We start from the raw sequence: 115343 nt of genomic DNA on the forward strand, positions 1-115343 counted from the left end.
ATCCTCAACACCATTCGTTCGATTGCCGAGCAGACCAACCTGCTGGCGCTCAACGCCGCCATCGAGGCTGCACGGGCCGGTGAGCAAGGCCGCGGCTTTGCCGTGGTGGCCGATGAGGTCCGGGCCCTGGCCAAGCGCACCGCCGACTCCACCGCCGAGATCGACGGTCTGCTGGGCAATCTGGCGCGGCGCACCGCCTCAGTGGCGCAACAGATGCATTCGAGCCTGGAAGTGTCGCAACAGTCGGTGAGCAAGATCGGCCAGGCGCGCACCAGCTTCGGCCAGATCCGCGAGTCGGTGGACATCATCCGCGACATGAACACCCAGATCGCCACGGCGGCCGAAGAACAGCACCAGGTGGCCGAGGACATCAACCGCCACATCAGCCAGATTCATGGCGATGCGCAACTGGTGGTGGAACTGGCGCAATCGGCCCGCACCGACTCGCAGAGCCTGGCGTCGCTGTCCAATGAACTGGATAACCTGGTGCGCAAGTTCCGCACCTGAACACGTTCGCGATACCCGTAGGAGCGCGCTTGCCCGCGACCGGCTGCGTAGCAGTCGTAAAATTGTGGCGTTTCACAGATTTCTGCGAGCGCTGCGCACTCGGTCGCGGTGGTCCGGCATTCCGGCAAGCGCGCTCTCATCAAACACAAAACAACTTATTGATTTTATTGGCTATAAAATTCACACCTGTAGGAGCGCGCTCTGCCCGCGACCGGCTGCGTCAGCAGTCGTAAATTTTCAGCGTTTCCGAGATTTTGCGAGCGCTTCGCACTCGGTCGCGGGCAAACGCGCTCCTACCAGGGAGAGGGGCCGCTTGGGGGAGGCGTGGTAGTATGCGGCCACTTTTTTCCTGTCGACCGTCATGTCCCGAAAACCCCTCTTCACGCCGGCCTTCTGGCTGCAGCTTGTCAACCGCTTGCCGTGGCGCAACGCACCTGAAGCGGTAGCGCCCGATATCCCGCCGGCACCGGTTCAAGTCCCGGCGATTGAACAAGACTTTGCGCCCCCTCGCCCTTCAAGGCCAACGGCCAGAACCAAGGCCAAAACCAAGGCGTCGCCCGCTCCTGCAAAGCCCACGGCACCGGCCTGCCCGCATTGCAAGAAGACCATGATCAGCAAGGTCGCACGCACCGGCGCCAACGCCGGCGGGCCCTTCTGGGGTTGCACCGATTACCCGAAATGCCGGGGCATCCGCGCGATTTTTGCGCCATTGCCGTCAAGGCAAGGCTGAGGCTTCGGCACGCAAGCGTAGCGCCGACAGACGGTATGGCCCTGCATGCGCCGAGCACGTGCCGTGGGATGCGCTGACGCTCAGGCAGATGCTGGCGAAGCGCGCCGGTGCTGTGTGGCGTGCGCCAGTCAGTTTTCATCATTCATTTCATTTTCGGGTTGCCTTCAGCAGGTAGTCATAGGCCTGCTGGGGCGTGGTTAACAACATAGCTTCATCGTCCGAAATACGGATATCGAACTCCTTTTCAATTTCCATAATGATTTCCAGGAAATCCAGACTGTCAACATCAAAGGTGTCTTTGAATGATTTGGAAAAATTGTCTTTTAAATGAGCTTCATCGATGCCCAGTTTATCGACGATGATACTTATCAACTTGTCTTTTAGATCGTCCATGATCTGCATCCTTGCAGTGACTGTTTACATGTACCCTTAAGTCTAGCCCCTGCATGCCAGAAGCCGGATTGTTCAATGCCCCATTGACTTATCCATTTCAACGGCCTGAGGAGCGATTGATTCATTTACGGAATAAACCAGGCCGGGACCGCTGTACACCGCACTCACAATGCCATCCGCCAACGCCCCCCACGCCCCTGCTACCGCCGTATTGGTCATCACCACCAGGCTCAGCCCAGCCTGCGGATCAACCCAATAATGACAGCCATACAGCCCGCACCAGCCCCAGGTGCCGCGCCCTTGCACCTGCTGCGCCGCCACCGGATCGGTGAGCACCGCCGGCCCCAGGCCGAAGCCCCAGCCGGGGCCGCGGCTGGCCATGGGCAGCTCGCCCAGTGCATTGCCCAGCAGCGCGGCGGTGCTGACGGATTCAAGCAGCGGCGCCCCGCCCTGGCGCAGGCATTCGAGCAGGCGCAGGTAGTCGTCAGCGGTGCCAAGAAGGCCGGCGCCACCTGAGGCCCATGCCTGGGGCCGGTGGGCACGCCGGGCCGACAGGTGCGCCAGGCCGCTGTCGAGCCACAGGTTGTCGTAGTCAGCAATGGGTTGCGGTGCGCCGGGGGCATCCTTGTAAGGTTTGGCCAGCGGGCGTTCGGGGTCATCGACAAAGCCGGTGGCGGCCATCTGCAAGGGGGCGGTCACCCAGCGGGCGATGGCTTGCGCCAGCGACAGGCCGCTGGCCTTTTCGATCACCGCGCCCAGCACGTCGGTGGCCAGCGAATAGCCCCAGGCGCTGCCGGGCTCGAACCGCAAGGGCACGTGCGCCAGGCGTTGCAGGTTGTCCTCAAGCGTCAGTGGCGAATCATCCAGGCCATCGGACACGCCGGCCTGCTGGTAGGCATTGCCCGGCGCTTGCTCAAAGCCATAGCTCAGGCCACTGGTGTGCGACAGCAGCTGCCGCAGGGTGATCGACGCCTCGCGGCCATGGCTCAACCGCGGGCGAAAATCGGCCAGCCAGTCGCTGACCTGTTGCGGCAAGCCGAGGATGCCAAGCTCGCACAGGCGCAAGGCGACGACCGAGGTGAGCAGTTTGGTCAGCGAGGCCAGGCGAAAGCGCGTGTCGCGTGCCATGGCCAGGCTCGCCTCACGGTCAGCCCAGCCTCGGGCGCTGGCGTAGCGAACCTCACCTTCATGCGCCAGCAGCAGCACACCGCCCACGATCTTTCCGCTGTCGATGTGCTCGCGCCAACAGCGGTCCAGGCGCTGCAATGCCTGAGCCTCGCGCATCAGCACCCCCGCACCGCATGGCTGAAGATCTGCTGGTAGCCCTCAGCGCAGTGGCGCACCGGGTTGGTGTGCGAGCAGCCGTCGTTAAAGGCCATCTGCCCGATCAGGCGCGCGTCGCGCTCGTCGATGCCCAGCGCGGCCAGGGTGTGCGGGATGCCGACGTCTTCGCGCAGTTGCAACAACCAGTCGAGCACGCCCTTGAAGCCCAGCACCGGCAGGCGCAGGGCGTGCGCCAGTTCATCCATCGGCCGGTGCAGGACCGACTCGTTGGCCAGCAGCACGTAGGGCATCACGATGGCATTGAGCAAGCCATGGTGGTGGTCATACAGCGCACCCAGCGACTGGGCGATGGCGTGCACGCCACCCAGCCCGCGCTGAAAGGCCGCCGCGCCCAGGCTGGAAGCCACCAGCATCTGCTCGCGGGCTTCCAGGTCCTGACCATCCGCCACAACGCGTGGCAGGTGCTGCTGGAGCATCTGCAGGCCCTTGAGCGCCACGGCCTCGGCCATCGGGTGCCAGACCGGCGAGCACCAGGCCTCCAGGCAATGGGTCAGCGCATCCATGCCGGTGGCGGCGGTCAGGTGCCTGGGCAGGCTGAGGGTCAGGCGCGCATCAAGGATCGCCACCCTGGGCATCATGCGCAGATGCAGGAGGGTGCGCTTGACCCGGGCCTGTTCATCGGTGATCACCGCGGCGCGGCCGACCTCGGAGCCGGTGCCGGCAGTGGTCGGCAAGGCCACCAGTGGCGCGATGCCGTCGGGGTCGGCACGCAAGTGGTTGTCGCCGATGTCTTCGAAGTCCCACAACGGGCGCTGCTGGCCGGACATCAGCGCCACGGCCTTGGCCGCGTCCAGCGCCGAGCCGCCACCGAAGGCGATCACGCCGTCATGGTCGCCGGCCTTGTAGGCCGCCAGGCCCTCGGCAACGTTGCTGCCGGTGGGGTTGCCCTTGACCTGGTCGAACAGCGCGCAGTGGCCCAGTTCACGGCGGCAGTCGTCCAGTGCCTGCTGGATCATCAGGCTGGCACCCAGGTCACGGTCGGTGATCAGCAGCGGCCGGCGAATGCCGCTGAAACGGCAGGCGTCGGCCAGTTCCCGCGCCCGGCCGGCGCCGACGCGAATGGAGGTGGGGTAATGCCAGTTGCTGGTGTGCATGGGATCGTTCCTTTTAAAACCTGTAGGACCGGCTTCAGCCGGGAACAGACGACACCATTCCCGACTGAAGCGCATCGCCATCCGATCGGCCCTACACCAATGAGGGTGTGTGGATTTGCGTTGATCCGTTCAGAACTGCAGCCAGGCCGCCGGCAGCAGGCCCAGCAGCAAACGCAGGCCGAAGGCGACCATGAACAGGCCGGTGACGATGTCGATGGCCTTTTTCATGCGCTGGTAGCGGGCCTGGATGGCCGGGATGGAGAACAGCGTGGCCAGCAGCACGAACCAGGAAATGGCCAGTACGGCAATGATCGAGACACCGGCGGTGCGCACCCACATCGGCAAGCCCGGGGCGGCGACGGTGGTGAACACGCTGGTGTAGAACGCCAGGGCCTTGGGGTTGGTCATGTTGGTCAACAGGCCAAAACGGTAGGCACGGCCCAGGTTGCCGATGCCCAACGCCTTGATGTCACGCGGGGCCGGCGGGTTGCCGGCGTTGCGCAGGCTCTTGGTGCCCAGCCAGGTCAGGTAGGCGCCGCCGAGCAGTTGCAGCGCCGGTTGCAGCCACGGCAGTTGCTGGAAGATCAGGCCCAGTCCGGTGGCTGCCAGCAAGGCCCAAATGATGCTGCCCGAGGCCACGCCCAGGCCGGCGCAGATGCCTTGCTGGCGCGACTGGCTCAGCGACAGTTGGGTGATGACCAGAAAGTTGGGCCCGGGGCTGATGATCAGCACGATAAAGGCACCGGCCAGGGCGATAAGCAGGGTGAGTTCGTTCATGGGGACATTCCTTGTAGAGCGGTCGATAGAATCAGTGTTCAGTGGGTTACGGCACGCGCGGCGGCCAGGCTGGCCAGGCAGTCGCTGACCGCGCGCCGGGCTTGCAACGGCGCCAGGCACTGTGGGTCCGGGGTGGGCACGTAGTGGTTGTAAAAGGTGCTGCCTTCCACCGCCGGCCCCAGCACCCAGAGGCATGGGTGCGGTTGACCGTCGCTGCACAAGGCGCGGTTGCCAGGATCGATGGCGATGCCGTCGGCCGGGTATGGATGGGCGGCGTGAATCAGGCCCTGACGCAACAGGTCGGCCAGCAGCGCATGACGGTTATGCGCCAGGCCGCTGGAGCCGACCCGGGCCTGGACCAGGTGGTCGACCTCGATGACCGGGCCATGCGGGTCGTCCAGCGCCTGCAGCCAGACCCGGCCGCCCTCCTCGTGCGCCTGGGTGGGCGGCAGCACCTGGACCACGCCGGCGTCGATCAGGGCCAGCAAGTCTTCATGGCGCTCGTGTTGCGGCCCGCCGACCAGACGGTTGGAAACGCCGGCGTACAGCGTGTAGAACGCCAGGGTCGAGTGCGCCTGCAAGCCGTCATGGTCGACCACCGCCCGCAGCACGTCGCGGCAGTCGCGCCAGACCTCCAGCGCCTGGGTCAGCGGGCTGCGTGCCGGGCCCTGGCGACTGCGCAGCAGGTCCTGGGCAAGCCACTGGCGATACCAGCCGGCGTAGTCCTGCGGCATGCCCTTCCAGCGCTCGATGGCGTGCCAGTGCGCAGGCTCGAACGCCTCCCATTGTCGGGCCAGCCGGGCGAACAGCGCCTGCCGCTCAGGGGCCTCGACCGCCTGCTGCAAAGCGTGTTGCAGGTCGATCAACTGTGCAGGCCCGGCCAGTTGCGCGCAGGCCTGGTAGAACACCGCGCGCATTTCGTCCTCGATCAGCGGCAAGACGTCACGGCTGAAATCCAGCCGGCCATCGGTGCTGTGGCGGCGCAGTTGTTCAATCGCAGCCACCGTGAAATACCGGCGCGGCCAGGGTTGGCGCACCGAGCCGTCGTGCTGTGGCCGGGCATGAAACGGCCGGCCACTGCGCGAGTACAGGTACAGGCGCGGTTCACGGCCGCTGGGCAGGTAGCGCCAGCCGGCCAGGCTGTCATCGGCCACAAAGCGTCCGCCGCGCCCTTCGGTCAGGGTCGCCAGGCAGTCCATGGCGCTGAGCCCCAGGCCCTCGATAGCCACCCGCCGGCCGGGTTCTGGCGGCACCGGCAAGGCCTGCGCATGCCCGCAGGTGATGAACAGCGCAGCAAATGCATGGCGCTCACCGTCTGCTGTGCCCAGTTGCCAGCCCGCACCCGAGGGCTGGCCGCTGATCACCCGTTGCACCACATGCCGTACCTGCAGGCCAGGCGGACAGTGCCTGAGCAACCAGCGGTAGCTGTCTTGCAGGTAGCGGCCCAGCAGGCGGCGCGGCACGAAGTCGCCAAAGCCGATCGGACGACCCTGCCCGCTGTCGTCCAGGTGCCCGCGGGCATCAAGGCGCAGGTCGTGACCCTCGCACCATTGCAAGAAGGTCGGTCCTGGTGGCCGGGTTGCCGGGTGCGCGGTACAGAACGCCGAGAGCTGCCCGGCCATGGTGTTGAGCATCAGGTAGTCGGGCTGCTCGCTCAGGTGCAGGCCGCTGCCGGGCGTCTGGGGATCGAAAACGTCGATTTGCAATCTGTGGCCAGGGGCTTGCCGGTAAAGGGCGATGAATTGTTCCAGCACGCTCAGGCCGCGCGAGCCCATGCCGACGATGGCGATGCGCAAGGGTTCAGGTGTGGCCGCCGGTGCCGGCGCCCGTTGAGTGCCAAGGGTCATGGTGATCACCAGCGGCTGGATTCGAAGAAGAAGTTCGGCACCGGCAGTGCCCGGCCCTGCGCCAGCGCCTGGCGGTACACGCGCTGGCCGACCGCCAGGTCGAGCACGCCCAGGCCGAACGGCGAGAAGATCGTCGGCCGCGCCGGGTCCAGGGCAATTTCGCCGAGCATCAGTTGCGCCAGGGTGCCGGTGATGAACGAACGATCCTGGTATTCCTGCACCGCCAGGTGCGGCGAGGTGCCGGCCTTGAGGCAGTGCTCGACGTCGTCGAACAGGTTGTTGGCCTGGGCAATCAGGGCCGGTCCCAGGTCACGCAGTGAGATATTCAGCACCACTTGCCCAGGCTTCAGCACCGGTTCCAGCACATAGGGGCTGGGCGCGGTGGTGGCGAACGCCAGCAGGTCGGCGCCCAGGCTCGTGGCCAGGTCCTGCGCCTCGACGCGCAGGCCGTGTTGCCGATGGGCGTGATCGATCAGCGCCTGGGCAGAGTCGGCATGGCTGTCATGCACGCTGAGGCGCTCGAACTGCCAGCCATCGGCGACCAGCAGATCAAGCAGGGTGCGGGCGATGAAACCGGCACCGACCAGGGCCAGGTGGCGGGCGCTGCGTTGTTGACCGTTGATCCAGCGCGCCCCGAGCACGGCCGAGGCGGCGGTGCGCATGGCACTGATGCGTGATGCTTCCAGGCACGCATAGGCGTAGCCGGTGTGCGGGTCGTTGAGCAGCAGCACGGCCGAGGCGCGCTGCAGGCCAGCGTCGATATTGTCCGGAAAGCTGGAAATCCATTTGATCCCGATCACCGGCTGTTCGCCGTCAAGGCTGGCCGGCAGCGCAATGATACGGTTGGCCGGCTGCGCAGGAAAACGCAGGAAGTAGCTGTCGGGGTTGATCGTGCGCCCGGCCTCATGCTGCAGGTAGGCCTGGCGCACATCCTCGATGCACGCCTGGGGATCCGCCGCCAGCAGGTGCGCCACGCTTTCGCCGTCGACCACATGGAAAGACGGCTTTACGGGCCCGGCCTGAAGCGCAGGCGCCGGCCTGGAGCCGGGTTCCAGGTAGGTGGTGTGCTGCGGCTCGATGGGCAGGTCGGCCAGTTGCATGCCCAGCACCTCACGGCCAAAGCGTTGCTCGACCCAGGCATCGTCGTACAGGGTGTCGAGGTAGCGCTCGCCCCAGTCCGGCGACACTGCCACCACCACCGCCCCCGGTTCGATGCGCTCGCGCCACGCATGCACGGCGGCCACCACCGTGGCGGTCGAGCCGCCCACCAGCAAGCCGCGAGTGCGCGCCAGCAGGCGGGCCATGGCCACGGTGCGCGCTTCGGGGACCATTTCCAGGGCGTGAATACCGTCGGCGTCGAAGATTGGCGGCCGCTGGCTGGTGCCCAGCCCCGGAATGAAACGCCGCGCGGCCGGGGTGCCAAAGGTCACGGAGCCAACGCTGTCGACGGCGATGATGCGGGTACGCGGATGATGCTTGCGAAAGTACTGCACGCAGCCCATCAGCGTGCCGGTGGTGCCGGCGCCAACGAACAGGTAATCGACCTGCGCGAAGCTTTCACCGATCGAACGCGCGGTGGTCTGTGCATGGGCGCGCGGGTTGGCGGCGTTTTCGTACTGGTTTAGCCACACATAGCGAGGATCGCGCATCAACAGCTCGCGGATCAGCGCAATGCGCGTGCCGAGAAAACCGCCATTGGCATCGGCAGTGTCGACCTGGATCACTTCGGCACCGTAGCTGCGCATCAGGCCGATGCTGTGCCGGGCGCTGTTGGGATCGACCACGCAGGTAAAGCGCAGGCCACGGCTGGCGCAGAGCATGGCCAGCGCCACGCCCAGATTGCCCGAGGACGATTCGATCAGGACAGTGTCGGGCCGGATCAGGCCGCGGGCCTGCAAGTCGTCGACCAGAGCCGTGGCGGTCTTGAGCTTGATCGAGCCGGCCGGGTTGAACGACTCCATTTTCAGGTGAAAGTCAGGGCCGATACCGCTCACCTTGAGAAAGGTGCGGTCGTGAAGAATGTCGCCGAGGGTCTCGAACATGGTCATCACTCACTGGGCCCAGGCAACAGTCGGCGCCGGTACGGCGACGGCTTCGTGCAGGGCATTGGCAATTCGTTCGGCGCGCAGCGCCATCATCGAGAACGACTGGCTGTCGCTGATGCCGTGGCTGCGCTCGGAAAGGCCGTTGACCCACAGCTGCACATCGCATTGCCCGGTGGTGGCCACCCGGTAGTCGCGGTCGATCAGCAGACCGCCTTGCTCGTCGGCGGCCAGCCAGGGTTGCAGGCTGGCAAGTAACGGCGGCACGCGGTGTTGCTGGTAGCCGGTGGCCAGGACAATGGCGTCCACCTCCACGATGCGGCTGTGCTGGCTGAAGCGATCGGTCAGGGTGACGCGGTAGTGGTCACCCAGGTCCTGCACGTCACTGACCTGGTGGTAACCGTGGGTGTGCAGCCGCGAGCGACCGGCAATGGCGTCTTCGTAGGTCAGCGAAAACAGCTTCTGGCTTTCGTCCGGGTCGATGCCGGCGTAGTTGGTGGCGCGGCTGTAGTCGAGAAACTGCTGACGGGCCGCAGCGTCCAGGCCGTGGAAGTAATCGACGTGATCGGGACCGAACACCCGGTTGGGAAATTGCCCCAGTTGGGTGAGCTTGAAGCCGGCCGTGCGGTGCACCGAATGCACCTGCACGCCGGCATCACGGTCGAGTAGTTCCAGCACCGACTCGCTGGCGCTCTGGCCCGAGCCGATCACCAGCCAGCGTTTGGGCAGCGCGGCGCTGAACGCCTGCAGGCGGGTCAAAAACTCGCTGGTATGAAAGACCCGCGGGCCCAGTAGCGCCGCAAAGCGCTCGGGCACCTGCGCTACGCTGCCGCTGGACAGCACCAGATGGCGCGTGCTGAACACTCCGTGTGGCGTTTGCACCTGCACGGCCTGCAAACGACCCTTGTCGATCACCGGCAGGATGTCGCTGGCCGGGGTATTGAAGTGGGTGCCGGCGTCGACTTGCGCTGCGACCCAGGCCACGTAGTCTGACCATTCATGACGGCTGGCCGGGCGACCGAGCAGGCCGAACTCGAACATCCGGCCCTTGGCCTTGAGGTACATGGCAAAGGAAAAGCGGCTGCGCGGGTTGCGCGGCGTGACCAGGTCGCGAAACACATGGTGGTTGATGTCGGTGCCGGCCAGCAGCAGCTCGCGGTGCCATTGGGTGTCGGCGGCGCGCTCCAGAAAGCGCACGTCCAGGCGACCCAGCGGGTGGCCTTGTTCGCGGGCATCCTCGAAGACGCAGGCCAGGGCAATCCCGGCCGGCCCAAAACCGATGCACACGGCATCGGACGCAATGATGTGATGACCCATGAAAGTCTGTCCTTGGTGGGGTGGGTAAATAACGGTGTCGTGTCCATTGGCGGCTGAAACAGGTCGCTGCCCGGCCGCGCCGACTGTGCTCAGGTGTCGGGCCAACGCTCCAGGCCCTGCGGCCCGACCCGCCAGAGGCGATTGCGCACGCTATGGCATTCGCCCTGATCGAACGTCATCGGCCCCAGCGGCGTGCTGAACCGTCCATGCCGCAAGGCTTGCAGCAAGGCGGCGCGATCGGGCCACGCGCGCCCGGCCAAGGCCGCGAGTACGTGCAGCAGGCGCAGGCTTTCGCGGTAGTAAGTCTGTGGCGGCGCCCCGAACAGCGCCTGGTGCTGGCGCGTACCAGGGCAATCGCCCGGGCCATCATCGAAGCCGATCACGTAGGTGTCGCGGTCATGGGCGGCGGCGTAGCCCAGGTGCGGTGAAGCGGCATCATCGGTGAGCACCAGCGGTCGGCGGCTGCCTGCCCGGCGCCGGGCCTGCCAGTGTTCGCGGCTGGGCTTGAGGCGCCCGGCGAAAATTTCCACCTCGGCCTGCTCAGGCATTTCGACCTGCTTGAGCCCCTGCTCGCTCGCCTGCCGGGCAATCGCCGCTGCCAATGCCTGGCCATGGGCGCTGTCATCGGCATCGATGTGCAGGCGCTGCCAATGCCGGCCCTGCAACCAGGCCAGCAGGTCAGCGGCCAGTTGCCGGTCGCAGGCACAACCGCGCATGACATTGTCGTGCTGCGTCAGGGCGTCCACCGTGGCGGCCGGGGTCAGCAAGGCAATGTCGGCCTGGCGATACAACGGTGCAGCCGCCAGGGCGGCGTCGGAAGAAAAGTGCCCGAGCACCACATCGGCGCCCCAGGCAATCATCTGCCGGGCCACTTCGGCGCCACGCTGCGGGTCGGCACCATCGTCAAGCCAGTGCCAGCGCACCCTGTGCAGCGCTGGCAGCTCATTGCGCGCCACGGCCATGGCACGCAAGAAAGTGCGTGCATGCGGGGTGACCGCCGGGTCGAACACGGCACTGACCCCGACCTGCAAAGGCCTTGGCCACGCGTTATCACTGTTCATGACCGTTTCCTTGTTGCAGATCCGCTGGCTGGATCCTGTGCAGGGCACGCCGTGCGCACAGCGCGGTCCATGGCGACGCCATGCCGGGGTCGCCGGTGGTCAGGTAGCGGTTCACCTGCCGGCCGGCAATGTCGGCAATGCCCGGCGCGAACTTGAAGCCCAGCCCGGACAACCCGCAGGCCACATACAGGCCACGCTGATCGTCGACAAAGCCCAACAGCGGTCGACCATCGGCGCTGTAGCTGTCGAAGCCGGGCAGGATGTCGAGCACCTGCGCCTGGCCGCCGCCGGCCAGTTGCGTCACGCGCTTAAGGGCGTCGTGGTAATGCCGGGCGTCGGGGGGCGCCAGGTCTTGCGGCCACGCGGCCCGGTCGCGCAGGCCGCAGCCGCTCTGCACGATATGGCGGCTGAGGGGGATGGCGTAGCTGGCGCTGGGCGCATCGATCACCGGCAGCGACCAGCTGCGTTCGGTCAACACCCGGGCCAGCGGAATGCTGCGGCTTTCGAGCGCCAGCGCCGGCAACAACCGACGGGTCCAGGCGCCGCTGGCCAGCACCACGACCCGGCAGCGCAGGCGCGCCTGGCCCAAGTGAATGCTGGCCGAGCCGTCGGCCTGCCAGTCGATGGCCTGCACCTGGCAATGCTCCAGCACCAGGCCCTGACTGCGCAGCACACCGCACAAGCGTGCCGTGGCCTGGCGTACGTCACCGACACAGGCATTGGGCTCGAACAGGTCGAGCCGGTCGTCGCGGCGGGCATACAGGCCGTGGCCTTGTAGCCACTGCATCGGGTACTCGGCACTGGCGTGGCAGTCGATGGCCGCTTGCAGGTCGGCCTGCTGATCCACTCCGGCGCGGTACAGCACGCCGGTGCAACGTAGCGCCTGGGTGTAGGTGGTCGCGAACACCGGGCTGCGCATCACCTGCAGAGAATGCGCGGTAAGTTGCATCAGCAATGGGTCGGCGTCATACAGGCGCACCAGCCCGCCGGACCAGGCGCTGGCGCCCAGGCTGGCAACGCTGCCCTGTTCGAGCAGCGCCACGGTCAGGCCCAGGCTGGTCAGGCGCGCCGCAATGCTGGCGCCGACGATGCCGGCGCCAATCACGGCGACTTGATAATCGATGTCCATATCAGGTGCGCTCAGATGGAATAGTCGACAGCCGGCCCGGACAACACCGTGGCGGTAATCCGGTCTTCAGGCAGGCCATAGGCGCGGATCAAGTGGGCGGCGGTGCCCGGGATCAGGCTCTTGCCCATCACCGCGATCAAGGCGGCCAGGTGGCTGACCGGACGGCCTTCGGCCAGGCGCGTTCGGGCAATGGCAATGGCATCGAGCAGCACCTGGGCCATGTGCCGGATCGAGAAATGCTTGAGCTCCGAGGCCCTGCACCATTGCAGGCGCAAGGCTTCGAGCAAGGCGGCGTCCGCCCCGCAAAAGCCGCTCCACCAATGATCATGCTGGGCAGGACCGGCCTGCAGCAGCCTGGGGAAGAACTCACCGAACACTTCCTGGCGCCAGGCCTGGAACGTCGCCAGGCGGAAATCACCTTCGCTCTGTTCCGGGGCGATGCTGGCCAGATACAACCGGGCGCTGTCCGGGCAGGCTTCGCGGGCCAGGTCGGCGACCCAGATGGCATGGTTGCGGCTGGTCGACAGGTTCAGGCCATCAAGGGTGAGGAACTGGTTGGGCACGAAATGCTGCCGCACGCGCAAACCCTCGTGGGCGGCCAGTTGCGCCGGGTAGACGATGCAATGGCTGAACACGCAATCGAAACCGAGAAAATTGACCAGCGTGCCCTGCCCCGAGCGCCAGTACTGATTGAAAAGCTCCGGGTTGCCGATGCGGTCGGCGTATTCACGGAAGGCGGCGATGTAGCCGGCCAGGCCCATGAACCAGGTGTGCACCCGGCACGAGCCGTCGGCGGCCAGGTCCAGCCCGCCGTCATGCGGCCGGGTCACACCCCAGTCATGCAGGTGTTCGAGGGTGTCGCGCAGCCAGCCGTTGAGCGGCTCGCGCCACGACCGTCCAAGCAAGGTGTCACGCAGGACCGGCTTGAAATCGGCCAGCTTGAGAAACGCTCGGTGCGTAGGTTTCAGGTGTGGCGCCTTGTGGCACAGCTTGCAGTACAGGCCGCTCATCAACGCTGCATCCGGGGCCTGGGCGCAGTGTTCGCACTGGCTGGGGTCCGAGTCATGACCGCAGTAGTTGCACAGTCCACGGGCAAAGGCTTCATAGCCCCATTTGTCGCAGTCGGCGCAGTAGGGTTCGTCGCTGTCACGAAATTCGATGGCGCCGGCGTCGCACAATTTATCGAACACTTCGCTGACCGCCTGGTGGAACCAGGGGTTGTCATACGGGCGCATCCAGTTGTCCGGCTGAATGCCCACGGCCGCCAGCGAGGCTTCGATGCGGTCGGTGTTGCGCCGTGCCAGCTCGATCGGGTCGACGCCCTGCTCCAGCCCCTTGCGCAGCATGTAGGACTGGTAGTCGTCGGAATAGGACAGCAGCACGCACTCATGACCGCGCTGGCGCTGCACCCGGGTGAACACGTCGGCGCCCAGGAAGGGACCGGCGATGTGGCCGATGTGCAGGTCGCCGTTGGGCGTTGGCGGGGTGATGGTGACAATGAACTTAGCCATCGAGGCACCCCGTCGTGTCCGTGTGACGAGCGAGGAAGTCGTTGACGTGGTTCAGGTCCCACCAGATCACGTAGAAGTGAAAGTCGTCGTCGGAATCATTGATGACGTAGTGGTGGGTGTGCTTCGGAATGGCAGCAATGTCGCCTTGGGTAAAGCTCATTTCCCGGTCGCCGATCACCAGCCGTGCCGTGCCCTGGATGGCGATGAACAATTCCTGGTCGATCTGCGTATGGGTGGCGCTGGTGGTGCCGGGGCGCACCACGCACCAGCCGCCACCAAACGGCATCGGATAGCCTTCCCAAGGCAGCAGACGGCTGCCGTCCAGGCCGTATTCGTGAACCAGGGCGTCAAAGCGCGTCTTACGGTAGATATCGAACGGTTCCATGCTCAAGCCCGTGTGTGGTTGGTGGCCAAAGCATGAAATGTGCGACGTAGACGCGCTATCGGATCCCCGGATAGCTCAGGGGTGACGGATCAAGGAATTCAATCGATGACCTTTTATCGTTACACCTGAACTGTATCGGTTCTGTCGATTGTCTGTATTGATAGCCACCATTTCTGGTGATCGGGGGGCCTCTCTAGAATGGCGGCACAGGCAAAGCAAACCCAAGACTTTGCACAGATGATGCAGTGGAGAACCCCATGAAATATGTAATTTTTGCGGCCCTGTCGATGTTCAGCGTAATGGCTTCGGCCAATACCGATACATCTGCGCAGCCGGTCGATGTCCAGCAGTACAGCTACAACCAAAGGCTCGATGTGGCCAAAGTGATCAGCATCGACGCAGCCGACTCCGACCTGTGCGAGCCCGTGGCGGCCAGCATGGTCTACCTCGACAGCCAGGGTGTTGAGCATGAACTGCACTACTCGCGCTTGAGCGAAACCTGCTCGACGCATGGTTGATCGCGCCATGAACGACAAGGCCGCCGAGCATCGGGTTCAGGCGGCCTTCTGGTTTTTACTGCACGTGCTCACTCCTTGCCGACCCGTGCCATGAATTGCGCAAAGTCAGCCGCAATCACCTGTATGGACTCTTGCGGCTCGATTGCACTGAACCAGACCACAGGCCAGGGTGGCGCAGGCCCTCTCAGATCGAAGGCCATGAAATCGCCCACGCCATTGCTGCCAAAGACAAACAGGCCCGGCAGCGTTTGCTCATGAAACGCAATATTTTCGGGGTCTGCTGCGCACTGCGCCGAATCGAGCACCAGGATAAGGGGCATGACTTCCAGCGGCCCTTCACCGCCGTTACTGAATGCCAGTAACTGGTAGTACTGCTCCGGCAATACCTGCGGCGCCACCTCTCGCAACCTGGCCAGCGCCTCTTGCGAAGCACCGCTGACACCGTGCCACTGCCCGTCGATCATCACTGTCAATTGCTCCACTCATCGATCCTATGGCCATGATGCGAGAAAACGGGGTCGTTTCTCTCGTCGGCGTCCGGCACATTGTGCATGAGGCTAGCAGGCTACACCGCCCTCATTGCATTGGACGAGGCCAGGCGGCGATCAGGGTCAGCAATAGCAGTACCAGAATCGCCGGGGCAAAGGCGCCCGCGCCCAGGCTTTGCAGCAGCCAACCGCCCAGCAACCCTCCCCCGGCAATCGCCAGGTTCCAGGCGGTGACCAGCATTGACTGGGCGACATCAGCCGCAGGCCCCGCACGCCTGGCCAGCGCTGTCTGAAACAATGTGGCGGCCCCACCGAATGCCAGCCCCCACAGCGCAACAGCCAGGTAGATGATCCAGGGTGCCTGACCTGCGACACCCAGCAGCACGGCTGCCAGAGCGAACACCCCGATGCTGCTCAAGGTCATTACGCGCAAGTGACGGTCGATCAAGACACCCACGATCCAGATGCCTGGCAATGCCATGATCCCGAACACCAACAACACCCGCTCGGTCTGCGCGCCCATCGAGGCGTGGGCCAGGAAGGGCGCGATGTAGGTGTAAAGCAGGTTGTGGGCCAGCACATAGCCCAACACCACGCACAGCACCGGGCGTATGCCGGGGCGCTTGAGCACCTGCCGCAGCGACAGGCGCGCGCCGCCGGGAACGCTGGCAAAGTCGGGGAGCCGCAGGCGAATCCAGACCATCAGCAGCAACGCCAACACGCTCATCAGGCCAAAACACAAGCGCCAACCCAGCAGGTTGCCCAGCCAGGTGCCGGCCGGCACGCCCAGAGACAGCGCCAGTGGCGTGCCGACCATGGCAATGGCGATGGCGCGCCCTTGCTGGTGCGGCGCTACCAGCCGGGCAGCATAGCCGGCCAGTAACGCCCAGAGCAGACCGGCCGACACGCCGGCTATCAGGCGTGCCAGCAGGCTCAATGCGTAACTGTCCGACAGCGTTGTCACGGTATTGGCGAGGGCAAAGCCGAATATCGCTGCCAGCAACAGCGGGCGACGATTGAGGTGCTGGGTCATGGCGACCAAGGGAATGGCGGCCATCAGCGAACCCAACGCATAGACGCTGACCCATTGTCCGGCCAGCGCTTCGGACACCTGCAGATCAGCGCTGATCCGAGGCAGCAGGCCGGCTGGCAGGGCTTCGGTCAGGATCGTGATGAAGCCGGCCAGGGCCAAGGCCAGCAAGGAGGAAAGTGGCAGCGGCGCGGCCCGTTGGCGGGCGTCGCTGTGCAGTGGGTTTGTGAGCGTAGGCGGTGTCATAAGGACCTGTCGTTAAGCCATGAAAACAGGGGCTCACCTTAAGCAGGTCATCATGACTGGACAATAGCGCCGCTGTTCATAACATAGCGGACATATTTTCCTGAATGGACAGCCCATGGACTCGCTCAATGGCATTGCCTTCTTTGTCCAGGCCGCCGACACCCGCAGCTTTTCCGAAGCCGGGCGCAACCTGGGCGTGTCGGCCTCGGCCGTAGGTAAAAGCGTGGCACGGCTCGAACAGCGGCTGGGCGTACGCCTGCTGCACCGCAGCACTCGCAGCATCACCGTCACCCCGGAAGGCGCGCTGTTTCTGGAGCGTTGCCGCCGCGTATTGGGCGAACTGGAAGCGGCAGAGCTGGAGTTGTCACACAGCCGGCAGGCACCGCAAGGCCGGTTGCGGGTCAGCCTGCCACTGGTCGAGCGCCTGGTGATGCCCGCCCTCACCGGCTTCATGCACCGTTACCCGGCCATCGAGCTGGACCTGGATTTCAGTGACCGTCTGGTGGAGGTCATCGAGGAGGGTTTCGATGCCGTGGTGCGTACCGGTGAGCCGCATGATTCGCGGCTGATGTCGCGGGTGCTGGGGCATTTCCAGATGCGTCTTGTTGCCACGCCCGAGTATCTGACGCGCTGCGGTACTCCACTCACCCCCGCCGACCTTGCCGGGCATGCCTGCCTGCGGCACAAATTTCCCAGCACGGGCAAGCTGGAAACCTGGCCACTGCAGCCTGATCCGGATCAGGCCGAGCCACGGGTGCCGGCCTCGATGGTATGCAATACCATCGAGACGCTTTTATATGGGGTGCTGGGTGACCTGGGCATTGCTTGCCTGCCGGACTTTCTGGTCGATGCGTTTATCGACCAGGGACGGCTGGTCAGCGTGCTGGAAGCGCACCTGCATTTTCAAGGCACTTTTCGCCTGCTCTGGCCGTCGAGCAAGCATCTGTCACCCAAGCTGCGGGTATTTATCGACCACATGGTCGAAAACCTGTTCAAGCCCGGCGCGGTGGCGGACCTGTCGGGACAAGCAATCCGTAATGATAGTGACTATCGATAATCTCGATAATTTTTGTCAGCCCCGTGATGGTACGGTGCACCTCGATGAATCACGGCCTGGCGGCCCGCTCCGGCGGCCGGGCTCGCGCTCCATTCATCAACCCCTTTGGTTAGATCTGTTTGGCCACCTCACGTCATGTGCGGTGGCCTTTTTTATGCGCGGACTTTATCCCGGGGCCTTTGGCGGCGTGATCGACATGGCCGCGTCACAGCTCCAGATGATCGACCACGCGCCGGCGTTCGTTGTCATTGCGCATGTCGTAGCTGGCGGTGGTCGCGATATGGGTGTGGTGCGCCAGTTTCTGGGCGATGGAAAGGTCGAATTCTTCGATGACACGGGTGATGAACGACCGGCGAAAGTCGTGCGGCATGATGTCCACGCCGACTTGCCGGCCGCGCTGGCGGGCAATGAAGTAGATCGCGTGCTTGGTGATGCGCTCGCGGGTGATGTGATTGCCACGGCGGATGCGGTTGAACAGAAAGGCATCGTCCGGCTGACCGGCTGGCAGTGCGTCACGGCGCAATTGCAGCCAGGCTTGCAAAGCGTCGAAAGCCCACACCGGAGCGTACTTGATCAACTGCTTGTTGCCCTTGCCCAGCACGCACAGACAACGCTGTTCAAAGTCCACCTGGTTCAGGTCGATGTTCACCGATTCAGACTTGCGCATGCCCGAGCCGTACAGCATGGCGATGATCGCCGCATCGCGCCGTCCTTGCGGGCGTGGGTCCGCGGCACAGACGTCCATCAGTTCACGGATCAGGCTGCGACGGATATTGCGCCCACGGCCGAGCCGGGTACCGGGCATGGGCTTGACCGAGCGAATCCTGAGTAATTGGTCATGGCTGATCAGGTCCTGGCGCCAGGCCTCATTCATCACCCCGCGAATGGCATTGACGTACAGCGAAGTGGTGTTTGGCGCATAGTTGTCATCACGCAAGGTAGCCACCAGAGCGGTGATATGACCCGGTTGCAGGGTGTGCCACGGCACATCGGCAATGTCCACATCGACCAGTCCCAGCCGGTCGGCGGCATCCTGCAGCACGTAGCGCATGGTCTGCCGGCTCGAGGGCGCCAGGCGGTCCATGTACAGGCGCAGCGGGTTGCTGACGTCCGGCAGCATGACCGGGGTGGAACGGGGTTGCTCTGGCATAGTCTGGCGGTTGAAGCCGCTCCTGTTGGGTCAATGGCACAGTGTGGGGCGGGTCAGCGGTTGACGTCGACCACCACGCGTCCGCGTATTTCACCGGCGATCAGACGCGGGGACTGCTCGATCACGTCGCTCAGACCGATTTCATGGCTGATCAGGGTCAGCAAGGCCGGGTCCAGGTCGGTCGCCAATCGCGCCCAGGCCTCCAGGCGGTCCTCCAGCGGACGGTTCACGCTGTCGATGCCGGCCAGGGTCACGCCGCGCAGGATAAACGGTGCCACCGTGGCGGGAAACTCCATGCCCTGCGCCAGGCCACAGGCGGCAACGATGCCGCGATAACGGGTGGCCGCGCAGGCATTGGCCAGGGTATGGCTGCCCACTGAATCGACCACGGCCGCCCAGCGCTCCTTGAGCAAGGCCCGGCCCGGCTGGTTGAGTTCATGGCGGTCAATGATGGCGCTGGCCCCCAGTTGCCTGAGGTAATCGCTTTCTTGCGGCCGGCCGGTGGAGGCCACCACCTGATAGCCCAGCCGGGCCAGCAAGGCCACGGCAAAGCTGCCGACCCCGCCATTGGCGCCGGTCACCAGTACTTCGCCATCCTCAGGTTTGACACCGTGCTTTTCCAGGGCAATGACGCTGAGCATGGCGGTGTAGCCTGCCGTGCCGATGGCCATGGCCTGCGCAGGCGTGAAAGCCTCCGGCAAGGGGATTAACCATTGACCCTGCAGACGCGCGCGCTGGGCCAGACCGCCCCAGTGGCTTTCGCCAACACCCCAGCCGTTGAGCACGACCTTGTCGCCGGCCTTGAACCGTGGGTTATCACTGGCCTCGACCGTACCGGCCAGGTCGACGCCTGGCACCATCGGGAAACGCTTGATGATGGGACTGCTGCCGGTGATGGCCAGCGCATCCTTATAGTTCAGGGTGCTGTGCGAGACCTGCACGCTGACATCGCCTGCTGGCAGATCGTGTTGCTCAAGATCACGCAGGCCGACGTGATAGCCCGCGTCGTCCTTGTCGATGAGGATGCCTTTGAATGAGCTGCTGGTCATGTCGCCTCCTGAAGAGTCATCGTTTTGAGCGCGCGGGCGTATGGGGTTATTGCGGCAAGCCGCGCAGGAACCCGGCAATGAACGTATTCAACGGTGCCTCGCCCTGCACCAGCCGGGCACGCAGCACAGCGCCCTCCCAGCCGATCCAGAAAAACGCCGCCAGTTCGTCGCAGTCGGCACTGCGCCCCAGCTCACCGACCGCCTGGGCGCTGCGCAGGCAGGCGGCCAGGCGCGCCTGCCAGTCGAGCTGGATCTGCTCCAGCACGGGCCGAAAGCTCTCGGGCAATACGCTGATTTCCTGACCCAGATTACCGACCATGCAGCCGCGCCGGTAATCATGACGCGCCATGCCGACCTTGGCGGCCTGTACAAAACCGACCAGCCGCTCCAGCGGCGACAGGGACTCATCGAGCAGGTACCGGTCGAGCAGGCTGGCAAAATACTCGGCGTAGCGGTCCAGCACTTCACGGGCAAACAGCTCTTTGCTGGGAAAGTAGTTGTAGAAGGAGCCCTTGGGGATCGAGACCTGCTTGAGCAGAAAGTCCAGCCCGGTGGCGGTGAAGCCCTGTTCGGTAAGGACTTCAAGACCACGACGGATCAGGACTTCGCGGGTTTCCACGTTGTCCCGATCAAGCTTGGGTGGACGACCAGGGCGGCGCGCTTTGGCAATAGGATCATTCATGACAAGAGATATTAGACCGGACGTTTTAAAAGTCAATTGCCACGTGTCGTGCAAGCGACAATGACCGACTGCAGACTGCGCAGTCGGCAGCATGAGAGACAGCGCTGTAAACGCCCATTCCCGTAGACGGTTTAACGCTATATATTTCAGTACATAGCGAAATGCCCCCTACCCTTTGCCGGAGCCGCTTCATGCGTGCATTGCCCTTGTCCTTGATTTGCAAATCCCTTGTCATCACAGCCACTGCGTGGGCCGTCTTGCCTGTATACGCCGCTGAAGTACAGGTCGCGGTCGCGGCCAACTTCACCGCCCCGATCCAGGCGATCGCCAAGGATTTCGAACAGGACACCGGCCACACGCTGGTCGCCGCTTTCGGTTCCACCGGCCAGTTCTATACGCAAATCAAGAACGGTGCGCCGTTCGAAGTGTTTCTTGCCGCCGACGACACCACCCCCGCCCGGCTTGAACAAGAGGGCGACACCGTCAAGGGCTCGCGCTTCACCTATGCCGTCGGCACGCTGGCGTTATGGTCAGCCAAGGACGGTTATGTCGATGCCAAGGGCGACATTCTCAAGGCCGACACCTGGCAGCATTTGTCTATCGCCAATCCCAAGACCGCGCCTTATGGGCTGGCCGCCACTCAGGTGCTTGAAAAGCTGGGGCTGACCGCGGCTACCCAATCCAGGCGTGTCGAAGGCCAGAGCATTACCCAGGCCTGGCAATTCGTTTCCACCGGCAATGCCGAGATCGGTTTCGTGGCCCTGTCGCAGATCTACAAGGATGGCAAAATCAGCAGCGGTTCGGCCTGGCAGGTGCCTGCCGAGCTACATGACCCGATCAGACAGGATGCGGTAATCCTCAACAAAGGCAAAGACAACGCGGCCGCCACCGCCCTGATCGACTACCTGAAAGGCCCCAGGGCCGCTGCAGTGATCAAGTCCTTTGGGTACACGCTGTAAATGCCGTTGGACAGCGGTGATCTGGCGGCCATCTGGCTGACGTTCAAGCTGGCTTCGCTGACCACATTGATTTTATTGGTGGTCGGCACCCCCATTGCACTGTGGCTGACCCATACCCGCTCCTGGCTCAAGGGTCCGGTCGGCGCCATCGTGGCCTTGCCCTTGGTACTGCCGCCCACGGTGATCGGCTTTTACCTGCTGCTGTTGCTGGGACCGCACGGCTACATTGGACAACTGACCCAAAGCCTGGGCCTCGGCACTTTGACCTTCAGCTTCGCCGGGCTGGTCATTGGCTCGGTGGTGTACTCCCTGCCCTTCGTCGTACAGCCGCTGCACAACGCCTTTGCGGCCATGGGCAGCCGTCCGCTGGAGGTGGCCGCCACCTTGCGGGCCGGGCCTTGGGACACGTTCTTTCATGTCGTGCTGCCCCTGGCTCGACCTGGTTACCTGACCGGCGCGATTCTGGGATTTGCTCACACGGTGGGCGAGTTCGGGGTGGTATTAATGATCGGCGGCAATATCCCGGACAAGACCCGCGTGGTGTCGGTACAGATTTTCGATCACGTCGAATCCATGGCGTACGAGCAAGCCCATTGGCTGGCCGGACTGATGCTGGTATTTGCTTTCGTGGTGCTGCTGGCGCTGTATACCAGTGGCAAGAACAAGACTGTCTGGAGCTGAATGATGAACGAGCGCCTGCACATCCGCATCAAACTGGCATTCCCTGACTTCAGCGTGGACGTGAACCTGGACGTTCCGGGTCAGGGCGTGACCGCGCTGTTCGGGCACTCCGGCTCCGGCAAGACCACCTGCCTGCGCTGCGTGGCCGGGCTGGAAAAGGCATCCGAAGCCTTCATCGAGGTCAACGGCGAGGTCTGGCAGGACAGCCGGCGCGGTATTTTCGTCCCCACTCATAAACGTGCCCTGGGCTATGTCTTTCAGGAAGCGAGCCTGTTTGCCCACCTGAATGTGCTGGACAACCTGCAATTCGGCCTGCGCCGCATTCCAGTGGCGCAACGCAAGGTCAAGGTCGAACACGCCATTGAGTTGATGGGCATCGGCCATCTGCTGGCGCGACGCCCGGACAAGCTGTCCGGCGGTGAACGACAACGCATCGGCATTGCCCGTGCCCTGCTCACCAGCCCGTGCCTGCTGTTGCTCGATGAGCCATTGGCAGCGCTGGATGCCCGGCGCAAGGCCGAGATCCTGCCGTACCTGGAGCGCTTGCACACCGAGCTGCGCATTCCCATGCTCTATGTCAGCCACTCACAGGACGAAGTGGCACGGCTGGCCGATCATCTGGTATTGCTCAGCGAAGGCCGCGCCGTGGCCAGCGGTCCGTTGCAGGCCATGCTGGCCCGGCTCGACCTGCCAACGGCACTGGAGGCTGATGCCGGGGTGGTGATTGAAGGGGTGGTCACCGATTTCGATCCGCACTATCAGTTGCTGACCCTGAACCTGCCCGGCAGCGACCAACAGATGCGCATCGCCCATGGCCCACTGGCGCCTGGCAGTCGCCTGCGTGTCAAGGTGCAGGCACGGGATGTCAGCCTGACCCGGCAGGTCGACGAACACAGCAGCATCCTCAATCGCCTGCCGGTCACTGTTGTCGGCCAGGCACCTGCCGAGCACCCGGCGCATGTGCAGGTATTGCTCGACGCCAGCGGCACGCCCTTGCTGGCGCGTATTACGCGTTACTCAAGCGATCAATTGCAGTTGCACCCAGGCCAGCCGCTCTGGGCCCAGATCAAGAGCGTTGCCGTCCTGGCCTGATTCCTTCTTGAGGTTTCCCTCTTCCTCCGTCGGCAAAGCCCGACTCAGCGTAGGCAAGATCTGACAGACCTTGCCCGTGCCCCTGATGAAAACTAAGGCCTTGCTCGCACTCATTGCCATGCGCCGACGGTCCGCCGCGCTCACTTCTTTGTAACGACGACAACACTGCACAGAAATAATTTCGATACTTACATTGTAAAGAGCAATGATTCTCAGCATCATTGGCGCCGCACACTCAACTGCAAATGATTCTCAAAAAAATAATCAACACTTGGATTTTCACAGGTAGCGTTACAGATGACTAAAATGCCCGCCCTTACCCGCCCGACCCACACGCTGATGCTGTCCGCCCTCGGACTGGCCGTCGCCTCTTGCGCCGCCCAGGCGCTGGCCGACCAGACACGCAGCAGCGCGCTGCAACTCGACAACATCAACGTCGATGCTGCCGGCACCGGCGACTACAAGACCGAACGCTCGGCCTCCAGCAAAATCGCGGCGCCCCTGCTGGACACTCCACAGACCATCACCGTGGTTCCGGCGCAGGTCATCCAGGAGCAACAGGCCCTGAGCCTGCGGCAAGTGCTGTCCAATGTTTCAGGCATTACCTTCAATGCGGGTGAAGGCGGCGGTGGTTCGGGCGACAGCATCAATATTCGTGGCTTTTCAGCCAACAGCAATATCCAGATCGACGGCCTGCGCGACAGCGCCCAGACCAGCCGGACCGACACCTTCAATATTGATCAGGTCGAAGTCATCAAGGGGCCGAACTCGGTGTTCGGCGGCGCCGGCACCACCGGCGGCAGCATCAACGTGATCAGCAAGCAGCCTCAGGATCGGGCCTTTACCCGCCTGGGCGGCAGCCTGGGCACCGACGACTATTACCGCATGACCGTCGATGCCAACCAGCCACTGGAAGGCGTCGGCACCGACAGCGCCTTTCGCCTGAACCTGATGGGCCACAAGAACGATGTGGCCGGCCGCGACCAGATCGAGCGCGAGCGCTGGGGCATCGCCCCGTCCCTGCGCCTGGGCCTGAGCGACTCTACGCGCCTGACCTTGAGTGCCTTCCACCAGACCGACGACAACACCCCCGACTACGGTGTGCCGGCCCTGGACGGCAAAAAGCTGGCCGGTGTCAGTCGCGAAGACTATTTCGGCTGGAAGAATCTCGACAAGGAAAAGATCGAACAGAACGCGCTCACGGCCAACTTCGAGCACGACTTCAACGATAACCTGCGGTTGCAGAACCTGACGCGCTACAGCCACATCACCCGCGACACCACGGTATCGGCCTCGCACGTCAACACCAGCGGCCTGCCAGCCGGCCAGTACCTGCCTGCCGGCCCGCAAGCCTATGGCCGCCACGCCACCACGGAAATGTGGATCAACCAGACCAACCTGCTCAGCAACTTCAATGTGCTGGGCATGCGCCACGACCTGGTCACGGGCGTGGAGATTTCCCGCGAAACCCTGGACCTGAAAACCTACAGCTACAACCTGACCGGTTTCCCGGCCAACGGTTATTCGCTAAGCAATCCGCCCGGTTATTGGGGCGGCGCCACCAACAAGGCCACCAGTGGCTACACCGAGACCGAGCTGACCAACCAGGCCGTCTATGCCTTCGACACCATTGCCCTGCACGAGCAATGGGACCTGAACCTGGGCCTGCGCTACGACCGTTTCAAGGGTGAGGCCGAAGGCTTTTCACCTGATCAAGTGCGCACGACCCGCTTCAAGTCTTCTGATGAAAAAGCCAGCAGCCGCGTCGGTCTTGTCTACAAGCCGGTTGAGAATGGGCGCATCTATGTGGCCTGGGGCAACTCGTTCAACCCGTCGGCCGAAAGCCTGGCGTCCAGCGGCGGTGGCTTGAGCCTGACCACTGAGAACCTTGATCCGGAAAAGAACCAGACCTGGGAACTGGGCACCAAATGGGAGCTGCTGGACAAGCGCCTGGAACTGGATGCCGCTGTGTTCCGGGTTGAAAAGAGCAATGCTCGTGAAACCATGGCCGACGGCTCAACCCAACTGGCCGGCGAGCAACGCGTACAAGGTGCAGAGATCGGCGTGACCGGGCACATCACCGACAAGTGGGATGTGTACGCCAACTACACGTTCCTGGACAGCGAGACGCTCAAGGCCGCTGACACCGCAGCAGGAATTGCCCGCGAAGGCCAGGCGCTTGGCAACACGCCACCACGCTCGTTCAACCTGTGGACCACCTACAAGCTGCCGGCCGGTTTCACCGTAGGCTACGGTGCGCGCTACGTCAGCGAGCGCAATGTGACGTCCAGCACCACCGCCAAACTGGATGACTACCTGGTGCATAACGCCATGCTGGGTTATCAGGTCAATCGCAGTTTCGACCTGCAACTGAACGTGAACAACCTGTTCGACAAGGACTATGTCGAGCGCGTTCGCCAACAGAACGGCACCACCGCTCGTTCTTCGGCGCTTGAATACGGTGATGCCCGCTCAGCAATCCTGTCGGCCAACTACGCGTTCTGATACGCCCTGCCGCAGCCTTGCGGGGCTGCGGCTTTTTACTGCGTGCACCAAGCGGGTCCAGCAGCCCGCCGCGCATCAGACCATTTGAATGGTTTTATTCTGCGAACCCACTCAAAAAATCTGACCCTGCGACACTTCATCGGGTCAAGCGCTTGATTTGAAGCGGGCGAACTCAAGAGTTCTCGGCGCTGTGATGTAATGCCATATACCCATTAAAAGGATTATGGAAACAGAACGCTGTGGCACGCTCCATTTTTTTCAGTACGCCGATGGCCAATGCCATATTATCCGGCAAGAAGACCGTCACCCGGCAGGTCATTCCCGCTTACCCTGCCGCCTCGTGTCCCTACGGCCCTCCCGGCAGGCACCTTTGGCTCAAGGAGGATTTCTACGCCTACGGCTATTGGTCGTCGAAATACAGCGAGCTGAAAAAGCGGACACTCTGGCATTTCATCGACATGACCTTGGAATCGGGGCAGGCCTACCAGTTTTCTGCACCCGAAGGCTACGCCAGGCAACCGCGCATAAGTACGGGGCCGCTCTGGTGGTATCGACCCGGGCGCCACATGCCCCGGCAGGCGTCACGCATCGAGCTTGAAGTGACCGATATCGGCAGTGAACAGTTGCAAGACATCACGGACGAGCAAGCCAGTGCCGAGGGTTTCTATCCCATTCATGACAGCACCCATGTCTATTTTGCCAACCACATGCCCGCGCCCTATTCCGGGCTAAGCCCAACGGCTGTCATCGCTTTCGCGACGTATTGGCAGAACCTGCACAAACGGCATGCCTGGCACGACAATCCGTGGGTATGGGTCATCCGCTTTCGACGGGTGTTATAGGGACACTCAAATTTCAGGCAAAGAAAAGCCCGCGATGGGGGGGAGCGGGCTTAAAGGACACACTTGGATTCGGGGTAATCATAGGGCCCCGCTTGTGAAAAGCCCGTGAAGAAAGCGTCGTTATTTCGCGGACAGGCCATTCTTTCGGCGAACCCGATGTCGGGTCATTTGTCATGATCTCGTACGCTGTACTTTACAACGCCGAGGATCGTCAGCTCATCCTGCTCCACAATATGCCGTGGCGGATAATGGCTGTTTTCAGACTTCAGGATCACTGCCTCATCCTGCAAATGCAGACGCTTGCATAACGGCTCGGCGTTGAGCAAGGCGACAACGATGTCATCGTGTTCTGCGTAACGACTGCAATCGACAATGGCCAGGTCGCCATCGAAGATGCCTGCGCCTTGCATGCTGTCGCCCTGGATCCTGGCGATGTAAACATGCGGCGCCCGGACTTCGAACAGTTCGTCGAGGGAGATTTTTTTCTCGACAGGGCCTGCGACGGGTGCGGGAAACGCTGTCGGCGACCTGGACGAATGCAGCGGGAGCGGGATGCCACCTTTGGCCAACTGACCCAGAAATACGACACTCATGGTACAAGCCTTCGAGACGTGAGGTAGGGAAACAAACGATAACTGTATGCATATACAGTTAACGCTGAGTCTCGATGGCGGTCAATGTTTTATATGGGAAATTTCGACAGGAGGCGCCTCGCGTGTGGTCGCTATGCGCTTTATCAAGGTATGGACCTGCTCGGCCTTGAGCTCGTCTATCTCATCAGTCTTTTGTGGATCAAATGAGCGCCGAGGAATTGTGCGGCCATCCAGCCAAGGAACAGGCAGGTACGGGTTTCACGATCAATGTCTGGCACTTCGTACGACACCCAGGCGCCTACCATTATCAAGGCCAGGTGCATCAGTAACCCGACCATTGTCCAGAAGAGCATGCAGAGCATGTTCCACATTTCTTTTATAAAAGCCATATCGGATTCCAGGCGGTTTGCATCATCGCTTTTTGGCCACAGCCAGAAAACAATATTGTGCTGCCAAACAAAAGGCCCGGACATCGATCCGGGCCTTTTGTTTGGCAGCCAGCAGTTTATTCCTCATCAATCAGGCTGTCAGTTCTCGCACTGCCGTTTTCCCGATTCGTCTGGGCGTCCTGGTCAGAGCCAGGATTGCCAGGAGGCGGGTTCCAGTCTTCCGGTCTTTGTTGAACGCCCTGCCCTTGCCCGGTTCCTTGTTTAGGCTCCGAAGCGGCCTGCTCGATACCTGAACCGTGGCTACCCCCCGTATCAGGGGATTGTTCAGCGGGTCCTGGATACGCAGCTTCAGGTCCGTTGTCTTCGATGGTCATGACGAATCTCCTGTGTACAACGCAGGACATCTGCGCATAACCGTGAGAGAAGCGACACTGAACGAAAGTGCCGAGGGCTCGACGAGTGGTGACCGTCGACACCCGTACAGCAGCGGTGTTGCGCAGCAGGTTCGTCAACGCACGCGAGGCAGCCGGCATCGAAAAGTCAGCGTTTCAGTTCACCATGCCTTCCACCGCTTCGGCCAGCGCCAGCATGCCGGCCACCGCGCCCCTGGAATTGCCCTCGACATCCTTGAGACCGATGCTCAAGGCTTCAAACGCTTGAGCGGCCGACGACTCAGCGTCGCTGGTGGCCTCGCCGATCTTCTCGGCCATGTCGACCAGCGCATCACGGGCGCCTTCGGCCTCGCCGCCAGCGGCAGCGGCCGCACGCCCGAAAGCGTCTAGGTCTTCAACCGCCTCGCCAAGGGTTTCGGCGGTCTGCGCCAGCGCCGTGATGTCCGCGGCTTTCTGGATGGTGCCGCTGATCAAGGCGCCCACGCTCAGCGCAGCGGTGATCGCGCCCAGCGCGTTCTGGGCATAGTCCTTGAAGGAGTCCCCGACCTGGCCTGCGACCGCATCGGTGTCGCGCAAGCGCTCAAGCAGATCGTCGGCGGCGTTCTCGGACCGTTGCGCCCCCTCTTCCACGCTGCGCGTGTCGGCCTGGAACAGGATGGTAAAGGTGTCGAGTAATGACATTCAGCGCCCCTGTTTCTTGCTGTGCTCGATGGCCAGCCATTCGTTGTAGCGGTTGGCCTGGACGATCTCCCACAGCTCAAAGGCTTCCTCCAGGTCTATGGTCGACTTGAGTTCGGTGCGCGTGGCAAATCCCGCGCTGACGATGGCGGCAAAGAATCCATCAGCGTTTGGATAATCAACGGAAGGTGCTTCTTGACGAGCCCTTCCAAGAAACCTGAGGGGCCGCCGTTGCCGAAAAAACTGGTGTTGTACTCCAGCATGGCTAGGTGGCCACGATCTTGATCACGTCACGGGCGATCTTCTTGCCCTTGGCGGCGCGGTTGGCCTCAAAGAGGATCTGCAGGTTGTTATCCGCCTCGCTGCCGGGAATCACATTGATGCTCGGCAGGATCGGTTGCGGCGAGCTGTACACCACCAGGTCGCCGTTCACGTTCATGGCGGCGGTGGCGGCCGTCACCGCCGACAGGTCGAAGGGATCGGCATCGTCGGCAAACTCGGTGACCGGAAAGCCGTTGGGGAATATCTTGCTGGCGACGATGTTGAGCGACAGGCCGGTGCCTGATACGTCGTACATGGGCGAAACCTCAAACAAGCCCGAACAGGCGGGCATGAGTTATTGATGGAATGGGCAAACACGGGCACCCCGCCGAGGCGAGGTGTATAAAGATCGATAAATGGTTACAGACTTTACAAATTAAGCAGTGTATTTTGTCTTCAGTTGGATACACTCACCTCATGACTTACGAAATCCGACAAACCAAGATTTTTGCCCAATGGCATGCCGCCTTGCGTGACATGCGCGCCAGAATCGCCATCGCCCGACGCATTGAGCGCGCCGCTGCTGGCAACCTGGGCGACATGAAGAGCGTCCGCGAGGGCGTTTCTGAATTGCGTGTCGATATAGGCGCCGGCTACAGGGTCTATTTCACTACCCGCGACCGCACATTGATCGTGCTATTGGTCGGCGGCGACAAATCAACCCAGTCTGCCGACATCAAGCAGGCAATTGCACTGGCCAAGGAGGTCTGATCATGACCGATACCCTACTGCCGTTCGATATGGCGGCAATGCTCGACAGTGATGAAGCCATCACTGAGTACCTTTCCCAGGTGTTGGCCGATGGCGACACCGACGAACTGATCCGCGCGGTCGCCCACGTCGCCAAGGCGCGTGGCATGGCGCAAATCGCCAAAGACTCCGGTCTTGGCAGAGCCAGCCTGTACAAAGCCTTGGCGCCGGGCGCCAAGCCACGCTTCGATACCATCATGAAAGTCATGCGCGCCATGGGCGTCGAGCTTTATGCCAGGTCACCTGCGCATCCTTAAATAAGGTTGTGCGAGCCTTCGATTTTGCGCACCACGTCGTTCTTGCTGTAGGCAAGCGTGTACTGGGCAATGTGTTCGGTCACACCGTTGTCGCCGGTGCGCTGGATGATGCGCACCGCTGCCCAGAAGCCATTGGTCTGCACATCGCGCCAGGCGTCGGGGTCGCCGGATAGCTGGGTGATTGCGATCTGCTGGGTAACGGTCAGGTCTTTACCGACAATGATGGTGCCGTTGAATTTCGCCTGGTTGACCGCTTCGATCACCACGCCCAGCACCATGCCGCGCGCGTCGTTGTTGGCGGGGATCTTGCCGATGGCCAGTTGCAGGCTCAGCAGCCTGGCGGTCAGGTACGCCTTGAACCATTGCTCGTTGGCATGCATGTTCATGTCCAGCGACGCGGTGGCATCGCCCATCAGGTAACCGCGCTGGAAGAACGACAGTTTCTGGCCGGCGTTGGCGGTCTCGCCGTAATAGCTTACGCGCAGCTTGTCGAGCACGTTGGCCAGGGCATTGCTGCTGACGTCCGGCGACATGCCGGGTACCTGCCGGTACATGTAGTTCACCGTGGCGTTACGCCGCTGGTAGTCGGTCGCGGCCATGATCGCGGCAGGGATCGCCTCCTTGTACTGGCCTGCAATGCCGCTCAGCACCAGCCCCACCGAAGGAAAACCGCGCAAGGCGGCGTAGAACGATTCGGTGGCGGTTTCACTGACGGCGATCAACAGCATGTATTTGACGTTGAGCGCCGCCACGTAGTGCGCCAGCGGTACGGCCTGCTCCAGCGTCAAGGTTGGAAAACTCAGCGATCCGAACGAATCGGTAATGTCCTCGGCGGCCTGCAGCGCTTCGAGCGGTATCTGCGCTTCTCTGCCGAGTGAATGAACCGCCAGCATCTGACCCCAGCCCAACAGGAACGCCAGCTCATCGTCCACGGCTGCTGGCCCGGCCATGCCACCAGTCAGGGTAAAGATGGCGGCTACCGGGTCGTACGCCACTGTGGCGCCGGTCCATTGTGCACCGCCAGCCGCGTGCCCCTGGATAAGGGTCTGCAGGGTGTTTGCCACTTGGGCAAAGGTGGTGGCGCCGGACAGGTCGATGGCGCTCAGCGTGGCAGTCGTCTCACCCAGGGTCAGCACCAGGGTGCCGCCGGCCACCCCGTTGAAGTGCGCCAGGGTGTTGCCGGTCTTCACCCCGAAGATGCGCGGCGGTCGTGCCACGTCGGCGTAACCGGCGAAACGGATTTTCTGCGCCTGGCTGACCGGTGCCGGACTGATATAGCTGAAATACTGATTGGCGAACGTCGCCTCAGGGCTGGTCGCGCCAAAGTAGGCGTCGGCATCGCCTTTTCCCATCGTTACCACGGCATCAAGCGGCACGCGGGGGTCGGTCGTGAAGCGCAGGCCGACCAGCTCGCGTTCGGCCACCGACTGCCCACCCGCCACGCCGGAGGTGATTTGGACATAACGATCAATAGAAATGGTCATAGCGACCTCATACGCGGGTGAATGCATGCTCGAAACCGTCCACGGATGGCGTTCTGAGCGTGAGGATGTGTCTGTGCGACAGGGTGATGTCGAACGAAGGCGCCGCTTCGTTCTGGCCCCGGTCATTCTCGAAAAACAGGGTGCGAACAGCGGTCACGCGTTCCACTCCCGCCCCGGCACGCCGGAACGCTTCGACCGCTGGCAGGCAGACCAGCAGCATCGCGGCCAGTTGGGTAATGTCGCCGGCCGTCATGACGGCGCTGTCCAAGGTATTGGCCTCGGCAAAGCCCGACACCTGAAACGTTGTGCGCACGATCTGGGTCTCGATATGCACCTGGTCGCCGGTGGCCGGGTCATAACGATGCTTGCGGTGTTGCCAGCCGTAGAGCGGATCGCTCAGCGGGAAAAAGCAGATGCCCTTGGGTTCTCGCCCCTGGCCTGTGGGCTGGTATACAGCATTGGCGAACCCCCTGCTCAGGAGTCAAAGGCAATAAGGAAACCGGCAGAGACGTTTATATCGAGGATGACATGCTTGCCAAGGTCTACGAGAAGGCTGATCAGCCTTTGAAAGATGCCCTGAATCTTTTTTACCTCACCGCTCAGCGGATCACCTACACGCTGAAGATGGACGAACGCGATCTGCGCGATGGCCAGTTGCAGGTGCGTCAAGGAAAGACCGGGGCCAAGCGGCGAATTGAGGTCATGGGTGAACTGGCGATTCTGCTCGCCCGCATAGCGACGCGCAAAGCGGGTTACAAGATTCGCTCTACCCGGCTCATCGTGCTGGAGAATGGCCAGCCCATGACCTACGCGACATTGCGCACCAGGTTCGATAACGCCAGGGAGGCTGCAGGCATCGAAAAGGCCAGCTTTCAAATGCGCGATTTGCGAGCAAAAGCCGCAACGGACAAAGAGGAGTCAACGGGGAATATTCGCGAGGCCCGTGATCAGTTGGGACATACCACAATCGGCATGACCGAACACTACATCAGGATGCGAAAGGGAATGAAGGTGACACCGACAAGATAGGTTTTGCGGAAAAGAAAAATTTATTGCGGAAAAAAATCGAAGGGCTTTGTTGCTCAGAAAGAGCTGTAACCCTTGACCTAGACATGGTGCCCCGAGCCGGGGTCGAACCGGCACGTCCATAGGACGAGGGATTTTAAGTCCCTTGCGTCTACCAATTTCGCCATCAGGGCATACATCCAAGAGCAGGGAATATATACACCCAAGCCACACTAATCAAGCGCCGAGCACATTCAGTTGGCACAGAATGTTGCACATCCAGGATAAACAAACCCTTTCCAAATCAAGGAGCTATGGAAGGATCCTGCAACAGGACACCACCCTCTCGCGCCTTTAAGGAGGCTGTATTCGGGAAGACCAAACTTACTGACTCAACAAATCCCACAAACAAAAAACCCCGCAGACGCTAGCCTGCGGGGTTTTCTGTTTATAGTGGAGGCCGAGGTCGGAATCGAACCGGCGTAAGTGGATTTGCAATCCACGGCATAACCATTTTGCTACTCGGCCTCAAACGCTCAATGCCAGCAAAGCCAACATTCAACGCATCGTAAACTGGAGCGGGAAACGAGACTCGAACTCGCGACCCCGACCTTGGCAAGGTCGTGCTCTACCAACTGAGCTATTCCCGCATCGTCTTGATGTGCGCCATTCTATACACTCAAAACTTTTCGTCAACACCTTGATTCTAAAAAAGTTATTTTTTTTCTACCGTGGTTTTCAGATGCGGCCACGCCGCCTTCAGGTATTGCATCATCGACCATAGTGTCAAGCCGGCTGCAATCAGCAGCAATGCATAGCCCAGCACCACCCAGAATGTGAGTGCGGGTGGGTTGCCCAGCAGGATGACCAAGGCCAGCATCTGTGCAGCCGTTTTCCATTTGCCCAGGCTGGAAACAGCCACTTGCGCCCGAGCGCCGATCTCGGCCATCCATTCGCGCAAGGCTGAAATCACGATCTCGCGACCGATGATGACGGCAGCCGGCAGGGTCAGCCACAGGTTGGCGTGAACCTGCACCAACAGCACCAGCGCCACGGCCACCATCAATTTGTCGGCAACCGGATCAAGGAAAGCACCGAAAGGCGTACTTTGCTCAAGGCGACGGGCCAGGTAACCGTCAAGCCAGTCGGTGGCCGCAGCAAACGCGAACACCACGCTGGCCGCCATGTAGCTCCAGTGGTAAGGCATATAGAACAGCAGAATGAAGATCGGAATCAGTAGAACGCGCAGTACGGTAATCAGATTAGGGATATTCATCGGCACAACTGGCTACAAGGTGAGCGGGCATTCTACTCGCTATGCAGGTTGGCATAAATCGACTCTGCGAGCTTTTTACTGATCCCCGGTGCTTTGGCGATTTCTTCGATGCTGGCGCGCGACAATTCCTGCAGGCCACCGAAGTGCTTGAGCAGATCACGACGCCGGGTCGGCCCTACACCAGCTACTCCTTCAAGGGTGGAAGTACGCCGGGTCTTGCCCCGGCGAGCGCGGTGACCAGTGATTGCAAAACGGTGGGCTTCGTCGCGAATCTGCTGGATCAGGTGCAAGGCTGGCGAGTCACCCGGCAGGGTGAACTCATGCGCCGCATCGTTCAGGTACAAGGTTTCAAAACCGGCCTTGCGGGTCACCCCCTTGGCAACACCCAGCAGAATCAGATCCGGGACTTCCAGCTCGTCCAGCACTTCACGCGCCATGCTCAACTGCCCCTTGCCACCATCGACCAGCAGGATATCGGGCAACTTGCTTTCACCGCTCTTGATCTTGCTGAACCGTCGGGTCAGGGCTTGATGCATCGCCGCATAATCGTCACCGGCCGTTACGCCCTCAATGTTATAGCGACGGTAGTCGGACTTGATCGGACCCTCAGGGCCGAACACCACGCAGGAGGCGACAGTTGCCTCGCCACTGGAATGGCTGATGTCGTAGCATTCCAGGCGCTGCGGCGGTAAATCCAGGTTCAACGCCTGGGCCAGGGCTTCAAAGCGCGAGGCCACATGCAGGCGATTGGCCAAGCGCGCCGACAGTGCCTGCTCGGCGTTGGTCACCGCCAGTTGCTGCCAACGCGCACGCGTACCGCGTACCCGATGACTGATGGACAGCTCACGCCCCCGAGCTTCCTGGATTGCATCGATCAGGGTCGGAAAGTCCTCATGGACCACGTTGACGATGATTTCAGCAGGCAGCTCACGGTCTACGCCACCGAGGAAATACTGGGCCAGGAACGCCGACATGACTTCACCGACCTCCTCCTCTATGCCCACCTGTGGAAAGAAATTCTTGCTGCCCAGCACCCGCCCACCCCTGACACTGATCAGGTGTACGCACGCGCCGCCCGGGTTGACGAAGGCGGCCACCACGTCCACGTCGCCCGTGCCGCCCTCCATGCTCTGTTGATCCTGAACACGCCGCAGCAAGGACACCTGATCGCGCAACTCTGCCGCTCGCTCGAAGTCCAGTGCCATGGCGGCCTGCTCCATCGCGGTGTTGAGTTCATCGGTCAAGGCATTGCTGCGCCCTTCCAGGAACATGACCGAATGACGCACATCCTCAGCGTAGACTTCAGGCTCCACCAGCCCGACGCAAGGCGCCTTGCAGCGCTTGATCTGATACTGCAGGCAAGGCCGGGTGCGGTTTCGGTAATAGCTGTCTTCACATTGACGCACCTGAAAGGTCTTTTGCAGCAGACCCAGGCTCTCGCGGATCGCACCGGCACTCGGGTACGGGCCGAAATAACGCCCCTTGCCCTTTTTCGCGCCTCGATGAATGCTCAGCCGTGCAAAAGCACCGTCCGACAGATAGACATAGGGGTAGGATTTATCGTCGCGCAACAAGATATTGTAGGGCGGACGGTGCTCCTTGATGAGCGTCTGTTCCAGCAGCAAGGCTTCGGTTTCATTGGCCGTGATCGTGGTTTCGATCTGCGCAATGCGCGCGACCAGGGCCCCGGTCTTTGGCGCCTGGCCGGTTTTGCGGAAATAGCTGGACAGGCGATTCTTGAGGTTCTTGGCCTTGCCAACGTAAAGCAATTGCGCCTGGGCGTCGAACATCCGGTACACACCGGGACGGCCGCTGCAGGTCGAAAGGAAGGCACTGTGATCAAACAATTGGGTCATATTCGGATTCGGGTTCAAGCGCTGGCATCGACCATGCCGTGACGCACTGCAAGCAACGCCAGTTCCACATCACTGCTGATCGAAAGCTTTTCGAAAATGCGATAGCGGTAGGTATTGACCGTTTTCGGCGACAGGCACAGCTTGTCTGAAATGGTCTGGACTTTCTGGCAGCCGACAATCATCAGGGCAATCTGGATCTCTCGTTCGGACAACAGATCGAACGGCGAGTTGCTCTGTTCAGGCTGGAATGACTTTAGCGCCAGCTGCTGTGCAATCTGCGGGCTCAGGTAACGCTGGCCGGCAAACACCTGGCGAATGGCCTGGACCATTTCCGTAAGCCCTGCCCCCTTGGTCATGTAGCCGGCAGCGCCCGCCTGCAGCAAGCGGGTCGGGAATGGATCTTCTTCACAGGCAGTCACTGCCACCACTTTCATTTCCGGATGGCTGCGCAGCAATTTGCGCGTTGCTTCAAGGCCGCCGATGCCAGGCATCTTGACGTCCATGAGCACCACATCCGGCTTCAGATCACGCGCTTTCTTGAGCGACTCCTCACCCGAGTCCGCCTGGCCGACAACCTGCAGGCCATCGATGTCGGCGAGCATGCGGGTTATGCCTGTACGCACGAGATCATGGTCATCGACAACTAGCACCTTAATCAAGGATATACCTCGCGAAACAGTCATAGCAGTGCCGGCCACACTGGCAAGAACAATGAGTCGGACCTGGATTCTGGCATCCAAAGACGGGGGCAGGACGGCGCGGCAAGACAGCCACCTGCGGCACGGCATGACAGGATCGCATGGCCTGCCACGTGCCCGACTCACCCTCGACAGGTGGATAGCGTTGACAACAAGCTATCACTCATGTGGCCTGATACCAGAGAAAAATATGCAATGACATGCAAAATGCGCCCAATGGGCAGATTAGCCGTCAGCTCTCGTCCGGAGCATCCGGTCGTGGTTTGTCGAGTAACGGTTGGTCAGGCACAGGCCTGGCAATGACTTGAGAAGTGCTCAATTCAGCCATGGTCGTGGTCAGGCGCCGGATTGCATCCTGATCTTCCTTGTGCAGGGTTCTGTAGCTGCCCAATACCTTTTCCTCGGCAAGGCTAAGATTGTCGAGGGGTATGGGTGTCGGCCTTCCGGTGAGCACATAGAGAACATCAACCCCCTTGGCGGCCACCGCTGCCAGGTAATCAGCCTTGGGTGCGCGATCACCGCTTTCGTATTTCCCTTGAGCATTGGCTTCGACACCACCGATTTCACCAAAAGCTCGCTGGGACAATCCGAGGCGTTCGCGCTCTTTCCTTAGCCGGTATCCTATTCCACTCATTTGAATGCACAACCCTATTGACCACACTCTTACGAGTGGTAAAATCTTGACAAAATTAAACTTACTTGAACGGTTTTGAACTATGCCCGCAATCCGTACCCCTGCACAAGCCAAGGCCTGGCTTGACCAACAGGGAAAATCTGTTCAGCAATTCGCGCGGGAAAACAGTGTTGATCCCGCTACAACTTATCAGGTGTTGGCAGGCCGCAAGAAGGGTCGACGCGGAGAAGCGCACAAGGTCGCGGTTTTGCTGGGGATAAAGGAAGGCACCATCCCTGCACAGGAAAACACACCAGAGCCGGACGACGAATGACAGATCCTTCTCTAATGTAGGCATATGAAAGGATCCTCTATTTTCAATGCCATTTCCTCTTGTATAAACCGAATGCTCTGACAAACCGTGTCGGTCATTAACTGCGATTTACACGTAGACGCTACTTTCTCGCCACCAAAGACAAAGACTATCGATAAACTCACAGCAATTGAATTCTTCAATTGCTGTGTGCCGGCGCCTAAAGTAAGCTCGCTTGCATCTACGGAGACTTATTTGATGCTGCGCCCTGTTATCACCTTAGCTCAACACTTTGCCGACAACCCGGTTCTGGTTGTTGCCGGTGGCGTGGTCGCGGCACCTGTCTGCGCAGCAGTCAATCTTTATTATGGGTATTGGTTTAGCCACTGGCGCGCCTGATACCCCACATCGGCGCCCTACTCTACGGGACGCCAACCAGAGAACTCTCAACCCCCGGTCGGCCTCCCGACCGGGGGTTTTGTTTTTCCGGCGATCGATAACCCTGGCCACTTTTTTTCGAGGACACCCCACATGACTCACTTCTCTTATTACCGCAACGACTCTGGCTTTACCTGGCGATTTAGTCACCTCCGTTCGGGACAACCTGCCGCCTCCGTCCGGTCACTGCCTGGTGGCAATACCCTTGATCAACCCCATACGACCCCTTGTCGAACACCCTTATAGGCGCGCCTGCGGGATAACCCGCCGCCCAGGAAGCCAGTTTATGAATTCGTCCGCAGCCATCAAGAATCCTGAAACATCGTCCATCAGCAGCCCCCGTCTGGACAGCACCCCCTTCTCCTTGCGCTTGCCCAGTACACTGGAGCTCAAGCACCGCCTGCCACTGAATGAGCCTCTGCTCGCACAAGTCGCCGCCCATCGACGCGCCGTGCGCGCCATTCTCGATGGCAGTGACTCGCGCCTGTTGGTCATTGTCGGCCCCTGCTCGCTGCATGACCCCGAATCAGCGCTTGAATACGCAGAACGCCTTGCCCGCCTGGCCGCTCAGGTCAGCGATCAATTGTTGTTGGTCATGCGCGCCTATGTGGAAAAGCCGCGCACGACCATCGGCTGGAAAGGCCTGGCCTACGACCCGCATCTCAATGGCAGCGATGACATGGCCGCAGGCCTTGCCCTGTCACGTCGATTGATGCGTGACATGCTGGAGATGGGCTTGCCGGTGGCCACTGAGCTGCTGCAGCCGATGGCGGCGGGTTATTTCGACGACATGCTCAGTTGGGTGGCCATCGGTGCACGCACCACCGAATCACAGGTCCACCGGGAAATGGCCAGCGGCCTGGGCATGCCGGTCGGTTTCAAGAACGGTACGGACGGCGGGGTCGCCGTGGCCTGCGATGCGATTCGCTCGGCCGCCCACCCGCACCGTCATTTCGGCGTCGATCGCCAGGGTCATCCGGCAATCATCGAGACGCACGGCAACCCGGACAGCCACATTGTATTGCGTGGCGGCCATCAAGGCCCCAACTACGCTGCCGAGCACATTGCCAGGGTGCGCAGCGCCCTCGACAAGCAGGGCATTGCCCCACGGATCATGGTCGATTGCAGCCACGCCAACAGCGACAAGGACCCTTTGCGTCAGCCCGGTGTGTTGCGCGACGTGCTGGAGCAACGCGTGCAAGGCAATCGCTCATTGATCGGCATGATGCTTGAAAGCCATCTGTTCGACGGCAACCAGCCGCTGGGTCCGAACCTCAGATACGGGGTCTCGGTGACCGATGGCTGCCTGGGCTGGGACTCGACCGAACAGCTGTTGCTCGAAGCGGTGAACCGCCTGCGCTACCGCTGAAGCCGCAGGAACTTTAGGGAGAAATGCAGGCCACAATCGGGTAGCCTGTGTTTTTTTCCAAGAGGAGTACCGTTCCAATGGCTAAAGCCACTGCCCGTCACATCCTGGTTGCCAGCGAAGACAAGTGCAACGAACTCAAGGCCCAGATCGAAGGCGGCGCCGATTTTGCCGAAATCGCCAAGGCCAATTCGACTTGTCCGTCCAGCCGTCAGGGCGGCGACCTGGGTTCTTTCGGTCCAGGCCAGATGGTCAAGGAATTCGACACCGTGGTGTTCAGCGCCCCGGTCAATACCGTTCAAGGTCCGGTCAAGACCCAGTTCGGTTACCACCTGCTGGAAGTGACCAGCCGCCAGGACTGATCCTGTCGCGCAGACTGCACACAGCCCACCTTACGGTGGGCTGTTTCGTTTTAGCCTGTAGGAATATGCACTGTTTACGCTTGGCGACCCGTGGCTTTCCCTGTAGAAGGGCATGATCGTTCACCGCACCTGGTCGGCTCATGGGTTTCGTTCGTTTATCGCTTCTGGCTGCGGCACTGGCCTTGCTCGCCGCCCTGCAACCGTTATCTGCTGCTCCCGAGCATGCCTTGACCGTCTACGGTGAGGCGCCCCGCTATGCTACCGACTTCACGCACTTCGACTACGTCAATCCGGATGCGCCCAAAGGCGGGAGCATGCGCAGGTCCGCCCAGGAGATCGGCCAGTTCGATCATCTGATCCCCTACGTCGACAAGGGCATGGGCGTCGCGCAGATCGATAAATTGCTGTACTCCCCGCTGGCGGTGCGTTCGCTGGATGAACCTTATACGGTGTATGGCCTGGTTGCCCGGCGCATGGAGCGCAGCAGCGATGGTTTGTCGTTGCGCTTTTATCTGGACCCCCAGGCCCGTTTCGCCGATGGCACGCCGATTACCGCCAGTGACGTCAAGTACACCTTCGACCTGCTGATGAGCCAAGGCAAACTGGAATACCGTACCCAATTCGAGGCCGTGAAAAACATCGAGGTGGAATCCGCCAGCCAGGTTCGCTTCGATTTCAGCAATGCCGACAATCGTACCCTGCCCCTGGAACTGGCCTCGCTGCCGGTGTTGCCCGAGCACTGGTGGAAAAGCCGTGATTTTGCCGGCGGTGCAGGCTTTGAAGTTCCGCTTGGCAGCGGCCCCTACAGGATTGCCAAGGTCGATGCCGGGCGCAGCATCACCTTCGAACGCGACCCCGACTGGTGGGGGCGCGACAAGCCAGTCAGCCGCGGTCTGTACAACTTCGACAGCTTTCGCATCGAGTATTTCGGCGACACCGACGTGGCCCGGCAGGTACTGCTGGGCGGTGGCTATGATTACAACCGCGAGTATTCGGCCACCGGCTACACCATCCGCTATGACGGCCAGGCCCTGACCGATGGCCTGTTGCAGAAAGCGCACCTGGCCAAAGGTGCCGTACAGAACTCCCAGGGTTTTATCTTTAACCTCGACCGGCCGGTATTCAAGGATCGTCGGGTGCGCCAGGCGCTGGCATTGCTCTGGGACTTCGAATGGACCAACCGGCAGATGATGCGCAATATGTACATCCGCCAGAGCAGTTACTTTTCCAACTCGGCCCTGGCGGCCACCGCCCTGCCTTCGCCACGCGAACTGGAGATCCTTGAGCCGCTGCGCGGCAAGGTCCCGGACGAGGTCTTTACCCAGGTCTTCCAGACGCCAACCACCCAGGGCACCGGCTTTATCCGCGACAAACAGCTGCAAGCCCTGGCCTTGCTCAAAGAGGCCGGCTGGACGCCTGAGGGCGATCAACTGGTCAATGCCCAAGGCGAGCCCTTGAGCTTCACTTTTCTCAACGCCCAATCGGGCTTTGAACGCCTGTTGCTGCCGTTCAAGCGCAATCTGGCGCAGATCGGCATTCGCTTTGACATCCGCCGTATCGATCCGGCGCAGTACCTGAACCGGGTCATGGCCCGCGACTACGACATGATCGTCACCGGCTACACGGTGACGACATCGCCAGGCCTGGAGCTGTACAACAATTTCGGCTCAAAAGTGGCCCGTGATCCTGGCTCGAATAATGTCATGGTGCTACAGGACCCGGCCGTCGATGCGCTGATCGAAGGCCTGGTCAAGGCCGGCAGCCAGGCCGACATGGTCGACCACGCACGCTGCCTGGACCGGGTCCTGCAGTGGGGTTACTACTGGATCCCCAATTACTATCCGCCAGGCGCGTCAACCGTATGGTGGAACCGCTTCGGTATGCCCGCCATTGCTGCACGCAACAGCGAAGCCATCGAGACCTGGTGGGAGATCAGCCCCACGGCCCTGACCCGCGAGGCATTTATTGCACGTCGTGGCGCTTCGGCCCTTCCCTGGGAGATGCAGTAGATGCTCGGCTATATCATCAGGCGCCTGTTGCTGATCATCCCGACCCTGCTATGTATCCTGCTGGTCAATTTCTTCATCGTCCAGGCAGCGCCCGGCGGACCGGTCGAGCAGGCCATTGCCCGCTTGCAGGGCATCGGTGGGGCCAGTGTCGGCAGTGCGCCGGCCGAGAGCGCCAGCGCCGGCCAGTCGCGCATATCACGCGGCCTGGACCCCAAGCTGATCAAGGAAATCGAGCGCCAGTACGGCTTTGACAAGCCGTTGCATGAACGACTGTGGCTGATGCTCAGCCACTATGCACGGCTGGACTTTGGCAACAGCTTCTTTCGCGGCGCCTCGGTGACCGACCTGATCCTGCAGAAGTTGCCGGTGTCACTGTCACTGGGTTTATGGGCCACCCTGCTGACCTACCTGGTGTCGATCCCGCTGGGCATTCGCAAGGCGGTCAGGCACGGCAGCAGCTTTGATGTCTGGAGCAGCACGGTCATCATCATCGGCTACGCGATGCCGCCTTTTCTGGTGGCCATGCTGCTGGTGGTGGTGCTCTGCGGTGGCACATCCCTGCACTGGTTTCCGGTGCGCGGCCTGGTGTCGGAAGACTTTGCGCAGCTGTCGTTGCTCGGCAAGATCGCCGACTATTTCTGGCATCTGGTGCTGCCGGTCACTTCGCTGGTGATCGGCGGCTTTGCCGCCCTGACGCTGCTGACCAAGAATGCGTTCCTGAATGAAGTCACCCGCCAGTACGTCACCACCGCCAGGGCCAAAGGCATGAGCGAGCGGCGCGTGCTGTACGGCCATGTGTTTCGCAACGCCATGCTGCTGGTGGTTGCCGGCATTCCCCAGGCGTTGATCACCGTGTTCTTTGCAGGCTCCTTATTGATTGAAGTGATTTTTTCCCTCGACGGTCTGGGACGCTTGAGCTACGAAGCGGCCGTATCACGCGACTATCCGGTGGTGTTCGGCACCCTGTTCATCTTTACCCTGTTCGGCCTGCTGATCAAACTGGTCGGCGATGTCTGCTACACCCTGGTCGATCCGCGCATCGACTTCAGCGCGAGGAGTGCCTGATGGAGCGCCTGTCACCCGTGGCCCGGCGGCGCCTGGAGCGTTTTCGCAATCACCGTCGTGGCTGGTGGTCGCTGTGGCTGTTCTGTGCGCTGTTCATGCTGACGCTGGGCGGCGAGCTGATCGCCAACGACAAGCCCTTGGTGCTGAGCTACAAGCACTCGTTGTATTTCCCGGTATTCAAGCGCTACACCGAACAACAGTTCGGCGGCGAACTGCCGTTCCAGCCCGACTATCGCAGCGACTATGTACGCGGGCTGATCGACCAGGGCGACGGCTGGATGCTGTTCCCGCCGATCCCGTTCGGCGCTGACACGCCCAACTACGACCTCACGACCCCCGCGCCCAGTCCGCCCTCGGCCGAAAACTGGCTGGGCACCGATGACCAGGCCCGCGATGTGCTGTCGCGGGTGATCTTCGGGGCGCGGGTGTCGATCCTGTTTGCCTTGGCCCTGACCCTGATCAGCGCGTTGATCGGCATCGCCGCCGGCGCGTTGCAAGGCTACTATGGCGGCTGGGTCGACCTGTTCGGCCAGCGCTTGCAGGAAGTCTGGTCAGGGCTGCCGGTGCTGTACCTGCTGATCATTCTGTCGGGCTTTGTCGAGCCCGACTTCTGGTGGCTGCTGGGCATCATGGCGCTGTTTTCGTGGCTGGCCCTGGTGGATGTAGTGCGCGCCGAGTTCTTGCGTGGACGCAAGCTTGAGTACGTCAAGGCCGCTCGTGCCCTGGGGCTGAGCGACAGCAAGATGATCCTGCGGCATATCCTGCCCAATGCCATGAGCGCCACCTTGAGCTACCTGCCCTTCGTGCTGACGGGCGCCATCACCACCCTTACCGCCCTGGACTTTCTCGGCTTCGGCATGCCGGCCGGCAGCGCGTCGCTGGGCGAGCTGATTGCGCAAGGCAAGACCAACCTGCAAGCGCCCTGGCTGGGCCTGACGGCCTTCTGCGCCCTGGCGCTGATTCTCACCCTGCTGGTGTTTATCGGCGAAGCATTGCGCGATGCCTTTGATCCACGCGCCTGACCCGAGAACCTGATATGCCGGACAACCTGATCGAAATTCGCAACCTGAACATCGCCTTCCAGGGCCAGCAAGTGGTCAATGACCTGAGCCTGGACGTGCGTGCCGGCGAGTGCCTGGCATTGGTGGGCGAGTCCGGCTCGGGCAAGTCGGTCACGGCGCACTCGATCCTGCAATTGCTGCCGCAGACCGGCACGACCTGCACCGGTAGCATCACCTGGCGCGGCCAGCAATTACTGGGCGCCGACGCCAGCACCCTACGCCAGCTGCGTGGCAACCGCATCGCGATGATTTTTCAAGAGCCGATGACCTCGCTCAACCCGCTGCACACCGTGTCCCGGCAGATCGGCGAAACCCTGCTGCTGCACCGCGGCATCAGTGGACGCCAGGCTGAGCAGCGGATTCTGGAGCTGCTCGACCTGGTGGGCATTCAGCAGCCGCACAAGCGCCTCAAGGCGTATCCGCATGAGCTGTCTGGCGGTCAGCGCCAGCGGGTGATGATCGCCATGGCACTGGCCTGCGAGCCGGAACTGCTGATCGCCGACGAGCCCACCACAGCGCTGGATGTCACCGTGCAGCGCAAGATCCTGCGCCTGCTCAAGGACCTGCAGCAACGCCTGAACATGTCATTGCTGCTGATCAGCCACGACCTGAACCTGGTCCACAGCGTGGCGCAGCGGGTGTGTGTGATGCGCGCCGGCCAGATTGTCGAGCACAGCGATTGCCAGAGTCTGTTCAGGAACCCGCAGCACCCCTACAGCCGTCTGCTGCTCGATGCCGAGCCGGCCGGGCTGCCCGTACCTCGCGCCCCCCGGGAAAAACTCCTGCAGGTCGACAACCTGCGGGTCTGGTTCTCCCTCACCGGCGGCCTGCTGCGTCGTCACAGCGAATACCTCAAGGCGGTCGACGACATCAGCCTGAGCATCGAGCGCGGCAAGACGCTGGGCATTGTCGGTGAATCAGGTTCGGGCAAGTCGACCCTGGGCCAGGCCATCCTGCGCCTGCTGGACTCCACCGGCACGATCCGCTTTCGCGGCCAGTCGCTGGACGGCCTGAGTCCGCGACAGATGCGCCCGTGGCGCAAGGAAATGCAGGTGGTGTTTCAGGACCCTTATGGCAGTCTCAGCCCGCGCATGTCGGTGGCGCAGATCATCGCCGAGGGCCTGGAAGTGCACAGCCAGCTGGACGCTCGCCAATGTGACGAGCAGGTGATCCAGGCCCTGGAAGAAGTAGGCCTGGACCCACAGAGCCGGCACCGTTACCCGCACGAGTTTTCCGGTGGCCAGCGCCAGCGCATCGCCATTGCCCGGGCGCTGGTGCTCAAGCCGGCGTTCATCCTGCTCGACGAACCGACCTCGGCATTGGATCGTACTGTCCAGAAGCAGGTGGTCAGCCTGTTGCGCACGCTGCAGGAAAAGCACGACCTGACCTACCTGTTCATCAGCCACGACCTCGCTGTCGTGCGCGCCCTGGCCCACGACGTGATCGTGGTCAAGGACGGCAAGGTGGTCGAACGCGGCAGCAGCGAGGCGGTGTTCGACGCGCCGCAACACCCTTACACCCGCGAACTGCTGGCGGCGGCGCACCCCGGGCAGGCCTGAAGGCACACGCGCCCTGTTCAGGACTGAGTGGTTGGCTCTTTGTCGCTGTCGTCTTCAACCAGTCCCCATTGGGCCATGTTCGGGCTATTGATGCCGACCGGCGCGGCAGGCGCCTCGCTGGGGCCGGCCACCACCTTGCCTTCGCCGTGCAGCTTCAGGCGCAGGCGCACATTGTTTTTCGAGTCGGCATGCTTGATGGCCTCCTCCTCGCTGATGGCGCCCTCGATGACCAGATTGAACAACGCGCTGTCGAACGTCTGCATCCCCAGGTTGGCGGATTTTTCCATGATGTCCTTGAGGCCGGTCAGCTCGTTGCGCTGGATCAGGTCACGAATGGTCGGCGAGCCCATCATCACCTCGACCGCCGCGCGGCGCTTGCCATCGGGGGTGCGGACCAGGCGCTGCGAGACAAACGCCTTGAGGTTGTTGCCCAGGTCGTGCAGCAACTGGGCACGGCGCTCTTCAGGGAAGAAATTGATGATGCGATCCAGCGCCTGGTTGGCGTTATTGGCATGCAGGGTTGAAATCGCCAAGTGCCCGGTGTCGGCAAAGGCCAGCGCGTGTTCCATCGTTTCGCGGTCGCGAATCTCACCGATGAGGATCACGTCCGGCGCCTGACGCAGGGTGTTCTTCAACGCCGCATGAAAACTGCGGGTGTCGACCCCGACTTCACGTTGGTTGATGATCGATTTCTTGTGCCGGTGGATGAACTCCACCGGGTCTTCGATAGTGATGATATGGCCACTGGCATTGCGGTTACGGTAGTCGATCAACGCTGCCAGCGATGTGGACTTGCCGGAGCCGGTGGCCCCCACGAACAGCACCAGGCCATGCTTTTCCATGACCACATCCAGCAGCACCGGTGGCAGGTGCAGGTCTTCGAAGCGCGGGATGTCCAGCTTGATGTTGCGCGCCACGATCGAGACTTCGTTGCGCTGTTTGAAGATATTGATCCGGAAACGCCCGATCCCGGCCAGTGAAACAGCCAGGTTCATCTCCAGCTCATGCTCGAACACACGGCGCTGCTCTTCATCCATGATCGACTCGGCCACCCTGCCCACATCACCGGGCTTGAGTGTCTCGGTGCCCAGCGGCTTGAGTACGCCATTGAACTTGGCACAGGGCGGTGCGCCAGTGGAAAGGTACAGGTCCGAGCCATCCTGGGTGGCCAGGGTCTTGAGTAACGCCGGAAAATCCATATTCGACACCGCACACTTGAAAAGGTAGAGACGGCCAGGGCGGCCGATGCATCATTGAGCGTAGATGACAGGCATAATGGCAGCCTTTTGCGACAGGTAACATCGCGACATGAAAGCCCAAGCCCGCCATATCCTGGTCAAGACCGCCGAAGAAGCCGAGCGTCTCAAGCAGCGCATCGCCAAGGGCGAAGCCTTCGATGAACTGGCCAGAAAACACTCGACCTGCCCGTCCGGCAAACGTGGCGGCGACCTGGGCGAAGTCCGCCCTGGCCAGATGGTCCACGCCATCGACCAGGTGATCTTCAAGAAACCGTTACGCACCGTGCACGGGCCGGTCAAGAGCAAGTTCGGCTATCACCTGGTCCAGGTGTTCTATCGCGATTAGAGGCAAGTGGCGACTGAAGCACTTCTCAGCCTTACCTGGTCGCCGCCGTCTGGCGCATAGAAGCGAACTTCGCTGCCGCCCCCCTGGTGCAGGACATCGGCAAAGTAGCGTGACTGGGTGGTAAACACCGTAAAGCCACCGTTGTCGAGCGGGTCCAGAAAGACATCAGCCGTGTCACCGAACATCCGGGTGTCCTGCCAGGACACCTGGATGCACTGCGCCACTTCAGCGCTGGTCTTCTGGCTGGCCAGCGTCTTGAGGGGCCCGCCAGAGCGGGCCGAGTTCGACGGCGCCGCGCACCCTGCCATCAGGGCTGCACACGCGAACACAATTGCACATTTCATGACCGGCCCTTTTCCCTGAAAAAGGCCGAGTCTATCACTGCAGCGGGCTTTCAGCCTTCGGCCAGTTGCTCCTTGAACTCTTTCAGGTACTGGCTGGCCAAGGCGTCTTTCTGCTTTTCATCGAGCAGCTTGCCTGCGCTCTGGAAGAACTTCTGTTCTTCTTCCTTCAGGTGATGATGAACCTTGTGGCTCAGCTTTTTGGCCGTCACCAGCCAGCTCGGGCTGGACATGTCGGTGGCATCGAGTTCCTCCATCAACTCATCCATTTCGTGATGCTCGGCAATGGCATGGCGACTCAGGTCAATGCCATTGTCGTGCTCCATCAGCGGGATGTAGAAGTGTCGCTCTTCGGCCGTTTCGTGGGCTTGCAGTTCGTCCTTGAGCAGCCGATAGGCTTCGGCGCGCGCTTCGCTGGCACCGTGGGTCTGAATCAGGGCATCGGCATAGCCGCGCTGGCGATCATGGCTTTCACGAAGGGCTTCGAAAATATTCACGATAAATCTCCCGGTAGACAGACTTGGCCCGATGCAGGCCCTGAAACCTAGACCCACAAGCGAGACGGGCAGTTCCAAAGATCGTGTGCAGGCCAGCGACCTGCCTGCTCGCGGTTTCCAGCCGGTCATCACGACGATAGACTGGCGGACCTTGAGGACGGCCTCACCCACGACGGGACAATACGCCGGGACGACCCGGTTCTTGATTGATCAGGGGGAGCCGATCATGGCCTGGATCTATCTGATGTTTGCAGGGGTACTGGAAGTGGTCTGGGCCTTGGCCATGAAACAGTCCGAAGGCTTCAGCCGCCCCACCCCGACGGTGATCACACTGGTCGCCATGATCGCCAGCTTCGCCCTGCTGTCGATCGCCATGAAAAGCCTGCCGCTAGGCACCGCCTACACCATCTGGACCGGCATCGGGGCCGTAGGCGCCTTTGTGGTCGGCGTCAGTGTGCTGGGCGAGCCACTGACGCTCATGCGCGTGCTGGCGGCGGTGCTGATTGTCAGTGGACTGGTGCTGATGAAGATGGCTTCCTGACGCCGATGATGTGCAAGCGGTGTGATCACCAGGCCTCTGGAGACCGACTCGACCGCCTGGAACCTGCCCTGAAATAAAAAATGAATTACTGCCTCAGCCCGCCACCCCAGTAACAGGTACAGCGAACGATCTGGCGAGGTAACAGCAATGACTATCGAAGCAGAGACTCTTGTGCAACTGACTGAAGCGCTGCAAAAACGCGGGCTGAAACGGATCGCGGACATTACCTTCATCCGCGCGCCCTACCGACACGCTCATCGCTGGATCTGCAGCGTGGAGTAAGGTGCCTTTGCCGGTGCCTGGCGGGATGGCCAGGCACCGGCTTCTTTTATCGGCATCACGATCACAGGGTCATCACTGGCGATCAAACCGTCGCAGGCCGGACTATTTAAATCCAGGCCAACAGACTCACGCCTTACTTGTTTGAGGAGGCGTGTGAAGCGGGTTGACCTGAATGCTGTCACCCCCAGAAGAGCACCTTCGCAGCCAGGCAACACAATTAAATGACGCCACAAACACGTCGGGCATAAACCGGGAATTTATTAGTTTATTGTCTTACAACTTTTATCAGGCTGGCGTATACAGGCCTCTATAAAGGACCTCGATACGGACTATTACGGATCTGCAGACTCCCTCATCCAAGGCGACACGCCATGCTGGAAACCCTTTACACCATCAAGCGCGACCTTGAAGAAGCGGCCGAGCACCTGGAAAGCCTGTCGGTGACCATGAATGGCCATTTCACCTTTCTCAACCAGCGCGGCGGCCATGTCGATGGTGTGGATGTCACAGGCCACATTGCCTCGCTCAATGCCTCGGTACAACGATTGCGCACTGTCGCCTCAACGATCGAGTGAGACGGCCCCTGCACGTTTTAATGCAGGGCCGCCCCGATACGCTTAACAAGCGCCTGGTGGAATGCCATCCTTGTTGAAGTCTTTCAGGCGCTCTTTTTCTTCCGGGGTCGAATGCGCCGGGATGTCTTCCCTGTTCTGCTTCTGCTCTTGTTCACTTTTCTTTTCTTCGGTCATGGTCGTCGTCCCTTCTGATGAGTGCAGGCATTTGGCAGCCGTGCACGGCTACGGTTCAAAGCAATCATCATGGAAGGTGCGTCGAGCATGTATATCACTGCCTTCAAGCGAACCGGCATCATCCCTTGCTGTGCTCGTCCGAAGTCGGCCCCTCGCCCGGGCGAATGCCGCGTGGCCCGGCCAGCCCCCAGACAATCAGACCGAGCACGGGGAACAGTAGAATCCCGATGATCCAGGCCGCTTTTGTCCCGGTGCTCTTCTGGCTGCGACAGATGCCGATGATTACTACGACGTCGGCGATCAGGACTAGCAGCGTAAAGGGTAGCCATAACAGGCTGATAATTGCTTCCATGAGAAGTACTCCATCATTAATGATTACGGGTTAGCCCGTGCAGGCTTCAAAGGTTGAGTCATTGAGCATGAAAGGTTTGTTCCCACCGATTATCAGCCGTCGGCATGAACGGAGGCGTGCGTTAAAGTGACGCAGCTGTCTCACTGCACGGTCTCAAAGCATCCACTCCGATCGAACGTGCGCACGCGCCTTACTGTCTTGATAGGCAGCGCTCGATGTACATCCCTTCGGCAATGGACCGGCATGATACGCCACGTTTCATACCCTCCACGGCGATACTGCAATCCATTGCGCGGCTCATTGTCATTGACCTGACAGGCAGGTATGTCAAAGTTTGACCCATCCATCACGGCCGCAAGGAGTACGCATGACAACGCCATCAGAAACCGAACTGGCACAACGGCTTGAGGTTGCAGAGCGAAAGCTGGATGCCGTCAACGACCTTCTGGTCCTCATGGCCGCGCACATGGCCCAACTCGACCCGAAGCGCGGTGAAGCCTTGTCCGCTCAGATGCGTGAGCTGTATGAAATGGATAACGTCGCCTGGCCAGAAGAATTCCAGACGCTGGTTGCCAGGCTGGGCAGAGCCTTTGATGGCAGTGGGCTGGAGCTGGAATCCTTGCCTTGACGGGATCGCACCTGTACCGCAGGTTCAACCTGTTGCCCGTACCTTTTTGAACCAGGCCTCAGGTGATTATTCGCCTCTGATGCTGTAACGAAAACGCCGACCTCAGCTGTCGGCGTTTTTGCATCTCTCTATGTCAAAGATCGGACATCAAGGCCCTTCCTGTCACGAGCTGGAATAACGCAAACCAATAAACATTTTCGCAACAAATGTCCATGAGAGGATCAACCTGCCATTGACCGGCGCTGGGCCACAACCCTACGATCCTCGACATTTATCAGGGAGCGATAACCGTGTCCGGGTCCAGAATCAATGTCCTGTTCCGTACGGCCGTCATGTGGTTGCTGTTCACCCTGTTCCTGCTCATTGGCCTGGCCTCGATGTTCAGCAGTTTGCTACTTGGGCCGTTCATGCTTGTCGCCGCCCTGGTTTTCGCCCCGCCCATCAATCGTCTGATCGAAAAGAGAACACACATCACGATCAAGGCACGCCACCGTGTGGCCATTGCGTTCGTCTGCACCGGTCTCTTTTTTTACACCATCAGCAAAATACAAGACATCAACGCGGAAAAACGGGCCGCTCAGCGAGTTATGGCTGAGCGGCAATCACTGGCGCATCCTCCAGAAGGTAAACCGGGCGTACGTGACCGCTGACAAGGACGCGATTCTTTCAGAGATGCATGCACTTGTTGCAAAACAGGACTACGCCGGTGCGAGGGGGAAATCAGCCTCACATCCATGCCTGCATTTTCCTGCCGTCCATGACACCCGAAGCACGGAAGCAGACCTCAAGCATGCGTGGGCGATAGCGACCAGCCCTGGCGGCGTTGGGCATCCCCTCTAGTCGGCCATATAACTGCAGTCATACGTATGCGACAATATGGTCAATGTCTGGTCTCCAACCCCGCATTCATCGCCCAACAGCTTGGGCATAGCGTGCAGATGCTTCTTTCGACTTATGCACGATGGATCAACTCATCCAACGACTGGCAGGAGCTGCAAAAGCTCCAGATGGGTCCCAAATTGGTCCCAGGCTAAAATTTTAGATCGTAAGTTATTGATAGGTAAGGCAATTGATCTCCACCGCAAATATCACCATGCAGTTCGGCCCCAAACCCTTGTTCGAGAACGTCTCGGTCAAGTTCGGCGCCGGTAACCGTTACGGCCTGATCGGCGCGAACGGCTGCGGCAAATCCACGTTCATGAAGATCCTGGGCGGCGATCTGGAGCCTTCGGGTGGCCAGGTGATGCTCGAACCGAACGTGCGCCTGGGTAAACTGCGCCAGGATCAATTCGCCTATGAAGAATTCACGGTGCTCGACACGGTGATCATGGGCCACGAGGAGCTGTGGAAGGTCAAGGCCGAGCGCGACCGTATCTACTCGCTGCCGGAAATGACCGAAGACGACGGCATGGCCGTGGCCGAGCTGGAAACCGAGTTTGCCGAGATGGACGGCTACACCGCCGAATCCCGTGCAGGCGAACTGCTGCTGGGCCTGGGTATCGGCATCGAGCAGCACAGCGGCCCGATGAGTGAAGTGTCGCCAGGCTGGAAGCTGCGCGTATTGCTGGCCCAGGCGCTGTTCTCGGACCCTGAAGTGCTGTTGCTCGACGAACCGACCAACCACCTGGACATCAACACCATCCGCTGGCTGGAAAACGTGCTGACCCAGCGCAACAGCCTGATGATCATCATTTCCCACGACCGTCACTTCCTGAACAGCGTGTGCACGCACATGGCTGACCTGGATTACGGCGAGCTGCGTCTGTTCCCGGGCAACTACGACGAATACATGACCGTGGCGACCCAGTCGCGCGAGCAGCTGCTGGCCGACAACGCCAAGAAGAAGGCGCAGATCTCCGAGCTGCAGTCGTTCGTCAGCCGCTTCTCGGCCAACGCCTCGAAAGCCAAGCAGGCCACCTCGCGCGCCAAGCAGATCGACAAGATCCAGCTGGCCGAGGTCAAGCCGTCCAGCCGTGTCAGCCCGTTCATTCGTTTCGAGCAGACCAAGAAGCTCCACCGTCAGGCCGTGGTGGTCGAGCGCATGGCCAAGGGTTTCGATGGCGTGCCGCTGTTCAAGGACTTCAGCTTTACTGTCGAAGCCGGCGAGCGCGTAGCGATCATCGGTCCCAACGGTATCGGCAAGACCACCCTGCTGCGCACACTGGTCAACGAACTGACACCCGATGCCGGCAGCATCAAGTGGACCGATGCAGCGGAAATCGGCTACTACGCCCAGGACCACGCCCACGACTTCGAAGACGACTGGACCCTGTTCGACTGGATGGGCCAGTGGACCCAGGGCGGCGAGCAACTGGTGCGCGGCACCCTGGGCCGCATGCTGTTCTCCAACGACGAGATCCTCAAGTCGGTCAAGGTGATTTCCGGTGGTGAGCAAGGCCGCATGCTGTTCGGCAAGCTGATCCTGCAAAAGCCCAACGTGCTGGTAATGGACGAACCGACCAACCACCTGGACATGGAATCGATCGAAGCGCTGAACCTGGCGCTGGAAAACTACCCCGGCACGCTGATTTTCGTCAGCCACGACCGTGAGTTCGTATCATCGCTGGCGACGCGCATCATCGAGCTGAGCCCGGATGGCGTGATCGACTTCAGCGGTACGTACGACGACTACCTGCGCAGCCAGGGCGTGGTGTTCTAAACCGCATGGCGGCCGGGGCCAATGCCTCGGCCGCACAGCCTGCACTCAGGCGTCGGGCACCTGGACCATTTCGATCCACAACGCGCCCTTGCCTGACGGCGCCTCGCTGACCCGCTTCAGTGCGCCGTCGGCACCGATGGCATAGCTGCCGACGGTGTCACTCTTCTCCCCTGTCACCAGCAACCAGCGTCCGCCTGGGGCCACGGCGATATTGCGTGGCTGCTTTTCCTGCATCGCGTAGTTGTTCAGGTAGGTCACCTGGCCGCTGGCCGGCTCGACCTTGAACACCGAAACCGAACTGGTGGTGCGCTCACTCATGAACAGTAAGCGGCCATCCGGCGAAAGACGGATGTCTGCCGCCCAGATACGTGGCGTAGGGTCGTCCTTGAGGTCATTGTTGCGGGCATCGCGAACCTCGCCGTGCGCCAGCTTCAAGCGTTCGGGAATCCCGTCGGCCTGGCTGACCCGGGTCAGTGCACCGCTGGCCGGATCAATGGCAAAGCCGGTCACGGTGCCGCTCATTTCACCGACCACATAGAGAAACTTGCCATCGGGGGAGAACGCCAGATGACGGGGTCCGCTGTTGGCCGCGACACTGACCTGGCCGCTGCCGATGGGGGTCAGGCTGCCGTTCTGGTTGTCCAGTTGGTATTGCAGCACCTGATCGACACCCAGGTTACCGGCATAGACAAAGCGATTGCTCAGGTCGGTGCGGATCGAATGGGCATGCAGGCCGGTCTTGTAGGTCTTGATCTGCTCGCCACCGGTCGCCTCCACCGGCTGCACGCTGAGCAGGTCACCGCCATACGAGGCGCCCATCAGGTAACGGTCGCTGCGATCCAGCGACAGATAAGCCAGGCTCTCGGCCAGCGGTGCCTCGCTGAACGCTTTCAAATGTCCGCTCCCCGGCTCGATGCGATAGCCCACAACCTTGTAGGGTTTGGCCCGCAAGGCGGCATAGAGTCGGGTGCCGTCGTGGGCGGCAGCCAGCGGATTGACTTGCTCGCCAGCCTTGGTCTGCGTGACCAGGCTCAGCGCACCGTTGGTTTCATCCAGGCGATACTGCGAGATAAGGCCGTCGGCGGGGCTGGAGATATAAGCAAAGGTGGCGGCTTGAGCACTGATACTCAGGCCCATGGCCGCAGCCAGCAGGAGGGGTTTGAACATGGAATCGCCTTTATTGTTGTGGTTGTTATCAGTCATCCTATGACTATTCTGTGTGGATCAGCAAGGACGCTGATTAAATAGATAGCCTGCTTTCATTTGCGCAGGGCACGCGCCATGATGAAGCACGCCCACCCTTCTTTCTGTGGACCCGCCTTATGCCCGTCAGCGCCAACTCATCTGGACCTGCCTCTGCCCCACCCAGCCAGATGGCGATCACCCTGCAGATCGTTGCCATTGTCCTTTACACCTTCATCGCCTTTCTTTGTGTCGGCCTGCCCGTGGCCATCCTGCCCGGCTATATCCATGACCAGTTGGGGTTCAGCGCCGTGGTGGCGGGCCTGGCGATTGGCGCGCAATACCTGGCCACGTTGATCAGTCGTCCCTTTGCCGGACGCATCACTGATAACCTGGGCAGCAAGCGGGCCATCGTCTACGGCCTGGCGGGGTTTGTATTGGGCGGCGTGCTGACACTGCTCGGCACCCTGTGCCAGGCGTACCCGGTGGCCAGCCTGACCCTGTTGATCGTGGCCCGGTTATTCATGGGCGTGGCGCAAGGGTTCATCGGTGTCGGCACCATCAGTTGGTCGATCGCCAAGGTTGGCGTCGAACACACGGCGCGCTCGATTTCCTGGAACGGCATCGCCTCCTATGGCGCCATTGCCATCGGTGCGCCGCTGGGGGTCTGGCTGATTGATGAGGTGGGGTTTCACAGCCTGGGCATCGCCCTGATCCTGCTGGCCGGTCTGGGCCTGCTGTTGATACGCCACAAGCCGTCGGTGCCGGTGATCAAGGGCGAGCGCCTGCCTTACTGGTCGGTGTTCAGCCGCGTGTCACCCTATGGCCTGGCGCTGACCCTGGCCTCCATCGGCTACGGCACCCTGACCACCTTCATCACCCTGTTCTACATCAGCCGCGGCTGGCAAGGCGCGGCCTACTGCCTGACCCTGTTCGGGGTCTGCTTCATCGTCTCGCGCCTGGTGTTCATCGGCGCAATCAACCGCCTGGGCGGCTACCTGGCCGCCATGGTCTGCATCGGCGTGGAAGTGGTGGGCCTGACGTTGCTGTGGCTGGCGCCCAACACCGGCATTGCGCTGCTCGGGGCGGGCCTGACCGGGCTCGGGTTATCCCTGGTATACCCGGCGCTGGGCGTCGAAGCGATCAAGCGGGTGCCGGTTGCCAGCCGCTCGGCCGGCTTGAGTGCCTATGCCGTGTTCTTCGACCTGGCAATGGCGATTGCCGGCCCACTGATGGGTGCCATCGCCCTGGGCCAGGGGTACGGGCTGATCTTCTTCTACAGCGCCTTGTTGTCGGTGCTGGCCTTGGGGCTGACCTGGTGGCTGTCACGGCGGCAACAGCCTGCCAGTGCTGTCGACGGGTAGATTACTTTGCCGCGTCGCGCGCCGCCTGCAGCCATTGATCGAACTGCGCACGGTGCGCGGCCACCCATTGCTCGCTATAACGACGAATGTCGGCGGGCTTGTTCTCGCCCTGTTGCATCTTCAGGTTCTGCGCGCTTTCGTCGGCCGTGGTGATCTGCATCTCTGACAGGAACTTGAGCGCTGCCGGATTTTTCTCGGCGAAATCGCGGTTCAGGACGGCTTCGACCTTATCGACCGCAAAGCCCAGGTTCTTGCCCTTGTACATCGTGTCGACGTCGTTCTTGCCGCCGGGCAGGTCGGTCCTGGGCACTTCCAGCCAGACCACGTCGCGGTCCTCGACCAATACGCCGGCGATCCACAGCGACAGCATCAGGGTCTGGTTCAGGCCGGCCATGATGGTCGAGGTGGCCAGCGGCAACTGCACGCGCTTGAGCATCTGCCACGGTGTGCCGCCAAAGGCGCGGGCCGCTTCGATCTTGTCTTCGGGCACCTGGCGGATGCCCAGGTTGGTCAGGCGCACCAGCGCCGGCAGGGTCTGCATGGCGTCCAGCAGCGGGCGTACCACCCGCTCCAGGCGGTCGCTGCGGGCACACAGGATGCCCAGCGGAATGCCGATCACCGCGCAGAAGAACACCGCCGTGAGTACCAGCGACAGCGTGGTCATCGACTCGGACCAGACGCCGATAAAGCCCAGCAGCGTCAGGGTCACGAACGACAGCCATGCGCTTACCCGCCAGCTGCCAGCCGAGCAGCGTCGACAGCAGGATGCCGATGCTCGGCGGGATGCTTTGCAGGAGGTACTCGATGCCGTTGAGCACCTGGTCGATGGGCCAGCGAATGGCGCGGAATACATCGCGAAAGTTGTGCACCAGGTAATTGAGGATGCTTTCCACCCATTGCCCCAGGGGGATGGTGGCGGACTGGAACGGGTCGAGAAGGCTGAATTCGGACATGGTGGCGACCTCTTGGGGTGGGTGCTTAATGGCGGCTGAGGGTCTGCAACAGCTGACTTTTGGAAATCGTGCCTTTGAAAGCTCCGGCGCGGTCCAGCACCGGCACCGGGTAAGACAGACTGGCAACGATGTTCAGCACTTCATCCAGCGGGGTGTCGGTGTAGACCGGGGCCTGCTCGTGCAGCCGGTGCCGGTCGTCGGCCGCCGCGCCGCTGGTCTCGGTGTCAACCACGCCCAGAAGGTGCCCGCGCTCGTCGACCAGATAGCCATAGTCGGCACCGGCCCTGAACTGCGGCGCCTTGCCGTTGAGACGGCAGATGATCCCGGGGTCCAGTTGCGCCACATCGCCGGCCTTGAGCACCCGCGAGCTGTCAAAACCCTTGATGGCCGGCTGGTTGATCAGCTCCTGTGGGGTGCCTATCTGCACCACCCGGCCGCCTTCCATGATCGCGATGCGATGGCCGATGCGGATGGCCTCCTCGATGTCGTGGGAAATGAAGATGATCGTGCGCTGCTGCTCGGCCTGCAGGCGGATCAGTTCGCCCTGCATCTCATGGCGGATCAGCGGGTAGAGGGCCGAGAAGGCTTCGTCTTTGTCGGCGCCGTTACGCAGCATGTCCATGGCCCACTCGGGGTGGGACCAAAGATCTTGAAGAGAGTGGAAACGGAAAGAATTGCCTCGTTGCTTACGCTCATACGACCCTCATTATTATCTTTATTACCAATAACAGCAGACACCGTGGCTATTGGCAGTACGCTCAAGCCTGAGCGCGAGTCGGGGGACGATGCAGGGGTGGCCAGGTTCATTTCTGTGAATGATCGGGCGCCAGAGTATCGGCTCGTCACAAGGGGGATGAATCAAGGCTTGCGGCGAGTGGCTTCACTCTACGCGTGAAGAAGCGGGGGGAATTGTACGCGGGGGTCAATGTCTATTATGGCGGCGCGGCTTTGCAGGCACCGCCTGCAGGCGCGACCGGGCGGCCGCGCCTGCAGGAAGATGGATCAGCCTTTTGGCTTGAGAATCAGCACCGCCAGAGGCGGCAGGTTGAGCAGCAGCGAGACCGGCTGGCCATGGCTCTGCTCGTCGGTGGCGCGCACTTCACCGCCGTTGCCCTGGTTGGAGCCGGCATAGGTTTCCGAGTCGCTGTTGAGCAATTCGGTCCAGGCCCCGTCAAACGGCACGCCGACCCGGTAGGCCTCGCGTGGCACCGGCGTCATGTTGCACACCACCAGCAGCGGCTCGCCCTCCCGACTCCAGCGCAACCAGGCGTAGACACTGTTGGCATGATCGTCGCCGATCAGCCACTGGAAGCCCATCGGCTCGGTGTCGCGTTCGTGCAGGGCCTTTTCATGGCGATACAGCCGATTGAGGTCACCCACCAGCTTCTTGATGCCGATGTGCTCGGCGTACTGCAGCAGGTACCAGTCCAGTTGCTCGTCGTGGTTCCACTCACGCCACTGGCCGAATTCGCAGCCCATGAACAGCAGCTTCTTGCCAGGATGGGCCCACATGAAGGTCAGGTAGGCCCGCAGGTTGGCAAATTTCTGCCAGCGGTCACCCGGCATCTTGTCGATCAGCGAGCGCTTGCCATGCACCACTTCGTCGTGGGAAATCGGCAGGATGAAGCGCTCGGACCAGGCATACACCAGGCCGAAGCTCAACTCGCTGTGGTGATGAGCGCGATGGATCGGGTCTTGCTGGATGTAGTGCAGCGAGTCGTGCATCCAGCCCATGTTCCACTTGTAGGCAAAGCCCAGGCCGCCTTGCTGGGTGGTCTGGGTCACGCCTGGCCAGGCGGTGGATTCCTCGGCGATGATCAGTGCGCCGGGCGCTTCGATCGCCACCACGTCGTTGAGGTGGCGCAGAAAGTCGATGGCTTCGAGGTTTTCGCGACCGCCGAAACGGTTCGGCACCCATTCGCCGGCCTTGCGCGAATAGTCGCGGTACAACATCGAGGCCACTGCATCGACACGCAGGCCGTCGATGTGGAAATGCTTGAGCCAGAACAGGCCCGACGCCAGCATGAAGCCGTGCACTTCGGTGCGACCCAGGTTGTAGATCAGCGTGTTCCAGTCCTGGTGAAAGCCCTCATGCGGGTTGCCATACTCATACAGCGCCGTGCCGTCGAATTCGGCCAGGCCGTGGGTGTCGGTCGGAAAGTGCGCCGGCACCCAGTCGAGGATGACACCAATGCCGGCCTGGTGGCAGGCATTGACGAAAAAGGCGAAATCTTCCGGCGAGCCGTAGCGCGCCGTGGGCGCGAACTGTGCCAGCAACTGGTAGCCCCAGGAACCGCCGAACGGGTGCTCCATGATCGGCATCAGTTCGATGTGGGTAAAACCCAGCTCCTGAATGTACGGAATCAGGCGGTCAGCCAGTTCTCGCCAGTTGTACTGGCGCCAGGCCGTGCCGTCCTCGTTCTGCTCCATCTGCCAGGAACCGGCATGCAGCTCGTAGATCGACAGCGGCGCAGACGGTGCATGCAGGTCGCCACGCTCCTGCATCCAGTCATGGTCCTGCCAGTCGAACTGCAAGGGACCGGCCACCTTGGAGGCGGTTTCCGGCGGCAAGGTCGTGGCGCGGGCGACCGGGTCGCATTTAAGCGGCAGGATGCCATGCGGGCCAAGAATTTCGTACTGGTACTTTTCACCCGGCTGCAGGCGCGGCACGAAGATTTCCCAGATGCCCGACGGGTGCAGCAGGCGCATCGGGTGTCGGCGCCCGTCCCAGTTATTGAAATCGCCCACTACCGAGACACGGCGGGCATTAGGGGCCCAGACGGCAAAGCGCACACCCTGCACGTTATCGACCGTCTGCAACTGCGAGCCCAGGCAGTGGCCCAGGTCACGGTGATTGCCCTCGGAGAACAGATAGATGTCCATCTCACCGAGCAATTGCCCGTAGCTGTACGGGTCCTCGGTAATCTGCTCGCCGCCGGCCCAACTGATCTTGAACAGGTATGGCCGGGCTTCGGGGAACCGGCCGGCAAACAGGCCCGGCACCTCGGTCATGGGCAGTTCGCCCAGGTCCTGTTCGCTGCCACGCGCCAGCACCCGCACACTCAGTGCACCGGGCAGGTAGGCACGGATGATCTGCCCGCCCTGCCCGTCGTCGTGAGGGCCCAGGATGGAGAATGGATCACGGTGTTCGGCACGGATCAAAGCGTCCGTGTCGACGGCGGCGGGCAGTGGCTGGCGGCCCGTGCCATGATTATCAGGCGCATTCATGTTGACTCTCCATCGTTCAATTCCAGCAATCCACGCAAGCCCTGCAAAGGCACGGCCAACCAGTCCGGGCGGTTCTCGGCTTCGTAGATTACTTCATAGGCGGTTTTTTCAAGGGTAAATAATTCAAGGGCGGCGTTTTCGCCTTGCGGGTCTTTCCAGGCATGCGCGATCGACGCACTGGCCTGCCGGTAACCGTCGAGAAAGGCCTCGCGGGCCTGGCTCAGGTAAGTCCCGGCCACCTGCTGGCGGGCAGCGGCCGCCTCGGGTGAGGTGTCCACGCTTTGCGCACTGCGCGCCGCCATGGCCGCAGCGTAGTCGAAAGAACGCAATACGCCGCCGACATCCTTGAACGGGCTGTATTTGCCGCGTCGTTCTTGCAATGGCCGTACCGGCTCACCTTCGAAATCGATCAGGTAGGCATCCCCTTTCACCACCAGCACCTGGCCCAGGTGCAGATCACCATGCACACGCATGCGCAGGCCGCCTGCGCTGGCCTCGGCCAGCGTCAGGACGTGCGCCTGGATGCGTTCACGTTGCGTCAGCAGGCTGTCGACCCGTTGGCGATCCTCGGCCTGCAGGTCGCCCTTGCGCTGCTCAAGCAATTTCAGGGCACGTTCGATTTGCGCCTGTACCCGTTTGGCCGTGTCCCGGGCCTCATCGGCAGAGGTGTTTTCCACGGCAAAATCAGGGTTGTCCGTAGGCGCCGCCAATACCTGATGCATCTCGCCCAGGCGCTGGCCCAGGTTGCGGGCAAAGTCAGCCAGTTCGCCCAGCGCGTCATAAGACGCTTCCTGGCCTGCGGCAGCTGGCGAGAGCTGATCGCGCACGGCCCGCTCCAGGCTGTTCTGCGTCCACTCCCAGGCATCGCCCTGATTGTTCAGGTAACCCTGGGCAATCATCAGCAGGTGCGGCTGGCCGTCAGCGTCGGTGCGGACCAGCGAGCCGAGCAAGGGTGAGATGTATTGATAGCCGGCGCCGGTCAGGTAGGCCCCCATTTCCAGTTCCGGGTGCACACCGGCGCTGACTTTGCGGATCATCTTCAGCACCAGGCTGCCGCCGACCACCACCGAGCTGTTGGACTGCTCGGCCGACAGATAGCGCACCTCCGAGTTCTGGTCGAGCCCCAGCGGTGTCAGCTTTTCAGTGCCCTGGAAATGCAACTGGCCATGCGCGCTGCCGGTGTCCAGCACGGTCTGCGCCTGCATGGCCTGGATCACATCGAGAATGAAATGCTCCAGGGTAAAACCATCGGTGATCAGCCCGACCTGCGGCCCGCGCCGCACCCGGCTCAGGGCCAGCTGCTGCGGCAGCGCACTGTTGAAATCCTCTTCGGCCAGCAGGCCAAACGGCAGTTGATAGCGCTCTTGCTGACCGCCTGCGGTAACGTCGACCTCGCTGAGCAGCACAGGACGATTGCCGTTACTCAGGCGCACCGCGTAAGCGATGTGCACGTTTTCGATGGGTTTGTCCTTGCTGGCGAACCAGCGCCGCTTGGGCAGGTACACCGTCAGGGCGGTGTTTTCGATGGTGTCGCGCAAAGGTTCTTCGAGCAGTTCTTCCAGACGCTTCTTGAGTACCAGGGTCGGGAAGTCCGGCATGCTCTGGGCCGGTTCGACGTGCCAACTGGGCATTTGATTCTCCGCTGCAAGTAGAAACCAATGAAAGCCGTAGGGCGGGAATGTCAGCAGGTAGGTCAACTGGCCGATGGGCGGAAAGGCACTGCCGCCCAGCATTTCGACCGGCACCTTGCCGGCGTGGGCTGACAATTCCAGCTCGACGGCCTGGGCGGCACTGGACATGTTGGCCACGCACAGAATGGTCTCGGTGTGCCCATCGGTGCCGGTGTATTCACGGGTATAGGCCAGGATGCGGCGGTTGCTGGGCGACAGCATGTGCAGCGTGCCACGACCAAACGCCTTTTGTTGCTTGCGCACCGCCAGCATGCGCCGGGTCCAGTTCAACAGGGAGTGCGGGTCGGCGTCCTGGGTTTCGACGTTGACCGACTGGTAACCGTAGAGCGGGTCCATGATCGGCGGCAGCACCAGGCTGGCCGGGTCGGCACGTGAAAAGCCGCCGTTGCGGTCGATCGACCACTGCATGGGCGTGCGCACACCGTCGCGGTCGCCCAGGTAGATATTGTCACCCATGCCCAGTTCATCGCCGTAGTACAGGGTCGGCGTACCGGGCATCGACAGCAGCATGCTGTTGAGCAACTCGACCCGGCGCCGATCACGCTGCACCAGCGGCGCCAGGCGACGCCGGATGCCCAGGTTGATGCGGGCCCGACGGTCAGCGGCGTAATGATTCCACAGGTAGTCACGTTCACGGCTGGTGACCATTTCCAGGGTCAGTTCATCGTGGTTGCGCAAGAAGATCGCCCATTGGCAGTTGGCCGGGATTTCCGGGGTCTGGCGCAAAATGTCAGTGATCGGAAAGCGATCCTCCTGAGCCAGGGCCATGTACATGCGTGGCATCAGCGGGAAGTGAAACGCCATGTGGCACTCATCGCCATCCGGACCTTTGCTGTCGCCGAAATACAGCTGCGTGTCCTCAGGCCACTGGTTGGCCTCGGCCAGCAGCATGCGGTCCGGGTAATGGGCATCAATTTCGGCGCGAATGCGCTTGAGCACCTGGTGGGTCTCGGGCAGGTTCTCGTTGTTGGTGCCGTCGCGCTCGATCAGGTAGGGAATCGCGTCCAGGCGCAGGCCATCCACGCCCAGGTCGAGCCAGAAACGCATCACGCCCAGCACCGCTTCCATCACCTGCGGGTTATCGAAGTTAAGGTCCGGCTGGTGCGAGTAGAAACGGTGCCAGAAATACTGGCCGGCCACCGGGTCCCAGGTCCAGTTGGACTTCTCTGTATCCAGAAAGATGATGCGAGTGCCGTCGTACTTCTGGTCAGTGTCGGACCAGACATAGAAATTGCGGGCCTTGGAGCCCTTTTTAGCCTGGCGCGCCCGCTGGAACCACGGGTGCTGGTCCGAGGTGTGGTTGATGACCAGCTCGGTAATGATCCGCAGCCCACGCTTGTGCGCCTCGGCGATGAACCGCCTGGCATCGGCCATGCTGCCGTAGTCGGGGTGCACGGCGCGGTACTCGGCAATGTCGTAACCATCATCGCGCCGTGGCGAGGGGTAGAACGGCAGCAGCCAGATGGTGTTCACGCCCAGCCCGGCAATGTAGTCGAGCTTGGCGATGAGGCCTGGGAAATCACCGATACCGTCATTATTGGAATCGAAGAACGATTTGACGTGGACCTGGTAAATCACCGCGTCCTTGTACCAGAGCGGGTCGTTGATAAAACTGGCGTTTCTGGACTTTTTCGCCATGGTGATCTCCCTGACCGATTACTTCGCGCTGATGCGCCAGATACCGAACGGCTGGTAATGCGGGTCGATGCGCATCCACTGCACCTTGCCGTACCAGCTCCAGCGGTGGCCGGTCATCAGGTCTTCGCCCTGGGTCTCGGCATGGTCGGGCAACCCCATGTCCCACAGCGGCAGTTCGAAATGCGCTTCCTGGACATTGTGTGGATCGAGGCTGACCGCCACCAGGATGAAGTTGCTGCCATCAGGGGTGCGCTTGCCAAAGTACAGAATGTTGTCATTCCAGGCGGTGTACAGCTTCAGGCCCAGGTGGGTCTGCAAGGCCGGGTTCTGGCGACGGATACGGTTGAGCTGGGCGATCTCGGCAATGATATTGCCGGGCGCGGTGAAGTCACGGACGCGGATCTGGTATTTCTCCGAGTCCAGGTACTCTTCCTTGCCCGGCAAGGCCGCCGACTCGCACAGTTCGAACCCCGAATACATACCCCATAGCCCTGAGCCCATGGTCGCCAGTGCCGCACGAATCAGAAACCCCGGTCGCCCGTTGTTGTGCAGAAAGTGCGGGTTGATGTCCGGCGTATTGACGAAGAAATTCGGGCGATAGCAATCGCGCAGCGGCGCTTCGTTGAGCTGGGTGAAGTACTCCGACAGTTCGGCCTTGTTGTTGCGCCAGGTGAAGTAGGTGTAGCTCTGCGAATAACCGACCTTGCCCAGCCGCGCCATCATCGCCGGCTTGGTGAACGCTTCGGCGAGGAACATCACGTCGGGGTGCTGACGGCGAATGTCATCGATCAGCCACTGCCAGAAGGGCAAGGGCTTGGTGTGCGGGTTGTCGACACGGAAGATCTTGACCCCCTCCTCGACCCAGCCCAGCACCACGTTGCGCAATTCCAGCCACAGGCCGGGGATGGCGTCGGGCGCGTAGAAATCGACGTTGACGATGTCCTGGTATTTTTTCGGCGGGTTTTCCGCATAGCGGATGGTGCCGTCCGGGCGCCAGCTGAACCAGCCCGGGTGCTCCTTGAGCCACGGGTGGTCCTGCGAGCACTGGATGGCAAAGTCCAGCGCCAGCTCCAGGCCATGCTCGGCGGCCGCGGCCACCAGCGCACGAAAGTCCTCGCGACTGCCCAGTTGCGGGTGGATGGCCTCATGGCCACCGTCCGGGCTGCCGATGGCATACGGGCTGCCCGGATCCTCGGGGCCTGCGGTCAACGAGTTGTTCGGCCCCTTGCGATGGGCGCGGCCGATAGGGTGGATCGGCGGGAAGTACAACACGTCAAAGCCCATGTCACGGATCATCGGCAGGCGCGAATGCACGTCATTGAAGGTGCCGTGCCGGGCCGGGTCATCGGTGATCGAACGCGGGAACAGTTCATACCAACTGGCAAATTGCGCGCGCTCGCGCTCGACATCGAGCGGGTACGGGCGGCTGGCGCTCAGGTAACTGTGATTGTCAGCCTGGGCCATCAGCGCCGTGGTCTCGCTGTGCAGCAACAGGGCGACACGCGACGGCACGTCCTTGCCCTCAAGCTGCCCCAGCACTTGCTCGATCTGTTGGCGCACGTCGCCCTGGCTGCGCTCGGCACCCTGTTGCAGGTGAATGCGGCCTTCTTCGAGTTCCAGCTCGATCGGCACCCCGGCACCGTGCTTCTTGCCCAGCTCGTAGCAATAGCTGGCATACACATCGATCCAGGCCTGCAGGCGGAACACATAGCGGTCCACCGTCACCGGTGTGAAGCTGCCGAGCCAACTGTCATTGCCCAGTTCCTGCATGGGCACACTGTGCCAGTGCTGCTCACCCTCGGCGCGCCAGTCAAGCCGGACAGCCAGTTTGTCGTGGCCATCGGCGTAGACCTTGCCGGTCACGGTCACCGGCTGGCCGATGATCGCCTTGGCGGCAAACTGTCCACCATCCAGCACTGGTGTGACATCCTCGATGGCAATGCGTGGCAATTGCAGCGCCTGGGTCAGAGTCAAGGGACCTGTGGGCTGCGAGAGGGTGTGCGAAGCTTCGAAAGCGGGAGAATCCGGACTGTATGACTGTTCATTCATCGAGCATCACTCCTTACGCCCCTGGGACGCGGCGGTGCGGTCCATAGCATTGACTGCTTTGAATGGGTTGAACGACAGCCCTCAGGCGCTCTGGCCTGTGCTGCCGACTGCAAAGGTTCCGAACGGCAGCCCTGTGGAAAGTTCAAAGCTTTACCAAGCACCCACATGGGCGCAGCAGCCAATACTGACATGTGTGGCGGGTTGCCGGGCAAGCATAGGCGCCTCCGGAAAAATTGCCGGTCAACCTGTATTTATAATGTCTGGGACGCGCATTCTGGCACCGGGGTATCAAGGTCAGGGCCTTGGGTGCAAAATGCCGCATTTTTCAAGCACAGCCCAGGGCGCTGCCTATATCCTTGTGCCAGGGCCATTTCAGGAAGCAGGAAGAACCTCTTGATGCAGGGAAGTCACCCACCACCATCCACCCCCGAGCGGCACAACCCGCTGGCTGCCGAGCGCGAGCGCGCCACCACGCTGTTCCGCCTGACCCTGAGCTTCATGCTGGTGGTGGTCATGACCTTCCTGATGGTCGAAGGCTGGCGGGCCTGGCGCGATTACCGCCAGGCCTTTGCCATGGCCGAAGACTCGGTGACCAACCTGGCCCAGGCCACGGCCCAGCATGCCGAAGATGCGATCCGCCAGGTGGATATCCTGACGTCGGTGCTGGCCGAACGTGTCGAGGGTGACGGGCTGCAGCACATCGATATCCCCCGCATGCATCAGTTGATGGTGCAGCAGACGCGAATCATGCCGCAGCTGCATGGCTTGTTCATCTACGACGCCAACGGCCGTTGGGTCGTGACCGACAAGCTGGGCACGCCAGAGTCGGCCAACAATGCCGACCGCGATTACTTCATCTACCACCGCACCCACACTGACCGCGATGTGCGCATCAGCAAGGTGGTGAGCAGCCGCTCGACCAAGGAGCTGATCATTCCGGTGTCGCGGCGGCTCAACAACCCGGACGGCTCGTTTGCCGGGGTCATGCTGGGCACGGTCAGGGTCAGTTATTTCGTCGACTACTACGGCGACTTCAAGATCGATGACAAGGGCGCACTGGTGCTGGCCATGCGCAACGGCGACATTCTGGTCAGGCGTCCCTTCATCGAAAGAACCATCGGCCAGAGCCTGTCGCAAAGCGAAATATTCACCCGTTACCTGCCGTGGTCCAGTGCCGGTGTGGCGCAGGTCAAGGCCGTGGTCGACGGCACGCACCGGCTTTACGGCTACCGCGTCTTGAGCCGCTACCCGCTGGTGGTCGAAGCCGGCATTTCCCGCGACTCGATCATCGCGCCCTGGCGCCAGGACCTGATCAAGACCGGGCTGATTCTGCTGCTGCTGATCACAGGCCTGGTGGGCTTCGGGATTGTCGTGCTCAAACAGTTGCGTGCACGCATGGCCATGGAGACCGAACTGCGCCGCGTGCATCGCCAGGTCCAGGACATGGCCCTGACCGACAGCCTGACCGGCCTGGGCAACCGGCGCCGGCTGGACATTGTCCTGAGCGACGAGGTCGCCCGCGCCAGGCGTCAGAACACCTGCCTGGCGCTGATCATGCTGGATGTCGACTACTTCAAGCGCTTCAACGACCGCTATGGGCATTCGGCAGGCGATGAATGCCTGCGTCAGGTGGCCCTGGCCATCGGCCAGACCTTGCCGCGCTCCACTGACCTGGCGGTGCGCTACGGCGGTGAGGAATTCACCGTGCTGCTGCCTGACACCGACCGGGCCGGCGCCCTGCAGGTGGCCGACCAATTGCTGCAGGCCATTCGCGAACTGAATATCGAACACGCCGACCATCCGGCCGGCCGGGTGACCGCCAGTGCCGGGGTGACCGTCAACACGCCCAGGTCTGACGAGGTGAGCCCGGCCAGCATGATCAAGGCGGCCGATGCCTTTCTGTATGTGGCCAAGCACAAGGGACGAGATCAGTGGCAAGCCGAGTCTGCCGCGCAGGCAGTACAGGACAGACCCGACGGCGTCAGGAAAAATCTTTCGGAATTTTAGCAAGGGTCCTGCATCAAACGCTGGACTAATCCTCTGAAGGTGAGCCCATGAATATCCCGATCCCGCCGGAGCCTGCAGACCCGAACATTGATGACTCGATAATCCCGGTCACTCCAAAAGATGATCCGCCTGGCACCCCGCCCGCCGATGAGACGCCTGTAGGCGACCCACCCAATAACGAACCACCTGCCCGCCTTTAGATGCCAACGGCTCAGGGCAGCTCCTGGCTGTCCTTGGCTGGCAAGGTCTGTTTGTCGCCAGGCGGCAGTTCGCCATCATGCCTGTGCTTGTGTTCGTGGCGGTCGACCACATGCGGGACCAGGCTCAGAATCCCCAGTGCCAGGACCGTGCTCAGTACCGCCGTGGCTTCGCGCCCCATGCCCGCTGCCACGCCGATGGCGGCAGTCATCCACAGCCCGGCGGCGGTGGTCAGGCCCTTGACCTGGGAGACATTCCTGGCGTGCTCCTTGAGAATGGTGCCGGCACCGAGAAAACCGATACCGGCCACGATGCCCTGGATGACACGACTGATGTCAGCATCACCCGCCCCGACCATACGCGGCACCAGCACGAACAAAGCAGCGCCCATGCACACCAGCATATGGGTGCGCACCCCGGCCGCCTTGCCACGATGCTCACGCTCGAACCCCAGGATACCGCCCAGCAGTGCGGCAATCGACAGGCGCACAGTCACCCGGGTCAATTGCGATACATCGGTGATATCGGAAAACTCTGACTGCAACGTCGTTACGACTTCCTGCCACCACGTACTCATCGTCCATCCTTAAACGCTTGCATCCGCTCGATTGGACAGTCGCCATGCGGCAGAGTGCGGCATCCCTGGCTCAGTGGTTAACGTCCGCCAGCCACATCAATGAAGGTCCCGGTGGCATAGGAAGCCTTGTCCGACAGCAGCCACAAAATGGCCTCGGCCACCTCTTCGGGTGTTCCTCCACGGCGCATCGGCAGTTCACCTTCAAGCTTGCTGACCCGGAACGGGTCGCCGGACTGCACATGGAAATCAGTGAAGATATAGCCGGGGCGTACGGCATTGACGCGGACACCCTCAGGCGCCACCTCCTTGGCCAGCCCCAGGGTGAAGGTGTCGATGGCGCCCTTGGAAGACGCATAGTCGACGTATTCATTGGCCGAGCCCAGGCGCGAGGCAGCCGAACCGACATTGACGATGCTGCCGCCCTGCCCGCCGTGGCGTGGCGACATGCGCAACAGTGCGTGCTTGCTGCACAGGATCGGGCCGACCACGTTGCTCATCATGATTTTCAGCAGGCGAAATTCCGACATGTCCTCGACCCTGGACGCATGGGCAATGGTGGCCGCGTTATTGACCAGATGCGTGATGCGCCCAAGCTCTGCGTCGATACGGGTATACAGACGAATGATTTCGTCCTCGTTGCTGACATCGGCCTGCACGGCAATCGCCTGTGCCCCCAAGGCCCTGACCTGGCTGCAGACCCGCTCGGCGGCGGCATGATCGGACAGGTAGTTGATGCAGATCCGATAACCTTGCGTGGCTGCCGCCAGTGCCGTGGCCGCGCCGATTCCGCGAGAGCCGCCAGTAATGAGGAGAACCTTTTCCATTTGTTTTCTCGTACCCGATTCAAAGACTGAAGATTGAAAAAGGGCCAGTCAGGCAGCCACTCAGTCGTTGACGATGGCGGTCTCCCTGGCCTGGACACGGCGCTCGGCGCTGTGAATGTCTTGCATGAAGCGCTCGGGCGGTTGCGGGTGTCCGAGCAGGTAGCCTTGCAGCGAATCGCAGCCCAGGCGGGTCAGGAAATGCTGTTGCACATCAGTTTCAACCCCTTCGGCCACAATGCGCAAGTCCAGTGCCTGGCCCAGGGCAACGATGGCCGAGACAATCGCGGCGTCATCACTGTCGTGCTCCAGGTCACGCACAAAGCCCCGGTCGATCTTGAGCTCGTTGGCTGGCAGGCGCTTGAGGTACATGAGGCTGGAATAGCCGGTCCCGAAGTCATCGATCGACAGGTCGAGCCCCATCTGTGAAAGCTGGTTGAGCACTGCCATGCTGGCGTCGGCATCGTTCATTGCCGTGGTTTCAGTGATTTCCAGGGTCAGGCAGTTGGCAGGCAGCCCGTGGCGGGCCAGGGTCTGGGCGACGATATCGACCAGCCCGACATGGCAGAACTGCAAGGCCGAAAGATTGACTGCCATGCGCCACTGGTCATACCCCTGCCTGACCCATTGACTCATCTGCTGGCAGGCTTCATCGAGCACCCATTCGCCGATGGGAATGATCAGTCCGGTCTTTTCTGCCAGGCCGATGAACTTGTCCGGTGACAGCAGGCCCCGCTCAGGATGGTTCCAGCGCAACAAGGCCTCGGCACCGACGGGCAAGCCGCTGATGGCATCGAACTTGGGCTGGTAATGCAGGCAAAACTGCCCGGCACTGACGGCCGTGCGCAGCTCGGACAGCAGTTGCAGCTGATTGCGGGCATTGGTGTTCATCGACGCTTCGAAAAAACTGTAGCCGTTCTTGCCATTGGCCTTGGCGTGGTACATCGCCGCATCGGCATTCATCAGCAGCTCATGCTGGTCAAGACCGTTGCCCGGGTACAGACAGATGCCAACGCTCACCGACACTTGCAGGATATGCCCGCTGACTTCGAAAGGCTGGGCGACAACGTTGACCAGCCGTGATGCTACGGTCGCCGCCTCGTCGATATCACGCAACTCCATGAGCAACACGAATTCATCGCCACCGATGCGCGCCAGGGTGTCATGCCGGTGCAGGTTACCGCGCAGGCGCAGGGCCACGTCACGCAGCAACTGGTCGCCAATATGATGACCGAAGGCATCGTTGACCGGTTTGAAACCATCAAGGTCCATGAACATCAAGGCAAAAGCGGTGCTGTTGTTTTGCGCGGCATTGATCGCCTGATCAATACGGTCCGAGAGCAGCACGCGGTTCGGCAGGCTGGTCAGGGTGTCGTGCAGGGCCAGGTGGGTCAGTTCGCGGTTGGCTTCGGACAGCGAATTGGCCAGGATGGCGGTCCGTGCCTCCAGGCGCGCATCGAGAATGGAGGTCAGCAACGCGATGGTCAGCACCGCCAGGGTGGTGACCAGCACCAGTTTATCCAGCCCGTCGGTCTGCAGGCCGCCGGCATAAGCGCCGCAAAAACTGCTGTCGGCAAAACTGGCGGCCGCCATGCCGGTGTAATGCATGCCGACAATTGCCACCCCCATCACCACCGCCGCTGCGCAACGGGCCAGAAAAACATGGGGCGTGTTCTGGCGCAGGCGGAAGGCGATCCACAACGCGGCGGTGGAAGCCCCGAAAGCGATCAACAGCGACAGGCCGAACAGTCCGGGGTCGTAATCGATGCCCGGCTGCATGCGCAGCGCAGCCATGCCCAGATAGTGCATGCAACTGATACCGGTGCCCATCAGCAAGGCCCCCAGCATCAACTGCCGCAGCGGCAGCACCGGCTGGCTGACCACCCACAGGGCAATGCCTGAGGACAGCATGGCAATCAGCAGCGAGCACAGGGTCAGGAACAGGTCGTAGCCCAGGTCGATGGGCAGGACAAAGGCCAGCATGCCGATGAAGTGCATCGACCAGATGCCGATGCCCATGGCAAAGGCACCGCCGCCGATCCATAGCCAGACGCCGCGACCCTTGGCAGTCGCAATGCGGCCACTCAGGTCCAGCGCGGTATAGGACGCCAGGATTGCCACCAGGATGGAGATGATGACCAGCGAAGGAATGTAGCTGCCAATCAACTTGAAATGCCTCTGGATTTGGACAAGTGTCTGCATCCATGCCAATCACGATGGGCCGATTCTACGCTTATCCATCGCGATTGGTGCTGCCGCCCGGAGGAAATGTGGCATATCGCCATGAATATTTTCTATCCACGGCACCCTGATCGGCGCAGTCTCAACCCGCCGGATCAGCGCCTCGGCGCTCCGGGGCAGCGTCCAGGCCTTGCCAGCCACCGCCCAGTGCCGCCATCAGCTGGACACTGGCTACCAGCCGGCTTTGCAGGACATTGAGCACACTGCGTTCGTTGCTCAGCGCCGTGGCCTGTACGTTGACCACGTCCAGGTAGTCGATCAGCCCGGCCTTGAACTGGTTCTCGGTCAGGCGCATCGACTCGCGCGCCGCCGCCAGCGCTTCATCACGCACGGCGGCCTCACGCTCGTAGACTTCGAGCTGGGCCATGTAGTTTTCCACTTCCTGGAAACCATTGAGCACCGTCTGCCGGTACTGCGCCACGGTCTGGTCGTAGACCGCCTCGACCCGATCGACCTCGGCCGAGCGCCTGCCGGCGTCGAACAGGGTCAGGGCCAGTTGCGGACCGACCGACCAGAAGCGGTTCGGTGTGGTGATCCAGCTGGAAAAGGCGCTGCTGCTGTAGCCACCGCTCAGGCTCAGGGTCAGGTCGGGGAAAAAGGCCGCCTTGGCCACGCCGATATTGGCGTTGGCCGCCATGACCGAGCGCTCTGCAGCGGCAATGTCGGGGCGCCGCTCCAGCAAGGTCGACGGCACGCCGACCGGAATGGCCGGCAACGGCGGGATGTCGGTGCTGGCCTGCAGGTTGAACTCGGCCGGCGTCATGCCCATCAGCATGGCAATCGCATTTTCGTACTGGGCGCGCTGCCAGGCCAGGTCGATCAGGTCGGCCTCGGTGCTCTTGAGCTGAGTCTGGGCCTGGGCCACCGACTCGCGCCCGATGATACCGGCGCGGTACTGGTTCTGGGTCAGCTTGAGGGAGCGCTCGTAAGCCTTGACCGTGGCCTCCAGCAGGCGCTTCTGCTCATCGATCACACGCAATTGCAGGTAATTTTGCACCAGCTCCGATTGCAGGCTCAGGCGCATGGCCGCCAGATCGGCCTGGCTGGCCTCGGCACTGGCGCTGTCGGCCTCGATGCCACGGCGCAGCTTGCCCCACAGGTCGGCTTCCCAGCTCACCCCCAGTTGCGCGTTATAGGTGTCGCGGATGCCACTGTTGCTGCTCGACAGGCTGGAACTGCTGCTGCCGGTGCCTTGGGCCGAACGGGTCTTGCCGGTGGTCAGGTCCAGGGTCGGGAACAGCGAAGCGCGTGAACTGCGCACCAGCGCCTGAGCCTGGCGGTACTGGGCCTCATACTGGGCCACGGTCTGGTTGGAGCCGTTGAGCCGCTCGACCAGTTGGTTGAGCTGTGCATCCTGATAGATCTCCCACCAGGCCCCACGGGCCAGGGCATCGCTGGGACTGGCCTGGCGCCAGCCCGGCGCGGCCTTGAACTGGGCCGTGGTGTCGAAGGTCGGCTTCTGGTAATCGGGTCCGACCGTGCAGGCGCCGAGCAGCAAGACGCACAGTCCCGCCGCCAGCGGGCGCAGCAACCAGAGGGGCGTGGAGAAAGTGGCCAGGCGATGGGTCATAACGGAGTTTCCAGGGCTGCATCGGTACGCACGCCACGCCAGTGGTTGAAGCGATGGCGCAGGTTGTCCAGGTAAAGGTAAACCACCGGGGTGGTGTAAAGAGTCAGGACCTGGCTGAACACCAGGCCGCCGATGATTGTCAGGCCCAATGGCTGGCGCATTTCCGACCCTTCGGCGGTGCCCAGCAGCAACGGCAAGGCCCCCAGGATCGCCGCAATGGTGGTCATCAGAATCGGCCGCAGGCGTTGCAGGCAGGCGCGGCGGATCGACTCATGCGGGCTCATGCCCTGGTCACGCTCCAGTTGCAGCGCCAGGTCGATCATCATGATGGCGTTCTTCTTGACAATACCAATCAACAGGAACAGGCCCAGCAGGGAGATCAGGCTGAACGCCGAGCCCACGGCAAAGATGCTCAACAGCGCGCCGACGCCGGCCGATGGCAAGGTCGACAGAATAGTCAGCGGGTGGATATAGCTTTCGTACAGAATGCCCAGCACCAGGTACACCAGCACCAGGGCGCCCAGGATCATCCACGGCTGGCTTTTCTGGGTCGCAGCAAAAGCATCGCCGGTGCCGGCCATTTTCGAAATCACCTCGCTCGGCAGGCCGACGGTCGCCACCGCACGCTCGATGGCCGCGGTGGCCTGGTCCAGGGTCACGCCTTCGGCCAGGTCGAACGAGATGCTTTCAGAGGCAAACAGCCCTTCATGGGAAACCCGGTCGTTTTCCAGACTGTTCTCATAGTGGGCAATGGTCGACAGCGGCACGCGGTCGCCATTTTCAGTGATGACCTTGATTTGTTCCAGGGTACTGGGGTCCTGGGAGTATTTGGTATTGACCTCCATGACCACCTTGTACTGGTTCAGGGCGTCATAGATGGTCGACACCTGGCGCTGGCTGTAGGCGTTGTTAAGCACCGTGGTGACCATCTGCATATCAATGCCCAGGCTCTTGGCCCGGTCGCGGTCGACGATCAGGGTGATCTGTGGCGCGCCACGGCCTTCACGGGCATCAATGGCCGTCAGTTGCGGTATGGCCCTGAACGCCGCCACCACCTTGGGATACCAATCGCGCAGGAGCGCCAGGTCACCGCTTTGCAGCACATACTGGTACTGCGAACTGGCCTGGTCACGCACGCCACCGAGCTGGATATCCTGGTCGGCCTGCAGGAACAGGCGCCCACCCGGGACCTGCGGCAGGTTCTTGCGCAGCCGCTCGACAATCTTTTCCGAGGACAACTTGCGCTCGCTGAGCGGCTTGAGGCGCACGATCATGAAGGCATTGTTGATCCCTCCGCTGCCGCCGATAAAGCCGGCCACACTTTGCACGGCAGGATCGGCCAGCATCGAACGACGAAAGATTTCCATCTTTGGCTGCATGACGGTGAACGACAGACCGTCATCGCCGCGAATGAAGCCCATGATTTGCCCGGTGTCCTGCTGCGGCAGGAAGGTCTTGGGCACCATCACGTACAAGGCAATATTCACCGCGATGGTCACCAGCAGACTGGCCAGGGTCAGTCGCGGATGACGCAGCACCCAGCCCAGGCTGCGGTCGTAGCCGGCGATCATGCGCTCGTTGATGCGCTCGCTCCAGCGCTGCATTGCGTTGGGTTGTTCGCTCGAATGAGGCTTGAGCCAGCGGGCACAGAGCATCGGTGTCAGGGTCAGCGAAACCACCAGCGAGACCAGGATCGCCACTGACAGGGTGATGGCAAACTCGCGGAACAGGTTTTCTACCAGCCCGCCCATGAACAGGATGGAAATGAACACCGCCACCAGCGACACGTTCATCGACAGCAGGGTAAAGCCCACTTCCTTGGCACCGATGTAGGCCGCCTGCATCGGTGACTTACCATCATCGATATGCCGGGTGATGTTTTCCAGCACCACGATGGCATCGTCGACCACCAGGCCCGTGGCCAGGATCAGCGCCATCAACGACAGGTTGTTCAATGAAAAACCGCACAGGTGCATGATCGCGAACGAGCCCACCAGCGACACCGGCACTGCCAGGGTCGGGATCAACGAGGCCCGCAGGTTACCCAGGAACAGGAACACCACCATGATCACCAGTACTACGGCAATCAGCAGGGTCAACTCGGCCTCGTGCAAGGTAGCCTTGATCACCGGCGAACGGTCCTGGGCCACTTCCAGGCTGACGCTGGCAGGCATGACAGCGCGCAGGGCCGGCAACTGGTCCTTGATCTGCTGCACAGTCTGGATGATGTTGGCGCCCGGCTGGCGGTTGATGACCAGCAGCACGGCCGTGCGGTCATTGTAGAAGCCGCTGTTGTAGCGGTTTTCCACCGCATCGCTGACCTTGGCCACATCGCTCAGGCGCAAGGCCGCGCCATTCTGGTAGCGGATGATCAACGACGCATAGTCCTTGGCCTTTTCCAGCTGGTCGTTGGCCTGCACCTGCCAGTTGTACCGGTCGGTTTCGACAAAGCCCTTGGGTCTGCGCACGTTGCCGTTGCTGATGGTGGTGCGCACCTCGTCCAGCGACACGCCGTACTGCTCCAGCAGGTGCGGCTCCAGCTCGATGCGTACCGCTGGCAGCGAGCTGCCGCCAATCTGCACCTCGCCCACGCCAGGCACCTGGGCCAGGCTCTGTGACAGGATGGTCGAGGCCAGGTCATAGAGCTGCCCCTTGCTCAGCACATCGGAGGTCATCGCCAGCACCATGATCGGCATCTGCGAGGGATTGACCTTCTTGTAGGTCGGCATGCTGCGCATGCCACTGGGCAACAGGTTGCGTGCCGCGTTGATGGCCGCCTGCACTTCCCGGGCTGCCGCATTGATATCACGGCCCTGCTCGAACACCAGAATGACCCTGGTAGAGCCCTGGCTGGAACTGCTGGTCATGGTGGTGACCCCGGCAATGGTGCCCAGCGAGCGCTCCAGTGGTGTGGCAACGCTGGAGGCCATGATTTCCGGACTGGCACCGGCCAGGCTGGCCGATACCACGATCACCGGAAAATCCATGTTCGGCAGCGGCGCCACCGGCAACAGGCGAAAACTGAACGCACCCAGCAACATGATCGCGATGCTCAGCAGCATAGTGGCGACCGGCCGGCTGATAAAAGGCGCCGACAGGTTCATGCGTCGACCTGTGGCGCAGCCGGTGTGGTGTCAGGCTTGCGTCCCCAGCGCCGCCCCAGCCGGTCGAAGTACAGGTAGATCACCGGTGTGGTGAACAGCGTCAGCACCTGGCTGACCAGCAGCCCGCCGACCATCACCAGGCCCAGCGGCTGGCGCAGCTCGGCCCCGGAACCGGTGGCCAGCATCAGCGGCACGGCACCGAACAACGCCGCCAGGGTGGTCATCAGGATCGGCCGGAAGCGCAGCAGCGCGGCTTCATAGATCGCCGTGCGCGGGTCGATGCCACGGTTGCGCTCGGCCTCCAGGGCAAAGTCGATCATCATGATGGCGTTTTTCTTGACGATACCGATCAGCAGGATGATGCCGATGATGGCGATCATCCCCAGGTCGTTACCGGTCAACAACAAGGCCAGCAAGGCACCGACGGCGGCAGACGGCAGGGTCGAGAGAATGGTGACCGGATGAATGTAGCTCTCGTAGAGCACGCCAAGCACGATGTACATGGTCACGACCGCCGCGAGCACCAGCAGCAGGGTGCTGGACAATGAGGCCTGGAAGGCTTCTGCTGCCCCCTGGAAACGCGTCTGCACACCCAGCGGCATGCCGATGTCCTTCTGCACCTGCTCGATCACTTCGACCGCCGCCCCCAGCGATACATCCGGGGCAAGGTTGAACGACATCATCACCGCCGGGAACTGCCCCAGGTGACTGATCGCCAGCTGCGCCTGGCGCTGCTCGATGCGCGCCAGGCTCGACAGCTTGACCTGGGTGTCATCGGTGGTCTTGACGTAGATCTGTTCCAGCGCCGCCGGCCCCAGTTCGTTGGCATAGGCCGACTGCAGCACCACCCGGTACTGGCTGGCCTGGGTGTAGATCGTCGAAATCTGCCGCTGGCCGAACGCATCGTACAGCGCGTCGGTGATCGCCGACACATTGACGCCCAGGCGGCTAGCAGCATCTCGGTCGATGGCGAGGTACACCTGCAGGCCCTTGTCCTGCAGGTCGCTGGCCACGTCGGTGAGTTCCGGACGCTGCTGCAAGGCCTGTTGCAAGCGTTCGCTCCACAGACCGAGCATATCGGCGTCGGGCGATGAGAGGCTGAACTGGTACTGGGTGCGGCTAACCCGGTCTTCGATGGTCAGGTCCTGCACCGGTTGCAGGTACAGGCGGATATCGGCCAACTGGTCCAGCTGCGGCTGCAGGCGCTGGATCACCTGGCTGGCCGTCAGGTCGCGCACCTTGTGCGACTTGAGGTTGATCAGCATGCGCCCGCTGTTGAGCGTGGCATTGTCGCCGTCCACGCCGATGTAGGACGACAGGCTCTCGACCGCGGGGTCCTTGAGGATGATGGCGGCCAGCGCCTGTTGCCGTTCGCTCATGGCGGTGAACGACACCGATTGCGGCGCTTCGCTGATGCCCTGGATCACGCCGGTGTCCTGCACCGGAAAGAAGCCCTTGGGCACCGCCAGGTACAGCACCACGGTCAGCGCCATGGTGGCGATGGCCACCAGCAGGGTCAGGGCCTGATGATTCAACACCCACTGCAACTTGCGCGAATAGGCTTCGATCAACCAGTCGATCCAGGCACCGCTGGCCCGGTAAAGGCGGCCCTGCTCTTCTTCCCTGGGTTCACGCTTGAGCAGACGCGCGCACATCATCGGCGTCAGGGTCAGCGAGACCACCAGGGAAATCAGGATCGCCACCGCCAGGGTGATGGCAAATTCGCGGAACAGCCGACCGACCACATCGGCCATGAACAGCAGCGGAATCAGCACGGCGATCAGCGACAGGGTCAACGAGATCAGGGTAAAGCCAATCTGTCTGGCGCCCTTGAGCGCGGCCTGCATGGGCGTTGCGCCCTCCTCGATGTGCCGGGAAATGTTTTCCAGCATCACGATCGCATCGTCCACCACAAAGCCGGTGGCGATGGTCAGGGCCATCAGGGTCAGGTTATTGATCGAAAAGCCGGCCAGGTACATCACTCCGAACGTGCCGATCAGCGACAGCGGCACGGCAATCGACGGAATGATCGTGGCACTGATACGGCGCAGGAACACGAACGTCACCAGCACCACGAGCATGACCGCGAACACCAGTTCATGCTGGACATCGGTTACCGCCGCCCGGATGGTCTGGGTGCGATCAGTCAGCACGATGACATCCAGGCCCGCCGGCAGGTTGTCGGTGATGCTCGGCAGCATGGCCTTGATGCTGTCGACCACCTGGATGACGTTGGCCCCCGGCTGGCGCTGGATATTGAGCAACACGGCCTGGCTCTGGTTGGCCCAGGCGGCCAGGCGGTCGTTTTCGGCGCCGTCGATGATCTGCGCCACGTCCTTGAGGCGCAAGGGCGCGCCATTGCTATAGGCCAGGATCAGGTTGGCGTATTCCTGCGCCGACTTGAGCTGATCGTTGGCATCGAGCATCGAGGTGCGGATCGGGCCGTCGAAGTTACCCTTGGGCTGGTTGACGTTGGAGGCACTGATCAGGCTGCGGACATCGCTCAGGTTGAGCCCGTTGGCCGCCAGCGCCTGTGGGTTGACCTTGATCCGTACCGCCTGGCGCTGACCGCCGGCAATACTGACCATGCCCACGCCGCTGACCTGGGAGATCTTCTGCGCCATGCGCGTGTCGACCAGCTCGTTGAGCTGCGGCAGCGGCATGACCTTGGAGGTGATGGCCAGTGTCAGCACCGGGGTGTCGGCCGGGTTGACCTTGTTATACACCGGCGGCGCCGGCAGATCGGTGGGCAGCAGGTTACTGGAGGCATTGATGGCCGCCTGCACTTCCTGCTCGGCCACGTCCATGTTGAGGTCGAGGCTGAAGCGCAAGGTGATGACCGAGGCGCCCCCGGAGCTGGTCGAGGCCATCTGGGTCAAGCCGGGCATCTGCCCGAACTGTCGCTCCAGCGGTGCGGTCACTGCGCTGGTCATCACCTGTGGGCTGGCACCCGGGTACAGGGTGATCACCCGGATGGTCGGGTAGTCCACCTGCGGCAAGGCTGACACCGGCAGCAAGGTGTAGGCGATCAGACCGGCCAGTACCAGGGCCAGCATGCTCAGCGTGGTGGCGACCGGACGCAGGATGAACAGGCGCGACATATTCATGCTTGAGTCTTTTGCGTGGTATCGGCAGACGCCGAGCTGTCAGTGCCCTTGGCCGGCTGGCCCTGCAGCTTCTGGCCCGGCGTGACCGGCACGTCCTTGCTGTCGCTGACCACCTCGACGGCACTGCCGTCGCGCAGCCGATCGGTGCCTTCGAGCACCACTTGCGTGCCGGCGGCCAGCCCCTCGGTCACGACGGTGAATTGTTCATTGCCAGGCCCGGTCTTGAGCTTGCTGATCTTGACCTTTTTATCGCCATCGAGGGCATAGACAAAGGTGCCCTGGGTGCCGAACTGGAGCGCAGCGGTCGGCACCAGCACGGCCTGCCTGAGGGTGTCGGCCAGCAGGCGCACGTTGACGAACTGGTTGGGCAGCAAGGATTCGTCGCCGTTGTCGAAACGGGCCTTGAACTTGAGCGTACCGGTGGTCACGTCGATCTGGTTGTCGAGGCTGGCCAGCACGCCAGTGGCCTGTTGCTTGAGGTCGCCACGGTCCCAGGCTTCGACAGGCAGCTTGTCGCCACTGCGGTAACGGCTGATCACCGGCGCCAGCACGGTTTCAGGCAGCGTGAAGCTCACCGAGATCGGCTGGGTCTGGGTGATCACCACCAGGGCCGTGGTGTCGTTGGCAGCCACCAGGTTGCCCATGTCGAGCTGCTTGAGGCCGACACGTCCGGCGATAGGGGCGCGGATACGGGTAAATTCGAGGTTCAGGCGTGCTTCATTGACAGCCGCCTGGTTGGTCTTGATCGTGCCCTGGTACTGGTTGACCAGCGACTCGGCAGTGTCCAGCGTCTGCTTGGCGATACTGTCTTCGGCGAACAGCCCCCGGTAGCGCTGCACGTCGATCTGGGCATTCTTGAGCAGGGCCTGATTGGTTGCCAGCGTGCCTTCGGCCTGCTGCAGGGCAATCTGGTAGGTGCGCGGATCGATCTCTGCCAGCAGGTCGCCGGCCTTGACCCTCTGGCCTTCCTGGAAGTGAATCTTGATCAATTCGCCCGCCACACGGCTGCGTACGTTGATGGTGTTGGTCGCCGTCACCGTGCCCAGGGCCTTGTAGTAGATCGGGAAGTCGGCCTGGGTGGCCGGCGCCACGCGTACCGGCACCGGCTGGGTCGAGGCACCGAAACCTGGACGCGCTGCGCCACGCCCGGCGCCTGTGCCGCCTGCCGCACCGGGCCGGCCGGCCTGGGCACCGTCCTGTGGCGTCGAAGCAGGCCAGAACCACCAGCACAGGCCGATGATCGCCAACAGGACCAACAGACTTACCAACCAGCGACGAGAGTTACGAGGACCAGACGATTGCATGAATAAATCAACCATTGCAGGTGGGGCTTGTTCGGAGGCTGAACAATAAGCACAGACGGATGACAAGCAAAGCGCCTTTACCAAGCGCTTACCTTCGTCAAGCATCTGAGAAACAAGTAAAAACGGCCTGAACAAGGCAGGCCGTCGAGCAATGCCGCAGACTTACTTCAGAACGGACAAGGCCGCTTCGTAATTAGGCTCCTGGCCGATTTCGCTCACCAGCTCGCTGTGCAGGACGTTGTCGTTTTCATCCAGCACCACGACGGCGCGGGTGGTCAGGCCGGTCAGTGGGCCATCGGCAATGGCCACGCCATACTGGCTGGCGAAATCGGCACTGCGGAAGGTTGACAGGTTCTTGACGTTTTCCAGGCCTTCGCTGCCGCAGAAACGCGCCTGGGCGAACGGCAGGTCAGCCGAGACGCACAGCACGACCGTGTTTTCGAGCGTGTTGGCCTGGGCGTTGAAGGTGCGCACGGAAGTGGCGCAGGTCGGGGTGTCGACGCTTGGGAAGATGTTCAGCACCTTGCGCTGGCCGGCAAAGTCAGCCAGTGCCACATCGGCAAGGCCGGCACCTACCAGGGTAAAGGCCGGAGCGGCACTGCCCACTGCCGGCAGTTCGCCCTGGATGCTGACCGGATTGCCTTTGAGAGTTACTTGAGCCATGAAGCGAAGTCCTTTTGAAAAAGAAAAGAACCGGCAGTTAAGCATGAAAAAGCGTCACGATATAGCGCAGCGCCGCTTGATGCCAATAATGACCGGTTCCTTGTTTGACGACCCGTCAAGGGCCTTCGGTCAGAAGTCTCGTTTATAGAAAATATCCAGGGAGCTGGCCAGGCCACTGGCCGCCTCCAGGTACACCCGCTTGCTGAGCATGTAGCGCAAGGCAATGGTGTTGGCCGGCTCGAACACCCCGACCCCGTAGCGCAGGCTCAGCTTGTCGGTGATCCTGCCACTGGCCACCACACTGGTCTTGTCACCGGACCCGGAAGTGTCCAGTTCGAAGTCCTTGATGCCCAGGTTGCTGGCCAGCTTGCCGGTCGCCCCTGAACTGCCCGCCACCCCGAGCGCCAGGGCCGCCTGGGCAACCATGTTGTTGTCCTCGCTGTTGGTCCCCAGCGGCCGACCCATGACCAGATACGACAGCGCCTGCTCCTGGCTCATGGCCGGCTCCGAGAACACCTCGGTGGTGGGCTGCTCGGCACTGCCGGTCAGGCGAATGCCGGCGATCACTTCATCGACCTGACGAATGGCTTCGATATCCAGGTACGGTTGGTCGATGGGACCGGTGAACAACAGCCGGGCCTTGCGAATGGTCAGGCGCTGGCCATAGGCCCGGTAACGGCCGTCGTTGAGGTTGAGTTCACCGCGGGTGTCCATGTTGTCGCCCACATGCACGCGGCCAACCAGGTTGGCGGTCAGGCCAAAGCCCGAAAACGCCAGTTGTTCCTGGCCCACCAGCACATCGATGTCCATCGCCATGGCCATCGGCGGCTGGCCCTGTTCGGTCTGCTGGCCGACGATCACAGTGTCCTGCGACACCTTGACCGTCGAGGGCGGCAGCTCACGCACGGTGATCTTGCCCTTGGGCATGCGCACGGTGCCAGAGATCTTCAACTGGTCGTCCTGCAGGGCAATGGCAAGATCCGGTGCGGCCTCAAGCTCCGCATAGGGCTCGACCACGATCGGCAGGCGCGAACCCTTGAGGCGGATATCGACGGCCAGGGCGTTGCCCCAGGTCACCTGCCCGCCGATGCTGCCCTGCCCTGTCGCCCCGCTTTTCCAGCCACCGTCCAGTTGCACGCTTTCGCCGGCAATCTGCGCCTTGAGGTTCAGGTCCTGCAGTTGCATCGGCAGTTCCGGACCTGACACTTCGCCCCCCGAGAGCACCAGGCTGCCGTTGACCTGCGGCGCCAGCAAGCTGCCGGAAATGCGCCCGCTGCCATTGAGACGCCCCTTGAGGGTGTCGACCATCGGGGCAAAGGGCCGCGCCACGGAAACATCCACCGCACTCAAGGTAAAGTCGCCGGTCACCGGCTTGTCACGCGCCACCGGGTCGATACGGGCATTGAGCAGCAGGCGCCCCAGCCGGTTGCCATCGAACTCCAGGCGCGAATCGATGCGCTTGGGGGTCAGGCTGCTGGTGAGCTTGAGGGTGCTGTAGGGGAAATCCAGCCATTGCTGTTTATCGCGGATGCGCAGCGTGCCGCCACCCGCATCGACACTGATCTGACCGGACGGCCCTGCCGCCGGGGCATCCAGCAACACATCGGCGTTGACCAGGCCCTTCCAGGCGAAATCCTTGGGCATCCACTGCGCCAGGCTGTCGAGCGAGAAGTTTTTCAGGCGATAGCGCAAGCGCGGGTCGGGCATCAGCCGCTGGTTGTCGCCACACAGGCTGGCCGCGCCGGACACAAAACAATGCGCGCCGAAGTTGATCGTGCCATTGGCCAGGCGCTCCAGCCGCGCCGGGGCCTGCAAGCGCCAGTGCTGGCCGTTGCTCTGCACATCGCCGCTGACCAGCCGGCCGCGCCAGTTGTCTTTGTCCAGGCCACCGTCCAGAGCCATGGCCAGCTTCAACAGCGGTCCTTGCAGGTCAAGCTTGAGCTGCTGGGCCTTGAGCGTACCCTGGCCATCGACCAGCAAGGTGCCCAACCGGGTGTCGCCGCTCTGGATACCTTCGCCTTTGAGGTTCAGCGTGGCACGTTGTGCCTGATCCAGTTTGCCGCCAAGGCTCAAACGCTGCAGGCGGTTTTCCTGGAACGCCAGACCGTTGCCTTGCAGGTTCAACTGGCCTTGCGGGGCCTGCAACGTGCCGGCCAGGTCCACCCGACCCTTGATCACGCCCTGCAAACCCGGCCAGAGTTGCGCCAGCCGTGGCAGATCAAGGTCCAGTTGCCCGCGCAGTTGCCGGGCCAGTTCGCCCTTGCCCTGGATGCGGTTCTCGCCCAACCGCACCAGCAGCGAGTCGAGCGTCCATTGCTGACCATTGCCGGCGGCCTTGGCCTGTAAGGCGGCTGCCTGGCCACGCAGGCGGCCGGTCAGGTCCAGGTCGGCTTGCAGATCAAGGGTTTCGCCCTTGAGGCTGCCTTTGCTGCGCAGCGGGCCACCCAGGGTGCCGGGCAGCTCGGCCACCCAGAAAGCCGGGTTCAATGCACTCAGCTTCAGGTCGGTGTCCCAGGCCACGCCCTCGGCAAACTGCAGTTTCAGGTAGCCGGTGGCCTTGCCCTGCCCCGCCACCAGTTCCAGTTGTGGCAGATTGGCCGATTGCAGATCGCCACTGAACGGGCTTTGCAGTGTGAAGGCTCCGGCCGGGCCATCGGCCCTGGCATTGAAATTCCCCAGGTACTTGCCATCGGTGTACGACACCAGGCCCTTGAACTGGCGCAGCTTGACCTCAGGCTCGGCCACCTGCGGGTACAGGCGGTGCCAGGGAAAGTCCAGCCAGTCCAGCGTGGCATCGGCCTTCAAGCCCTCTGTCCACCCCAGGGTGCCCTTGAGCGCAACATGCTGCTGTTCACTGGCCGTCAGGTCCAGCGCCGCGATGTCGGCGCCCCTGGCATCGACCCGGCCGCGCAACGCCAGCGCGATCGGACCTTTTTCAGCTGGCAGGCTGGCCTTGCCTTGCAATTGATAGCCAGCCGCCAGATCCCCCTCGGCTACCAGGTCGAGCTTTTCCAGGGTCAGGGTGTCCGGCAGGTCGGGCGCGGCCTTGAAGCGATCGACCCGCAGGTTGACCCGGGCCGGCAGGTCATCGGCCAGCGGTTGCAGTTCGCCGGTCAGCAGGCCTTGCAGATAACCGCTGCTTTGCGCCTTGAGCTGCAAGGTCTTGAGCAGGTCGCCTTGTACCTCCAGCGCCAGGGCCCAGTCCTGGCCGCCCTGGGGCGGCAATTGCACCTGCCCGGTCAGGTTCAGCGGCCAGTCGCCGGCCGGTTGCAGCAGGCCGGCCAGCGCCAGGCGCAGGTCGTCGCGCTGCAGGTAGACCCGGTCGATCTTCAAGCCTTCGGCCGTCCAGTGCGCGGCCAGTTGCAGGTCCTGCAACTGATCGACGCCATCAAGTTGCACGCTGGCAATCTGGATGTCCTGCACTTCGAGGGCCAGGGGCAGGTTCAGGTCCGGCAAGGTCAGGGGGCCGGCCGGCTCGCTCGGCTCACTGGCTGGCAATTGCAGGCTGATCGCTCCGGTGTGCAGCGTGTCAATGCACAGGGTCATGCGCCACAGGCAGGATGGCGACCAGTCCAGCTGCGGCGCCTCGACGGCCACTCGCTGCTCGCCCTGCTGCCAGACCAGGCGCTCGGCCTGCCAGTGACCGCCCAGATGGCCGCTGAACTGTTCGACTTGCAAGCCAGGCACACGATCAAGCAACCACTGACTGCCACGCTGGGTGCTCAGCAGGCTTACCAGGATCAAGCCTGCCAATAAAAGAACGGCCAGCAAGCTGGCCGTGGTAATCATCAAACCACGCAGAAAGCGGCGCGTATTCATAGTTCCGGTCCCATGGAAAAGTGCAGGCGAACGCCGCCATCGCCGTCCAGTGGATGGGCCAGGTCAACGCGTATCGGCCCGACCGGTGAGACCCAGCGCACGCCAAAGCCGACGCCGGTCTTCAGGCTGGGCATATCCAGGGAGTTGAACGCATTGCCCTGGTCGACGAACGCCGCCAGCCGCCACTTTTCTGCAATCGAATACTGGTACTCGGCACTGGCAGCCACCATATAGCGGCCACCAATGCGGTCACCGTCGGAGTTGGTCGGCGACAGGGTCTGGTAGTCATAACCGCGCACGCTCTGGTCGCCGCCGGCGAAGAACCGCAGTGACGGCGGAATCGATGCATAGCCGTTGGTCCAGTTGCCCCCCACCTGCACCCGCCCCAGCAGGCGATGGTCACGAGCGATCGTGGTCAGGCCCTTGAGCAACGCGCTGCCGCGCAGCAGGTTGGTGTCCGACAGCGCACCCTCGGCCGCTACTTGCGCATCGAACTGCAAGCGGTAGCCATTTTGCGGATCAATGCGGTTATCGCTGCGCAAAAAGGAGTAACTCACGCCTGGCATCAACAGCGTGCTCAGGCCGGAGTCGTCGCCCAGGCGGTATTCCTCGCGCTGCCACTTCAGCGACAGCACGCGTTCCCAGCCGCTGGGCAGCTTGCTGTGCCATTCCGGCCCCAGCGTCAACAGCTTGCTGAGGGTGTCGGTGCCGGCGATTTCTTCATATTGATAGCCGCCGGCAAAGCGCAGCTTGTCGGTCAGCGGCGGGTCGAGCGGAATGTCGTACCACAACCCGATGTTCTGCCGGGGGGCGGACAGCTCCGATTCGAAACCGTAACTGTGCCCCTGCGGGTTGGCCCAGTGGCGAGTCCAGTTGGCCTTGCCACGCGGCCCCACGTCGGTGGAGAACCCCAGTCCCAGGCCCATGGTCCGGGGCTTGCGGGTTTCGAGCTGGACGTTGACCGGGATGGCCTGCTCGACCGCCGTGGTCGGCGTGGCATCGACGCGCACGCCTTCGAAATAGCCACTTGATTGCATGGCCTGGTTCAGGTCGGCGATCAGTTGCGAATCGTAAGGCGTGTTCTCCTTGAACGGCACCATGCGCCGCAGCAGGTCAGGGTCAAGCGGCGTATCGCCACTGAAGGTCACCTGCCCCAGGGTGTAGCGCGGGCCGCTGTCATAGACCAGGTCGATATCCGCTACACCGCCACGCGGGTCGACGACCAGTTGCTGATGGGTAAAGCGTCCGCTGAAAAAACCGTAGCGCGAGGCCTGGTTCTGGATCAGCTTCTTGGCGTCTTCATAAAGCCCGTGATTGAGCGGCTGTCCAGGTTGCAGCGCCGTGCTTTTCGGCACTTTGAAGGCTGCCATCGATGCCGCCGGCCCTTCGACCCGCACTGTGACGTGGCGCAGGCGCACAGGCTCGCCGGATTCGATACGCAGGATCAGTTGCGGCTGCTGGCCATCCTTGACCTCGCTGTCGATACGCGCCTGGTAATAGCCCAAGGCCTGGGCAGCGGTCCGGGCCTGTTGCACGGCACCCGGGCTGAACTGCTCAAGCGCCGCCGCATCGCGCTCGCCAAGGCTGCCTATATAACCTTCGATATTTTCCTTGAGTGCCGCATTGGCGGGCGTGACATTGACCTGCAGGCGCGCCTCGGCATGGACCGTGGCGCTCAACGACAGGACGAACAGGCTGCTGAATAGTCTTAAGGGCTTCATGGGTCCGGATGCTAACACGACTCAATGGCGGCGCCGCTCAAAGGCGAACAGGCCTGCCGCGCATGAAGCCGGGGTTTACCACTCACGTCGTGGCGTGGGTCACAGCCCGGGGGCTGGGATGAAAAAACACATGCTCACGAATCGGTCCGACCGTCACTTCACCGATTTCCTCGTAACCCTGCTGTTTATAGAACTCAAGATAGCGGGGATTTCCGGTGTCGAGGACTACGCCACGCGAATGTTCATCCACCGCACACCACTCATGCAATGTCTGCAACAGTTTCTCACTCAAATGCTGGCCCATGCGTTGGCCCTGGTAAGCGGGGTCCAGCCCCACCAGCGGCAGGACATGCACTTGCGGCGAAGGCAGGCAGGCCAGTACGGCGTTGTAATAGTCCAGGTAGCGCTGGGTACAGCTCAGGCCGGTGCTGAGTACCATGCGCAGACGCCAGGCCCAGCTTTCGGTAATGCCCAGGCGACGCTGCGGCGGGGCAATCAGGGCCACGCCTGCCAGGCGGTCTTCGACAAACAGACCCAGCGCCGGCAAGTCCTGCAGGAAATGCTGCTTGACCAGCGCGTTGACCGTGGCCTTCACACGCTGCTCGTAACCGGCGCGCTTGGCATTGAAAACATAGGCAAAGTTCGGGTCGTTGCGGTAGACCTGAAACAGCAGATTGCGGGTTTCACGCGAATAACCGCTATCAAGCTGACGAATATCGATCTGGGAAATGGATGACTCAGGCATACGGCAAAACCTCGTATTAGCGGCCGTGCAAAAAATGCGCAACTGGCATGCACAGGCTCAGAGTCATCGAGGTTCTCGACAGTTCCGGAAATAATGATGGCAATCCAATGACTGCTTGCAAGCTGGTCGTTATCAGGCAGGTCGGCTAGCATCGCCGTCTCGTTTTCGCTTCAGGATGGTCGCTTTATGAAAATCGTCTCGTTCAACATCAACGGCCTGCGCGCCCGGCCGCACCAATTGGCGGCCCTGATCGAGAAATACCAGCCGGACGTGATCGGCCTGCAGGAAACCAAGGTATCCGACGAGCAGTTTCCCCAGGCCGAGATCGAGGCTCTGGGCTATCACGTTCATTATCATGGCCAGAAAGGCCACTATGGGGTTGCCCTGCTTTCGCGCCAGGCGCCACTGACGCTGCACAAGGGTTTCGACAGCGATGACGACGAAGCCCAGAAGCGTTTTATCTGGGGCACCTACGCCGATGAACATGGCCAGCCGGTGACCATCATGAATGGCTACTTTCCTCAAGGTGAAAGCCGCGACCACCCCACCAAGTTTCCGGCCAAGCAACGCTTCTACAACGACCTGCAAACCCTGCTGGAAAGTCGTTTCAGTCATGAGCAGCCACTGGTGGTGATGGGCGACGTGAACATTTCGCCCGAGGATTGTGACATCGGCATCGGTGCCGATAACGCCAGGCGCTGGCTGAAAACCGGCAAATGCAGCTTTTTGCCCGAAGAACGTGAATGGATGGCGCGCCTCAAGAACTGGGGGCTGGTCGACAGTTTCCGCTACCTGCACCCAGAGGTGAATGACCAGTTCAGTTGGTTCGACTACCGCAGCCGCGGCTTTGAAGACCAACCCAAGCGTGGCCTGCGCATTGACCTGATCATGACCTCGAAGGGCTTGCAACCGCGCATCAAGGCTGCCGGCGTGGACTACGTCCTGCGCGGCATGGAAAAGCCTTCCGACCATGCGCCGATCTGGCTGGATCTGAACTGATACCAACGCCATCTCGTCATCGCCCCGTCATATTTGTGTCTTAATCTGCCGGCACCTTTGATGACTCACGGTGATGCAGATGCTGCGTGCCCTGCTTTACGCGCTTCTGCTGGCCGGCACGCCACCGGCCCTGGCCGCCTCGGCAGTGACGACCGATGCACCGGTCCTGAGGCTGTCGGGCTCCAATACCCTCAATGCACAATTGGGCCCTGCCCTGATCGAGGGCTTGATGCGCCAGCGCGGCCTGTATCAGGTGCAGACCTTGCCGGGGGCTGCGGCCAATGAAATGCAGGTGCAGGGCCGGGACCTCAGCGGCACGCCTTACCTGGCGGTCGTCGCCGCGCATGGATCGGGCACCGGCTTTACCGCACTGGCGCACGGGCTGGCCGATCTCGCGGCCGCTTCGCGACCGATCAAGGACGAAGAGGTGCGTGCACTGGCAGGCTTTGGCGACTTGCGCAGCGCCCAGGCCGAACATGTGATTGCCATCGACGGGGTGGCGGTGATCGTGCACCCTGCCAACCCGCTGCGTCATCTGGACACCGAGACCCTGGCGCGACTGTTCAGCGGTGAAATCCGTGACTGGCAAACCCTGGGTGGCCGACCCGGGCCCATTGCCCTGTATGCGCGTGACGATCAGTCCGGCACCTGGGAAACCTTTCAGGATCGGGTGCTGGCCAGGCATGGCAAACACCTGTCGCCGCACGCACAGCGCCTGGAGTCCAGCGAACAGCTCTCCGATGCCGTCAGCCGCAACCCCAACGCTATCGGCTTTATCGGCCTGCCTTATGTTCGACACACCCGGGCCCTGGCCATTGCCGATGGCGACTCGCAACCGATGTTGCCCAGCCTGGCGCTGATCGCCACCGAAGACTACCCGCTGTCACGCCGGTTGTACCTGTACCTGCCGCCGCACCTGCAACAACCCTGGGCCCAGGCACTGGTGCGTTTTGCCCAGAGCCCCGAAGGCCAGGCCATCGTGGCCGACAGCGGCTTTGTCGCCCAGCGCGTGCAAGCGATCACCGTCCGTCCGACAGCACAAATGCCTGCCCGCTATCAGGCACTGAGCCGGGAAGCCCGGCGCCTGTCGATCAACTTTCGCTTTGCCCAGGGCAGCGCGCGCCTGGACAACAAGGCGCTGTTTGACGTGCAACGGGTGGTCGATTACCTGAATAGTCACGACAAACTCACCCGCCAGGTCACGCTGGTCGGCTTCGGCGATGCCAAGGATGACCCGGAGCGGGCCACCCTGCTGTCACGCTTGCGCGCCATGGCCGTGCGCCGCGAGCTGTTGCGTCACGGCGTCATCCTGCGCGATGTGCTGGGCCTGGGCGAAGAAATGCCGGTGGCCACCAACGAGGTCGACGATGGACGGATCCGTAACCGCCGGGTCGAAGTCTGGGTGCATTGACTGGCCGACCCTCTCTCGCCTCTTGACAGCTTGACGCTCGTCGGGCAGCCAGTGCGACATGTTGTCACGCGGTGTTACCCTGCACGAAATCATTTCAAAAAGCGGGTAGCACGGAAACATTTTCAGGGTCACTGACTGGCCGTCACCTTATGGCATTTCAGCCAGAAGCCCGATTTACGGGGCTTTGCAAAACCTGGCACGGCTCCTGCTATATCTTTCGTACAACAAGAACAACAAATTGCAGCAACCCAATAAAAACAAGACGTAACGGCTCTGACATAACAAGAACAACACGGACAGAGACGCAGCCAACAGATTTTTTTGGAGTAGATAGCTTTTCGAGGCCTTGCCCTCGCAACCGGTCACTCACAACAAGACTGCATCAGCAGCTGACAGACAGGTTGGATCATTGATAAAAGCGACTCAGCGCTCAAAAAAATACGTTTGCTCTTGATCCTGAATGAGGATCGCCAAAAGCGGTAACGGGCCCGGTCACCAAAAACAACAACAGGCCGCCCCGAAAAATAAAAAGAGCATACAAAGAAACCTTGAAGGGGAGCCCAGGCTCCCCTTCGTGCTTTCCGGGATTTGACAAGACGCTGACTGCCTGACTGGACCGCCACTTCACTGGCACGACGTACCCCGCCCACCCCCTACACCACAAGCCGATACGCAGGAGTACCGGGCATGAGCTCCAGGCAACCCTTGGCCAGCATCCCGGTCCTTGATCTCGGCCAGGTCTACGACCAGCGCTACGCCGACGCTGACTTCCACTACGATGGCCATGGCCGACTCTGCGAATTCTTCGGTCGCAGCGTGGCGGTGCACCGCCACGACCGGCTTTTCCAGATCCACTACATCCACAACGGCCATGTCCACCTCTATCTGGACGACCACCAGTATCGCCTGGATGGCCCGCTGTGCTTCTTTACCCCGCCCGGCGTGCCTCACGCCTTCATCACTGAGGAATCCTGCGAGGGACAGGTCATTACCGTGCGTCAACAGAGGGTATGGCAGCTGTTTGAGAGCGAGGCTGCCTTGTCGCCTCGGTTGAACCAGCCACTGTGCGTTGACCTGAGCGACCAGCAAGGCGATAACGCGTGCATCGCTGCGTACCTGCCCTCGTTGTTCCAGCAAGTGGCCGATGAGTTCACCCGCCAGCGCGGCGGTCGCGAAGCCAATCTGATGGCTCTGCTGCGGCTGATCCTGGCCAACCTTCTGCGCCTGGCTGAACGGGCGCAGCGCGACAGTCCGGTGCCCGCCCAGGACCTGCTGCAGTTTCATCGCTTCAACCACCTGGTGGAGGCTCACCATGCCGAGCACTGGCCGCTGCAACGCTATGCCGCCGAACTGGGCCTGACCACCGCGCGGCTCAACCTGATTTGTCGCCGCCTGGCCGGGATGTCGTCCAAGCAGATGGTCTTCGAGCGCCAATTGCAGGAGGCCAAGCGCCTGCTGTTGCACAGCGGCCAATCGGTAAGCCAGATCTGCTTTACCCTGGGCTTTCGTGACCCTGCCTATTTCTCGCGATTCTTCAGCCGCCATGTCGGCACACCGCCAAGCGACTACCGCGACAGTCGCTCAGCCTAGGGTCTGTTGCCGTTTCAGCACGAGCCGCGTTGGTGGGCCCGATCTCGCCAGGACAGGCGCAGAGCGCAGAAAGCATCACGCCCTTTGCAAGCCCTCCAGCCACGCCTGGAGAGAGGCGCTTGCTCCTGAGCCTTGCGAAACGTCCAAGCTTAAAGGCGAAAGCTGCATTCAGCGATCCACTGCCCCGCTCCATCATGGTGCCTCCAACCATGACAGGAGCAGCTTGCGCATGCAGTACCACCTGAACGGCTTCAAGCCCGGCAACTACCAGATTACCGATGAGGCACGTAAGCCTGCATCACCGCCGCCGATGGTCGACCTGCCGAAAGAGGTCGATGTACTGATCGTCGGGTGTGGTCCGGCCGGCCTGGCGCTGGCACGCCAATTGGCGGACTTTGCCGATATCAAGACCTGTATCGTCGAGCAGAAGTCCGGGCCAATGCTGTTCGGGCAGGCCGATGGTATTTCCTGCCGCACCCTGGAAATCATGGAGGCCTTCAATAGCAGCGACCTGCTGGAGAAGGAAGCCTATCAGTTGCACAGCAACGCCTTCTGGGAGCCGGATGCGCAGCATCCGCAGCAGATCAAGCGCACGCACAAGGTTGCCGATGCGCGGCTGGGGCTGTCCGAGTTTACTCACTGCGTGGTCAACCAGGCGCGGTTGCACGACATTCTGCTCGACGGCATGGCGCATTCGGTCACGCACCTGGTGCCGCATTACAACCGCCGCTTGCTGGAGCTGGTGGTGGATCAGCGCCTGACTCAGGACCTGCACACGCATCCGGTCACCGCGACCTTCGAGCGCAATGATGCCAGCCAGTCAGGCAGGGTCGAAATTATCAAGGCGCGCTATGTGGTGGGCTGTGACGGCGCCCGCAGTGCGGTGCGCAAGAACCTGGGAATCAAACTGCAAGGTGATTCGGCCAACAAGGCATGGGGCGTGATGGATGTGCTGCCCGTGACCAATTTTCCGGACATCCGGGTGAAAAGCTTCATCCAGTCCAGGAACAGCGGCGCCGTCATGCTGGTACCGCGTGAAGGCGGCTATCTGGTGCGCCTGTATGTCGAGCTCGATCTGCTGGCCAGGGACCAGCGCGCTTCACAGCTGGCGCTGAACGCAGAGGACCTTGTCGACAAGGCCAGGCGGATCATGCATCCGTATCGGCTGGACGTGAAAGAGGTGGCCTGGTGGTCTGTCTATGAAGTCGGACAGCGCGTCGCCGAACGCTTCGACGACACTCCGGCGGACAACCCGCAGGGCCTGATTCCGCGCGCCTTCGTCGCCGGTGATGCCTGCCATACCCACAGCCCGAAAGGGGGTTGGGGGCTGAACACCTCCCTGCCCGACACCTTCAACCTGGGCTGGAAACTGGCGGCGGTGCTGCAGGGCAAGTCGCATCCGAAGCTGTTGCAGACCTACGCAGCCGAGCGCCGCAAGGTGGCGCTCATGCTGATCAACGCCGACCGGGAAATGTCGGCGCTGGTCGCTACTCGCGCCAGCAAGGACGCCGCAGCGGCCAGGACCAGTACCGCCGACATCGAAAGGTTCATCGCCCGTCAGAACGGCTTCATCGCCGGCACCTCGATTGGCTATGACCCCTCCTGGCTCTGTACAGGGCATGAGCATCAGGCGCTGGCGAGCGGATTCCCCATCGGGCAGCGCTTCCACTCCGCCAGAGCCGTGCGCGTGGCCGATGCCTGCCCGGTGCAATTGGGGCATCTGAACAAGGCGGATGGTCGCTGGCGCATCTTTATCTTTGGCGATGCAGCAAGCCCGCTGGACGCGACCTCCGAGTCGATCAGACTGGTCAGGTTCCTGGCTGAGGCGGCGACCTCTCCGGTGAGGCAATACACCCCGATCGAGGCGGATATTGACTCAGTGATCGATGTCTATGCCGTGTTCCAGCAGCAGGATCTGACCATCGAAGACATGCCGGATTTCCTCTGGCCTGCCAAGGGGCGGTACGGCCTGCGCGATTACGAAAAGGTCTTTCAGAGCAGCGCAGAATACGACCTCTTCGCCCGGCGCGGCATTGATCGGGCACGGGGCTGCATGGTGGTGGTACGTCCGGATCAGCACGTCGCCACCATCCTGCCGCTTGAGGCCCATGCAGAGCTGAGTCAATTCTTTGATGAGTTCATGCTGAAGTAAGCCCGGGACGGGGTCGTCAGCGCAGGACTGATGCCGGCCTCACAAGACAGGCGGACACGGATGGCCTCTTTATTTCAGAGGAGCGCAAAAAAGAGCTTGACGCTCAAATGATAATGATTATTATTGCATCAGCCGGTCGAGAGACTGGCTGGTAACCCCGGAGTCTTAGGTCGACTCCCGGATTATCTCCTCATCAGGCTAATCACGGTTTTTGACCCGGCTTTTTGCCGGGTCTTTTTTTTGGGTGTTTCTCGCTGCTTCAGGCTAATGAAGTCGGTGCGTGTTGCGTATGGGGGGCATCATAGCAAAACAACATCGGGCCGCCCCATAGATTTTGCCTTGCCGGTTGATCAAATTCTGTAATTGTTGACGCTTTTCACTTGAGAATGATTCTTGAACTCATTAGTCTAGAGGGCATTGCCGATGCGCCCTACGGCACTCAAGGATACCCTCCCTTTATGGACGACCTGCGAGCGATCCACCATGAGTAGTCAGCTCTCGCCTTTGCTGCCCCTGCCCGCCCAACCTGCCTGCGACGTGAACGCACACACATTCGAGCTGGCCCGACGCCTGCGCAAACTGTCACGCCGCACCCGGCAAATCTTCCTGCTCAGCCGCCTTGAACATCAGTCATACGCACAAATCGCCGGTTTTCTGGGCGTCGATGTCGGCAAGGTCGAGCGCGCCATGCTGCGTGTCATGCGCCATACCCATCGTCCATTGTCCGACACCGACGCCTTGCTGGCGGCGCACGATCAGGCCGATGCCTGGTATATCCACCTGCAAAGCCCGGCGGCCACCGCCAGCCAGCGCATCGAGTTTCGCCACTGGCTGGATGCCCATCCCGGTCATCTGGCCGCCTTCCAGGCCAGTGAGCGTCTGTGGCGCCAGCTACAGGCGCCGGCCGCCCTGCTGGGTGCCTCGGGCTGGCATCAACGCAAGCGTCGGGCCTACCTGGGCTGGTACCTGGCCACCGGCTTTGTCTGCAGCCTGATGATGACCGCCGAGGCTTTCAGCTGACCATAGATGGCCGATTCATGACAGAACACGACGGGCAAGCCCTGTAAAGTAAGTGTCATACCCGATACTTGCGCACACAGGGAGACACCGTGAGTCTGAACATCAGCGCCGACTTCGACAGCGGCAATATTCAAGTCATCGATGCCAGCGACCCTGCCTGCATCGAACTGGCCATCCGCCCCGACACCCGCAGCGCGCATTTCCAGTGGTTCCACTTCAAGGCCAGCGGACTGGTCCCGGGCGATCACTACACCTTCAGGCTGGGCAATGTCGGCAACTCCAGCTACAAGCACGCCTGGAGTGGCTATAACGCCGTGGCTTCGGTCGACCACACCCACTGGTTTCGCGTTGCGTCCGGCTTCGACGGCCAGGCACTGACCTTTACCTTCAAGGCCGAACAGCCCCAGGCCTGGTTTGCCTACTTCGAACCCTACAGCCGCGAGCGCCATGATGCGCTGGTCGCCCAGGCCGTGGACGCCGCCGGTTGCGAGCTGCTGGCCAGCGGAGCGAGCGTCGAAGGCCGGGCCATCCCGCTGCTGCGCAAGGGCGATGGGGCACCCGGCAAGCGCAAGCTCTGGATCATCGCCCAGCAACATCCGGGCGAGCACATGGCCGAATGGTTCATGGAAGGGGTGATCGAGCATTTGCAGCAGACCGGGGACGAAGCGCTGCAGCACTTGCTGGCGGCGGCCGACCTGTACCTGGTGCCGAACATGAACCCCGATGGCGCCTGGCATGGTCACCTGCGCACCAACGCCCAGGGCAAGGACCTCAACCGCGCCTGGCAGGACAGCAACGCGCAGGACACCCCGGAAGTGTTCTTTATCCAGCAGCAGATGGAGCACTACGGCGTCGATCTGTTTCTCGATGTGCACGGCGACGAGGAAATCCCCTATGTCTTCGCCGCCGCCTGTGAGGGCAACCCTGGCTACACGGCCCAACAGGCCGAACTCGAAGCCCTGTTTCGCAGCACCCTGGAAGACATCACACCCCATTTCCAGAGTGTCCATGGCTACCCGCGCAGCGCACCCGGCCAGGCCAACATGGCCCTGGCCTGCAACAGCGTGGGCGAACGATACAAATGCCTGGCGCTGACCCTGGAAATGCCGTTCAAGGATCATGACAGCGCACCAGACCCGGTCACCGGCTGGTCGGGCCAACGCTCCAAGGCACTGGGGCGCGACGTACTGACGACCTTGTCGCGCCTGGTGCATGTCGTGCGTTGAGCCTGCAACACTGCACGCGCTGCCGTGGCCGGACAAAGGACTGTCCGGCCTGATCGCCCGCCCTTCCCGAGGACGGCGCAAAGCATCAATGGGCTATCATGCACGTCCGTCCGATCAATGGCCCTCTGTTCACATGCACACCCTTGCAGATCTGCGCGCCGGCACGCTGGCCGGCATCCAACGCCTGGACCTGGGCTGCGGCCTGGAAACCTTTCCGACCGAAATCTTCGACCTGGCCGACTCGCTCAAGGTACTCAACCTGAGCGGCAACGCCCTGAGCCAGTTGCCTGACGACCTCCATCGCCTGCACCACCTGGAAGTGCTGTTCGTCTCCGACAACCGCTTCACTGAACTGCCCGCCTGCCTGGGCCGCTGCCAGCAGCTGCGCATGGTCGGCTTCAAGGCCAACCGCATCACTCATGTGCCGGCCCAGGCGCTGCCGCCGCAGTTGCGCTGGCTGATCCTCACTGATAACCGGATCGAAACACTGCCTGACGCCCTGGGTGAATGCCTGCAGCTGCAAAAGCTGATGCTGGCCGGCAATCGCCTGACCCGTTTGCCCGCCACCCTGGCCAACTGTCACCAGCTGGAACTGTTGCGCATCGCATCCAACCGATTGCCTGAGCTGCCCGACTGGCTGCTGGACCTGCCGGCACTGGCCTGGCTGGCACACTCGGGCAACCCGTTCAGCCACAGCCCTGACACGCTGCCGATTGCACACATCGACTGGACTCGACTCGACGTGCGCCAACGCCTGGGTGAAGGCGCCTCAGGAGTGATTCAACAAGGGGTCTGGCACGATGGCGAGGTCGAGCGGCCGGTGGCGATCAAACTCTACAAAGGCGAGCTGACCAGCGATGGCTCGCCTCTGGATGAAATGCAGGCCTGCATCAAGGCCGGCCTGCACCGGCATCTGATCACGGTGCTGGGCGAGGTTGATCAACATCCTGAAGCACGGCGCGGGCTGGTGATGGACCTGATTGATCCTGCATTTGCCAACCTGGCCGGACCACCGAGCCTGGACTCCTGCACCCGTGACATCTATCGCGCCGATACGCATCTGACCCTTGCGGCCCTGCGGGCGCTGGCAGCCGGCATCGCGTCGGTCACCGCCCATCTGCATGCACAGGGCATGACCCATGGTGATCTGTATGGTCATAACATTCTGTGGCAGGCCAACGGCGAGTGCCTGTTGGGCGATTTTGGCGCGGCGTCCTTTCACCCCTCAAGCCAGGCGGCCGGGGCACTGGAACGGATCGAGACCCGGGCCTTCGGCATCCTGTTGAGCGAATTGCTGGACCGCTGCCCCGACAGCGCGACGCAGCCTGAACTGTACGCGCTGGCCGGGCAATGCCTGCAGGCTGACGTGAAGGCCCGACCTGCCATGCAGGAGGTCTATCGCCAGCTGGCCGGGTGATCACCCGGCACTTGCACACTTATGAATGTCAGCCCGCCAGGCCCACATACATATTCTGTACGTCGTCATGCTCGTCGATGGCTTCGAGGAAGGCTTCGACTTCAGCCAGTTGCTCTTCGCTGAGGCCTTCGACAGGGTTCTTCGGGCGGTAGCCCAGTTGCACGGACTGCACGGTGAAACCCTGCTCGGGCAGCGCCTTGCACACGGCGTCGACGTCGGTCGGCTCGGTAAGGAACAACACGGCACCGTCTTCACCGGGCTCGCAGTCCTGGGCACCGGCTTCGATGGCGGCCTCTTCGGCGTCCAGGTCAGGCTTGTCGGCTACGGCCTCGATCATGCCCTGATACAGGAAGTCCCAGGACACCGAACCCGAAGCGCCCAATTGCCCCTTGCGAAACAGCACGCGGATTTGCGCCACGGTGCGGTTGACGTTGTCGGTCAGGCACTCGACGATCACCGGCACCTGATGCGGGGCGAACCCTTCGTAGGTCACACGCTCGAAACTGATGGTCTCGCCCAGGAGGCCTGCGCCTTTCTTGATCGCCCGTTCCAGGGTGTCGCGCGGCATCGAGGCTTTCTTGGCCTGCTCTACCACCAGGCGCAGGCGCGAGTTCATTTCAGGATCGGCACCGGCGCGGGCAGCGACCATGATCTCCTTGGACAGCTTGCCAAAGATCTTGCCCTTGGCGTTGGCGGCCGCTTCTCTATGTTTGACTTTCCACTGTGCGCCCATGTCTGCTCTCTTGATTCGCTGGCGCCTTGCCGTGTGCAGGCAAGGCGTTGAAAAGGAAGGGTCCGGAACGCTCCGGACACAGGGCATGCATTCTATACGCCCGCAGCGCAGTTGAAACCCCTGTCCAGTCAGGCGCTTGCATGTCGGACAATTACATTGTGAGCGCGCAAAGCTGTAGTCCTTTTCTGAAAAACCGGGCAGACCTGCTTTTGCGTCGTGGCATTCCGTACCCTTCGCAGCCATGAACCTCATGGAGAGAGAGTCCGCGAATGCCCAACGATCAACCCGGGTCGATAACCCTGGCAATTGCCGACTGCCCATCAGCCCTGCAGGTGGTCGGCTTTACAGGCCGCGAAGCCCTCAATGAAACCTGGCGCTTCGACATCGACCTGATCAGCCGCGATCCGCACCTTGATGTCGGCGCCCTGCTGCAACGCCGCGCCTGCCTCAAACCCTGTCCCGGGCACCCCGGTGTGCAGGGTGAAATCGGCAGTGCCAGCCAGGTGTATGCCGGCACTTGCCTGAGCCATTACCGGCTCAGCCTGTGGCCACGCCTGCAACGCCTGGCACAGCCGCGTCGACAGCACGCCTTCCGGAACCTGAGTGTTCCGCAACTGATCGAGCACCTGTTGCGCGAGCGCGGCCTGGGTGATGCCGATTACCGTTTCGAGCCCTTGTATGGCGTTTACCCGCCTCGCCCGCTGTGCATGCAGCACCAGGAAAGTGATCTGCACTTGCTGCAACGCTTGTGTGAGGAAGAAGGCATTCACTTTCGCTTCGACGGCCAGCAACTGGTATTTGCCGATGATTGCGCCAGTTTCCCCGAGCGCAGTGGCGCACTGTATTTCATGGACAGCGGCCAGGACCTGAAGGTGGAGCAGATCAGCCACCTTGCCGAATCACTGAGGCTGCAACCGGCGCAGCCATACCTGCCGGCCCCGCCTTCGTCGACGTGGCTGCCGGTCAGTACGGATGCCGAAGCACCGTCTGCCAGGCAAGCCGATAACCAGCCTTACCCGAAGACTTCAGGCCTGCCGGCACAGGATCCCCTCAGTGCCTGGCAACGTCAGCGCAGCGCTCGTCAACTCCAGTGCCTGCGCACCGAGCGTCGACAGATCAGCGGTTGCAGCCAGTTGCCAACGCTGGTGTGTGGCCAGGTCATACAGGTGCTCGGGCATCCAGAATTGCGCCTCAATGACCACTGGTTGCTGACCTGGATTCGTCATGCAGGCAAACAACCCGAGGTATTTGAAGGCCACGACCCGCATGACGTCGCCGCCATCAGCCGGCTGCTGTCCAGTGCGCCGCTGCCGGATGCGCCCGTGCATGACCGGTTCGACAGCGGCTATCGCAACCGTTTCGGTGTGACCTTGTGGACCGAACCGTTCAGGCCGGCGCTGCGCCATCCCAAGCCGACCGTGCACGGGTTGCAAGCGGCCACCTTGCTGGGCAGCGAGGTCGATCCGCAGGGTTGCCTGCCGATTCGCATGGATTGGCAAGCGGAACCCGTTGAACCGGGGCACGCGATCAGGGCTTTGCTGGTCAATCCCGACCTGCCGGCTTATGCCTTGCGCAGCGGGTGCCGGGTGCAGATCGGCTATCTGGATAATGATCCCGACCGGCCGTTGATCTGCGCCGTGCTGCCACCGGCACCCGAGGAGCCTGCCACCCGCTGGTGGGTCGATGATCAGGTGCTGGAGCCACTACCGCAGGCCCTGACGCTGCAGGACGGGCAGACCGTGCGGGTGCAAAGCAATGATCCTGTCACCCTGCAGGGTCTGGGAACGGTGCAGGTCGGGCAGCAGGACATTGCTGTCACGAGCCGCAACGGCCTGCAGCTAGGGCATCCGGCAGCGCCTGCCGTGGATGCTGTGCCTGGGCCTTTGCCTGACTTGCACCTCCCCCCCGAAGGCAAGCCGCCCGCCCACTGCCTGTGGTACATCGTGCGCATGGCCAGGCCCGGGCTTGAGCATCTGTCGCGGCTCGACCCGGAGCATTTTCTGTTCGAAGGTCGCACAGACGAAAAAGGTTATCTGGGCCTGACCCCCGAGCAGCGGCATCAACTGGCCATTGAATACGCCAGAACCCCTGACCACCTGTGCCTGATTCATCCAGGCCGCTGCATCACGCTCAATGATTTTTTTCGCCAGCACAGCAATGAACAGCAGCACCGCGCCTGGCTTGCCACCGGCGAGGCCTTTAGCGATGTCCCCTAGGCTCTGTACGTAAAGTGCCTGCGCTCGGCCATGCGGCGTTAAAAATCGACTCGCAATGCTCATTGACACGTGTCAACTGCGCTTGCTCGCCGCTTTTTGCCTTGCCTGACCTTCGTTCACCGACTTTTCGTACAGAGCCTAACGTCCCTTGAAACTTGGCGGCCGCTTGTCGATAAATGCCGCCATGCCTTCTTTCTGATCATGGCTGGCGAATACGGCATGAAAGATCCGGCGCTCGAAGCGGATGCCTTCGGCCAGGCTGACTTCGAAGGCACGGTTGACGCTTTCCTTGACCATCATCGCCACCGGCAGGGATTTTTCGGCAATCGTCGCTGCCGCTTTCATGGCCTCATCAAGCAACTGCTCCGGCGCCAGCACGCGGGCCACCAACCCGGCCCGCTCGGCTTCATGGGCATCCATCAGACGCCCCGTCAGGCACAGGTCCATAGCCTTGGCCTTGCCGATCGCACGGGTCAGCCGCTGGGTGCCGCCCATGCCGGGCAACACGCCAAGGTTGATTTCCGGCTGGCCGAAACGGGCGTTGTCTGCCGCCAGAATGAAATCGCACATCAGCGCCAGCTCGCAACCGCCGCCCAGGGCAAAGCCGGCCACGGCCGCAATCATCGGCTTGCGCCTGGCGGCGACCTTGTCGCTTTCGATAAACAGGTCGTCGAGGTAGATCTGCGGGTAGCTGAGTTCAGCCATTTCCTTGATATCGGCACCGGCGGCAAAGGCCTTGTCGGAGCCGGTCAGCACGATACAGCCGATCGTCGGGTCGGCCTCGAAACCGTTGAGCGCGTCGTTGAGTTCATCGATCAGGCGGGCATTCAAGGCGTTCAGCGCCTTGGGACGGTGCAGTGTGATCAGCGCAACCTTTTCTCTGACCTCTGTCAGGATTTCACTGTAAACCATTGATTTTTATCCTTATAAGTCAAAACAACCAACCTGAACATGATCTTGAGAGCCGATTGAGGCCTTCAAGAAATCAATCAATCAGCTCAACAGCCATGGCCGTCGCCTCCCCTCCGCCAATGCAGATGGCCGCCACGCCGCGCTTGAGTTGTCGACGCCTCAGGGCCGACAACAAGGTCACCAGGATCCGCGCCCCTGAAGCGCCCACCGGATGCCCCAGGGCACAGGCGCCACCATGGACATTGACCTTGTCATGCGACAAGCCCAATTGGCTCATGGCCACCAGCGTCACGACGGCAAAGGCTTCATTGATCTCGAACAGGTCGACATCGGCTGCCTGCCAGCCGGTCTTGTCCCAGAGCGCACGGATGGCACCGATGGGCGCCGTGGTAAACAGCCCGGGGCGATTGGCGTAGGCGGCGTGTCCATGAATCACCGCCAGCGGCTTGAGTCCCCGCTGCTCGGCCTGCGAGCGGCGCATCAGCAGCAAGGCCGCGGCACCATCGGAAATCGAGCTGGCATTGGCGGCGGTCACCGTGCCGCCTTCGCGAAAGGCCGGCTTGAGCACGGGAATCCTGTCCGGGCGCGCCTTGGGCGGCTGTTCGTCATGCACGATGGTCTTTTGCTGCTTGCCAACGGTGACCTCCACCGGAACGATCTCAGCGTCGAAATAGCCTTGGGCAATGGCCTCCTGTGCGCGGCTCAACGAAGCCAGGGCAAAGGCGTCCTGGTCCTCGCGACTGAAACCGCCGGCCTGGGCACATTCTTCGGCATAGGTGCCCATCAACCGGCCGGGTTCGAAGGCATCTTCCAGGCCGTCATAGAACATATGGTCCAGTACCCGGCCGTGGCCCATGCGATAGCCTTCACGCGCCCGGTCCAGCAGGTAGGGCGCGTTGGACATGCTCTCCATGCCACCGGCCACCACCACCCGGGCACTGCCGGCCAGCAGCAGGTCATGGGCCTGGATCACGGTCTGCATGCCTGACCCGCACATCTTGTTGACGGTGGTGCAGCGGGTGCCGACATCCAGCCCCGCCCCCAGCGCCGCTTGGCGCGCCGGGGCCTGGCCCAGGCCTGCCGGCAACACACAACCGAACAGCACTTCTTCGACCGCCAGCGGGTCGATACCGGCGCGCTCGACCGTCGCGCGAATGGCCGCACTGCCCAGTCGAGTGGCGCTCAAGCTTTGCAAGTCCCCCTGGAAACCGCCCATGGGCGTGCGCGCCGCACTGACGATAACGACAGGGTCGTGAAGGGTTTCGCTGGACATGACGACTTCTCCCAAAAGGTGCCTCAAAGCAAGGCCGGCCTTTGCCCTCAGGCCATGATGATCGCCCTGAGCTTAGCCCACATGGCGCCATCTGGCGGCCTGTGGCCGATGCGACGAATGTCTGCGCCTGATCAGTGTCTATGGGGTGTACCGAATCCGGAGCCCGCCATGTTGCGCCCTGCCGCACGCCTGCTGTTGATCATCCTGCCCCTGCTGCTGGGTGCCTGTGCCCTGCTGCCGGACCGCGACCCGCTGTTGATCGATGTCGTGGGCATCGAGCCTTTGCCGGGCCAGGAACTGGAAGTGCGCATGGCGGTGAAGCTGCGGGTGCAGAACCCCAACGATACGCCCCTCGACTATGACGGCGTGGCCTTGCGCGTGGACGTCAATGATCGACTGCTGGCCTCCGGGGTCAGCAATATGAGCGGGCGTATTGAAAGGTTCGATGAAGTGCTGCTGGTGGTGCCGGTGAGCATCTCGGCGTTTTCAGCCCTGCGCCAGGCCTTGGGGCTGGCGCAGGGCCAGGCACTCGATGGCCTGCCCTACACCGTGCGTGGCAAACTGTCTGGTGGCGTGTTCGGCACCCGGCGCTTCGAGGACAGCGGCACGTTTGATCTGCGCGATGCCGCTGGCAACCGCTGGTAACGCACCGCTTCAGCGAGCGGCGGCGACCAGGCGGTTCAATTCACTGCGTACCATGTTGGCAAATTCCGGCGGACTGAGGTTGTCCAGCTCGGCGCGAGCCCATTCGGACCATTTTCCCTTGCGTTTGGAGCGTTCGCCGATCAGGCGCGCCGCTTCGCTCTTGGCCTTGCCCAGATTGCTCTGCCACAGTTCGAACAGTCGGGACTTTTCGTCTTCCAGTTCGGCACGTTCGGCCAGGGGACGGTTGGCGAGATTGAAACTCATGACGGTGACCTCTTGTAAAACCGGCAGCAATCTTACACCCATGGCCGGCGGTGACGCTCGACAGCGACGCAAAAGCTTGCAACTTTTCCGACGGCAGCACACTCCATTGCTCATTGCCATCAACTGAAAGGAAAGCATCATGGCCCGCAGAAAGACCGAACAGCACATCACTGACCAGATCAAGGATCAGACCTTCAGCGAACTGCAGGCGCTGATCGAAGAATCCGACAAACTGCTCAAGGACAGCGCCTCGCTGGTAGGCGAAGAAGCGGAAAACCTGCGTGAACAATTGAGCCTCAAGCTCAAGCAGGCCGCCGACTCGATCATCAACGTGCGCGAGCGCACCCGTCCGGTGGTCGAAGCCACCGAGACCTACATTGGTGGCCATCCGTGGCAGACCGTGGCCATCTCGGCCGGCTTTGGCCTGGTGGTAGGACTGCTGCTGGGTCGTCGTTGATCGATAACGCCGCGTAACCGTGCACTTACAGTGCGCGGTTAACCACGCCAGGTTCGGCAAAGCGATGTGACTTGGCGACCTTGGCCTGCAACGCCGTCAATTGCGTACTTGCCTGCTCTTCGGACTCGTAGGGCCCCAGCAGGATCTGTTGCTTGCCATCGATGTTCACGATCACCGGCGCATAGTGGCGCTCAAGCAGCCAGGCACTGGTGTCACTGACCGCTTCACGCGTGTTCATCTGGATGTACCACTTCGGCTGCTTGACTTCAGCGGCCTGAACCGGCGCACTGGCGGCCTCGCGAGCCGGTGGCTGGGGCTTGCCTGCGTCGCATCCGGCCAGTGCCAGCACTGCCATCATCATTACCCTCTTGCGCACGTCGAACTGCTCCTGCCTGAATGAAGAGGCCGCGAGTCTAGCACTCCCGGCCCGCGATTCGACGGGTGCGTAAAGGTGTCGCAGGTCCCTGCAGTGACCCGCTCAGGCCCGGTCATGGCTGCCTTTGCAGGGTGCACGGTCCATTCCCCGCCGATCGCCATCATGTAATCAGATATTTCACCAACGATCTTGCCAACCGCCCGGCGGCACTGCACAGCCATGACCGGCCACTATGCTCAACACGGAACCTCCTCATCGCTGCAGGAGTCAACGTATGTGCCTCCACGACCCGCTGTATTGTTTCATTCCACCGTACATGCTCGAACACATGTCTGAATCCCCCAACCGCAAGGTTCGATACTGTGCGATTGCCAACATTGCCTGCCGATCAGCGTACATCGCCACACGCCTGGCCACCTTGGGCAGCGCAACGCAACCGGTGCTGGCCAGCGCACATGGGCATAAACACCGGTTGATCTACGACGCTCGCGACAGCACCGAACTGCCGGGCCGCCTGGTCCGTCAGGAAGACCAGGCGCTCACGGGCGATGCGGCAGTGGATGAAGCCTTCGACGGCTCGGGCCTGGTGTATGACTTTTATGAGCAACTGTTCGAACGCCGTTCGCTGGACGATAACGGCATGCCGCTGATTGCTTCCGTGCACGTGACCGAAGTCGACATGCAGGGCGATCGGGTGCCCCTCAATAACGCCTTCTGGAACGGCCGGCAAATGGCTTACGGGGACGGGGATGGCGAAGTCTTCACGCGCTTTACCGCCAGTCTGGAAGTCATCGGCCATGAGTTGACCCATGGCGTGCAGAGCTTTACCTCGCAACTGCTGTACCAGGGCCAGTCCGGCGCCCTCAACGAGCATTTTGCCGATGTATTCGGTGTGCTGGTGCGCCAGTGGCATGACGGTACACCGGCCAATGACGCCAGCTGGCTGATCGGCCAGCAACTGTTGGTGCCGGCCCCTACCCGGCGCGGCATACGCGACATGCTGCACCCCGGCACCGCCTACAGCGGCGATCCCGACCTGGGCGACGATCCACAACCGGCGCACATGACGGACCTGTATACCGGCCAGCGTGATCGTGGCGGGGTGCATATCAATTCGGGGATTCCCAACCGCGCCTTTGCGTTGCTTGCGCAGGCACTGGGCGGCAACGCCTGGGAAGTGGCCGGACGGATCTGGTATGAGACGCTGTTGCAATTGCCAGCCAACAGCCAGTTCAGCGACTGCGCGCGCATCAGCGCCAGGCTGGCCGGCCAGCGCCGCTACGGTGCTGCGGCCAGGCGCGCCGTCATTGCCGCCTGGCGAGAGGTGGGGGTTCGGGCATAGCCCGACCGACAGAAAGAGTGCAGACCATGAAAGTGTGTGTCATTCAGTCGGGCGGTTTTGCCGGTACGATCAGTCACTATGAAGTGGATGCCGATACGTTGCCGCCGGCAGATGCCGATCAGTTGAAGAAACTGGTGCACTGCCTGGACCTGCCGCCGTCCGAACAGCGATTCGATGAGCAAAGCACCGATCTGAAACAGTATGAGGTTACCGTCGAATATCAGGGCGAAACGGTGTGCCTGGTGTTCGATGAGCGCAACATCCCCGCCCCCGTTCGCCCCTTGCTGAAATTTTTGCAAGCACACGCAGCGAGGCAGCCCTCTAGCATCAGGCACAGGAACAGGCCAGAATAATGGCCTGTTGCCGATCACTTCGGCGACAGGCCCCTGGCAAGCTACGAACATCGCCACAGCACTGCGGTCCATCCTTGAATGGCTGCGTTTGAATACACGCCGCAACGGCCTCAACAAGGTATTTTCCTGTACCTTTTCCTTTACCGTTCAGGATCTGCATTTACCGCATTCGATGAGTATTGAAGACCCCCACCCTCAACCACCGGGCCTGATCATCTGCGAGCATTGCGACTCGCTGTATGAAATTGCGCCTTTGCGTGCCGGCGAGTCTGCCTATTGCCTGCGCTGTCGTGCCCTGTTGGGTCGTGGCCAGCGCATGTCCATGGAGCAGTGGCTGGCCCTGACCGTGGCCGCCGCCGTGTTATTTGTGCTGGCCAATATCTTCCCGGTGATCAGCATCAGCATGAAGGGCCTGAGCAACGAGGTGACCCTCTGGCAATCGGTCGAGGCCCTGGCCCAGGGGCGCATCACCCTGATCGCCCTGGTGGCCGGCCTGTCGATCATCTTTGCCCCGCTGCTGCAGATCCTGCTGTTGCTGTGGGTATTACTGCATGCCCAGCGCGGCGTGGTGGCGCCCGGCTTCAAGGCTTGCATGCGCGCCCTTGAGCACCTGCGGCCCTGGAGCATGCTGGAGGTGTGCATGCTTGGCATTCTGGTGGCCATCATCAAGTTGTCCGGCATGCTCGACGTCCACCCTGGCGTCGGGCTGTGGGCCATGGCCATGTTGATGGTGCTGATCCTGTTGATCGCCAACCGCAACATTCGCAGGCTGTGGGATGTGCTGGAGGTGAAACCGTCATGAGCGAGATTCCCTACGCCCACCAGCACAAGCTGTGTCTGTGCCACATCTGTGGCCAGGCCTGTGCCGAAGACGCTCACTGCTGCCCGCGCTGCGATTCGCCCGTGCACCGGCGTAAACCCAACAGCATCGTGCGGACCTGGGCCTTTCTGATCGCCGGGCTGATTTTCTACATTCCGGCCAATACCCTGCCGGTGATGTACACCACCCTGCTGGGCAACAGCAGCGAAAACACCATCATGAGCGGCGTGATCGAATTCGTGCATGGCGGCTCCTGGGACATTGCCCTGCTGATCTTCATTGCCAGCGTAGTGGTGCCCTGCGTGAAATTCGCCGTGCTGGGCATGCTGCTGATCACCTGCCAGCGCCGCAGCCGCTGGGCCATGGTCGAGCGCGCCCGGTTGTATCGCTTTATCGAGCTGATCGGCTACTGGTCGATGCTCGATGTGCTGGTCGTGGCCCTGGTGGCCTCTCTTGTGCAGTTTCGCGAACTCAGCAGCATCGAGCCGCGTATCGGCATCCTGTTCTTTGGTTTGGTCGTGGTGATGACGATGTTCGCCGCCATGAGTTTCGATCCCCGGCTTATCTGGGATGCAGAGGTTGAAGATGCCTGACAACACCCCCCCTACGTCGGCTACCGCGCCGGCCAGCCCCGAGATCAAGTCGCGCCGGGTACGTATCTCGCTGGTCTGGCTGGTGCCGATCGTCGCCGGCCTGATCGGCCTGTCGATGGCCGTGCACGACTGGCTGAATATCGGCCCGAAGATCACGGTCAGCTTTCAGACGGCCGAAGGCCTGGAAGCCAACAAGACCCAGGTCAAGTACAAGAATGTGGTCATCGGCATGGTCACTGCCATCGAGCTGAGCGAAGACCGCAGCCATGTGCAGGCCACCATCGAGCTGAACAACAGCGCCGGCCCCTTCACACGGGTCGACAGTCAGTACTGGGTGGTGCGTCCGCGTATCGGCGCCCATGGCGTGTCCGGGGTCGACACCCTGCTTTCAGGGGCATTCATCGGTGCCGATGCCGGCAGCGCCGAGCAGACCAAGGACACTTTCATCGGCCTGGAAACGCCGCCGCCTATCACCTTCGGCGAAAAAGGCAAGCGCTTTATCCTGCACACCGACGACCTTGGTTCGCTGGACATCGGCTCGCCTATCTACTACCGACGCATCCAGGTCGGTCAGGTGGTGGGCTACAACCTGTCCGAAGACGGCAAGGGCGTGGACATCCAGATCTTCATCAACTCGCCCAATGACAAGTACATCACCACCGACACCCGCTTCTGGAATGCCAGCGGTGTAGACGTCACCGTCGGCGCTTCGGGCCTGAAGATCAATACCCAGTCGCTGGCCTCGATCGTCTCCGGCGGCATTGCCTTTCGCGAGCCGAACTGGAGCCCGGACACCAAGCCGGCCGACGAGAACGCCGAATTCCGCATTTTCGATGACCAGGCCGCCGCCCTGGCACCGCCCGATGGCGAACCGCGTTATATCCGTATGCGTTTCAACCAGTCACTGCGTGGCCTTGCCGTCAACTCACCGGTGGACTTCCTGGGCGTGAACATCGGTCGGGTCGTCTCGGTCGACCTGGACTACGACCCGGTCACCAAGACCTTCCCTGGCATCGTGGGCGCCCTGATTTACCCCAAGCGCCTGGGCGCGGCCGATTCCAAGTTGCAGCAACTGGCCGGTGGCGGCGATCCGGACGAACAATCGGCACGGATTCTCGGAGCGTTTGTCAGCAATGGCCTGCGTGCCCAGGCGCGCACCGGCAACCTGCTGACCGGGCAGTTGTACATCGCCATGGAATTTGACCCCAAGGCAGCGAAAGTCGCCTTCGACCCCAAGGCGCGACCGCTGGAAATCCCGACCGTGCCGGGTAGCTTCGACAAGTTGCAGGAACAACTGCAGGCCTTTGTCGACAAGCTGGGCCGTCTGCCGATCGACGAACTGGCCGGCAACCTCAATGGCACCTTGAGCGAATTGCAGAAGACCCTGAAAACGGTCAATGGCAGCGTGCTGCCGCAAATGCGCGGTGCGCTGCAACAGGCCGAGAAAACCCTGGCCACCGCCAACGACACGCTGGACGAAGACTCCCCCGGTCGCCAGCAACTGGGCCAGGCCATGGAGGAAGTGCAGCGCGCTGCCCGCTCGATGCGCGTGCTGACCGACTTCCTGGGCCGTCAACCCGAATCCTTGATCCGTGGCCGCAGCAGCGAGTCGGCACCGGCTTCCTACAAGAGCTCGTCTTCACGCACCAAGAACCTGGAGCCACAACAATGACCCTGCGCCTGAAACTGGCGGTCCTGGCCACGGCCCTGGGACTGGCCGCCTGCTCCTCACCGGTGATGCGTTACTACACCCTGGTGGCGCCGCTCGACACCGTGCCGGCAACCAAGAGCCCACCAGCGCCGTTCCAGTTCGAGATGCTGGCCGTGCAGTTACCGGTGCAGGTCGACCAGCCTCCGCTGGTGGTTCGCCAGGGAGACGGGAGCCTGGCCATTCTGGATACCGAGCGCTGGGGGGCGCCTTTGGGCGATGAGTTCCACGACGCCCTGACCGCCCAGCTGGAAAGCCGCCTTGGCCGCCGCGACGTGGCCGGCCTGCCCAAGGACAATCACCAGCCGCTGCTGTCGCTGCGTACCGATGTGCGGCGCTTCGAATCGGTTGTCGGCAATTACGCGCTGATCGATGTGGTCTGGAATCTGGGGATGCGCAACGGTCCGACAGGCAGCCCGCGCACCAACCTGACCTGCAGCAGCGTGATCCGTGAGAATGCAGGTCCAGGCCTGGAAAGCCTGGTGCTGGCGCATCAGGCTGCCGTGGCGCGCCTGGCGGACGACATTGCCCGCACTGCCACGCAATGGGCAAGCCGACCTGCTGCAGGCTGCCCGTAATCCTCCCTGCATTGCTTGCCAGCCGGGTATATCCTGATCACCTCAACGGCAACAAACAGGTAGCCCACGGGCTACCTGTCACACCCGGCGCTTAACAATTTTCTACGCAACCCTCTCACAACAGCACAATGAAAAAGAGCAAAAATTGTTCTAGTTCGTACAAAAAAGTACCAGCCACCACTATTGCCCTCTGAGTTTTACGGGTATCTTTGCCTGCGCAAAACAATGTGTGGGGGAACTTTCGATATAGACCATCAGTTGATGCCCTTTTATAGGCAGCCGGTCTGTTCACTCCTTTATTAAATGGATATAAATCCGCAAAAACAACCCTCATGCGGATGATTTATTGAGGACAAACGGATGATAGGAATTGGTCCACGCCTAAAGCAAGAGCGTGTACGCCTGAAACTTTCGCAAAGTGCGCTTGGTACTATTGGAGGTGTTGAAACCAACGCACAAGGCAACTATGAAAGCGGTCTCAGATTTCCCAGAGCCGATTACCTGTCTCGTATCGCAGAAGCCGGAGTCGATGTTGCCTACGTTGTTACCGGCCAGAAAAAGCTGGCCCTTAATGGGGTCAACGCTGTTGAGTCCGATCTTAATCGCGTGATTGCCCGTCTGCACGCCAGCCTGCATGACATGACCCAACAGCTTTATCAAATGACCCACCTGCTGGACGCGCGTTACAGCGAAAAGGACGCTATGAGTTGCCCCCCGCTCGAGACCATCCGTACTGAAGCCGAAGCCATCAGCCTGGCGATCGTGCGCCTGATCTATGTCACGTCAAAGCTTGGATAGTCACTTCAGGAATAAGCTTATAACTCCATGTTCCAGCCGCGCGACAGTCCCTTGCGAGGGCCTCTGCCAATCGTGACCATGCTGCCAGCTGTGAGACGTTACGTCGGCCCCTGGCAAACCGCCCCTCTGGTATTTCTGTCGTTACCAGCCCGCTATCAGGCTGTTACCTGTTTTTGCTCGCCGGGTCTCCTTACCCACGCTGCGACACAAGACAGGTAACGCGCATGGACAACTAACCCGACCAGCAAGCTCTCAAAGAATGTCACAAGAGCTGTGGGCCAGTGGCGATTATGCCGTTATCGGCACCCGGCTGCTGCTGACAGCCGAGCTATTGGCCCAGGCCTGCGATCTGCGCTACGACGACAAGGTTCTGGACGTCGCCGCCGGCCGTGGTAATGCCACCCTCGCTGCGGCCCGTTGTGGTGCCGTGGTGACATCGACCGATTTTGTACCGGCCTTGCTGGAGCGCGGACGTGAACGCGCACGTGCCGAACGCTTCGATGCCAGCTTTCTGGAGGCTGACGCCGAACACTTGCCCTTTGCAGACGCCAGCTTCGATGCCGTGCTTTCGAGCTTTGGCGTCATGTTCACCCCCGACCAGGCCCGATCCGCTGCGGAACTGGCTCGCGTGTGCCGGCCTGGCGGGCGAATCGGCCTGACCTGATGGACACCGGATGGCTTCATCGGCCACCTGTTCAAGACCCTTGCACGCCATCGCCCACCTCCCGCCGGCGTGCCTTCGCCATTGCTGTGGGGTATCGAAGCGCACCTGCGCACCTTGCTTGATGACCAGATTCGAACGTTGCGTGCCAAACCCCGGCTGTTCAGTCTGCGCTACCGCTCGGCCGAGCATTTCATCGACGTCTTTCGCACCTGGTACGGCCCGCTGCATCAGGCCACGGCCGCGCCGGCGCCCGTTTTGCCGCGAGGCAAGGCTGGCGCCGCGAAGTCTGGTCATTCCAGATGAGTGGCGAGTAACGCCGTCTCGCGGCAAAACAGGCCCGGCCCTTCGGGTTGCGTGCCCAATCTCGCCATGCGGTGTTGGAGGACGATCAACCCGTCTGGCGCGGCACCAGCGTGACCCAGTAGCGAGTGCGGGTCTGCACCTGCAGCGGCAGGCTGGCGGCCAGCAGTTGCAGCACCCGGTCGGTGTCGTCGAGACGAAAGGCACCGGTGACGCGCAGTTTTTCCAGGCTAGGGTCCCAGTGCAGGACGCCAGGCCGATAACGCGCCAGCTCGGTCAGGAAACTGCCCAGCGGGCGATTTTCAACGGTCAGCACGCCGCTTCGCCAGTCGGGTTGTTGCACGTCAAAATGCTCCACCGTACCGACGCCTGTCACATTGAGCCAGGCGCGCTGCCCGCCCTGCAGATGCACCGCAGCACCGGCCAGCGGTTGCAGCTCGACCTGCCCGCGCGACACGGATACACGACAGCGCCCGGCCTCTTCGCGCACGCACACCTCGGCACCACTGGCCATGATCTGCCCCAGGCGGGTCTGCAAGGTCAGGGCCGGCGCGGTATCGACCATGCTCAGCGCCACCTCTCCTTCGACCAGCATCAGCCGGTGCTGGCCAGCGTGCCAGTCCAGGTTCACGGCCGTGGCGGTATTGAGTTGCAGCAGGCTGGCGTCGGACAGACGTACAGTGCGCTGCTCGCCCGTACCCGTGCGCAGGTCGGCGCGCCAGGCCATCACCGGGGCCTGGCGACTGAGCACCCAGCCGGCGGGCAGCAAAGCCGCGACCACCAGGGCACGCTTGAGCAGCGCCCGGCGTTGCGGGTCCGCAGCCGAGCGGTCAAGACTGGCCATGGCCAGTTGCGGTGGCACATCGGCAAAGCGCTGGCGCAGGCCCTGGGCTTTTTGCCACATCTGTTCATGGCTGGGCGACTGTTCACGCCAGCGCTGCAAGCCGGCGCGATCCTCGGCACTGGCGGTGCCGGACTCGATCAATGCCAGCCAGCGTGCTGCCGCATGGGCCACCTGCCGGGCAGGGTCGTGGCCGACCGAACTCACAGGTCAGCCATCAGGCAGTGCTCGTAGGCCTGGGCCATGTAGCGTTTGACGGTGCGTTGCGACACCTGCAGCCGTTCGGCGATCTGCGCATAACCCAGGCCTTCGAGCTGCGACCAGAGAAAGGCCCGACGTACCGAATGTGGCAGGCCATCAAGCAGATCGTCCAGCGCCTGCAAGGTTTGCAGCACGATCCAGCGTTGCTCGGCCGACGGCGTCACCGCCTCGGGCAAATGCGCCAGGGCGTCCAGATAAGCCTGTTCCAGGCGCCGGCGACGCTGATGATTGAGCAGAAGACGCTTGCCCACCGTCACCAGATAAGCCCTGGGCTCGCGCAATGCCGCCAGCGGCTCGCCGTGCGGATAGGCCAGGACCCGCAAAAACGTTTCCTGGCTCAGGTCAGCGGCATCCCAGGCATTGCCCAGGCGCCTGCGCAACCAGGACTCCAGCCAACTGCGGTGTTCACGATAGAAACTGTCCAGCCCGGGCGGCAGTGAGTGTGCGGCGTCAGTCATGCCAGGGGCACTCTTCAGGAGGTCATGTTTTGCAATGAGAATAATTCTAATTAACTCACGCCCTGCCGCCAATCGGAATTTTTCCTCGTCCGGCCCCATTGGTCGCTCCCGCCTGAAAACAAGGCGCAGGCAACTACGCTTGTTCCGTTGTTCGCAACACCCTCTTGTAACGCCTTTTCAACTCAAAGGACCTACTGAATGTCGACATCACCGGAAGACGATTACATTGAACAGGCCGTAGGCAATTATGTGGCCGGCATGGTCTTTGCCGATGAAAGCCTGCTACGCCGCAGCCTGCACCCCGACAGCCGGATCATGAACTGCAGCCACGGCGTGCCCCAGTGGTACACGCTCGATGAGTTCATCGACACCATCAAGGCCGAGGGCACCGGCGAAAGCGATTTCAGCCCGTTCTGGGAAGCAGCACCTGAATCGGCAGACCCCAGGACTGCCGGCACGGTCAATGAGTACCGTCAATCGCTCAAGCTGTATGCCGATTGCGTCACCGTCAACCGCCGCTATGTGACGGCTTATCAGCATTGATCAGCATTGACCGGGCCAACGGTACTTGAGCGATAGCCAAAAGCCCGATACTGTACATAAAAACAGTATCGGGTTATTTCCATGCAGTTGATCGACAAGCTGAGCATTCTGGCCGACGCTGCCAAGTACGACGCCTCTTGTGCCAGCAGCGGCGCACCCAAACGCAGCTCAAAGGGCAAGGACGGGCTGGGCTCGACCAATGGCATGGGTATCTGCCACAGCTACACCCCCGATGGCCGCTGCGTCTCGCTGCTCAAGATCCTGCTGACCAATTTCTGCCTGTACGACTGCCAGTACTGCATCAACCGTCGCTCCAGCGACGTGCCCCGGGCGCGCTTCAACCCCGAAGAAGTGGTTACCCTGACCCTGGACTTCTACCGTCGCAACTGCGTCAGCGGGTTGTTCCTGAGCTCGGGCATCATCCGCTCGGCCGACTACACCATGGAACAACTGGTCGAGGTCGCCCGCCTGCTGCGTGAAGAACATCAGTTTCGCGGTTACATCCACCTCAAGACCATTCCCGACGCCGATCCTGCGCTGATCGCGCTGGCCGGACGCTATGCCGATCGCCTGAGTGTCAACATCGAACTGCCCACCGACCAGAGCCTGCAAATCCTGGCGCCGGAAAAGAACATCGGCTCGATCCGCCAGGCCATGCACACCATCCATACCGGCGAGCAGAACGTCAGGGATGAGCCACGCGCGCCACGCTTTGCGCCCGCCGGGCAAAGCACGCAAATGATCATTGGCGCCGACGCCACGGACGACAGCACCATCCTGCACAGCGCCCAGACCCTGTACAGCCACTTCAAGCTGCGCCGGGTCTATTACTCGGCCTTCAGCCCCATCCCCAACAGCCCTGGCAGCGTACCGCTGGCCGCCCCGCCGCTGTTGCGCGAGCACCGGCTGTACCAGGCTGACTTCCTCTTGCGCGGCTATGGTTTTCAGGCCGACGAACTGCTCAAGGGGCCTGGCGACCTGGCCCTGGACATCGATCCCAAGCTGGCGTGGGCGCTGAACAACCGCGACCTCTTCCCCCTGGACCTGAACCGTGCCGACCCGAGCCTGATCGCACGCATCCCGGGCATCGGCCTGCGCACCACGCAACGGCTTGTGGAACTGCGCCGGCAGCGGCGCATCCGCTATGAAGACCTGACGCGCATGCGCTGCCTGCTCGACAAGGCCAGGCCGTTCATCATCACCAGCGACTACAAGCCGTCCCAGGCACAATGCTCCAGCGAATACCTGCACCAGCAGTTACGTGATCGCCCGCAACCTCAACAACTGGGGCTCTGGGCATGATCAGCCTCGACTGCCAGGATCGCTTTGAGGTCTGGCGTGAGCAGGCGCGCTGGCTGCTCAGTCACGGCATCGACCCCAGCCGTGTCAGTTGGAACGGCGCACAGGACAGCGATCTGTTCGGCAGCGACGAATCCTTGCCGGCCACACCGGGGCCGTTCCAGGCGCGGGTGCCGCGGGCCTTGCTGGAGCAGTTGCAAGCGGCGGCTCAATACCGCGGTGAACAGCGCTGGAGCCTGCTCTACGAAGTGTTGTGGCGTGTGTGCCACGGTGACCGCACGGCGATGCTGGCCGGTGACCGACTGGGCAGTGAACTGCAACGCCGACTCAAGCAGGTCAGCCGCGAGGCCCACCACCTGCACGCCTTCCTGCGCTTCGTGGCGCTCAAGGCCGACACCGTCTGGCAGGACAACAATGCCCCGCATTATGTGGCCTGGCATGAACCGGCCCATGACATCCTGCACAGCGCCAGTGAGCACTTCATCGGGCGCATGGGTCGTCATCGCTGGCTGATCGCAACGCCCCGCGACGGGGTGTTCTATGACGGCACCCGGCTGATTCACCAGCCTCATTGCCCCGACGCCTGGCAACGACTGGCCCGCCAGCCGGACGATGCCAGCGGCGAGCTGTGGCTGACGTACTACCAGCACATCTTCAACCCGGCACGTCTCAATCCCAAGGTCATGCAAGGCCACTTTCCGAGCCGCTTCTGGAAAAACCTGCCCGAGGGACCGCTGATTCCGGCCCTGATCACCCAGGCACGCACCGGCAAGCAGCGCGATGGCCAGGCCGGCAGCCTGAGCGGCCGCGCCGGCAAGCGTATCCGCCCCTGACCCGGGCTGAGTAAAAACGTAGCGAGCGAAGGCAAGGTTACAGCGTAAGGTGGCCCTCAATGCACGTCACCGATGAGCCGCCAATCCAGATGTCATCGCCCAGGCGTTCGACCTGCACCCGCCCCCGGCGCCCCAGCGCCGTGCCCTGACTGACCACATAGCGCTCCGGCACCAACCCTTCCTCGAACAGCCAGCGAGCGATGCCGGCGTTGAGGCTGCCGGTCACCGGGTCTTCAGGCATGCCATCGCCACCGACGAACGCACGTACTTCAAAGTCCGCCTCGTCGCCATCAATGGCCGGCTCGAATGCACCAAAAACACCCACGACCAGATCGCCAAGGCGCGAAAAATCAGGCTGGAGCGCCAGCACCCGGGCCCGGTTGGCCAGGTGCAGGGCCGCCCAACCGGCACCATTGTCGACCCAGCGTGCTGCCAGCACTTCATCCACGTCCAGGCCCAAGGCATCACGTATCCGGGCCAGCAGTTCGTCGCCCACCGGTCCACTGCGCAGCAACGGCGGTGCAGTAAACGCCAGTTGACCGCCGACCCGACGGATACGCACCAGGCCGATGCCGCATTGCTGGACGATTTCTTCGCCCTTGGGCACACCGCCGTTTTCGAGCCAGGCGTGGCAGGTGCCCAGGGTGGGATGCCCGGCAAAGGGCAGCTCCCTGAGCGTCGTGAAAATCCGCACACGGTAGTCGGCCTGCGGCTCGGTGGGGGTC

General features: G+C 61.9%; 102 protein-coding genes, 3 tRNA genes and 7 pseudogenes (1 of these 112 running past the window's edge). 51 read left to right on the forward strand and 61 right to left on the reverse strand.

From position 1 onward, the window contains the following. Positions 1-507: methyl-accepting chemotaxis protein (locus DGA31_RS13960; protein ID WP_241509587.1), on the forward strand; the 507-nt coding region annotated here is incomplete at its 5' end. 505 nt (positions 508-1012) lie between these two features. After that, positions 1013-1237 (forward strand): annotated as a pseudogene (locus tag DGA31_RS30765) (restriction endonuclease); the annotation flags it as partial. 147 nt (positions 1238-1384) lie between these two features. On the opposite strand, the gene DGA31_RS13970 reads toward DGA31_RS30765, so the two are convergent. The 11 genes from DGA31_RS13970 to DGA31_RS14020 form a co-directional block, all read right to left on the reverse strand. Next, complete coding sequence (locus DGA31_RS13970) at positions 1385-1630, reverse strand: acyl carrier protein (protein ID WP_206606838.1); 246 nt, start codon at positions 1628-1630, stop codon at positions 1385-1387. A 72-nt stretch (positions 1631-1702) separates the two neighbouring features. Beyond that, entirely contained in the window at positions 1703-2920 is a 1218-nt protein-coding gene (locus tag DGA31_RS13975; RefSeq protein ID WP_161959189.1) for a serine hydrolase domain-containing protein, read from the reverse strand. Next, positions 2914-4068: an iron-containing alcohol dehydrogenase gene (locus DGA31_RS13980; RefSeq protein ID WP_109512940.1), complete on the reverse strand. Its 1155-nt coding sequence runs from the start codon at positions 4066-4068 to the stop codon at positions 2914-2916. The genes DGA31_RS13975 and DGA31_RS13980 overlap by 7 nt, the downstream gene beginning before the upstream one ends. Positions 4069-4197: 129 nt before the next feature. Further along, a complete protein-coding gene (locus DGA31_RS13985; RefSeq protein WP_056839700.1) occupies positions 4198-4845 on the reverse strand; it encodes a LysE family transporter in 648 nt (215 codons plus the stop codon). A gap of 38 nt (positions 4846-4883) precedes the next feature. Then, on the reverse strand, positions 4884-6692 hold the full coding sequence (locus DGA31_RS13990) for an FAD/NAD(P)-binding protein (protein WP_109513066.1): 1809 nt from the start codon (positions 6690-6692) through the stop codon (positions 4884-4886). Between the two features lie 5 nt (positions 6693-6697). Further along, positions 6698-8734: a 2,3-diaminopropionate biosynthesis protein SbnB gene (gene sbnB, locus DGA31_RS13995; protein WP_109512941.1), complete on the reverse strand. Its 2037-nt coding sequence runs from the start codon at positions 8732-8734 to the stop codon at positions 6698-6700. Between the two features lie 9 nt (positions 8735-8743). Continuing rightward, positions 8744-10051 (reverse strand): lysine N(6)-hydroxylase/L-ornithine N(5)-oxygenase family protein, encoded by a 1308-nt coding sequence (locus tag DGA31_RS14000; protein WP_109512942.1) that lies wholly within the window; start codon positions 10049-10051, stop codon positions 8744-8746. An 89-nt stretch (positions 10052-10140) separates the two neighbouring features. Then, positions 10141-11112, reverse strand: a complete 972-nt coding sequence (locus DGA31_RS14005; protein WP_109512943.1) for an ABC transporter substrate-binding protein — start codon at positions 11110-11112, stop codon at positions 10141-10143. Then, positions 11102-12241, reverse strand: a complete 1140-nt coding sequence (locus DGA31_RS14010; protein ID WP_109512944.1) for an NAD(P)/FAD-dependent oxidoreductase — start codon at positions 12239-12241, stop codon at positions 11102-11104. The genes DGA31_RS14005 and DGA31_RS14010 overlap by 11 nt, the downstream gene beginning before the upstream one ends. Before the next feature lie 11 nt (positions 12242-12252). Then, a complete protein-coding gene (locus tag DGA31_RS14015; protein ID WP_056839696.1) occupies positions 12253-13752 on the reverse strand; it encodes a methionine--tRNA ligase in 1500 nt (499 codons plus the stop codon). Beyond that, complete coding sequence (locus DGA31_RS14020) at positions 13745-14137, reverse strand: cupin domain-containing protein (RefSeq protein ID WP_056839695.1); 393 nt, start codon at positions 14135-14137, stop codon at positions 13745-13747. Before DGA31_RS14020 ends, DGA31_RS14015 begins: the two co-directional genes overlap by 8 nt. A 257-nt stretch (positions 14138-14394) precedes the next feature. On the opposite strand from DGA31_RS14020, the gene DGA31_RS14025 reads away from it, so the two are divergent. Continuing rightward, positions 14395-14655 carry a DUF2790 domain-containing protein gene (locus DGA31_RS14025; RefSeq protein ID WP_109512945.1) on the forward strand — a complete coding sequence of 87 codons (261 nt, stop codon included), beginning with the start codon at positions 14395-14397 and terminating at the stop codon, positions 14653-14655. A gap of 68 nt (positions 14656-14723) precedes the next feature. Here the strand turns inward: DGA31_RS14025 and DGA31_RS14030 are convergent, their stop codons facing one another. Both DGA31_RS14030 and DGA31_RS14035 read right to left on the reverse strand, forming a co-directional pair. Continuing rightward, positions 14724-15137, reverse strand: a complete 414-nt coding sequence (locus DGA31_RS14030; RefSeq protein WP_152035035.1) for an SMI1/KNR4 family protein — start codon at positions 15135-15137, stop codon at positions 14724-14726. Between the two features lie 94 nt (positions 15138-15231). Further along, a complete protein-coding gene (locus DGA31_RS14035) occupies positions 15232-16419 on the reverse strand; it encodes an MFS transporter (protein ID WP_109512946.1) in 1188 nt (395 codons plus the stop codon). 115 nt (positions 16420-16534) lie between these two features. On the opposite strand from DGA31_RS14035, the gene DGA31_RS14040 reads away from it, so the two are divergent. After that, entirely contained in the window at positions 16535-17476 is a 942-nt protein-coding gene (locus tag DGA31_RS14040; RefSeq protein WP_109512947.1) for a LysR family transcriptional regulator, read from the forward strand. A 205-nt stretch (positions 17477-17681) separates the two neighbouring features. On the opposite strand, the gene DGA31_RS14045 is transcribed toward DGA31_RS14040, so the two are convergent. The 3 genes from DGA31_RS14045 to acuR are packed head-to-tail and all read right to left on the reverse strand — an operon-like array spanning position 17682 to position 20357. After that, on the reverse strand, positions 17682-18626 hold the full coding sequence (locus tag DGA31_RS14045; protein ID WP_109512948.1) for a site-specific integrase: 945 nt from the start codon (positions 18624-18626) through the stop codon (positions 17682-17684). Positions 18627-18679: 53 nt separating this feature from the next. Continuing rightward, positions 18680-19675 carry an acrylyl-CoA reductase (NADPH) gene (gene acuI / locus DGA31_RS14050; protein ID WP_109512949.1) on the reverse strand — a complete coding sequence of 332 codons (996 nt, stop codon included), beginning with the start codon at positions 19673-19675 and terminating at the stop codon, positions 18680-18682. A 46-nt stretch (positions 19676-19721) separates the two neighbouring features. Continuing rightward, a complete protein-coding gene (gene acuR, locus DGA31_RS14055) occupies positions 19722-20357 on the reverse strand; it encodes an acrylate utilization transcriptional regulator AcuR (protein ID WP_056839688.1) in 636 nt (211 codons plus the stop codon). 191 nt (positions 20358-20548) lie between these two features. On the opposite strand from acuR, the gene modA reads away from it, so the two are divergent. The 5 genes from modA to DGA31_RS14080 all read left to right on the forward strand — a co-directional run bounded on the left by modA (position 20549) and on the right by DGA31_RS14080 (position 26436). Beyond that, positions 20549-21316, forward strand: a complete 768-nt coding sequence (modA, locus tag DGA31_RS14060) for a molybdate ABC transporter substrate-binding protein (protein WP_109512950.1) — start codon at positions 20549-20551, stop codon at positions 21314-21316. Continuing rightward, a complete protein-coding gene (modB, locus tag DGA31_RS14065; protein WP_109512951.1) occupies positions 21317-21997 on the forward strand; it encodes a molybdate ABC transporter permease subunit in 681 nt (226 codons plus the stop codon). Positions 21998-22000: 3 nt separating this feature from the next. Further along, the gene (modC, locus tag DGA31_RS14070; RefSeq protein WP_109513067.1) at positions 22001-23089 is read left to right on the forward strand and encodes a molybdenum ABC transporter ATP-binding protein; all 1089 of its coding nucleotides are present in this window, start codon (positions 22001-22003) and stop codon (positions 23087-23089) included. 297 nt (positions 23090-23386) lie between these two features. Beyond that, positions 23387-25594 carry a TonB-dependent receptor gene (locus DGA31_RS14075; RefSeq protein ID WP_109512952.1) on the forward strand — a complete coding sequence of 736 codons (2208 nt, stop codon included), beginning with the start codon at positions 23387-23389 and terminating at the stop codon, positions 25592-25594. Between the two features lie 239 nt (positions 25595-25833). Continuing rightward, the gene (locus tag DGA31_RS14080; protein ID WP_109512953.1) at positions 25834-26436 is read left to right on the forward strand and encodes a hypothetical protein; all 603 of its coding nucleotides are present in this window, start codon (positions 25834-25836) and stop codon (positions 26434-26436) included. Positions 26437-26600: 164 nt separating this feature from the next. On the opposite strand, the gene DGA31_RS14085 is transcribed toward DGA31_RS14080, so the two are convergent. The 5 genes from DGA31_RS14085 to DGA31_RS14105 all read right to left on the reverse strand — a co-directional run bounded on the left by DGA31_RS14085 (position 26601) and on the right by DGA31_RS14105 (position 29065). After that, a complete protein-coding gene (locus tag DGA31_RS14085) occupies positions 26601-27029 on the reverse strand; it encodes a LexA family protein (RefSeq protein ID WP_109512954.1) in 429 nt (142 codons plus the stop codon). A 176-nt stretch (positions 27030-27205) separates the two neighbouring features. After that, positions 27206-27502 carry a hypothetical protein gene (locus DGA31_RS14090; RefSeq protein WP_152035036.1) on the reverse strand — a complete coding sequence of 99 codons (297 nt, stop codon included), beginning with the start codon at positions 27500-27502 and terminating at the stop codon, positions 27206-27208. 32 nt (positions 27503-27534) lie between these two features. Next, complete coding sequence (locus DGA31_RS14095; RefSeq protein WP_109512956.1) at positions 27535-27792, reverse strand: hypothetical protein; 258 nt, start codon at positions 27790-27792, stop codon at positions 27535-27537. 174 nt (positions 27793-27966) lie between these two features. Beyond that, complete coding sequence (locus DGA31_RS14100; RefSeq protein WP_109512957.1) at positions 27967-28491, reverse strand: hypothetical protein; 525 nt, start codon at positions 28489-28491, stop codon at positions 27967-27969. A gap of 262 nt (positions 28492-28753) precedes the next feature. Further along, positions 28754-29065, reverse strand: a complete 312-nt coding sequence (locus DGA31_RS14105; protein ID WP_152035037.1) for a phage tail fiber protein — start codon at positions 29063-29065, stop codon at positions 28754-28756. A 161-nt stretch (positions 29066-29226) separates the two neighbouring features. On the opposite strand from DGA31_RS14105, the gene DGA31_RS14110 reads away from it, so the two are divergent. Both DGA31_RS14110 and DGA31_RS14115 read left to right on the forward strand, forming a co-directional pair. Beyond that, entirely contained in the window at positions 29227-29520 is a 294-nt protein-coding gene (locus DGA31_RS14110) for a type II toxin-antitoxin system RelE/ParE family toxin (RefSeq protein ID WP_109513068.1), read from the forward strand. A gap of 2 nt (positions 29521-29522) precedes the next feature. Then, positions 29523-29816 carry an addiction module antidote protein gene (locus DGA31_RS14115; RefSeq protein ID WP_109512959.1) on the forward strand — a complete coding sequence of 98 codons (294 nt, stop codon included), beginning with the start codon at positions 29523-29525 and terminating at the stop codon, positions 29814-29816. Here DGA31_RS14115 and DGA31_RS14120 read toward each other — a convergent pair. Then, positions 29813-31300 (reverse strand): DUF3383 domain-containing protein, encoded by a 1488-nt coding sequence (locus DGA31_RS14120; protein ID WP_109512960.1) that lies wholly within the window; start codon positions 31298-31300, stop codon positions 29813-29815. The two genes, DGA31_RS14115 and DGA31_RS14120, sit on opposite strands and share 4 nt — an antisense overlap. A 7-nt stretch (positions 31301-31307) precedes the next feature. Continuing rightward, entirely contained in the window at positions 31308-31715 is a 408-nt protein-coding gene (locus tag DGA31_RS14125; RefSeq protein ID WP_421957969.1) for a phage gateway protein, read from the reverse strand. 34 nt (positions 31716-31749) lie between these two features. Here DGA31_RS14125 and DGA31_RS14130 point away from each other — a divergent pair. After that, positions 31750-32329 (forward strand): annotated as a pseudogene (locus DGA31_RS14130) (tyrosine-type recombinase/integrase); the annotation flags it as partial. 84 nt (positions 32330-32413) lie between these two features. Here the strand turns inward: DGA31_RS14130 and DGA31_RS14135 are convergent. The 7 genes from DGA31_RS14135 to DGA31_RS14165 all read right to left on the reverse strand — a co-directional run bounded on the left by DGA31_RS14135 (position 32414) and on the right by DGA31_RS14165 (position 36769). Next, positions 32414-32499, reverse strand: a tRNA-Leu gene (locus DGA31_RS14135). A gap of 260 nt (positions 32500-32759) precedes the next feature. Then, positions 32760-32833, reverse strand: a tRNA-Cys gene (locus DGA31_RS14140). 46 nt (positions 32834-32879) lie between these two features. Further along, a tRNA-Gly gene (locus tag DGA31_RS14145) sits at positions 32880-32955 on the reverse strand. A gap of 65 nt (positions 32956-33020) precedes the next feature. Further along, complete coding sequence (pgsA, locus tag DGA31_RS14150; protein ID WP_056839679.1) at positions 33021-33581, reverse strand: CDP-diacylglycerol--glycerol-3-phosphate 3-phosphatidyltransferase; 561 nt, start codon at positions 33579-33581, stop codon at positions 33021-33023. 32 nt (positions 33582-33613) lie between these two features. Next, entirely contained in the window at positions 33614-35437 is a 1824-nt protein-coding gene (uvrC, locus tag DGA31_RS14155) for an excinuclease ABC subunit UvrC (RefSeq protein ID WP_056839678.1), read from the reverse strand. 14 nt (positions 35438-35451) lie between these two features. Beyond that, entirely contained in the window at positions 35452-36096 is a 645-nt protein-coding gene (gene gacA / locus DGA31_RS14160; protein ID WP_082481621.1) for a response regulator transcription factor GacA, read from the reverse strand. A gap of 271 nt (positions 36097-36367) precedes the next feature. Next, positions 36368-36769 (reverse strand): helix-turn-helix domain-containing protein, encoded by a 402-nt coding sequence (locus DGA31_RS14165; protein ID WP_240043404.1) that lies wholly within the window; start codon positions 36767-36769, stop codon positions 36368-36370. Positions 36770-36851: 82 nt separating this feature from the next. Between DGA31_RS14165 and DGA31_RS14170 the strand changes: the two genes are divergently transcribed. The 8 genes from DGA31_RS14170 to DGA31_RS14200 all read left to right on the forward strand — a co-directional run bounded on the left by DGA31_RS14170 (position 36852) and on the right by DGA31_RS14200 (position 44921). Beyond that, positions 36852-37082, forward strand: a complete 231-nt coding sequence (locus tag DGA31_RS14170) for a DNA-binding protein (RefSeq protein ID WP_056839675.1) — start codon at positions 36852-36854, stop codon at positions 37080-37082. Positions 37083-37319: 237 nt separating this feature from the next. Further along, complete coding sequence (locus tag DGA31_RS29810; RefSeq protein WP_153811676.1) at positions 37320-37460, forward strand: hypothetical protein; 141 nt, start codon at positions 37320-37322, stop codon at positions 37458-37460. A gap of 325 nt (positions 37461-37785) precedes the next feature. Then, complete coding sequence (locus tag DGA31_RS14175; RefSeq protein WP_109512963.1) at positions 37786-38868, forward strand: 3-deoxy-7-phosphoheptulonate synthase; 1083 nt, start codon at positions 37786-37788, stop codon at positions 38866-38868. Between the two features lie 77 nt (positions 38869-38945). After that, complete coding sequence (locus DGA31_RS14180; RefSeq protein ID WP_056839673.1) at positions 38946-39227, forward strand: peptidylprolyl isomerase; 282 nt, start codon at positions 38946-38948, stop codon at positions 39225-39227. A 140-nt stretch (positions 39228-39367) separates the two neighbouring features. Beyond that, the gene (locus tag DGA31_RS14185; RefSeq protein ID WP_109512964.1) at positions 39368-41236 is read left to right on the forward strand and encodes an extracellular solute-binding protein; all 1869 of its coding nucleotides are present in this window, start codon (positions 39368-39370) and stop codon (positions 41234-41236) included. Continuing rightward, positions 41237-42301, forward strand: coding sequence for a microcin C ABC transporter permease YejB (locus DGA31_RS14190; protein ID WP_109512965.1), 1065 nt, complete (start codon positions 41237-41239; stop codon positions 42299-42301). It abuts the gene before it with no gap. Then, a complete protein-coding gene (locus DGA31_RS14195) occupies positions 42301-43323 on the forward strand; it encodes an ABC transporter permease (protein WP_056839670.1) in 1023 nt (340 codons plus the stop codon). The genes DGA31_RS14190 and DGA31_RS14195 overlap by 1 nt, the downstream gene beginning before the upstream one ends. Before the next feature lie 14 nt (positions 43324-43337). Further along, positions 43338-44921: an ABC transporter ATP-binding protein gene (locus DGA31_RS14200; protein ID WP_109512966.1), complete on the forward strand. Its 1584-nt coding sequence runs from the start codon at positions 43338-43340 to the stop codon at positions 44919-44921. A 17-nt stretch (positions 44922-44938) separates the two neighbouring features. Here the strand turns inward: DGA31_RS14200 and DGA31_RS14205 are convergent, their stop codons facing one another. Then, positions 44939-46120 (reverse strand): PilT/PilU family type 4a pilus ATPase, encoded by a 1182-nt coding sequence (locus tag DGA31_RS14205; protein ID WP_109512967.1) that lies wholly within the window; start codon positions 46118-46120, stop codon positions 44939-44941. Positions 46121-46229: 109 nt separating this feature from the next. Between DGA31_RS14205 and DGA31_RS14210 the strand changes: the two genes are divergently transcribed. Then, positions 46230-46505, forward strand: a complete 276-nt coding sequence (locus DGA31_RS14210; protein WP_056839667.1) for a peptidylprolyl isomerase — start codon at positions 46230-46232, stop codon at positions 46503-46505. Here the strand turns inward: DGA31_RS14210 and DGA31_RS14215 are convergent. Further along, positions 46502-46849 (reverse strand): 2-oxoacid ferredoxin oxidoreductase, encoded by a 348-nt coding sequence (locus DGA31_RS14215; protein ID WP_109512968.1) that lies wholly within the window; start codon positions 46847-46849, stop codon positions 46502-46504. The genes DGA31_RS14210 and DGA31_RS14215 overlap by 4 nt on opposite strands. Before the next feature lie 50 nt (positions 46850-46899). Continuing rightward, the gene (locus DGA31_RS14220; RefSeq protein ID WP_056839665.1) at positions 46900-47343 is read right to left on the reverse strand and encodes a hemerythrin domain-containing protein; all 444 of its coding nucleotides are present in this window, start codon (positions 47341-47343) and stop codon (positions 46900-46902) included. 226 nt (positions 47344-47569) lie between these two features. Between DGA31_RS14220 and DGA31_RS14225 the strand changes: the two genes are divergently transcribed. The 3 genes from DGA31_RS14225 (at position 47570) to DGA31_RS14230 (ending at position 48741) form a co-directional block, all read left to right on the forward strand. Beyond that, on the forward strand, positions 47570-47884 hold the full coding sequence (locus DGA31_RS14225; RefSeq protein WP_109512969.1) for a DMT family transporter: 315 nt from the start codon (positions 47570-47572) through the stop codon (positions 47882-47884). Between the two features lie 147 nt (positions 47885-48031). After that, the gene (locus DGA31_RS30485; RefSeq protein WP_277749399.1) at positions 48032-48166 is read left to right on the forward strand and encodes a hypothetical protein; all 135 of its coding nucleotides are present in this window, start codon (positions 48032-48034) and stop codon (positions 48164-48166) included. Between the two features lie 371 nt (positions 48167-48537). After that, on the forward strand, positions 48538-48741 hold the full coding sequence (locus DGA31_RS14230; RefSeq protein WP_109512970.1) for a hypothetical protein: 204 nt from the start codon (positions 48538-48540) through the stop codon (positions 48739-48741). 42 nt (positions 48742-48783) lie between these two features. Here DGA31_RS14230 and DGA31_RS30490 read toward each other — a convergent pair whose 3' ends face one another. Further along, positions 48784-48915 (reverse strand): hypothetical protein, encoded by a 132-nt coding sequence (locus DGA31_RS30490; protein ID WP_277749400.1) that lies wholly within the window; start codon positions 48913-48915, stop codon positions 48784-48786. A 118-nt stretch (positions 48916-49033) separates the two neighbouring features. Beyond that, complete coding sequence (locus DGA31_RS14235) at positions 49034-49267, reverse strand: PLD nuclease N-terminal domain-containing protein (RefSeq protein ID WP_109512971.1); 234 nt, start codon at positions 49265-49267, stop codon at positions 49034-49036. A gap of 367 nt (positions 49268-49634) precedes the next feature. Here DGA31_RS14235 and DGA31_RS14240 point away from each other — a divergent pair, with 367 nt between their 5' ends. From DGA31_RS14240 to DGA31_RS14255, 4 genes and pseudogenes are all read left to right on the forward strand, one after another. Further along, entirely contained in the window at positions 49635-49895 is a 261-nt protein-coding gene (locus tag DGA31_RS14240) for a hypothetical protein (RefSeq protein WP_056839662.1), read from the forward strand. A 290-nt stretch (positions 49896-50185) separates the two neighbouring features. Then, complete coding sequence (locus DGA31_RS14245; RefSeq protein ID WP_152035039.1) at positions 50186-50545, forward strand: hypothetical protein; 360 nt, start codon at positions 50186-50188, stop codon at positions 50543-50545. Positions 50546-50706: 161 nt separating this feature from the next. Then, positions 50707-50929, forward strand: a pseudogene (locus DGA31_RS30565) (site-specific integrase); the annotation flags it as partial. Positions 50930-50964: 35 nt separating this feature from the next. Next, entirely contained in the window at positions 50965-52554 is a 1590-nt protein-coding gene (locus tag DGA31_RS14255) for an ABC-F family ATPase (RefSeq protein WP_109512974.1), read from the forward strand. A gap of 45 nt (positions 52555-52599) precedes the next feature. Here the strand turns inward: DGA31_RS14255 and DGA31_RS14260 are convergent, their stop codons facing one another. Continuing rightward, complete coding sequence (locus DGA31_RS14260) at positions 52600-53721, reverse strand: lactonase family protein (protein ID WP_109513069.1); 1122 nt, start codon at positions 53719-53721, stop codon at positions 52600-52602. Between the two features lie 155 nt (positions 53722-53876). On the opposite strand from DGA31_RS14260, the gene DGA31_RS14265 reads away from it, so the two are divergent. After that, positions 53877-55100 (forward strand): MFS transporter, encoded by a 1224-nt coding sequence (locus DGA31_RS14265; protein WP_109512975.1) that lies wholly within the window; start codon positions 53877-53879, stop codon positions 55098-55100. A 1-nt stretch (position 55101) separates the two neighbouring features. Here the strand turns inward: DGA31_RS14265 and DGA31_RS30005 are convergent. From DGA31_RS30005 to DGA31_RS14290, 6 genes and pseudogenes are all read right to left on the reverse strand, one after another. Continuing rightward, a pseudogene (locus DGA31_RS30005) lies at positions 55102-55458 on the reverse strand (glycine betaine ABC transporter substrate-binding protein); the annotation flags it as partial. After that, positions 55459-56053: pseudogene (locus DGA31_RS30010) on the reverse strand (ABC transporter permease); the annotation flags it as partial. It abuts the pseudogene before it with no gap. A gap of 25 nt (positions 56054-56078) precedes the next feature. After that, positions 56079-56645: pseudogene (locus tag DGA31_RS14275) on the reverse strand (ATP-binding cassette domain-containing protein); the annotation flags it as partial. A gap of 410 nt (positions 56646-57055) precedes the next feature. Beyond that, positions 57056-59281, reverse strand: a complete 2226-nt coding sequence (gene glgB / locus DGA31_RS14280; protein ID WP_056839655.1) for a 1,4-alpha-glucan branching protein GlgB — start codon at positions 59279-59281, stop codon at positions 57056-57058. Then, the gene (gene treS, locus DGA31_RS14285; protein ID WP_109512976.1) at positions 59278-62610 is read right to left on the reverse strand and encodes a maltose alpha-D-glucosyltransferase; all 3333 of its coding nucleotides are present in this window, start codon (positions 62608-62610) and stop codon (positions 59278-59280) included. The genes glgB and treS overlap by 4 nt, the downstream gene beginning before the upstream one ends. Positions 62611-62628: 18 nt before the next feature. Further along, positions 62629-64659, reverse strand: a complete 2031-nt coding sequence (locus DGA31_RS14290; protein ID WP_056839653.1) for an alpha-1,4-glucan--maltose-1-phosphate maltosyltransferase — start codon at positions 64657-64659, stop codon at positions 62629-62631. Positions 64660-65055: 396 nt separating this feature from the next. Here DGA31_RS14290 and DGA31_RS14295 point away from each other — a divergent pair, with 396 nt between their 5' ends. Beyond that, the gene (locus DGA31_RS14295) at positions 65056-66666 is read left to right on the forward strand and encodes a sensor domain-containing diguanylate cyclase (protein WP_109512977.1); all 1611 of its coding nucleotides are present in this window, start codon (positions 65056-65058) and stop codon (positions 66664-66666) included. Between the two features lie 211 nt (positions 66667-66877). Here the strand turns inward: DGA31_RS14295 and DGA31_RS14300 are convergent, their stop codons facing one another. The 11 genes from DGA31_RS14300 to DGA31_RS14350 form a co-directional block, all read right to left on the reverse strand. Beyond that, positions 66878-67441 carry an MgtC/SapB family protein gene (locus DGA31_RS14300; protein ID WP_109512978.1) on the reverse strand — a complete coding sequence of 188 codons (564 nt, stop codon included), beginning with the start codon at positions 67439-67441 and terminating at the stop codon, positions 66878-66880. Between the two features lie 77 nt (positions 67442-67518). Then, positions 67519-68265, reverse strand: a complete 747-nt coding sequence (locus tag DGA31_RS14305; RefSeq protein ID WP_109512979.1) for an SDR family oxidoreductase — start codon at positions 68263-68265, stop codon at positions 67519-67521. 60 nt (positions 68266-68325) lie between these two features. Beyond that, on the reverse strand, positions 68326-70464 hold the full coding sequence (locus DGA31_RS14310) for a putative bifunctional diguanylate cyclase/phosphodiesterase (protein WP_109512980.1): 2139 nt from the start codon (positions 70462-70464) through the stop codon (positions 68326-68328). Positions 70465-70585: 121 nt separating this feature from the next. After that, the gene (locus DGA31_RS14315; RefSeq protein ID WP_109512981.1) at positions 70586-72073 is read right to left on the reverse strand and encodes an efflux transporter outer membrane subunit; all 1488 of its coding nucleotides are present in this window, start codon (positions 72071-72073) and stop codon (positions 70586-70588) included. Then, positions 72070-75177 carry an efflux RND transporter permease subunit gene (locus DGA31_RS14320; RefSeq protein ID WP_109512982.1) on the reverse strand — a complete coding sequence of 1036 codons (3108 nt, stop codon included), beginning with the start codon at positions 75175-75177 and terminating at the stop codon, positions 72070-72072. Before DGA31_RS14320 ends, DGA31_RS14315 begins: the two co-directional genes overlap by 4 nt. Continuing rightward, positions 75174-78284, reverse strand: coding sequence for an MdtB/MuxB family multidrug efflux RND transporter permease subunit (locus tag DGA31_RS14325; protein ID WP_109512983.1), 3111 nt, complete (start codon positions 78282-78284; stop codon positions 75174-75176). The genes DGA31_RS14320 and DGA31_RS14325 overlap by 4 nt, the downstream gene beginning before the upstream one ends. Further along, positions 78281-79603: an MdtA/MuxA family multidrug efflux RND transporter periplasmic adaptor subunit gene (locus tag DGA31_RS14330; RefSeq protein ID WP_109512984.1), complete on the reverse strand. Its 1323-nt coding sequence runs from the start codon at positions 79601-79603 to the stop codon at positions 78281-78283. Before DGA31_RS14330 ends, DGA31_RS14325 begins: the two co-directional genes overlap by 4 nt. A gap of 147 nt (positions 79604-79750) precedes the next feature. Continuing rightward, the gene (gene tpx, locus DGA31_RS14335; protein WP_056839644.1) at positions 79751-80251 is read right to left on the reverse strand and encodes a thiol peroxidase; all 501 of its coding nucleotides are present in this window, start codon (positions 80249-80251) and stop codon (positions 79751-79753) included. Positions 80252-80380: 129 nt separating this feature from the next. Next, entirely contained in the window at positions 80381-84070 is a 3690-nt protein-coding gene (locus DGA31_RS14340) for a translocation/assembly module TamB domain-containing protein (protein ID WP_109512985.1), read from the reverse strand. Beyond that, complete coding sequence (locus DGA31_RS14345; RefSeq protein ID WP_109512986.1) at positions 84067-85791, reverse strand: autotransporter assembly complex protein TamA; 1725 nt, start codon at positions 85789-85791, stop codon at positions 84067-84069. The genes DGA31_RS14340 and DGA31_RS14345 overlap by 4 nt, the downstream gene beginning before the upstream one ends. A gap of 82 nt (positions 85792-85873) precedes the next feature. Further along, positions 85874-86536, reverse strand: coding sequence for a GNAT family N-acetyltransferase (locus DGA31_RS14350; RefSeq protein WP_109512987.1), 663 nt, complete (start codon positions 86534-86536; stop codon positions 85874-85876). Positions 86537-86722: 186 nt separating this feature from the next. On the opposite strand from DGA31_RS14350, the gene xthA reads away from it, so the two are divergent. The 7 genes from xthA (at position 86723) to DGA31_RS14385 (ending at position 96351) form a co-directional block, all read left to right on the forward strand. Then, positions 86723-87535, forward strand: coding sequence for an exodeoxyribonuclease III (xthA, locus tag DGA31_RS14355; RefSeq protein ID WP_109512988.1), 813 nt, complete (start codon positions 86723-86725; stop codon positions 87533-87535). Positions 87536-87614: 79 nt separating this feature from the next. After that, on the forward strand, positions 87615-88946 hold the full coding sequence (locus tag DGA31_RS14360; RefSeq protein WP_109513070.1) for a substrate-binding domain-containing protein: 1332 nt from the start codon (positions 87615-87617) through the stop codon (positions 88944-88946). A 687-nt stretch (positions 88947-89633) separates the two neighbouring features. Continuing rightward, on the forward strand, positions 89634-90536 hold the full coding sequence (gene hpaA / locus DGA31_RS14365; RefSeq protein ID WP_109512989.1) for a 4-hydroxyphenylacetate catabolism regulatory protein HpaA: 903 nt from the start codon (positions 89634-89636) through the stop codon (positions 90534-90536). Further along, on the forward strand, positions 90454-92688 hold the full coding sequence (locus tag DGA31_RS14370; RefSeq protein WP_206606839.1) for an FAD-dependent monooxygenase: 2235 nt from the start codon (positions 90454-90456) through the stop codon (positions 92686-92688). The genes hpaA and DGA31_RS14370 overlap by 83 nt, the downstream gene beginning before the upstream one ends. A gap of 483 nt (positions 92689-93171) precedes the next feature. Next, a complete protein-coding gene (locus DGA31_RS14375; RefSeq protein ID WP_056839637.1) occupies positions 93172-93708 on the forward strand; it encodes a sigma factor-like helix-turn-helix DNA-binding protein in 537 nt (178 codons plus the stop codon). An 89-nt stretch (positions 93709-93797) separates the two neighbouring features. Further along, entirely contained in the window at positions 93798-94934 is a 1137-nt protein-coding gene (locus tag DGA31_RS14380) for a M14 family metallopeptidase (RefSeq protein WP_109512991.1), read from the forward strand. A gap of 133 nt (positions 94935-95067) precedes the next feature. Next, positions 95068-96351: a leucine-rich repeat-containing protein kinase family protein gene (locus DGA31_RS14385; RefSeq protein WP_109512992.1), complete on the forward strand. Its 1284-nt coding sequence runs from the start codon at positions 95068-95070 to the stop codon at positions 96349-96351. A gap of 28 nt (positions 96352-96379) precedes the next feature. On the opposite strand, the gene DGA31_RS14390 is transcribed toward DGA31_RS14385, so the two are convergent. Next, a complete protein-coding gene (locus tag DGA31_RS14390) occupies positions 96380-97084 on the reverse strand; it encodes a YebC/PmpR family DNA-binding transcriptional regulator (protein ID WP_056839634.1) in 705 nt (234 codons plus the stop codon). A gap of 269 nt (positions 97085-97353) precedes the next feature. Between DGA31_RS14390 and DGA31_RS14395 the strand changes: the two genes are divergently transcribed. After that, positions 97354-99300 carry a type VI secretion system Vgr family protein gene (locus DGA31_RS14395; RefSeq protein ID WP_109512993.1) on the forward strand — a complete coding sequence of 649 codons (1947 nt, stop codon included), beginning with the start codon at positions 97354-97356 and terminating at the stop codon, positions 99298-99300. 138 nt (positions 99301-99438) lie between these two features. Here the strand turns inward: DGA31_RS14395 and DGA31_RS14405 are convergent, their stop codons facing one another. Further along, a complete protein-coding gene (locus DGA31_RS14405; protein ID WP_109512995.1) occupies positions 99439-100212 on the reverse strand; it encodes an enoyl-CoA hydratase in 774 nt (257 codons plus the stop codon). Positions 100213-100285: 73 nt separating this feature from the next. Beyond that, positions 100286-101485, reverse strand: a complete 1200-nt coding sequence (locus DGA31_RS14410; RefSeq protein ID WP_109512996.1) for an acetyl-CoA C-acyltransferase — start codon at positions 101483-101485, stop codon at positions 100286-100288. Positions 101486-101653: 168 nt separating this feature from the next. Here DGA31_RS14410 and DGA31_RS14415 point away from each other — a divergent pair, with 168 nt between their 5' ends. Beyond that, on the forward strand, positions 101654-102130 hold the full coding sequence (locus DGA31_RS14415) for an LEA/WHy family protein (protein WP_109512997.1): 477 nt from the start codon (positions 101654-101656) through the stop codon (positions 102128-102130). Positions 102131-102139: 9 nt separating this feature from the next. On the opposite strand, the gene DGA31_RS14420 is transcribed toward DGA31_RS14415, so the two are convergent. Then, the gene (locus DGA31_RS14420; RefSeq protein ID WP_056839795.1) at positions 102140-102394 is read right to left on the reverse strand and encodes a hypothetical protein; all 255 of its coding nucleotides are present in this window, start codon (positions 102392-102394) and stop codon (positions 102140-102142) included. 139 nt (positions 102395-102533) lie between these two features. Here DGA31_RS14420 and DGA31_RS14425 point away from each other — a divergent pair, with 139 nt between their 5' ends. After that, entirely contained in the window at positions 102534-102851 is a 318-nt protein-coding gene (locus tag DGA31_RS14425; protein WP_056839796.1) for an ElaB/YgaM/YqjD family protein, read from the forward strand. A 25-nt stretch (positions 102852-102876) separates the two neighbouring features. Here the strand turns inward: DGA31_RS14425 and DGA31_RS14430 are convergent, their stop codons facing one another. Continuing rightward, positions 102877-103227: a hypothetical protein gene (locus tag DGA31_RS14430; protein WP_109512998.1), complete on the reverse strand. Its 351-nt coding sequence runs from the start codon at positions 103225-103227 to the stop codon at positions 102877-102879. Positions 103228-103501: 274 nt separating this feature from the next. Here DGA31_RS14430 and DGA31_RS14435 point away from each other — a divergent pair, with 274 nt between their 5' ends. From DGA31_RS14435 to DGA31_RS14470, 8 genes and pseudogenes are all read left to right on the forward strand, one after another. Next, on the forward strand, positions 103502-104569 hold the full coding sequence (locus DGA31_RS14435; RefSeq protein ID WP_109512999.1) for a M4 family metallopeptidase: 1068 nt from the start codon (positions 103502-103504) through the stop codon (positions 104567-104569). Positions 104570-104595: 26 nt separating this feature from the next. Beyond that, positions 104596-104922 carry a protealysin inhibitor emfourin gene (locus tag DGA31_RS14440; RefSeq protein ID WP_109513000.1) on the forward strand — a complete coding sequence of 109 codons (327 nt, stop codon included), beginning with the start codon at positions 104596-104598 and terminating at the stop codon, positions 104920-104922. 172 nt (positions 104923-105094) lie between these two features. Further along, complete coding sequence (locus DGA31_RS14445; protein WP_056840169.1) at positions 105095-105724, forward strand: paraquat-inducible protein A; 630 nt, start codon at positions 105095-105097, stop codon at positions 105722-105724. Then, positions 105721-106335 carry a paraquat-inducible protein A gene (locus DGA31_RS14450; protein WP_056839800.1) on the forward strand — a complete coding sequence of 205 codons (615 nt, stop codon included), beginning with the start codon at positions 105721-105723 and terminating at the stop codon, positions 106333-106335. Before DGA31_RS14445 ends, DGA31_RS14450 begins: the two co-directional genes overlap by 4 nt. Next, positions 106328-108007, forward strand: a complete 1680-nt coding sequence (locus DGA31_RS14455; RefSeq protein ID WP_109513071.1) for a PqiB family protein — start codon at positions 106328-106330, stop codon at positions 108005-108007. The genes DGA31_RS14450 and DGA31_RS14455 overlap by 8 nt, the downstream gene beginning before the upstream one ends. After that, complete coding sequence (locus DGA31_RS14460) at positions 108004-108621, forward strand: PqiC family protein (protein ID WP_109513001.1); 618 nt, start codon at positions 108004-108006, stop codon at positions 108619-108621. The genes DGA31_RS14455 and DGA31_RS14460 overlap by 4 nt, the downstream gene beginning before the upstream one ends. 360 nt (positions 108622-108981) lie before the next feature. Further along, positions 108982-109419, forward strand: a complete 438-nt coding sequence (locus DGA31_RS14465) for a helix-turn-helix domain-containing protein (protein ID WP_109513002.1) — start codon at positions 108982-108984, stop codon at positions 109417-109419. Positions 109420-109678: 259 nt separating this feature from the next. After that, positions 109679-110335, forward strand: a pseudogene (locus DGA31_RS14470) (class I SAM-dependent methyltransferase); the annotation flags it as partial. A 136-nt stretch (positions 110336-110471) separates the two neighbouring features. Here DGA31_RS14470 and DGA31_RS14475 read toward each other — a convergent pair. Together DGA31_RS14475 and DGA31_RS14480 are read right to left on the reverse strand one after the other, a co-directional pair. Then, positions 110472-111431: a FecR domain-containing protein gene (locus tag DGA31_RS14475; RefSeq protein ID WP_109513003.1), complete on the reverse strand. Its 960-nt coding sequence runs from the start codon at positions 111429-111431 to the stop codon at positions 110472-110474. Beyond that, a complete protein-coding gene (locus DGA31_RS14480) occupies positions 111428-111943 on the reverse strand; it encodes a sigma-70 family RNA polymerase sigma factor (protein WP_109513004.1) in 516 nt (171 codons plus the stop codon). The genes DGA31_RS14475 and DGA31_RS14480 overlap by 4 nt, the downstream gene beginning before the upstream one ends. Positions 111944-112141: 198 nt before the next feature. Between DGA31_RS14480 and DGA31_RS14485 the strand changes: the two genes are divergently transcribed. The 3 genes from DGA31_RS14485 to DGA31_RS14495 all read left to right on the forward strand — a co-directional run bounded on the left by DGA31_RS14485 (position 112142) and on the right by DGA31_RS14495 (position 114618). Beyond that, positions 112142-112486, forward strand: a complete 345-nt coding sequence (locus DGA31_RS14485; RefSeq protein ID WP_109513005.1) for a nuclear transport factor 2 family protein — start codon at positions 112142-112144, stop codon at positions 112484-112486. Between the two features lie 81 nt (positions 112487-112567). Beyond that, on the forward strand, positions 112568-113788 hold the full coding sequence (locus tag DGA31_RS14490; protein WP_109513006.1) for a putative DNA modification/repair radical SAM protein: 1221 nt from the start codon (positions 112568-112570) through the stop codon (positions 113786-113788). After that, a complete protein-coding gene (locus DGA31_RS14495) occupies positions 113785-114618 on the forward strand; it encodes a TIGR03915 family putative DNA repair protein (protein WP_109513007.1) in 834 nt (277 codons plus the stop codon). Before DGA31_RS14490 ends, DGA31_RS14495 begins: the two co-directional genes overlap by 4 nt. 37 nt (positions 114619-114655) lie before the next feature. Here DGA31_RS14495 and DGA31_RS14500 read toward each other — a convergent pair whose 3' ends face one another. Next, positions 114656-115343, reverse strand: partial view of a PhzF family phenazine biosynthesis protein gene (locus tag DGA31_RS14500; protein ID WP_109513008.1) — the 3' portion only. Its footprint extends 155 nt past the window's final position; 688 of the gene's 843 nt are visible here — the last part of the coding sequence; its start codon lies off the right edge, out of view — the gene reads right to left on this strand; its stop codon occupies positions 114656-114658.

It is taken from the genome of Pseudomonas ovata (genome assembly GCF_003131185.1).
Lineage (GTDB): Bacteria > Pseudomonadota > Gammaproteobacteria > Pseudomonadales > Pseudomonadaceae > Aquipseudomonas > Aquipseudomonas ovata.

Excerpts from the sequence above, each read along its gene's own strand:
- DGA31_RS14460 (WP_109513001.1), top strand. The coding sequence starts at position 108,004 with ATGACCCTGCGCCTGAAACTGGCGGTCCTGGCCACGGCCCTGGGACTG.
- DGA31_RS14035 (WP_109512946.1), bottom strand. The coding sequence starts at position 16,419 with ATGACACCGCCTACGCTCACAAACCCACTGCACAGCGACGCCCGCCAA.
- DGA31_RS30485 (WP_277749399.1), top strand. The coding sequence starts at position 48,032 with ATGACTATCGAAGCAGAGACTCTTGTGCAACTGACTGAAGCGCTGCAA.
- DGA31_RS14025 (WP_109512945.1), top strand. The coding sequence starts at position 14,395 with ATGAAATATGTAATTTTTGCGGCCCTGTCGATGTTCAGCGTAATGGCT.
- uvrC (WP_056839678.1), bottom strand. The coding sequence starts at position 35,437 with ATGACCCAATTGTTTGATCACAGTGCCTTCCTTTCGACCTGCAGCGGC.
- DGA31_RS14455 (WP_109513071.1), top strand. The coding sequence starts at position 106,328 with ATGCCTGACAACACCCCCCCTACGTCGGCTACCGCGCCGGCCAGCCCC.
- DGA31_RS14185 (WP_109512964.1), top strand. The coding sequence starts at position 39,368 with ATGGGTTTCGTTCGTTTATCGCTTCTGGCTGCGGCACTGGCCTTGCTC.
- DGA31_RS14300 (WP_109512978.1), bottom strand. The coding sequence starts at position 67,441 with ATGAGTACGTGGTGGCAGGAAGTCGTAACGACGTTGCAGTCAGAGTTT.
- DGA31_RS14445 (WP_056840169.1), top strand. The coding sequence starts at position 105,095 with ATGAGTATTGAAGACCCCCACCCTCAACCACCGGGCCTGATCATCTGC.
- DGA31_RS14485 (WP_109513005.1), top strand. The coding sequence starts at position 112,142 with ATGTCGACATCACCGGAAGACGATTACATTGAACAGGCCGTAGGCAAT.
- DGA31_RS14265 (WP_109512975.1), top strand. The coding sequence starts at position 53,877 with ATGCCCGTCAGCGCCAACTCATCTGGACCTGCCTCTGCCCCACCCAGC.
- DGA31_RS14405 (WP_109512995.1), bottom strand. The coding sequence starts at position 100,212 with ATGGTTTACAGTGAAATCCTGACAGAGGTCAGAGAAAAGGTTGCGCTG.
- modC (WP_109513067.1), top strand. The coding sequence starts at position 22,001 with ATGAACGAGCGCCTGCACATCCGCATCAAACTGGCATTCCCTGACTTC.
- treS (WP_109512976.1), bottom strand. The coding sequence starts at position 62,610 with ATGGCGAAAAAGTCCAGAAACGCCAGTTTTATCAACGACCCGCTCTGG.
- acuI (WP_109512949.1), bottom strand. The coding sequence starts at position 19,675 with ATGACCAGCAGCTCATTCAAAGGCATCCTCATCGACAAGGACGACGCG.
- DGA31_RS14315 (WP_109512981.1), bottom strand. The coding sequence starts at position 72,073 with ATGACCCATCGCCTGGCCACTTTCTCCACGCCCCTCTGGTTGCTGCGC.
- pgsA (WP_056839679.1), bottom strand. The coding sequence starts at position 33,581 with ATGAATATCCCTAATCTGATTACCGTACTGCGCGTTCTACTGATTCCG.
- DGA31_RS14340 (WP_109512985.1), bottom strand. The coding sequence starts at position 84,070 with ATGAATACGCGCCGCTTTCTGCGTGGTTTGATGATTACCACGGCCAGC.
- DGA31_RS29810 (WP_153811676.1), top strand. The coding sequence starts at position 37,320 with ATGCTGCGCCCTGTTATCACCTTAGCTCAACACTTTGCCGACAACCCG.
- DGA31_RS14305 (WP_109512979.1), bottom strand. The coding sequence starts at position 68,265 with ATGGAAAAGGTTCTCCTCATTACTGGCGGCTCTCGCGGAATCGGCGCG.
- DGA31_RS14395 (WP_109512993.1), top strand. The coding sequence starts at position 97,354 with ATGCCCAACGATCAACCCGGGTCGATAACCCTGGCAATTGCCGACTGC.
- DGA31_RS14045 (WP_109512948.1), bottom strand. The coding sequence starts at position 18,626 with ATGCCAGAGCAACCCCGTTCCACCCCGGTCATGCTGCCGGACGTCAGC.
- DGA31_RS14260 (WP_109513069.1), bottom strand. The coding sequence starts at position 53,721 with ATGTTCAAACCCCTCCTGCTGGCTGCGGCCATGGGCCTGAGTATCAGT.
- DGA31_RS13980 (WP_109512940.1), bottom strand. The coding sequence starts at position 4,068 with ATGCACACCAGCAACTGGCATTACCCCACCTCCATTCGCGTCGGCGCC.
- DGA31_RS14105 (WP_152035037.1), bottom strand. The coding sequence starts at position 29,065 with ATGTACGACGTATCAGGCACCGGCCTGTCGCTCAACATCGTCGCCAGC.
- DGA31_RS14235 (WP_109512971.1), bottom strand. The coding sequence starts at position 49,267 with ATGGAAGCAATTATCAGCCTGTTATGGCTACCCTTTACGCTGCTAGTC.
- DGA31_RS14170 (WP_056839675.1), top strand. The coding sequence starts at position 36,852 with ATGCCCGCAATCCGTACCCCTGCACAAGCCAAGGCCTGGCTTGACCAA.
- DGA31_RS13970 (WP_206606838.1), bottom strand. The coding sequence starts at position 1,630 with ATGGACGATCTAAAAGACAAGTTGATAAGTATCATCGTCGATAAACTG.
- DGA31_RS14205 (WP_109512967.1), bottom strand. The coding sequence starts at position 46,120 with ATGGATTTTCCGGCGTTACTCAAGACCCTGGCCACCCAGGATGGCTCG.
- hpaA (WP_109512989.1), top strand. The coding sequence starts at position 89,634 with ATGAGCTCCAGGCAACCCTTGGCCAGCATCCCGGTCCTTGATCTCGGC.
- DGA31_RS14085 (WP_109512954.1), bottom strand. The coding sequence starts at position 27,029 with ATGAGTGTCGTATTTCTGGGTCAGTTGGCCAAAGGTGGCATCCCGCTC.
- DGA31_RS14435 (WP_109512999.1), top strand. The coding sequence starts at position 103,502 with ATGTGCCTCCACGACCCGCTGTATTGTTTCATTCCACCGTACATGCTC.
- DGA31_RS14010 (WP_109512944.1), bottom strand. The coding sequence starts at position 12,241 with ATGGACATCGATTATCAAGTCGCCGTGATTGGCGCCGGCATCGTCGGC.
- tpx (WP_056839644.1), bottom strand. The coding sequence starts at position 80,251 with ATGGCTCAAGTAACTCTCAAAGGCAATCCGGTCAGCATCCAGGGCGAA.
- DGA31_RS14360 (WP_109513070.1), top strand. The coding sequence starts at position 87,615 with ATGCTGCGTGCCCTGCTTTACGCGCTTCTGCTGGCCGGCACGCCACCG.
- modA (WP_109512950.1), top strand. The coding sequence starts at position 20,549 with ATGCGTGCATTGCCCTTGTCCTTGATTTGCAAATCCCTTGTCATCACA.
- DGA31_RS14100 (WP_109512957.1), bottom strand. The coding sequence starts at position 28,491 with ATGTCATTACTCGACACCTTTACCATCCTGTTCCAGGCCGACACGCGC.
- DGA31_RS14210 (WP_056839667.1), top strand. The coding sequence starts at position 46,230 with ATGAAAGCCCAAGCCCGCCATATCCTGGTCAAGACCGCCGAAGAAGCC.
- xthA (WP_109512988.1), top strand. The coding sequence starts at position 86,723 with ATGAAAATCGTCTCGTTCAACATCAACGGCCTGCGCGCCCGGCCGCAC.
- DGA31_RS14005 (WP_109512943.1), bottom strand. The coding sequence starts at position 11,112 with ATGAACAGTGATAACGCGTGGCCAAGGCCTTTGCAGGTCGGGGTCAGT.
- DGA31_RS14075 (WP_109512952.1), top strand. The coding sequence starts at position 23,387 with ATGACTAAAATGCCCGCCCTTACCCGCCCGACCCACACGCTGATGCTG.
- DGA31_RS14420 (WP_056839795.1), bottom strand. The coding sequence starts at position 102,394 with ATGAGTTTCAATCTCGCCAACCGTCCCCTGGCCGAACGTGCCGAACTG.
- DGA31_RS14415 (WP_109512997.1), top strand. The coding sequence starts at position 101,654 with ATGTTGCGCCCTGCCGCACGCCTGCTGTTGATCATCCTGCCCCTGCTG.
- DGA31_RS14320 (WP_109512982.1), bottom strand. The coding sequence starts at position 75,177 with ATGAACCTGTCGGCGCCTTTTATCAGCCGGCCGGTCGCCACTATGCTG.
- DGA31_RS14115 (WP_109512959.1), top strand. The coding sequence starts at position 29,523 with ATGACCGATACCCTACTGCCGTTCGATATGGCGGCAATGCTCGACAGT.
- DGA31_RS14350 (WP_109512987.1), bottom strand. The coding sequence starts at position 86,536 with ATGCCTGAGTCATCCATTTCCCAGATCGATATTCGTCAGCTTGATAGC.
- DGA31_RS14310 (WP_109512980.1), bottom strand. The coding sequence starts at position 70,464 with ATGCAGACACTTGTCCAAATCCAGAGGCATTTCAAGTTGATTGGCAGC.
- DGA31_RS14425 (WP_056839796.1), top strand. The coding sequence starts at position 102,534 with ATGGCCCGCAGAAAGACCGAACAGCACATCACTGACCAGATCAAGGAT.
- DGA31_RS14165 (WP_240043404.1), bottom strand. The coding sequence starts at position 36,769 with ATGAGTGGAATAGGATACCGGCTAAGGAAAGAGCGCGAACGCCTCGGA.
- DGA31_RS14195 (WP_056839670.1), top strand. The coding sequence starts at position 42,301 with ATGGAGCGCCTGTCACCCGTGGCCCGGCGGCGCCTGGAGCGTTTTCGC.
- DGA31_RS14440 (WP_109513000.1), top strand. The coding sequence starts at position 104,596 with ATGAAAGTGTGTGTCATTCAGTCGGGCGGTTTTGCCGGTACGATCAGT.
- DGA31_RS13985 (WP_056839700.1), bottom strand. The coding sequence starts at position 4,845 with ATGAACGAACTCACCCTGCTTATCGCCCTGGCCGGTGCCTTTATCGTG.
- DGA31_RS14095 (WP_109512956.1), bottom strand. The coding sequence starts at position 27,792 with ATGACCATCGAAGACAACGGACCTGAAGCTGCGTATCCAGGACCCGCT.
- DGA31_RS14000 (WP_109512942.1), bottom strand. The coding sequence starts at position 10,051 with ATGGGTCATCACATCATTGCGTCCGATGCCGTGTGCATCGGTTTTGGG.
- DGA31_RS14015 (WP_056839696.1), bottom strand. The coding sequence starts at position 13,752 with ATGGCTAAGTTCATTGTCACCATCACCCCGCCAACGCCCAACGGCGAC.
- DGA31_RS14180 (WP_056839673.1), top strand. The coding sequence starts at position 38,946 with ATGGCTAAAGCCACTGCCCGTCACATCCTGGTTGCCAGCGAAGACAAG.
- DGA31_RS14465 (WP_109513002.1), top strand. The coding sequence starts at position 108,982 with ATGATAGGAATTGGTCCACGCCTAAAGCAAGAGCGTGTACGCCTGAAA.
- DGA31_RS14230 (WP_109512970.1), top strand. The coding sequence starts at position 48,538 with ATGCTGGAAACCCTTTACACCATCAAGCGCGACCTTGAAGAAGCGGCC.
- acuR (WP_056839688.1), bottom strand. The coding sequence starts at position 20,357 with ATGAATGATCCTATTGCCAAAGCGCGCCGCCCTGGTCGTCCACCCAAG.
- DGA31_RS14225 (WP_109512969.1), top strand. The coding sequence starts at position 47,570 with ATGGCCTGGATCTATCTGATGTTTGCAGGGGTACTGGAAGTGGTCTGG.
- DGA31_RS14110 (WP_109513068.1), top strand. The coding sequence starts at position 29,227 with ATGACTTACGAAATCCGACAAACCAAGATTTTTGCCCAATGGCATGCC.
- DGA31_RS14200 (WP_109512966.1), top strand. The coding sequence starts at position 43,338 with ATGCCGGACAACCTGATCGAAATTCGCAACCTGAACATCGCCTTCCAG.
- DGA31_RS14090 (WP_152035036.1), bottom strand. The coding sequence starts at position 27,502 with ATGTCCGGGCCTTTTGTTTGGCAGCACAATATTGTTTTCTGGCTGTGG.
- DGA31_RS14175 (WP_109512963.1), top strand. The coding sequence starts at position 37,786 with ATGAATTCGTCCGCAGCCATCAAGAATCCTGAAACATCGTCCATCAGC.
- DGA31_RS14020 (WP_056839695.1), bottom strand. The coding sequence starts at position 14,137 with ATGGAACCGTTCGATATCTACCGTAAGACGCGCTTTGACGCCCTGGTT.
- DGA31_RS14330 (WP_109512984.1), bottom strand. The coding sequence starts at position 79,603 with ATGGTTGATTTATTCATGCAATCGTCTGGTCCTCGTAACTCTCGTCGC.
- DGA31_RS14120 (WP_109512960.1), bottom strand. The coding sequence starts at position 31,300 with ATGACCATTTCTATTGATCGTTATGTCCAAATCACCTCCGGCGTGGCG.
- DGA31_RS13990 (WP_109513066.1), bottom strand. The coding sequence starts at position 6,692 with ATGACCCTTGGCACTCAACGGGCGCCGGCACCGGCGGCCACACCTGAA.
- DGA31_RS14495 (WP_109513007.1), top strand. The coding sequence starts at position 113,785 with ATGATCAGCCTCGACTGCCAGGATCGCTTTGAGGTCTGGCGTGAGCAG.
- DGA31_RS14410 (WP_109512996.1), bottom strand. The coding sequence starts at position 101,485 with ATGTCCAGCGAAACCCTTCACGACCCTGTCGTTATCGTCAGTGCGGCG.
- DGA31_RS14290 (WP_056839653.1), bottom strand. The coding sequence starts at position 64,659 with ATGAATGAACAGTCATACAGTCCGGATTCTCCCGCTTTCGAAGCTTCG.
- DGA31_RS14480 (WP_109513004.1), bottom strand. The coding sequence starts at position 111,943 with ATGACTGACGCCGCACACTCACTGCCGCCCGGGCTGGACAGTTTCTAT.
- modB (WP_109512951.1), top strand. The coding sequence starts at position 21,317 with ATGCCGTTGGACAGCGGTGATCTGGCGGCCATCTGGCTGACGTTCAAG.
- DGA31_RS14385 (WP_109512992.1), top strand. The coding sequence starts at position 95,068 with ATGCACACCCTTGCAGATCTGCGCGCCGGCACGCTGGCCGGCATCCAA.
- glgB (WP_056839655.1), bottom strand. The coding sequence starts at position 59,281 with ATGAATGCGCCTGATAATCATGGCACGGGCCGCCAGCCACTGCCCGCC.
- DGA31_RS14450 (WP_056839800.1), top strand. The coding sequence starts at position 105,721 with ATGAGCGAGATTCCCTACGCCCACCAGCACAAGCTGTGTCTGTGCCAC.
- DGA31_RS14240 (WP_056839662.1), top strand. The coding sequence starts at position 49,635 with ATGACAACGCCATCAGAAACCGAACTGGCACAACGGCTTGAGGTTGCA.
- DGA31_RS14215 (WP_109512968.1), bottom strand. The coding sequence starts at position 46,849 with ATGAAATGTGCAATTGTGTTCGCGTGTGCAGCCCTGATGGCAGGGTGC.
- DGA31_RS14040 (WP_109512947.1), top strand. The coding sequence starts at position 16,535 with ATGGACTCGCTCAATGGCATTGCCTTCTTTGTCCAGGCCGCCGACACC.
- sbnB (WP_109512941.1), bottom strand. The coding sequence starts at position 8,734 with ATGTTCGAGACCCTCGGCGACATTCTTCACGACCGCACCTTTCTCAAG.
- DGA31_RS30490 (WP_277749400.1), bottom strand. The coding sequence starts at position 48,915 with ATGACCGAAGAAAAGAAAAGTGAACAAGAGCAGAAGCAGAACAGGGAA.
- DGA31_RS14295 (WP_109512977.1), top strand. The coding sequence starts at position 65,056 with ATGCAGGGAAGTCACCCACCACCATCCACCCCCGAGCGGCACAACCCG.
- DGA31_RS14190 (WP_109512965.1), top strand. The coding sequence starts at position 41,237 with ATGCTCGGCTATATCATCAGGCGCCTGTTGCTGATCATCCCGACCCTG.
- DGA31_RS14390 (WP_056839634.1), bottom strand. The coding sequence starts at position 97,084 with ATGGGCGCACAGTGGAAAGTCAAACATAGAGAAGCGGCCGCCAACGCC.
- DGA31_RS14345 (WP_109512986.1), bottom strand. The coding sequence starts at position 85,791 with ATGAAGCCCTTAAGACTATTCAGCAGCCTGTTCGTCCTGTCGTTGAGC.
- DGA31_RS14325 (WP_109512983.1), bottom strand. The coding sequence starts at position 78,284 with ATGAATATGTCGCGCCTGTTCATCCTGCGTCCGGTCGCCACCACGCTG.
- DGA31_RS14490 (WP_109513006.1), top strand. The coding sequence starts at position 112,568 with ATGCAGTTGATCGACAAGCTGAGCATTCTGGCCGACGCTGCCAAGTAC.
- DGA31_RS14375 (WP_056839637.1), top strand. The coding sequence starts at position 93,172 with ATGAGTAGTCAGCTCTCGCCTTTGCTGCCCCTGCCCGCCCAACCTGCC.